Origin of the sequence: Solwaraspora sp. WMMB762, assembly GCF_049179115.1 — a bacterium.
Classification (GTDB): Bacteria; Actinomycetota; Actinomycetes; order Mycobacteriales; family Micromonosporaceae; genus Micromonospora_E.
This window is the reverse complement of the sequence record NZ_JBMHMD010000001.1, coordinates 4,371,196-4,485,006: the sequence shown is the minus strand read 5'-3', so window position 1 is coordinate 4,485,006 and position 113,811 is coordinate 4,371,196. Positions and strand designations below refer to the sequence as shown.

At 70.8% G+C, this 113,811-nt stretch carries 100 protein-coding genes, 1 tRNA gene and 4 pseudogenes (2 of these 105 cut by a window edge); 56 read left to right on the top strand and 49 right to left on the bottom strand.

Annotated features, from left to right (window positions below; genetic code table 11):
- The 4 genes in view from ACN27J_RS19955 to ACN27J_RS19940 are tightly spaced (at most 53 nt apart) and all read right to left on the bottom strand, a layout consistent with a single transcriptional unit that may run on beyond the window.
- A protein-coding gene (locus tag ACN27J_RS19955) for an iron-containing alcohol dehydrogenase family protein (protein ID WP_421368425.1) crosses the window boundary here: on the bottom strand, nt 1-626 show its 5' portion. 442 nt of this gene lie to the left of the window's left edge; only the first 626 of its 1,068 coding nucleotides appear in the window; it begins with the start codon at nt 624-626; the stop codon falls past the left edge of the window.
- Nucleotides 614-1,345: a sugar phosphate nucleotidyltransferase gene (locus ACN27J_RS19950; protein WP_123606432.1), complete on the bottom strand. Its 732-nt coding sequence runs from the start codon at nt 1,343-1,345 to the stop codon at nt 614-616. Before ACN27J_RS19950 ends, ACN27J_RS19955 begins: the two co-directional genes overlap by 13 nt.
- Before the next feature lie 53 nt (nt 1,346-1,398).
- The gene (locus ACN27J_RS19945) at nt 1,399-2,181 is read right to left on the bottom strand and encodes a hypothetical protein (RefSeq protein WP_421368422.1); all 783 of its coding nucleotides are present in this window, start codon (nt 2,179-2,181) and stop codon (nt 1,399-1,401) included.
- Nucleotides 2,178-2,654 carry an NUDIX domain-containing protein gene (locus ACN27J_RS19940; protein WP_421368420.1) on the bottom strand — a complete coding sequence of 159 codons (477 nt, stop codon included), beginning with the start codon at nt 2,652-2,654 and terminating at the stop codon, nt 2,178-2,180. Before ACN27J_RS19940 ends, ACN27J_RS19945 begins: the two co-directional genes overlap by 4 nt.
- A 103-nt stretch (nt 2,655-2,757) precedes the next feature.
- On the opposite strand from ACN27J_RS19940, the gene ACN27J_RS19935 reads away from it, so the two are divergent.
- Together ACN27J_RS19935 and corA are read left to right on the top strand one after the other, a co-directional pair.
- Nucleotides 2,758-3,855, top strand: a complete 1,098-nt coding sequence (locus ACN27J_RS19935) for a PLP-dependent aminotransferase family protein (protein ID WP_421368417.1) — start codon at nt 2,758-2,760, stop codon at nt 3,853-3,855.
- A gap of 72 nt (nt 3,856-3,927) precedes the next feature.
- Nucleotides 3,928-5,079, top strand: coding sequence for a magnesium/cobalt transporter CorA (gene corA, locus ACN27J_RS19930; protein ID WP_421368415.1), 1,152 nt, complete (start codon nt 3,928-3,930; stop codon nt 5,077-5,079).
- A 35-nt stretch (nt 5,080-5,114) separates the two neighbouring features.
- Here corA and ACN27J_RS19925 read toward each other — a convergent pair whose 3' ends face one another.
- Complete coding sequence (locus tag ACN27J_RS19925; protein WP_421368413.1) at nt 5,115-5,681, bottom strand: hypothetical protein; 567 nt, start codon at nt 5,679-5,681, stop codon at nt 5,115-5,117.
- 195 nt (nt 5,682-5,876) lie between these two features.
- On the opposite strand from ACN27J_RS19925, the gene ACN27J_RS19920 reads away from it, so the two are divergent.
- On the top strand, nt 5,877-6,404 hold the full coding sequence (locus ACN27J_RS19920) for a peptidylprolyl isomerase (protein WP_281552572.1): 528 nt from the start codon (nt 5,877-5,879) through the stop codon (nt 6,402-6,404).
- A gap of 121 nt (nt 6,405-6,525) precedes the next feature.
- Nucleotides 6,526-7,464 carry a rhomboid family intramembrane serine protease gene (locus ACN27J_RS19915; RefSeq protein ID WP_421368411.1) on the top strand — a complete coding sequence of 313 codons (939 nt, stop codon included), beginning with the start codon at nt 6,526-6,528 and terminating at the stop codon, nt 7,462-7,464.
- A gap of 126 nt (nt 7,465-7,590) precedes the next feature.
- Here the strand turns inward: ACN27J_RS19915 and ACN27J_RS19910 are convergent.
- Nucleotides 7,591-7,764: pseudogene (locus tag ACN27J_RS19910) on the bottom strand (PH domain-containing protein); the annotation flags it as partial.
- A gap of 299 nt (nt 7,765-8,063) precedes the next feature.
- Here ACN27J_RS19910 and ACN27J_RS19905 point away from each other — a divergent pair.
- From ACN27J_RS19905 to ACN27J_RS19895, 3 genes are all read left to right on the top strand, one after another.
- Nucleotides 8,064-9,311 carry a thiolase family protein gene (locus ACN27J_RS19905; RefSeq protein WP_421368409.1) on the top strand — a complete coding sequence of 416 codons (1,248 nt, stop codon included), beginning with the start codon at nt 8,064-8,066 and terminating at the stop codon, nt 9,309-9,311.
- 55 nt (nt 9,312-9,366) lie between these two features.
- Nucleotides 9,367-9,819: a hypothetical protein gene (locus ACN27J_RS19900; RefSeq protein ID WP_278172483.1), complete on the top strand. Its 453-nt coding sequence runs from the start codon at nt 9,367-9,369 to the stop codon at nt 9,817-9,819.
- Between the two features lie 400 nt (nt 9,820-10,219).
- The gene (locus ACN27J_RS19895) at nt 10,220-10,927 is read left to right on the top strand and encodes a glycosyltransferase family 2 protein (protein ID WP_123606422.1); all 708 of its coding nucleotides are present in this window, start codon (nt 10,220-10,222) and stop codon (nt 10,925-10,927) included.
- A 58-nt stretch (nt 10,928-10,985) separates the two neighbouring features.
- Here the strand turns inward: ACN27J_RS19895 and ACN27J_RS19890 are convergent, their stop codons facing one another.
- Both ACN27J_RS19890 and ACN27J_RS19885 read right to left on the bottom strand, forming a co-directional pair.
- Nucleotides 10,986-11,882: a transketolase family protein gene (locus tag ACN27J_RS19890; RefSeq protein WP_421368406.1), complete on the bottom strand. Its 897-nt coding sequence runs from the start codon at nt 11,880-11,882 to the stop codon at nt 10,986-10,988.
- A 94-nt stretch (nt 11,883-11,976) separates the two neighbouring features.
- A pseudogene (locus ACN27J_RS19885) lies at nt 11,977-12,795 on the bottom strand (hypothetical protein); the annotation flags it as partial.
- 47 nt (nt 12,796-12,842) lie between these two features.
- Here ACN27J_RS19885 and soxR point away from each other — a divergent pair.
- Nucleotides 12,843-13,283: a redox-sensitive transcriptional activator SoxR gene (gene soxR, locus ACN27J_RS19880; RefSeq protein ID WP_421368404.1), complete on the top strand. Its 441-nt coding sequence runs from the start codon at nt 12,843-12,845 to the stop codon at nt 13,281-13,283.
- A 31-nt stretch (nt 13,284-13,314) separates the two neighbouring features.
- Here the strand turns inward: soxR and ACN27J_RS19875 are convergent, their stop codons facing one another.
- Nucleotides 13,315-14,304: an NAD(P)H-quinone oxidoreductase gene (locus ACN27J_RS19875; protein WP_421368402.1), complete on the bottom strand. Its 990-nt coding sequence runs from the start codon at nt 14,302-14,304 to the stop codon at nt 13,315-13,317.
- A 172-nt stretch (nt 14,305-14,476) separates the two neighbouring features.
- Here ACN27J_RS19875 and ACN27J_RS19870 point away from each other — a divergent pair.
- Nucleotides 14,477-14,565 (top strand) — tRNA-Ser (locus tag ACN27J_RS19870).
- Nucleotides 14,566-14,600: 35 nt separating this feature from the next.
- On the opposite strand, the gene ACN27J_RS19865 is transcribed toward ACN27J_RS19870, so the two are convergent.
- The gene (locus ACN27J_RS19865) at nt 14,601-15,089 is read right to left on the bottom strand and encodes a MarR family winged helix-turn-helix transcriptional regulator (protein WP_421368399.1); all 489 of its coding nucleotides are present in this window, start codon (nt 15,087-15,089) and stop codon (nt 14,601-14,603) included.
- 119 nt (nt 15,090-15,208) lie between these two features.
- On the opposite strand from ACN27J_RS19865, the gene ACN27J_RS19860 reads away from it, so the two are divergent.
- From ACN27J_RS19860 to ACN27J_RS19845, 4 genes are all read left to right on the top strand, one after another.
- On the top strand, nt 15,209-15,856 hold the full coding sequence (locus ACN27J_RS19860) for an FMN-dependent NADH-azoreductase (RefSeq protein ID WP_421368397.1): 648 nt from the start codon (nt 15,209-15,211) through the stop codon (nt 15,854-15,856).
- Between the two features lie 15 nt (nt 15,857-15,871).
- The gene (locus tag ACN27J_RS19855) at nt 15,872-16,411 is read left to right on the top strand and encodes a cupin domain-containing protein (protein WP_421368395.1); all 540 of its coding nucleotides are present in this window, start codon (nt 15,872-15,874) and stop codon (nt 16,409-16,411) included.
- 390 nt (nt 16,412-16,801) lie between these two features.
- Complete coding sequence (locus ACN27J_RS19850; protein ID WP_421368393.1) at nt 16,802-18,175, top strand: RCC1 domain-containing protein; 1,374 nt, start codon at nt 16,802-16,804, stop codon at nt 18,173-18,175.
- 176 nt (nt 18,176-18,351) lie between these two features.
- Nucleotides 18,352-19,095: a G5 domain-containing protein gene (locus ACN27J_RS19845; RefSeq protein ID WP_421368391.1), complete on the top strand. Its 744-nt coding sequence runs from the start codon at nt 18,352-18,354 to the stop codon at nt 19,093-19,095.
- 15 nt (nt 19,096-19,110) lie between these two features.
- On the opposite strand, the gene ACN27J_RS19840 is transcribed toward ACN27J_RS19845, so the two are convergent.
- Entirely contained in the window at nt 19,111-19,452 is a 342-nt protein-coding gene (locus ACN27J_RS19840; protein WP_421368389.1) for a hypothetical protein, read from the bottom strand.
- 401 nt (nt 19,453-19,853) lie between these two features.
- On the opposite strand from ACN27J_RS19840, the gene ACN27J_RS19835 reads away from it, so the two are divergent.
- Complete coding sequence (locus ACN27J_RS19835; RefSeq protein ID WP_421368386.1) at nt 19,854-21,248, top strand: RCC1 domain-containing protein; 1,395 nt, start codon at nt 19,854-19,856, stop codon at nt 21,246-21,248.
- A gap of 77 nt (nt 21,249-21,325) precedes the next feature.
- Here ACN27J_RS19835 and ACN27J_RS19830 read toward each other — a convergent pair whose 3' ends face one another.
- Nucleotides 21,326-22,072: a VOC family protein gene (locus ACN27J_RS19830; RefSeq protein WP_421368383.1), complete on the bottom strand. Its 747-nt coding sequence runs from the start codon at nt 22,070-22,072 to the stop codon at nt 21,326-21,328.
- A 404-nt stretch (nt 22,073-22,476) separates the two neighbouring features.
- Between ACN27J_RS19830 and ACN27J_RS19825 the strand changes: the two genes are divergently transcribed.
- On the top strand, nt 22,477-22,830 hold the full coding sequence (locus tag ACN27J_RS19825) for a hypothetical protein (protein ID WP_421368381.1): 354 nt from the start codon (nt 22,477-22,479) through the stop codon (nt 22,828-22,830).
- Nucleotides 22,831-22,847: 17 nt separating this feature from the next.
- Here ACN27J_RS19825 and ACN27J_RS19820 read toward each other — a convergent pair whose 3' ends face one another.
- Genes ACN27J_RS19820 through ACN27J_RS19800 form a run of 5 tightly spaced genes read right to left on the bottom strand, consistent with a single transcriptional unit; the run spans nt 22,848 to nt 28,537 of the window.
- On the bottom strand, nt 22,848-24,137 hold the full coding sequence (locus ACN27J_RS19820) for a protein kinase domain-containing protein (RefSeq protein ID WP_421368379.1): 1,290 nt from the start codon (nt 24,135-24,137) through the stop codon (nt 22,848-22,850).
- Nucleotides 24,131-25,249 (bottom strand): protein phosphatase 2C domain-containing protein, encoded by a 1,119-nt coding sequence (locus ACN27J_RS19815; RefSeq protein WP_421368377.1) that lies wholly within the window; start codon nt 25,247-25,249, stop codon nt 24,131-24,133. The genes ACN27J_RS19820 and ACN27J_RS19815 overlap by 7 nt, the downstream gene beginning before the upstream one ends.
- 24 nt (nt 25,250-25,273) lie before the next feature.
- Nucleotides 25,274-25,975: a vWA domain-containing protein gene (locus tag ACN27J_RS19810; RefSeq protein ID WP_421368374.1), complete on the bottom strand. Its 702-nt coding sequence runs from the start codon at nt 25,973-25,975 to the stop codon at nt 25,274-25,276.
- A gap of 48 nt (nt 25,976-26,023) precedes the next feature.
- Nucleotides 26,024-26,656 (bottom strand): hypothetical protein, encoded by a 633-nt coding sequence (locus ACN27J_RS19805; protein WP_421368372.1) that lies wholly within the window; start codon nt 26,654-26,656, stop codon nt 26,024-26,026.
- Nucleotides 26,657-26,665: 9 nt separating this feature from the next.
- A complete protein-coding gene (locus ACN27J_RS19800) occupies nt 26,666-28,537 on the bottom strand; it encodes a hypothetical protein (protein WP_421368371.1) in 1,872 nt (623 codons plus the stop codon).
- 541 nt (nt 28,538-29,078) lie between these two features.
- On the opposite strand from ACN27J_RS19800, the gene ACN27J_RS19795 reads away from it, so the two are divergent.
- Nucleotides 29,079-29,426, top strand: a complete 348-nt coding sequence (locus tag ACN27J_RS19795) for a hypothetical protein (RefSeq protein WP_421368369.1) — start codon at nt 29,079-29,081, stop codon at nt 29,424-29,426.
- A 171-nt stretch (nt 29,427-29,597) separates the two neighbouring features.
- Entirely contained in the window at nt 29,598-30,848 is a 1,251-nt protein-coding gene (locus ACN27J_RS19790; RefSeq protein WP_421368367.1) for a helix-turn-helix domain-containing protein, read from the top strand.
- 207 nt (nt 30,849-31,055) lie between these two features.
- Here ACN27J_RS19790 and ACN27J_RS19785 read toward each other — a convergent pair whose 3' ends face one another.
- A complete protein-coding gene (locus ACN27J_RS19785; RefSeq protein WP_282232800.1) occupies nt 31,056-31,250 on the bottom strand; it encodes a helix-turn-helix transcriptional regulator in 195 nt (64 codons plus the stop codon).
- A gap of 185 nt (nt 31,251-31,435) precedes the next feature.
- On the opposite strand from ACN27J_RS19785, the gene ACN27J_RS19780 reads away from it, so the two are divergent.
- From ACN27J_RS19780 to ACN27J_RS19770, 3 genes are read left to right on the top strand one after another with little or no spacing between them, the layout of a single operon-like run.
- The gene (locus tag ACN27J_RS19780; protein WP_421368365.1) at nt 31,436-31,675 is read left to right on the top strand and encodes a hypothetical protein; all 240 of its coding nucleotides are present in this window, start codon (nt 31,436-31,438) and stop codon (nt 31,673-31,675) included.
- A gap of 5 nt (nt 31,676-31,680) precedes the next feature.
- The gene (locus ACN27J_RS19775) at nt 31,681-31,905 is read left to right on the top strand and encodes a hypothetical protein (RefSeq protein WP_421368362.1); all 225 of its coding nucleotides are present in this window, start codon (nt 31,681-31,683) and stop codon (nt 31,903-31,905) included.
- Nucleotides 31,906-31,948: 43 nt separating this feature from the next.
- A complete protein-coding gene (locus ACN27J_RS19770; protein ID WP_282232797.1) occupies nt 31,949-32,086 on the top strand; it encodes a hypothetical protein in 138 nt (45 codons plus the stop codon).
- Nucleotides 32,087-32,368: 282 nt separating this feature from the next.
- Here ACN27J_RS19770 and ACN27J_RS19765 read toward each other — a convergent pair whose 3' ends face one another.
- The 3 genes from ACN27J_RS19765 to ACN27J_RS19755 are packed head-to-tail and all read right to left on the bottom strand — an operon-like array spanning nt 32,369 to nt 35,716.
- A complete protein-coding gene (locus ACN27J_RS19765; RefSeq protein WP_421368359.1) occupies nt 32,369-33,184 on the bottom strand; it encodes a hypothetical protein in 816 nt (271 codons plus the stop codon).
- Between the two features lie 12 nt (nt 33,185-33,196).
- Entirely contained in the window at nt 33,197-34,624 is a 1,428-nt protein-coding gene (locus ACN27J_RS19760; protein ID WP_421368358.1) for a hypothetical protein, read from the bottom strand.
- Between the two features lie 48 nt (nt 34,625-34,672).
- A complete protein-coding gene (locus ACN27J_RS19755) occupies nt 34,673-35,716 on the bottom strand; it encodes a DUF3558 family protein (RefSeq protein WP_421368356.1) in 1,044 nt (347 codons plus the stop codon).
- 148 nt (nt 35,717-35,864) lie between these two features.
- Between ACN27J_RS19755 and ACN27J_RS19750 the strand changes: the two genes are divergently transcribed.
- From ACN27J_RS19750 to ACN27J_RS19735, 4 genes are all read left to right on the top strand, one after another.
- Complete coding sequence (locus ACN27J_RS19750; RefSeq protein ID WP_278172447.1) at nt 35,865-36,524, top strand: TetR/AcrR family transcriptional regulator; 660 nt, start codon at nt 35,865-35,867, stop codon at nt 36,522-36,524.
- Between the two features lie 210 nt (nt 36,525-36,734).
- A complete protein-coding gene (locus tag ACN27J_RS19745; RefSeq protein WP_421368354.1) occupies nt 36,735-37,361 on the top strand; it encodes a TetR/AcrR family transcriptional regulator in 627 nt (208 codons plus the stop codon).
- Nucleotides 37,362-37,403: 42 nt separating this feature from the next.
- Nucleotides 37,404-39,626: an MMPL family transporter gene (locus ACN27J_RS19740; RefSeq protein WP_421368352.1), complete on the top strand. Its 2,223-nt coding sequence runs from the start codon at nt 37,404-37,406 to the stop codon at nt 39,624-39,626.
- A gap of 66 nt (nt 39,627-39,692) precedes the next feature.
- Nucleotides 39,693-40,235: a YbhB/YbcL family Raf kinase inhibitor-like protein gene (locus ACN27J_RS19735; protein ID WP_421368349.1), complete on the top strand. Its 543-nt coding sequence runs from the start codon at nt 39,693-39,695 to the stop codon at nt 40,233-40,235.
- 47 nt (nt 40,236-40,282) lie between these two features.
- Here the strand turns inward: ACN27J_RS19735 and ACN27J_RS19730 are convergent, their stop codons facing one another.
- Nucleotides 40,283-41,074: a hypothetical protein gene (locus ACN27J_RS19730; protein WP_421368347.1), complete on the bottom strand. Its 792-nt coding sequence runs from the start codon at nt 41,072-41,074 to the stop codon at nt 40,283-40,285.
- Between the two features lie 333 nt (nt 41,075-41,407).
- Between ACN27J_RS19730 and ACN27J_RS19725 the strand changes: the two genes are divergently transcribed.
- Complete coding sequence (locus ACN27J_RS19725) at nt 41,408-42,955, top strand: peptide deformylase (protein ID WP_421368344.1); 1,548 nt, start codon at nt 41,408-41,410, stop codon at nt 42,953-42,955.
- 13 nt (nt 42,956-42,968) lie between these two features.
- On the opposite strand, the gene ACN27J_RS19720 is transcribed toward ACN27J_RS19725, so the two are convergent.
- Nucleotides 42,969-44,084 (bottom strand): FAD-binding oxidoreductase, encoded by a 1,116-nt coding sequence (locus tag ACN27J_RS19720; protein WP_421368341.1) that lies wholly within the window; start codon nt 44,082-44,084, stop codon nt 42,969-42,971.
- A gap of 52 nt (nt 44,085-44,136) precedes the next feature.
- Between ACN27J_RS19720 and ACN27J_RS19715 the strand changes: the two genes are divergently transcribed.
- Complete coding sequence (locus tag ACN27J_RS19715; RefSeq protein ID WP_421368338.1) at nt 44,137-45,030, top strand: CPBP family intramembrane glutamic endopeptidase; 894 nt, start codon at nt 44,137-44,139, stop codon at nt 45,028-45,030.
- On the opposite strand, the gene ACN27J_RS19710 is transcribed toward ACN27J_RS19715, so the two are convergent.
- Complete coding sequence (locus tag ACN27J_RS19710) at nt 45,017-46,042, bottom strand: hypothetical protein (RefSeq protein ID WP_421368335.1); 1,026 nt, start codon at nt 46,040-46,042, stop codon at nt 45,017-45,019. The two genes, ACN27J_RS19715 and ACN27J_RS19710, sit on opposite strands and share 14 nt — an antisense overlap.
- A 104-nt stretch (nt 46,043-46,146) precedes the next feature.
- On the opposite strand from ACN27J_RS19710, the gene ACN27J_RS19705 reads away from it, so the two are divergent.
- Nucleotides 46,147-47,433, top strand: coding sequence for an erythromycin esterase family protein (locus ACN27J_RS19705; protein ID WP_421368332.1), 1,287 nt, complete (start codon nt 46,147-46,149; stop codon nt 47,431-47,433).
- A 36-nt stretch (nt 47,434-47,469) separates the two neighbouring features.
- On the opposite strand, the gene ACN27J_RS19700 is transcribed toward ACN27J_RS19705, so the two are convergent.
- From ACN27J_RS19700 to ACN27J_RS19690, 3 genes are read right to left on the bottom strand one after another with little or no spacing between them, the layout of a single operon-like run.
- Nucleotides 47,470-49,938, bottom strand: coding sequence for an FtsX-like permease family protein (locus ACN27J_RS19700; protein WP_421368329.1), 2,469 nt, complete (start codon nt 49,936-49,938; stop codon nt 47,470-47,472).
- Nucleotides 49,935-50,612 carry an ABC transporter ATP-binding protein gene (locus ACN27J_RS19695; RefSeq protein WP_421368327.1) on the bottom strand — a complete coding sequence of 226 codons (678 nt, stop codon included), beginning with the start codon at nt 50,610-50,612 and terminating at the stop codon, nt 49,935-49,937. The genes ACN27J_RS19700 and ACN27J_RS19695 overlap by 4 nt, the downstream gene beginning before the upstream one ends.
- Nucleotides 50,609-51,130, bottom strand: coding sequence for a PadR family transcriptional regulator (locus ACN27J_RS19690; protein ID WP_421368325.1), 522 nt, complete (start codon nt 51,128-51,130; stop codon nt 50,609-50,611). Before ACN27J_RS19690 ends, ACN27J_RS19695 begins: the two co-directional genes overlap by 4 nt.
- A 107-nt stretch (nt 51,131-51,237) precedes the next feature.
- Here ACN27J_RS19690 and ACN27J_RS19685 point away from each other — a divergent pair, with 107 nt between their 5' ends.
- From ACN27J_RS19685 to ACN27J_RS19675, 3 genes are read left to right on the top strand one after another with little or no spacing between them, the layout of a single operon-like run.
- Entirely contained in the window at nt 51,238-51,774 is a 537-nt protein-coding gene (locus tag ACN27J_RS19685) for a PadR family transcriptional regulator (protein WP_421368322.1), read from the top strand.
- A complete protein-coding gene (locus ACN27J_RS19680) occupies nt 51,771-52,475 on the top strand; it encodes an ABC transporter ATP-binding protein (RefSeq protein ID WP_421368321.1) in 705 nt (234 codons plus the stop codon). Before ACN27J_RS19685 ends, ACN27J_RS19680 begins: the two co-directional genes overlap by 4 nt.
- Nucleotides 52,472-54,007: an FtsX-like permease family protein gene (locus tag ACN27J_RS19675; RefSeq protein ID WP_421368319.1), complete on the top strand. Its 1,536-nt coding sequence runs from the start codon at nt 52,472-52,474 to the stop codon at nt 54,005-54,007. Before ACN27J_RS19680 ends, ACN27J_RS19675 begins: the two co-directional genes overlap by 4 nt.
- A gap of 33 nt (nt 54,008-54,040) precedes the next feature.
- On the opposite strand, the gene ACN27J_RS19670 is transcribed toward ACN27J_RS19675, so the two are convergent.
- Genes ACN27J_RS19670 through ACN27J_RS19660 form a run of 3 tightly spaced genes read right to left on the bottom strand, consistent with a single transcriptional unit; the run spans nt 54,041 to nt 57,990 of the window.
- On the bottom strand, nt 54,041-54,730 hold the full coding sequence (locus ACN27J_RS19670; protein ID WP_421368317.1) for a hypothetical protein: 690 nt from the start codon (nt 54,728-54,730) through the stop codon (nt 54,041-54,043).
- Complete coding sequence (gene eccE / locus ACN27J_RS19665; protein WP_421368314.1) at nt 54,727-56,307, bottom strand: type VII secretion protein EccE; 1,581 nt, start codon at nt 56,305-56,307, stop codon at nt 54,727-54,729. Before eccE ends, ACN27J_RS19670 begins: the two co-directional genes overlap by 4 nt.
- 3 nt (nt 56,308-56,310) lie before the next feature.
- Nucleotides 56,311-57,990 carry a right-handed parallel beta-helix repeat-containing protein gene (locus tag ACN27J_RS19660; protein ID WP_421368311.1) on the bottom strand — a complete coding sequence of 560 codons (1,680 nt, stop codon included), beginning with the start codon at nt 57,988-57,990 and terminating at the stop codon, nt 56,311-56,313.
- A gap of 194 nt (nt 57,991-58,184) precedes the next feature.
- On the opposite strand from ACN27J_RS19660, the gene ACN27J_RS19655 reads away from it, so the two are divergent.
- Genes ACN27J_RS19655 through ACN27J_RS19645 form a run of 3 tightly spaced genes read left to right on the top strand, consistent with a single transcriptional unit; the run spans nt 58,185 to nt 60,345 of the window.
- On the top strand, nt 58,185-58,568 hold the full coding sequence (locus tag ACN27J_RS19655; protein ID WP_421368309.1) for a YwqJ-related putative deaminase: 384 nt from the start codon (nt 58,185-58,187) through the stop codon (nt 58,566-58,568).
- Complete coding sequence (locus ACN27J_RS19650) at nt 58,568-59,059, top strand: SUKH-3 domain-containing protein (RefSeq protein WP_421368307.1); 492 nt, start codon at nt 58,568-58,570, stop codon at nt 59,057-59,059. Before ACN27J_RS19655 ends, ACN27J_RS19650 begins: the two co-directional genes overlap by 1 nt.
- Nucleotides 59,056-60,345: an SseB family protein gene (locus tag ACN27J_RS19645; RefSeq protein WP_421368304.1), complete on the top strand. Its 1,290-nt coding sequence runs from the start codon at nt 59,056-59,058 to the stop codon at nt 60,343-60,345. The genes ACN27J_RS19650 and ACN27J_RS19645 overlap by 4 nt, the downstream gene beginning before the upstream one ends.
- Nucleotides 60,346-60,352: 7 nt before the next feature.
- On the opposite strand, the gene ACN27J_RS19640 is transcribed toward ACN27J_RS19645, so the two are convergent.
- From ACN27J_RS19640 to eccCa, 5 genes are all read right to left on the bottom strand, one after another.
- Nucleotides 60,353-60,820: a hypothetical protein gene (locus tag ACN27J_RS19640; RefSeq protein WP_421368302.1), complete on the bottom strand. Its 468-nt coding sequence runs from the start codon at nt 60,818-60,820 to the stop codon at nt 60,353-60,355.
- Nucleotides 60,799-62,079: a S8 family serine peptidase gene (locus ACN27J_RS19635; protein ID WP_421368300.1), complete on the bottom strand. Its 1,281-nt coding sequence runs from the start codon at nt 62,077-62,079 to the stop codon at nt 60,799-60,801. Before ACN27J_RS19635 ends, ACN27J_RS19640 begins: the two co-directional genes overlap by 22 nt.
- Nucleotides 62,080-62,185: 106 nt before the next feature.
- Complete coding sequence (locus ACN27J_RS19630; protein ID WP_421368298.1) at nt 62,186-63,850, bottom strand: hypothetical protein; 1,665 nt, start codon at nt 63,848-63,850, stop codon at nt 62,186-62,188.
- A 31-nt stretch (nt 63,851-63,881) separates the two neighbouring features.
- On the bottom strand, nt 63,882-64,478 hold the full coding sequence (locus ACN27J_RS19625) for a hypothetical protein (RefSeq protein WP_421368297.1): 597 nt from the start codon (nt 64,476-64,478) through the stop codon (nt 63,882-63,884).
- Between the two features lie 78 nt (nt 64,479-64,556).
- Complete coding sequence (eccCa, locus tag ACN27J_RS19620) at nt 64,557-68,516, bottom strand: type VII secretion protein EccCa (protein WP_421368295.1); 3,960 nt, start codon at nt 68,514-68,516, stop codon at nt 64,557-64,559.
- Between the two features lie 125 nt (nt 68,517-68,641).
- On the opposite strand from eccCa, the gene eccD reads away from it, so the two are divergent.
- Nucleotides 68,642-70,027, top strand: coding sequence for a type VII secretion integral membrane protein EccD (eccD, locus tag ACN27J_RS19615; RefSeq protein ID WP_421368292.1), 1,386 nt, complete (start codon nt 68,642-68,644; stop codon nt 70,025-70,027).
- Between the two features lie 24 nt (nt 70,028-70,051).
- On the opposite strand, the gene ACN27J_RS19610 is transcribed toward eccD, so the two are convergent.
- Nucleotides 70,052-70,816, bottom strand: coding sequence for an SUKH-3 domain-containing protein (locus ACN27J_RS19610; RefSeq protein WP_421368289.1), 765 nt, complete (start codon nt 70,814-70,816; stop codon nt 70,052-70,054).
- Nucleotides 70,817-71,074: 258 nt separating this feature from the next.
- Here ACN27J_RS19610 and ACN27J_RS19605 point away from each other — a divergent pair, with 258 nt between their 5' ends.
- The 4 genes from ACN27J_RS19605 to ACN27J_RS19590 all read left to right on the top strand — a co-directional run bounded on the left by ACN27J_RS19605 (nt 71,075) and on the right by ACN27J_RS19590 (nt 74,688).
- Nucleotides 71,075-72,304, top strand: a complete 1,230-nt coding sequence (locus ACN27J_RS19605) for an IS110 family transposase (RefSeq protein WP_421364504.1) — start codon at nt 71,075-71,077, stop codon at nt 72,302-72,304.
- Between the two features lie 160 nt (nt 72,305-72,464).
- A complete protein-coding gene (gene eccB, locus ACN27J_RS19600) occupies nt 72,465-73,880 on the top strand; it encodes a type VII secretion protein EccB (protein ID WP_421368287.1) in 1,416 nt (471 codons plus the stop codon).
- A gap of 185 nt (nt 73,881-74,065) precedes the next feature.
- A complete protein-coding gene (locus ACN27J_RS19595; RefSeq protein ID WP_416597939.1) occupies nt 74,066-74,389 on the top strand; it encodes a WXG100 family type VII secretion target in 324 nt (107 codons plus the stop codon).
- A gap of 14 nt (nt 74,390-74,403) precedes the next feature.
- Nucleotides 74,404-74,688 carry a WXG100 family type VII secretion target gene (locus tag ACN27J_RS19590; protein ID WP_282232770.1) on the top strand — a complete coding sequence of 95 codons (285 nt, stop codon included), beginning with the start codon at nt 74,404-74,406 and terminating at the stop codon, nt 74,686-74,688.
- A 9-nt stretch (nt 74,689-74,697) separates the two neighbouring features.
- On the opposite strand, the gene mycP is transcribed toward ACN27J_RS19590, so the two are convergent.
- Nucleotides 74,698-76,002: a type VII secretion-associated serine protease mycosin gene (gene mycP, locus ACN27J_RS19585; protein ID WP_421368284.1), complete on the bottom strand. Its 1,305-nt coding sequence runs from the start codon at nt 76,000-76,002 to the stop codon at nt 74,698-74,700.
- 157 nt (nt 76,003-76,159) lie between these two features.
- On the opposite strand from mycP, the gene ACN27J_RS19580 reads away from it, so the two are divergent.
- The 3 genes and pseudogenes from ACN27J_RS19580 to ACN27J_RS19570 form a co-directional block, all read left to right on the top strand.
- On the top strand, nt 76,160-76,552 hold the full coding sequence (locus tag ACN27J_RS19580; protein ID WP_421368281.1) for a YbaB/EbfC family nucleoid-associated protein: 393 nt from the start codon (nt 76,160-76,162) through the stop codon (nt 76,550-76,552).
- A complete protein-coding gene (locus tag ACN27J_RS19575; protein WP_421368279.1) occupies nt 76,549-76,890 on the top strand; it encodes a hypothetical protein in 342 nt (113 codons plus the stop codon). Before ACN27J_RS19580 ends, ACN27J_RS19575 begins: the two co-directional genes overlap by 4 nt.
- A gap of 135 nt (nt 76,891-77,025) precedes the next feature.
- Nucleotides 77,026-85,317, top strand: a pseudogene (locus ACN27J_RS19570) (toxin glutamine deamidase domain-containing protein); the annotation flags it as partial.
- Nucleotides 85,318-88,257: 2,940 nt separating this feature from the next.
- On the opposite strand, the gene ACN27J_RS19565 reads toward ACN27J_RS19570, so the two are convergent.
- The gene (locus ACN27J_RS19565; protein WP_421372345.1) at nt 88,258-88,992 is read right to left on the bottom strand and encodes a hypothetical protein; all 735 of its coding nucleotides are present in this window, start codon (nt 88,990-88,992) and stop codon (nt 88,258-88,260) included.
- A 2,616-nt stretch (nt 88,993-91,608) separates the two neighbouring features.
- On the opposite strand from ACN27J_RS19565, the gene ACN27J_RS19560 reads away from it, so the two are divergent.
- The 5 genes from ACN27J_RS19560 (at nt 91,609) to ACN27J_RS19540 (ending at nt 96,586) form a co-directional block, all read left to right on the top strand.
- Nucleotides 91,609-92,421, top strand: a complete 813-nt coding sequence (locus ACN27J_RS19560) for a DUF6406 domain-containing protein (protein ID WP_421368277.1) — start codon at nt 91,609-91,611, stop codon at nt 92,419-92,421.
- A 255-nt stretch (nt 92,422-92,676) separates the two neighbouring features.
- Nucleotides 92,677-92,826: a hypothetical protein gene (locus tag ACN27J_RS19555; protein WP_278172398.1), complete on the top strand. Its 150-nt coding sequence runs from the start codon at nt 92,677-92,679 to the stop codon at nt 92,824-92,826.
- A gap of 77 nt (nt 92,827-92,903) precedes the next feature.
- Nucleotides 92,904-94,088 (top strand): hypothetical protein, encoded by a 1,185-nt coding sequence (locus ACN27J_RS19550; protein ID WP_421368274.1) that lies wholly within the window; start codon nt 92,904-92,906, stop codon nt 94,086-94,088.
- The gene (locus ACN27J_RS19545) at nt 94,085-95,359 is read left to right on the top strand and encodes a M16 family metallopeptidase (protein WP_421368272.1); all 1,275 of its coding nucleotides are present in this window, start codon (nt 94,085-94,087) and stop codon (nt 95,357-95,359) included. Before ACN27J_RS19550 ends, ACN27J_RS19545 begins: the two co-directional genes overlap by 4 nt.
- Before the next feature lie 336 nt (nt 95,360-95,695).
- Complete coding sequence (locus ACN27J_RS19540; protein ID WP_421368270.1) at nt 95,696-96,586, top strand: nucleoside-diphosphate kinase; 891 nt, start codon at nt 95,696-95,698, stop codon at nt 96,584-96,586.
- Here ACN27J_RS19540 and ACN27J_RS19535 read toward each other — a convergent pair.
- Nucleotides 96,560-97,759 carry a hypothetical protein gene (locus ACN27J_RS19535; protein ID WP_421368268.1) on the bottom strand — a complete coding sequence of 400 codons (1,200 nt, stop codon included), beginning with the start codon at nt 97,757-97,759 and terminating at the stop codon, nt 96,560-96,562. The two genes, ACN27J_RS19540 and ACN27J_RS19535, sit on opposite strands and share 27 nt — an antisense overlap.
- Nucleotides 97,756-98,775 carry a GNAT family N-acetyltransferase gene (locus ACN27J_RS19530; RefSeq protein WP_421368265.1) on the bottom strand — a complete coding sequence of 340 codons (1,020 nt, stop codon included), beginning with the start codon at nt 98,773-98,775 and terminating at the stop codon, nt 97,756-97,758. The genes ACN27J_RS19535 and ACN27J_RS19530 overlap by 4 nt, the downstream gene beginning before the upstream one ends.
- 43 nt (nt 98,776-98,818) lie before the next feature.
- Between ACN27J_RS19530 and ACN27J_RS19525 the strand changes: the two genes are divergently transcribed.
- Genes ACN27J_RS19525 through ACN27J_RS19510 form a run of 4 tightly spaced genes read left to right on the top strand, consistent with a single transcriptional unit; the run spans nt 98,819 to nt 105,171 of the window.
- Nucleotides 98,819-100,033: a hypothetical protein gene (locus ACN27J_RS19525; protein ID WP_421368263.1), complete on the top strand. Its 1,215-nt coding sequence runs from the start codon at nt 98,819-98,821 to the stop codon at nt 100,031-100,033.
- 5 nt (nt 100,034-100,038) lie between these two features.
- Nucleotides 100,039-101,994, top strand: coding sequence for an aminotransferase class I/II-fold pyridoxal phosphate-dependent enzyme (locus tag ACN27J_RS19520; RefSeq protein WP_421368261.1), 1,956 nt, complete (start codon nt 100,039-100,041; stop codon nt 101,992-101,994).
- On the top strand, nt 101,991-103,958 hold the full coding sequence (locus ACN27J_RS19515; RefSeq protein ID WP_421368260.1) for a DUF4910 domain-containing protein: 1,968 nt from the start codon (nt 101,991-101,993) through the stop codon (nt 103,956-103,958). Before ACN27J_RS19520 ends, ACN27J_RS19515 begins: the two co-directional genes overlap by 4 nt.
- The gene (locus ACN27J_RS19510) at nt 103,936-105,171 is read left to right on the top strand and encodes an MFS transporter (protein WP_421368258.1); all 1,236 of its coding nucleotides are present in this window, start codon (nt 103,936-103,938) and stop codon (nt 105,169-105,171) included. Before ACN27J_RS19515 ends, ACN27J_RS19510 begins: the two co-directional genes overlap by 23 nt.
- 140 nt (nt 105,172-105,311) lie before the next feature.
- Here the strand turns inward: ACN27J_RS19510 and ACN27J_RS19505 are convergent, their stop codons facing one another.
- From ACN27J_RS19505 to ACN27J_RS19490, 4 genes are all read right to left on the bottom strand, one after another.
- Nucleotides 105,312-106,397: an alkaline phosphatase family protein gene (locus tag ACN27J_RS19505; RefSeq protein ID WP_421368255.1), complete on the bottom strand. Its 1,086-nt coding sequence runs from the start codon at nt 106,395-106,397 to the stop codon at nt 105,312-105,314.
- A 176-nt stretch (nt 106,398-106,573) separates the two neighbouring features.
- Nucleotides 106,574-106,837, bottom strand: coding sequence for a hypothetical protein (locus ACN27J_RS19500; RefSeq protein ID WP_421368253.1), 264 nt, complete (start codon nt 106,835-106,837; stop codon nt 106,574-106,576).
- A 28-nt stretch (nt 106,838-106,865) separates the two neighbouring features.
- The gene (locus ACN27J_RS19495; protein WP_278172379.1) at nt 106,866-107,123 is read right to left on the bottom strand and encodes a hypothetical protein; all 258 of its coding nucleotides are present in this window, start codon (nt 107,121-107,123) and stop codon (nt 106,866-106,868) included.
- Complete coding sequence (locus ACN27J_RS19490) at nt 107,116-107,295, bottom strand: hypothetical protein (protein ID WP_278172378.1); 180 nt, start codon at nt 107,293-107,295, stop codon at nt 107,116-107,118. The genes ACN27J_RS19495 and ACN27J_RS19490 overlap by 8 nt, the downstream gene beginning before the upstream one ends.
- A 144-nt stretch (nt 107,296-107,439) precedes the next feature.
- Between ACN27J_RS19490 and ACN27J_RS19485 the strand changes: the two genes are divergently transcribed.
- The 4 genes from ACN27J_RS19485 (at nt 107,440) to ACN27J_RS19470 (ending at nt 109,227) form a co-directional block, all read left to right on the top strand.
- Nucleotides 107,440-108,222: a helix-turn-helix domain-containing protein gene (locus ACN27J_RS19485; RefSeq protein WP_421368250.1), complete on the top strand. Its 783-nt coding sequence runs from the start codon at nt 107,440-107,442 to the stop codon at nt 108,220-108,222.
- Nucleotides 108,213-108,401: a DUF397 domain-containing protein gene (locus tag ACN27J_RS19480; RefSeq protein WP_278172376.1), complete on the top strand. Its 189-nt coding sequence runs from the start codon at nt 108,213-108,215 to the stop codon at nt 108,399-108,401. The genes ACN27J_RS19485 and ACN27J_RS19480 overlap by 10 nt, the downstream gene beginning before the upstream one ends.
- A 221-nt stretch (nt 108,402-108,622) precedes the next feature.
- Nucleotides 108,623-108,853, top strand: a complete 231-nt coding sequence (locus ACN27J_RS19475; RefSeq protein WP_278172375.1) for a DUF433 domain-containing protein — start codon at nt 108,623-108,625, stop codon at nt 108,851-108,853.
- Nucleotides 108,850-109,227 (top strand): DUF5615 family PIN-like protein, encoded by a 378-nt coding sequence (locus tag ACN27J_RS19470; protein ID WP_278172374.1) that lies wholly within the window; start codon nt 108,850-108,852, stop codon nt 109,225-109,227. The genes ACN27J_RS19475 and ACN27J_RS19470 overlap by 4 nt, the downstream gene beginning before the upstream one ends.
- Before the next feature lie 47 nt (nt 109,228-109,274).
- Here ACN27J_RS19470 and ACN27J_RS19465 read toward each other — a convergent pair.
- Nucleotides 109,275-109,472: pseudogene (locus ACN27J_RS19465) on the bottom strand (type I restriction enzyme endonuclease domain-containing protein); the annotation flags it as partial.
- A gap of 239 nt (nt 109,473-109,711) precedes the next feature.
- Here ACN27J_RS19465 and ACN27J_RS19460 point away from each other — a divergent pair.
- Nucleotides 109,712-110,062, top strand: a complete 351-nt coding sequence (locus ACN27J_RS19460; RefSeq protein WP_421368246.1) for a hypothetical protein — start codon at nt 109,712-109,714, stop codon at nt 110,060-110,062.
- A gap of 21 nt (nt 110,063-110,083) precedes the next feature.
- On the opposite strand, the gene ACN27J_RS19455 is transcribed toward ACN27J_RS19460, so the two are convergent.
- The 4 genes from ACN27J_RS19455 to ACN27J_RS19440 all read right to left on the bottom strand — a co-directional run bounded on the left by ACN27J_RS19455 (nt 110,084) and on the right by ACN27J_RS19440 (nt 113,062).
- A complete protein-coding gene (locus tag ACN27J_RS19455; RefSeq protein ID WP_421368244.1) occupies nt 110,084-110,656 on the bottom strand; it encodes a hypothetical protein in 573 nt (190 codons plus the stop codon).
- A gap of 37 nt (nt 110,657-110,693) precedes the next feature.
- Nucleotides 110,694-110,984, bottom strand: a complete 291-nt coding sequence (locus ACN27J_RS19450; protein ID WP_421368241.1) for a hypothetical protein — start codon at nt 110,982-110,984, stop codon at nt 110,694-110,696.
- A gap of 534 nt (nt 110,985-111,518) precedes the next feature.
- Nucleotides 111,519-112,106 (bottom strand): hypothetical protein, encoded by a 588-nt coding sequence (locus ACN27J_RS19445; protein ID WP_421368239.1) that lies wholly within the window; start codon nt 112,104-112,106, stop codon nt 111,519-111,521.
- Nucleotides 112,103-113,062 (bottom strand): type 1 glutamine amidotransferase, encoded by a 960-nt coding sequence (locus ACN27J_RS19440; protein ID WP_421368238.1) that lies wholly within the window; start codon nt 113,060-113,062, stop codon nt 112,103-112,105. The genes ACN27J_RS19445 and ACN27J_RS19440 overlap by 4 nt, the downstream gene beginning before the upstream one ends.
- 104 nt (nt 113,063-113,166) lie before the next feature.
- On the opposite strand from ACN27J_RS19440, the gene ACN27J_RS19435 reads away from it, so the two are divergent.
- Nucleotides 113,167-113,811: the beginning of a condensation domain-containing protein gene (locus ACN27J_RS19435; RefSeq protein WP_421368235.1), read on the top strand. It continues 762 nt past the right edge of the window; 645 of the gene's 1,407 nt are visible here — the first part of the coding sequence; it begins with the start codon at nt 113,167-113,169; the stop codon falls past the right edge of the window.

The following is a 113,811-nucleotide window of genomic DNA, read 5'->3' as shown; positions in this document are numbered from 1 at the left end:
CTGATCAGCGCCTCCGCCCCGGTGCGGGCCAGCGTCACGGCGAGACCGTCGATCGGCTCGTCGCGGACCGCGTGCGCCAACTCCCAGTCGGCGACCGCGCTGAGGTTGCTCAACGCGTCGCCGATGCCGGCCAGGGTCTGCCGGTCCGGACCGTCCTCGACGAAGTCCAGATCGACCACGATCGCCAACGGGATGTGCACGCCGTACGACCCGCGCCCGCCGTCGTGGTCCAGCGACGCCACCGGGGAGGCGATCCCGTCGTTGGCCAGGCTGGTCGCCACGCTCACCATCGGTACGGCGTACCGGGAGGCGGCGTACTTGGCGGTGTCGATGGTCTTGCCGCCGCCGATGCCGACGACCGCGTCGTAGGAGCGTTGCCGCAGCTTCTCGCCCAGCTCGTGGGCGGCGTCCAGGGTGCCGCCGGCGACGGTGAAGACGTCGGCCCGGCCGAGCCCGGGAGCGATCAGCTCGGCGATTCGCTCGCCCTGGCCGGGGCCGACCACCACGGCGACCTCGCCGCCGGCGGAGATCCGGCGGTCGGCGAGCAGCGCGCCCAGGCCGGCGACGGCACCCCGGCGCACGTCGATGGCGAGCGGGGTGTGCACGGTACGGGCTAGTAGCGGCATGCGATGTCCCGAGCCTTGATCAGGTCGTCGTGGTTGTCCACCTCGACCCAGTCGACGTCGCCGATCGGCGCTGCCCGTACCTCACCGCCACGGTCGGCGTACTCCTGGTAGCCGTCCTCGTAGTAGAGGTTGGGGTCGCGACGCCAGGTCGCCTCCAGCGCCTCGGCGAGCCCGGCGGCGGCCGACGCCTCGATCAGCGTCGCGCCGATGTACTCGCCGTGCGCCTGCGCCGGATCCATCAGCTTGGTGATCCGGGTCAGCTGCCCGGCGTCGTCGAAGACGACCTTCATCTCCTCGTCGGCGAGCTTCTTGACCGTGTCGACCGCGAGCAGGATGCCCGGCCCGCGCCCGGCCAGCAGCGTCTGCTCGACGCTGGCCGGGTGCACGGTGTCGCCGTTGACCAGCAGCGCACCGGCGGCGAAGTGGTCCCGCGCCAGCCACAGCGAGTACGCGTTGTTCCATTCCTCGGCGCGGTCGTTGTCGACCAGGGTCAGTTTCACGCCGTGCCGGTCCTGCAGGTCGGCCTGCCGGGTCCGGACCGCGTCCGCGGCGTAGCCGACGACGACGACCACGTCGGTGAGCCCGGCGGCGGCGAGGTTGCGCAGCCCGATGTCCAGGATCGTGGTCTCCCCGTCGACCGGTACCAGCGCTTTCGGCAGTGTGTCGGTGTACGGCCGCAGCCGCCGTCCCGCTCCGGCAGCGAGCACGAGACCGATCATCAGACGGTCCTCCTGGTGAGGGGTGGGTGGGATACCGGTGGAGGATAGCGGCATCAGCCGGGAAGCGCGGCGAGGTCGGCGAGCAGCGTCAACCGCTGCTCCGGCTCCAGCGCCTGGTACGGGCCGGCGGCCCGGCGGTCGGTCTCCTGCTCGATGGCCAGCCGGGCCGGTCCGGGTGGCAGGTCGACGATGCTGCGGGCGGTGTGCCCGGCGGCGGTCCAGGCGGCGGCGTGCGCGTCGGCCCGGTGGTAGCGCAGCACGGTGAGCCGGTTGAGCAGCAGCACCCCGGCCGGGGTGCCCTCCGGTTCGTACGGCGGGGCGACCGCGCGGAACGCGTCCTGCCCGCCGGTGCCGGGGTCGGCCGTGCCGGGGTCGGCCAGCGCGGCGGCCAGCAGCCGGCCGGTCAGTTCGACCAGCCGGACCAGCCGGGCCGCGTGTTCGGCACCCCAGATCTGCCCGGTGACCGCGGCGTGCAGTGCGTACAGGTCGGTGAGGAAAGCGCCGCCGCGTTCGGTGGCCCGCAGCGCCCCGTCCGGATGGCGTACCAGCATCCCGTACGCGACCTGCTTGTCCAGCACCCGCTGACAGCTCGCCGGGTCCTGGTAGCGGGTGACGGCGGCGAACCCGGCGGCGTCGACCAGGCCGGCCGGCGCGGCCAGCCGGGTCCGCAGGTCGACCAGGTAGCCGACGGCGGCCGGACCGCCGTACCGCTGACGCAGCTCGGCCCCGGCGGTGTCGGCGGCGGCCATCGCGGCCCGGTGCACCCGGTCGATGACGGGGGCGATGAGCGCCGCGCACCGGTGACCGGGCAGCCACAGCTGGTCGCCGGCGCTCACAGGCCCAGGGAGCGCAGTACGGCGAAGCCGTTCTCGGCGATCCGCCGGATCAGCCCGTCGTTGACGTGGGCCGACTCGTCGAGCACGTCGAGCGCGTCGGCGGCGAGCCAGCGGAACTCGGTGTGCTTGCCGGCTTCGAGCTGCGGATTGGCCAGGTCACCGTCGACCCGTACCAGATAGTCGAGCTCGACCCGGGCGATGCCGTCGTTGCCGACGTAGGTGTACTCGCCGACCTCGGCGAGAATGTGGGAGACGGTCCACCCGGTCTCCTCGCGTACCTCCCGGTGCAGGGCCTCGATCGGCGTCTCGCCGGCTTCGAGGTGGCCGCCGGCGATGTCCCAGGTGTCGGGGAACAGTCGACGCTGCGGCGACCGGCGCTGGAAGAAGATCCGGCCGTCGTCGTCGACGATCAGCGCCGCGACGCAGCGCAGCGGTTCGCTGGCTGCCGCACGGTCGGGGGGTGGGGCGGACACGCCTGTGACCCTAGCGAGCACCCCGGGGGAAGAACCAGGACCAGCATGTGTGCTGGCGCACCAGCCGGCGGTGATCGGCCGGGCAGGTCGTACGCTGGCACCCATGAGCGCCGAGCAGCTGATCTCGTTCGCCCGTGGGGCGCCCTCGCTGGACATCGTCGACATCGACGGGCTGAAGGCCGCCGCCGGCCGAGCCTTCGACGCCGACCCGGCCGGGGTGACCGCCTACGGCACCTCCGTCGGCTACGTTCCGTTGCGCCGCTGGATCGCCGACAAGCACCGGGTCGCGCCGGAGCAGGTGCTGGTGACCAACGGGTCGCTGCAGGCCGACGCGTTTCTCTTCGACCACCTGGTGAAGCCGGGCGACGCGGTGGTGGTGGAGCGGCCGACGTACGACCGGACGCTGCTCAACCTGCGCCAGCTCGGTGCCGAGGTGCACCCGGTGACGCTGCAGCCGGACGGGCTGGACACCGACGAGCTGCGCAAGCTGCTGGAGTCCGGGGTCCGGCCACGGCTGGCGCACGTCATCCCGAACTATCAGAACCCGGCCGGGGTGACGCTGTCGCTGCCGAAGCGGCGGGCGTTGCTGGAGCTCGCGGCCGAGTTCGGGTTCACCATCTTCGAGGACGACCCGTACGCCGACATCCGGTTCCGGGGCGAGGCGCTGCCGTCGATGCTCTCGCTGGACACCGCCGGCGTGGTGGTGCACGCCTCCAGCTTCACCAAGACCGTCTGCCCGGGGGTCCGGGTCGGCTACCTGGTCGGCGAGGCCACCCTGATCAAGGAGATCGCGGCGCGCGCCACCAACCTGTACATCTCGCCGGGCATGGTGGCCCAGGCGATCGTGCACCAGTTCTGCGTCTCCGGTGACCTGGACCGGTCGATCACCACGGTGCGCACCGCGCTGGCCGAGCGCGCCCGGGTGCTGGCCGAGTCGTTGCGCAAGCACATCCCGGGGGTACGGTTCACCGAGCCGGACGGCGGGTACTTCCTCTGGGTCGACCTGCCGGACGACGTGGCGGTGGACGCGCTGGTGCCGGCGGCCGCGCGGCGCGGTGTCGCGGTGGTCAAGGGCAGTGACTTCCTGCTCGACGGCGGCGAACACGCGCTGCGGTTGGCGTACTCGGCGGTCACCGTCGATCAGATCGACGAAGGCGTACGCCGGTTGGCGGCCGCGATCGACGAGGTACGCGCGGGGTAGCCGGCCGGCGTCTCTGCCGGCTTCGGTCGGCCGGGTGCCGGGGTTCCGGAGTGCCGGGAAGGAGACGGGCGGATGGCGGACCAGGACCGTGGGCAGCAGCGGTGGCCGGACGGCGGGAGCAGCCGGGCGTTGTCGCGGGCCTGGACGGCCCCGGTCCGGGCGGTCAGCCGGATGCTCAACTCGACCGAGACGCCGCTCGCGCCGGACCCGGCGCCGGTCGAGGAACGCAGCGGGGTCGTCGACTGCGCGCTCTACATCGACGGCATCCGCCAGCCGGGCTCGTGGCAGCATCCCGAGGCGTTGGCCACCGCCCGTCGGGAGCGCAACGCGTTCGTCTGGCTGGGGCTGCACGAGCCGAGCCTGGCCGAGATGGCCGGCATCGCCGACACGTACGGGCTGCACGAGCTGGCCGTGGAGGACGCGGTCAAGGCCGAGCAGCGGCCCAAGCTGGAGCAGTTCGGCGAGGTCAACTTCCTGGTGCTGCGGACCGCCCGGTACGTCGACCACGAGAAGCTGACCGGCGACTCGGAGGTGGTGGAGACCGGCCAGGTGATGCTGTTCATCGGGCAGGGTTTCGTGATCAGCGTGCGGCACGGTGACGCCTGCCGGCTGGCACCGGTGCGGGCCGACCTGGAACGCAACCGGGACCTGATGGTGCAGGGGCCGTGGGCGGTGGCGTACGCGATCACCGACCGGGTGGTGGACCTCTACCTGGAGGTGGTGGACCGGATCGAGACCGATCTGGACACCGTCGAGGCGGACGTCTTCTCGCCCGAGGCCAGCGACAAGGTGCAGGAGATCTACCAGCTGAAGCGGGAGCTGGTGGAGTTCAAGCGCACCGTCGCGCCGCTGCAGCGGCCGATGATGACCCTCACCGCCGAGATCAACGAGGACGTGCCGGCTGAGATCCGCCGCTACTTCCGGGACGTGCAGGACCACCTCAGCCGGGTGGTGGAGCAGGTCAACGCGTACGACGATCTGCTGAACTCGATCCTGCAGGCCCGGCTGGCACAGGTGACCGTGGCGCAGAACAACGACATGCGCAAGATCGCCGCCTGGGCCGGTATCGCCGCGGTGTGGACCGCGTTGGCCGGCATCTACGGGATGAACTTCGAGTTCATGCCGGAGACCGGTTGGGAGTTCGGCTACCCGGTCGTGCTCGCCCTGATGCTGAGCATCTCACTGGTGCTGTACCGGTCGTTCCGGCGCAACGGCTGGCTCTGAACCCGCCAACCGTGCGCCGGTCCGACCGCCGGTGCTCAGGCCTGCCCGTTGCGGGCGGTCGTCGTCGGGTCGCTGTCCATCGCGGAGATCGGGTCGCCGTGCGGCTTGCCGCCGTCGGCCGGCTTCGGCGTGACCGACTCGTGGGTGGCACTGCCGGCCGCCCGCATCGTGTCCAGCGCCTGACCCGGGTCGTACTCCTCCCACTGGGCGGCCTGGCGACGCCGTACCGCGATGGTGCCGATCGCGGCTCCCGCCGCGAGCACGCCGACGATCATCGGCCAGCGGCGGCGGCTGTGCTTGGCACGCTTCGACGGGGTGAGCTTCGCCTTCATCGCCGGCATCGCGGTCCGTTTCGCTACCTTCAGGTTCTTCATGTTTTTCATGTTCTTCGTCTTCGCCTTCCTGGTTGCCCGGCGGGCCTGGCGGGCCCCGTCGGCGGCGGCCACCGCCAGTGGTGCCAGCGTGGCCATGGTCGCGGTCACGCCCTGGGATGCGGAGCCGCGTACCCGGTCAGCGGTGGGTGCCACCGCGTCCCGGGCGGCGTGGATCCGGGGTCCGACGGTGGCCCCCACGCCCCCGGCCGCGTGCGTCGCTGCCTGCATGAAATGATCTAGGCTCTCGCCGAGCTCCGCTCGGACGAGATCCCGCCGCCTGGCGCGCCTGGAGATCCTCAACACCGCTGCCTACCTCCTGTGCCGTCGTTACGCCGTCATCCTCCACCTTCGGGTGCCTCCGTGTGACCGGATCGGGCACATGGGAGGATCCGCATGGAACTGACCAACAACTGAGGAGTACCCGTGGCTGAGGCTGTCTACGCCACCTTGCACACCAATCACGGACCGATCCGGTTGGAGCTGTTCGCCAACCACGCACCGAAGACGGTCCGCAACTTCGTCGAGCTCGCCGAGGGCACCCGCGAGTACACCGACCCGCGTACCGGTCAGCCGGGCAGCGGTCCGTACTTCGACGGCACCATCTCGCACCGCGTGATCAGCGGGTTCATGGTTCAGATGGGCGACCCGACCGGCACCGGTCGGGGCGGTCCGGGCTACACGTTCGCCGACGAGTTCCACCCGGAGCTGCGCTTCGACCGTCCGTACCTGCTGGCGATGGCGAACGCCGGACCGGGCACCAACGGTTCGCAGTTCTTCATCACGGTCAGCGCGACCACCCACCTGAACAACCGGCACACGATCTTCGGTCAGGTGGCGGACCAGGACTCGGCGAAGGTCGTCGACTCGATCGCGAACACGCCGACCAACCCGGCGGACCGTCCGCTCAGCGACGTGGTGATCAACCGCGTGGAGATCGAGCGGGTCGGCTAAAACCGACCGGTCGCGAGGCGGCCGCCGCGAAACTCGCCGGGTAACCTTGGCGCTCATGAACGAGCACCGGGTTGCCGGCTATCGGCACGGGTCGTCGGCACCGGCGCAGTGAGGTGGCGTGATGAGTGATCCGGCCCCGACGGTGCCGGTCTGCTACCGGCACACGTCCCGGGAGACCTGGGTCCGGTGCGCCCGGTGCGAGCGGCCGATCTGCCCCGACTGCATGCGGGACGCCGCGGTCGGGCACCAGTGCCCGGAGTGCGTCGCCGAAGGGCGACGGACCCAACGGTCGGCGCGCACTGCCTTCGGCGGCAGTGCCGCCGGCCAACAGGGCACCGTCACCAAGGTCCTGATCGGCATCAACGCGGTCGTCGCCCTGATCGGGGTGGCGATCTCCGGCGGCGGCTCGCTGCTCGGCGCCGGGCTCTTCTCGGCCGCTGGGCGGCTGCACGCGTTCGGCGGGGTGATCGGCCCGGACGTCACCGTCCGGGCCAACGGCACCGTCCTTTCCGGGGCGCTGCCCGGGTACGGCGACGTCTTCGTCGGCATCGACGGCGGCGGCGTCTACCGGCTGATCACCGCGATGTTCATCCACTACGGGCTGTTGCACCTGCTGTTCAACATGTGGGCGCTGTGGGTGCTCGGCCGCAACCTGGAGGCGGTGCTCGGGCCGGCCCGGTTCCTGGCGCTGTATCTGATCGCCGGGCTCGGCGGCAACGTCGCGGCCTACCTGGTCGACCCGGGTGCGCTGTCCGCCGGCGCGTCCACCGCGGTCTTCGGCCTGTTCGCCGCGTTCTTCATCGTGCTGCGCCGGCTGAAGCGGGACACCTCAGCGGTGGTCGGCATCCTGGTGATCAACCTGATCCTGACCTTCACCGTGTCCAGTCTGTCGATCGCCGGGCACCTCGGCGGTCTGATCACCGGCGGGTTGATCGGGGCGATCCTGGCCTACGCTCCGCGTACGAACCGAACCGTCGTGCAGGCGGTCGGTGCCGGTGCCGTGCTGCTCTTCCTGATCCTGGTCACGGTTGCCCGGATAGCCCTGGTGCACGCCGGTTGACCTTCCGGGCGCGGCCGGGCGCACGCTCTGCAGCGCTGCCCTCTGCAGTGCCGCCCTCTGCAGCGCTGCCCGCTGCAGCGCCGCCGCGACCTCGTCCGGCGAGGCACCACCCAACTCGTTGCCGCCGATCAGGTGCAGCGAGTCGCCCGCGTCGATCTCCAACAACTCGCTGCGGATGCCCCGGTGGCCCCGGCGGTCCACGCTGACCGACTCGATCCGGTCCCAGGCGATGGTGTGCCGGCGGGCGAAACCGGTGACGACGCCGACCCCGTCCGGCCCGGCGGTCAGCCGTACCGGCACCACCAGGTCGCGTACCGCCCAGCCGACCAGGCCGGTGGCGGCCAGCAGCGCGAGGACCAGCCGGACCGGATCGCCGTCGCCGAGGAGCAGGCCGGCGGCGCCGATCAGTACGGCGACCGCGATCTTGCCGGCCGGGACCTTGCCGGCGACCCGCCAGGTCAGCTCCGTGGGTTCGCTGTGCACCGGTCAAGGATGGCTGTGCACCGGCAGAGGATGCCAGTCGCGCTGGTCGAGGGTGCCAGCCGTGCGGGTCGCGGCGTACGATTCGGGAAACGAGAGTTACCCGGGAGTAGGTAGGCATGAGGGACGCGGTCATCGTCGGAGCGGTCCGGACCCCGATCGGGCGACGCAAGGGCGCCCTGGCATCGGTGCACCCGGTTGAACTGTCCAGCCACGTGCTGCGGGCGCTCGCCCAGCGGACCGGTCTCGATCCGGCCGACGTCGACGACGTCGTCTGGGGCTGTGTGTTCCAGTCGGGCGACCAGAGCTGGAACATCGGGCGCAACGCCGTACTCGCGGCCGGCTGGCCGGAGTCGGTGCCCGGCACCACCGTCGACCGGCAGTGCGGGTCCAGCCAGCAGGCGCTGCACTTCGCGGCCGCCACGGTGATCGCCGGCCAGGCCGACCTGGTGGTGGCCGGCGGCGTCGAGTCGATGACCCGGGTGCCGATGGGGGCCAGCACTGGTGCCGGACGGCCGTTCGGCGACCAGGTGCGGGACCGGTACCGGGGGGTCGACGGCGTCGTCGCGGATGACCCCGTCCCGTTCAACCAGGGGGTCGGCGCCGAGCTGATCGCGCGGCGCTGGGGGTTGTCGCGCACCGCGTTGGACGAGTTCGCGCTGACCAGCCACCAGCGGGCGGCGGCCGCCCAGGACGCCGGCGAGTTCGACGCCGAGATCGCGCCGGTGCCGGTCACCGACGCCGCCGGGCCCGACGCCGACAAGTTCGGTGCCGACAAGTTCGGTGCCGACAAGTTCGGTGCCGACAAGTCCGGTGCCGACAAGTTCGGTGCCGACGAGGGCATCCGCCGGGACACCTCACTGGCGAAGCTCGGTGAGTTGGCCACCCCGTTCCGGACCGACGGGGTGGTGACCGCAGGCTCCGCGTCACAGATCTCCGACGGCGCGGCGGCGCTCGCGGTCACCACGTCGGAGTGGGCCCGGGCGCACGGCGTACGGCCGTTGGCCCGGGTGCACACCGCCGTGGTGGCCGGTGATGATCCGGTGATGATGCTGACCGCCCCGATCCCGGCGACGGCGAAGGCGTTGCGCCGGTCCGGGCTCGACCTGACCGACATCGGGGTGTACGAGGTCAACGAGGCGTTCGCGCCGGTTCCGCTCGCCTGGCTGGCCGAGACCGGTGCGGACCCGGCCCGGCTGAACCCGCGTGGCGGCGCGATCGCGCTGGGCCATCCACTGGGAGCCAGCGGCGCCCGGATCATGACCACGATGCTGCACCACATGCGCTCCAACGGCATCCGGTACGGGCTGCAGACGATGTGCGAGGGCGGCGGGATGGCCAACGCGACCATCGTGGAAATTCTGTAGCTGAAATTTCGCCGTCACCCCGAGTCATTGCGCGTTGACGTGTCGTTAACACGACATGGACGTCTTCTCCCGCACGTTCCTGCCGGCGGCGGCAGAGACCGCCGTCCCGATCTCGACCACCAGCCGGCACATGCCGGTGTTCCGCCGCTGTGTCTCGCCCAACGAACGCACCGTGCTCGTCACCCGGTGCCAACGCCCCGACCAGCCGATGCAGGGTGACTACCTGCTCCTGTTGACCCGGCGGCGACTGGTGGTGACCCAGGAGACACTGCTGTGGCGCCGGCTGCGGCTGCACCTCAACAGCGAACTGCGTCACCTCGACCACGTCACCTGGACCACCGATCCGCGGGCCGGCATCGTCGAACTCGCGGTCACCGCCGTCGACGGCATCCGGGAACGGTTCCTCATCAAGGCCGGCGATCCGGCTCGGGCCAGCCACATCGAAGCCCTGTTCGGCTACGCGTTCCTGGCCCGCCCGTTGGACGCCCGCAGCGGTGCCGCCGCCTGACTGGCGGTAACCGGCCGCCGGCATGCGGCGTAGTCGTAGCGGCCGGCGGTCAGCCGGTCACGGACCGGCGATCGGCGATTGGATCGACCCGGAACAAGCCGAGCACTTCAACCACACCTCGCGGGTGCGGCCACTGATCAGGGCGAAGGTGAAGGCCTTACCGGCGCCGAGGCATTTCGGGCAGATCGGCGGCCGCCGTCTCCTCGGTCCCGGCAGATCATCTTTCTCGCCCATGGGGGCGAGATTACCGCCCACCATTACTGCGAGTGGAAGTCGACCACCGCCGAAAATCTTTCGGGCGACCTGGGGGTGCACCTGCGGCTCGCCGGGCCGGTACGCCCCTACGGGTTGGGCTAGTCTAGGTCCACTGCCACCGCACCGTACGCATTCGGAGACCACCGTGAAGCTCTCGATCCTCATGCCGGTCTACAACGAGGAGGCGCGGGTCGGCGATGCCCTCAAACAGGCGCTCGCCGTCGACTATCCGTGCGAGATCGAGTTCCTGGTCGTCGACGACGGCAGCCGGGACGGCACCGGTGCGATCCTGGAGAGCGTCGACGACGCACGGCTGCGGGTGATCACCCATCCGCGCAACGCCGGCAAGGGCGCGGCGATCAAGACCGCGGTGGACTCCGCCGAGGGTGACTACATGGTGATCCTCGACGCAGACCTTGAGTACGACCCGCAGGACATCCCGAAGCTGCTCGAGCCGGTGCTGGACGGTCGGGCCACGGTGGTCTACGGCAACCGGACCTTCGGCAGCCACAGCGCCTACAGCTTCTGGTACGTGATGGGCAACAAGGCCGTGACGACGGCGGCGAACGTGATGTTCAACTCCTACATCGGCGACCTGGAGACCTGCTTCAAGCTGCTGCCGCTGTCGTTGTACCGCTCACTCGACGTGCGCTCGCGCGGGTTCGGCATGGAGGCGGAGGTCACCGGCAAGCTGCTGCGCCGCCGGATCCGCCCGTACGAGGTGCCGATCTCCTACCGGGCCCGGGGCCGCGAGGAAGGCAAGAAGATCACCTGGAAGGACGGGGTCGAGGCACTGTGGATCCTGGGTCGGGAGCGGACCCGGCGCCAGGGGCGTGCCGTCCCCGGCGCATGAGCCCCGCCGTCTCCCGCCCAGCTGCTAACGAATCCGGTCAGCCGCTGACGAGCCCCGTTCAGCCGGTGACGAACCGGGTGACCGAGCGCCGCAGGCCGGCTGGGTCCAGCCCGTGCCAGCGGTCATGGTCCGCCGCGCTGCCGTACCGATGCAGGTCCTCCCGGCCGACCCCCAACGACAGCAGCCGGTACGGCCGGTCCGCCAGCGCCGCGCCGACCAGGTGACTGGATGTACCGGCCAGGTACGGCTCGACCAGCACCACCACCGGATCGACATAGTCGACGAGCATCCGTAGGCCGGTGACGTCGAACGGGCGCGGCGTGTTCGTGTACGCCACCGTTACGTCCAGCCCGGTGACCGCGTCCAGCGTCGCATCGAGCATCGGGCCGACCGCGACGACCACCGGGGCTCCCCCGCTGCCCCGACGCACCGTCACCAGCCGGCCCGACACCCCGTCACCGTGCGAGCTGCGGTTGCCACGCGCGGCCAGCCGCAGGTAGACGGCCTCGTCGTTACCGGCCGCGGCCCGCAGCAACGGCCCGACCTCGTCCGGACGGCCCGGTACGTGGACCGTCCACTGCCCGGCGGTGTCGAGCAGCGCAACGTCGCCGGGGGACATGTGGGTGCGGCCCTCCGCCGCCGCGTCGTACGACCCGCCGATGCTGACCAGCACCGCGCCGACGCCCTGGTGGTCGAGGTCGAGCTTGATCTGCTCGTACGCCCGGTCGACCAGGAACGGCGCGTAGGAGTGGGCGATGGCCCGCAGCCCGGTCAACGCCAGCCCGCCGGCCACGCCGATCATCAGCTGTTCGCGGATGCCGACGTTGAGCACCCGGTCGGGGTGCCGGCGGGCGGCCGGGGCGAACGCGTCGGCCGAGATGTCGGCCAGCACCAGCGCGGTACGCGGGTCGTCGTCCAGCAGGCCGGTGGCGGCGCGGGTGAAGGCGTCACGCATGGCCGTCCTCCTTGCCGCCCGACGTGGCGTGTCCGGTCGGTCCCGGCAGGGCGTGTCCGGTCGGTCCCGACGTGGCGTTCTTGGCCGGGGTCCGGGCGACCACCAGGTGCGGGCGTACCCCGTCGTGTCCGGTCAGCGCGTCGGTCAGTGCCTCGTGGTCGCGGCCGTCGACGATGGTCGTGGTCCAGCCGTTCACGCTGAACCGGCTGGCCAGCCCACCGGGCCAGCCGTGGGTGGCCGAGTCGTTGTCGACGACGATCGCGGTCAGCTCGGCGAGCTGCCGGCTGCCGGCGTACGCGATCGCCTCGTGGTTCGACCCTTCGTCGAGCTCGGCGTCGCCGACCAGGACGTAGACGCGCGCTCCGCCGACCCGACCGGCTTCGCTGGCCCCGCCTACGCGACCGGTCGCGTAGGTCAGGCCCTGGGCGCGCAGGCCGAGCAGCATGCCGACGCCGAGGCCGAGCCCGTGCCCGAGCGAGCCGGAGCCGATCTCCACCCCGGGCACCAACAGCCGGTCCGGGTGGTGCCCGAGTGGGCTGTCCGGCCCGGCCAGGTCGTCGAGCCAGGCGTCGGGGATGAACCCCTTCGCGGCGAGTACGGCGTAGTAGGCGGCCGGCCCGTGCCCCTTGGACAGCAGGAACCGGTCCCGGTCGACGGCGTCGACGGTCTGCGGGCTGATCCGCAGGATCCGGTCGTAGAGGACCCACAGCACGTCCAACGTCGAGTTGGCGCTGGGCTCGTGTTTCTCGTCGCCGGTGATCCGGCGCAGCAGCGGCGGGAGGGCCGCGTACCCGGTGTCGGTCGGCGGGTGGGTCGCGGACCCTGCGGTGCTTGTCGGCGGGTGGGCAGTGGACCCGGTAGTCGTCGGCGGCGGGTGCGGCGGCGCGACCGGGCTGGCTACGAAGGCTGACATGCCCCTACCCTGCAAATTGAAGTTGACTTCAACTCAAGGGTGGTGTGATGCAGCGGACACTGGCCATCGGCGATCTGGCCGCCCGGTCCGGGGTGGCACCGTCGGCGCTGCGGTACTACGAGCGGATCGGGCTGATCCGAGCCGGGCGCACCGGCGGTAACCAGCGCCGGTACGAACGCTCCGAGCTGCGCCGGGTGGCGTTCATCCGGATCGCCCAGCAGATCGGGGTGCCGCTGGACGAGATCCGCCAGGCGCTGGACGAGCTGCCCGAGTCGCGTACCCCGACGAAGGCCGACTGGGCGCGGCTGTCCCAGCGCTGGCAGGCCCGGCTCGATGAGCGGATCGCGCTGCTCACCCGGCTGCGCGACGACCTGACCGGGTGCATCGGCTGCGGCTGCCTGTCGCTGCGGTCGTGCTCGCTGTACAACCCGGCCGACCGGCTGGCCGCCACCGGCCCCGGCCCGCGCATCCTGCTCGATGGCGGCTAGCACTTCCCGGTCGACGCCGGCTGGCTCGCGGCTAGCTTTCCCCGGTCACCAGCAGCACCTTGCCCAGGTGGTCGCTGCTTTCGACGATCCGGTGCGCCTGCGCCGCCTGCGCCATCGGCATCCGGCGGTCGATGACCGGCCGGATCGCACCCGAGGCGACCAGCGGCCAGACCTGGTCGTGCACCCGGCGGACGATCTCCGCCTTCTCGGCGAGCGGCCGGGACCGCAACGTGGTCGCGAAGATCGTGGCCCGCTTGGCCAGCAGCGCACCCAGGTTCAGCTCGGCGGTGCGTCCGCCCTGCAACCCGATGATCGTCAACCGGCCGCCGGTGGCCAGCGTCCGCACGTTGCGCTCCAGGTAGGCACCGCCGATGATGTCGAGGATCACGTCCACCCCGCCGTCACCGTCGCCGGTCAGTTCGCGGGCGCGGGCGACGAAATCCTCCGTGGTGTAGTCGATCGTGTGGTGGGCGCCGAGCGCCCGCAGCTGTTCGTGCTTGGCCGGGCGGGCGGTGGTCAGCACGGTCGCGCCGAGCGCCGCACCGAGCTGGATGGCGAAGGTGCCGATCCCGCTGCCGCCGCCGTGCACCAGCAGCGACTCGCCGGCCCGCAGCCCGGCCAACTTGACCACGTTCGACCAGACGGTGCAGGCCACCTCGGGCAGCGCGGCGGCGTCGACCAGGCTCAACCCGGCCGGCACCGGCAGCAGCTGCCCGGCGGGCACGGCGACCCGCTCGGCGTACCCGCCGCCGGCCAGCAGCGCGCAGACCTGGTCGCCGACCTTGTGGTGGGAGACGTCCGCGCCGACCGCGCTGATCACCCCGGAGCATTCCAACCCGAGGTACGGCGACGCGCCCGGCGGCGGCGGGTAGTGTCCCTGCCGTTGCAGCAGGTCGGCCCGGTTGACGGCGGTCGCGGCGACGTCGACGATCACCTCGTCCGGGCAGGGGGTGGGGTCGGGAACCTCGGCCCAGACCAGGGCGTCGGGTCCGCCGGGCTGCGGCACGGTGATCGCGTACATGGGATAAGTCTTACCGGGTCGACCCGCGTGCCGCCCGCCGAACCGCCTGGTGAACCTGGTGGCCCGGGCGGCTACCGCCGCGTTAACCTGCGGCGCGGGGCGCGGTTGGACGTCCGTGGCACACTAGGGCTCAGCGACGCGGCGGCCGACCGTCTCCGGCCCGGCCGCACCGGGAGGGCTCGCCTAGTGGCCGATGGCGCTGGTCTTGAAAACCGGTAAGGGGAGAGATCCTCTTCGTGGGTTCGAATCCCACGCCCTCCGCTCCGACAAGCAGTGGCCCGGCCGACGGGCGACGACTACGCATCGCACGTGGTAGCCGGTGGATATCCCTGCGTGAGGTTGCTGGCCACTTGACAGGCGACCTCGCGCAGCACGTCGATCTGGTGCTCGGTGAGGCCGTCGATGACGTAGCGGCGGACGGCGGTCACATGTCCGGGAGCCGCGGCGACCACCAGGTCCCAGCCGGTGTCGGTGAGCACGGCGTTGGTGTACCGGGGATTGTCGGGGTCCGGTTCGCGGCGCAGCAGACCTCGCCGCTCAAGGCGCTTGACGACGTTCGACAGGCGAGACAGCGAGCTGCTGACCTGACCGGCGAGATCACTCAGCCGCAGGGTGTGGCCGGGTGTCATGGACAGGGCGCTGAGCACGAAGTAGTCGAACAGCGTGAGGTCGTTGTCCCGCAGGAGTTGGGCGTCCAGGGCGCTCGGCAGGTTGAACATGAGTTTGGCCAGGGCAAGCCACGCGTCGCGTTCCCGGTCGGTCAGCCATGGCGGTTCGTTCGGCATGCTTCCAGCCTACTTCCGCTTCACCGTTGAAGTGATCGATCTCTCACAGTGGTTCAAGCTTGAACCAGATCCGGCTACTCTCAGCTTCAAGCTTGAACCTACCGCCCTGAGGAGTAGCTGTGACCCTGTTCCGGCTGGACGCCAGCATCCGTACCCATGGCTCCGCGAGTCGCGAGATCGCGGACATCGTCGAGGCGGAGTGGCTCGCCGCCCACCCCGGCGACACGGTCCACACTCGTCACATCGGTGTGGACCCGGTGCCGGCGACCGCCTGGGCCGCCGCGCTGTCCGCCGGCACGACACCGGCGGCGGAGCACACCGCCGAGCAGCGCGACGCCGTCGCTCTCGCCGCGACCCTGGTGGACGAACTGATCGCCGCCGACGCGGTCCTGTTCGCCGTGCCGCTGTACAACTATGGCGTATCCCAACACTTCAAGACCTACGTCGACCTGGTCTGCGTCGACCCACGAGCGACCCAGAAGGCATTCCTCGACGGCAAGCCCGTCGTGCTGGCCACCGTGCGGGGCGGCGCGTACGGCACCGGCACGCCACGGGAAGGCTGGGACCACTCCACGCCGTACCTGCGGCGGGTCATCGCCGACTGCTGGGGCGCCGACCTCACCGTGGTCGAACGCGAGTTCACCCTGGTCGGAGTCAACCCCGCGCTCGATCCGTTCACCGACGAAGCCGGACAGATGCACGCCGGAGCCCTGCAGTCGGCCAGAGAAGCCGGTCGCGCCCTCGGCGCGCTGCCCGTCCCGGCCTGAGCAAGGAGGATGGAAATGGACCTGCAACTTCCGACGCCGGACAAGAGCGACCCGATCTGGACCGCCGCGAGAGGATTCGTGGTACGTGAACCCGAAGGAACCCACAAGCTGCTCAACGGTGGGCAGGAGTCGGCTCGGGTCAAGGTCACCGGCGAACAGACCGGCGGCCGGCTCAGCCTCCTGGAGCTTGCGGTCGCACCCGGCTTCGGCAACCTGCCGCACGCCCACGGGGCCGAGGACGAGGCGTTCTACGTGGTGTCCGGCGAGTTCCGATTCCTCAACGGCGACCGTACCTTCGACGCCGGGCCGGGTGACTTCGTCTACATCCCGCGGGACACCCGGCACGGCTTCAGGAACCTGGGCACCGAGCAGGCCAAGCTGATGGTCTTCTACACGCCGGCCGGGGCCGAGCAGTTCTTCCTCAAGTACGGCGACGATCCGGACCCGTCCGGAGCGCCGCCGCCGACGTGGACGGCGGAGAAGTTCACCGCACTGGCTGGCGCGCTCGACGCCCACCACATGGTCCTGTTGCCGGGGGAGGACTGGACCGGCTGACGACCCTCCGGACCAGGTCGGCGTCCTCAGGCCGGTGGATGGTCGTCCACAGCGACTCTTCCGGCGTCAGGTCCTCCGGCCGGCCACCCGGGCGAAAAAGGTCATTCCTTTGATCAGGTGAGCGGGTATACAGTTGTTTCAGAACCCTTCAGAAGTGGGAAAAAGTGAGATTGAGTCATGATCGGCAGACTCTCGTCATGACTTTTCCTGAATTTCTTACGGATTCCAGGGTATCGAAGGAACCTTCGTATCGTGCAGGCCCTTGACCGGGCCGGCTCGGATTCATACTCGCCGTAGGGAGGGACAATGAGCAACTGCTCGCTCGGGAATCTGTCAACTCTCACATTCATCGTGACGATGGCCCGCCGCCGACCGTCGACTGCCGGATTCGTGGCGGCGGTGCTGGCCATCGTTCTGGTGATCGGTCATGCCTCCGCTGGGTACGCCGCCGGCGTACCCAGCGAGCGCTCGGGCGCGGCGGCGGTTCCGCAGAGCGCCGGAGCGGAGCAGGTTCCGGCCGGGCTCGGTGCGGTGACCGCTGTCGCCGCCGGCGCCGGACACAGCCTTGCCCTGCGGTCCGACGGCACCGTCGTCGCCTGGGGCAGGAACGTCTACGGTCGGCTTGGTATTGGTCACGGAGAAAGTTATCTGACGCCGGTGCAGGTTTGCGCCGTCGGCGAGACCGCGCCCTGCCGCCGGTTCCTGACCGGCGTGATCGCGATCGCGGTGGGCACCTATCACAGTGTGGCTCTGCTACGGGACCGTACAGTCGTCGCCTGGGGCTGGAACATTCACGGGCAGGTCGGCGACGGCACCTCCGCCTACCGCCTCACCCCGGTGCAGGTCTGCGCGGTCGGACAGGTCGCACCGTGCGGCGAGTTCCTGAGGGGGGTCCGGGCTCTGTCGGCAAACGGCAATACCACCCTTGCCCAACTGACCACCGGTGCTGCGGTCGCCTGGGGAAGTAACCTGTACGGTCAGCTTGGCGACGGCACCACCCTCGATCGGCATACCCCTGTGCAGGTGTGCGCGGTGGGGCAGGTAGCCCCCTGCGAGCGGTTCCTGACCGGAGTCAGATCCCTCGCGGTTGGCGGGCAGCACAGTATGGCGGTGGTGGACAACGCGCTGGCCGTCGCGTGGGGCTTCAACCAGAACGGGCAACTGGGCGATGGCACCACCCTCGATCGGCGTACCCCCGTGCGGGTGTGCGCGGTGGGGCAGGTCGCGCCTTGCGACCGGTTCCTGAACGCGGTGCGGGCTGTGGCAGGTCACCTCATGCAGAGTATGGCGCTGCTGGGCGACGGCAGCGTTGTCACGTGGGGATACAACGGACTCGGGCAGCTCGGCGACGGCACCACGGTCAATCGCCTCACCCCGGTGCGGGTGTGTGCGGTCGGGCAGGCCGCACCGTGCGAACGGTTCCTGTACGGGGTCCGGCAAATCAGTGCCGGCGGGAACCACAGCGCGGCGCAGCTCAGCAGCGGTGGGGTCGTTACCTGGGGCTTCAACGACAATGGCGAGCTCGGTGACGGCACCGACCAGAGTCGTTCCACCCCGGTGCGGGTGTGTGCGGTAGGACAGGCCGATCCCTGTACCCGATACCTGGTCCTGATCAGAGCCATATCCGTTGGCGGATCTCACAATCTGGCGCTACAGCCCGACTACTCCGTTGTCGCCTGGGGCTTGAACAACCTGGGCCAACTCGGTGACGGGACCACCGAAGCCCGTCGGATCCCGGTGCAGGTCCGTGCGTCCTGGCCGTAGTTGAGCGGATGTCAGCTCACCGCTTCGGGCATCCACCGGCACCGCTGAGTCCGAGCTGGACCGAGCGGGATGGTCGCCGACAGAGGATGATCGGACATGCCCGATGGTCCTGGTCGTGGGAAACTGTCCCTCTTCGACCGCTGTGAGTCATCGATGCCGCCCGGCACACTTCGCCGGTGACCTATCCAGCGCGTGACATCAACCAGCGTCCGTTGCCCACCGCCGGTGCCGGTCGGCTCGGCCCCGGCCAGAAGGCAGCCGCCTACCTCGGCGTCGGTCTGGCGGTCTTCGTCCTGCTCTGCGGCGGCAGCTCGTTCCTGGCCAGCCTGGTCTCCTCGGAGCCGCAGGCCACCGGGGACGGCCTCACCACGCTCAGCGGAAGCGGCGCCGACGGCGACCGGTCGGCACCGGCCACCTCCTCCGTGCCAGCTACTTCAGCCTCGGCCAGCCCGACCGCCTCCCCGACCGCCTCCCCGTCCCCGACGGCCGCCGCCCCGAGCGTTGCGCAGCCGAAGGTGGAGACGAAGACGGTGACCGAGACGCGCGAGATTCCCTTCAAGGAGAAGCGGGTCGACGACCCGAACCTCGCCAAGGGCAAGACGAAGGTGAAGACCGCCGGTGTCACCGGCGTGAAGACGCTGACCTACCAGGTGACCTACACCGACGGGGTGCAGACCGCCAAGGAGCTGGTCAGTGAGACGGTGACGAAGCAGCCGGTCAGCAAGGTGGTGCGGGTCGGCACCAAGGTCGCCCAGCAGTGCCACCCCAGCTACACCGGTGCCTGCGTGCCGTTCGCCAGCGATGTCGACTGTGCCGGCGGCAGCGGCAACGGTCCGGCGTACGTCAGCGGGCCGGTGCGGGTCGTCGGACAGGACGTCTACGGCCTGGACCGCGACGGCGACGGCGTCGCCTGCGAGTAGGGCCGGCCGGTCGGGCTACGGGACCACCCAGATCCGTGCCCACAGCCAGTAGACCAGCGACAGCAGCGCCATGATCGCGACGAAGGCCAGCGGCACCGCGATCAACGCTGTCAGGATCGGAAACCGGCGGTGCAGCCGTTGCCGCCGCTGCCAGTGCCACCAGGCCCGGCGGACCCCAGGTCCGCCGGGCAGGCGCAGCGCGGCGAGTGCCGCCCGCCGCCGCCAGGTGACCCGGGCCGGCTCCGGGTCGCGGATCCAGTCGGGCAGGGTGACCGGCTGCCGGCCACGCCGGGGCTGACCTACCTCGTCGGTACGCGGACCGGCAGCATCGCGGTGATCGCCGTACATGTCGGCCATGACTTCCTCGCTGATCGAAGGATGTTGGCGTCGGCGATGCCGGGCCATGGCCTGATGGTGACAGCGGTACGCCAGTTTGTCGTGATCATTTTTCCTGGTCCGACCACCCCGACGCCGCTCGAACGAGCCCGGCGGGCTGGGGGCGACGTGAAAACAGTTCTCGCCTACTTGTGAGTAAAGTACTCGTTCGGGAAATCTATTTCTTGACCATGGTGTTTCGGCTTATGGTCTTATCTAAATCCCTGACGCCTTATCTGTGGGGCGGGGAGGTGAAATTGGCGACCAGGTGTTGATCACGATCACAGGCTAGGAGAATGATGAGTTGCCACTCCCCTCAAGAACTGCCAGTCGTTTCATCTGCCGTGACGGCTGGTCGTCGTCGGTGGTCGGTGGTCGGCTCCGTGGCGGCGGTGCTGGCTACGGCCATGGTCTTGGTGATCGGTGACGCCTCTGCCGGTTATGCGAACAGTGGACAGGTCGAGAGTGCGATCGCCGCCGTGTCTGCCGGCGACGCGGGTAGTCGACAGGTTCCGGCCGAGCTGGGTTCCGTGACCGCTGTCGCTGCCGGCACCATGCACAGTATCGCCCTGCGTTCGGACGGCACCGTAGTCGCTTGGGGTGCCCGGAACGATTGGGGCCAGCTCGGTATCGGCACAACAAGAGGGAGCCTGACCCCGACACCGGTGTGCGCCGTCGGCCAGCGGGCGCCCTGCACCCAGTTCCTCACCGGCGTGATCGCCATCGCCGCGGGCGCGTTTCACAGCCTCGCTCTGCTGAGGGATCGTACGGTCGTCGGCTGGGGCTACAACAGGTACGGCCAGGTCGGTAACCGCTCCAATGTCGACGAATATAGTCCGCGGCGGGTGTGCGCGGTGGAGAGCATCAACTTTCCCTGTTTCGAGTTGCTGCGCGGGGTCCGGACCCTGTCCGCAGGTGGTCTGCACAGCATTGCCCAGCTGACCGACGGCACTGCCGTTTCCTGGGGTAGCAACTCCTACGGTCAGCTTGGTGATGGCACGACCGTCTCCCGCGTCACTCCGGTGCGGGTGTGTGCGGTGGGGGAAGTTGCGCCCTGCGCCCGGTTCTTGACCGGAGTCAGAACTCTCGAGGCCGGCGATTACCACACCTTGGCGGCGGTGGACAGCGCACGGGCCATCGCCTGGGGTAACAACTCCTACGGTCGGCTTGGTGATGGCACGACCGTCTCCCGCGTCACTCCGGTGCGGGTGTGTGCGATTGGGGAGGTCGCGCCCTGCTCTCGGTTCCTGAACGCGGTGAAGGCCTTGGCGGCCGCAGGGTCCAACAGCATGGCCCTGCTGGGCGACGGCAATGCCGTGGCCTGGGGCGCCAACTGGTCCGGTCAGCTGGGTGACGGCACCAGGGAGCAACGGCTCACTCCCGTACGGGTTTGTGCCCTGGGTGAGGTCGCGCCCTGCACCCGGTTTCTGTACGGGATCCGGCACATCGCGGGCGGCGACAGCCACGGCATCGCGCAGCTCAGTAGCGGTGGTGTCCTGGCCTGGGGCTACAACGGGACCGGCCAACTCGGTGATGGCACCACTGCCAGGCGCCTGACACCGGTGCGGGTGTGTGCGGTGGGGCAGGTCGCGCCCTGCACGAAGTACTTGTCCTTGATCAGAGCTGTCTCCACCAGCTACCAACATAACCTGGCGCTACAGCCGGACTACACCGTGGCGGCTTGGGGCTGGAACGAGTTCGGCCACATCGGCAACGGCACTTTCGGTATAGAACTGATCCCGGTGCAGGTTCTCGCGCCCAGGCCAGCGCTCCGCTGACCGCCTGGCCAGGCTGGACGGAGGAGCCTCCCCTCACACGGTTACCGGCGCTGTGCCCACCGTCGGATCACGCCTGGTCAGGCCGCCCAGACGAGACAGAACGGGTGGCCGGCGGGGTCGGCGTAGACGCGCCAGTCGGGGCCGGCGCCGTCGAGTCGGGTGGCACCGATGGCGAGGGCGGCCCGTTCGGCCGTGTCGACGTCCTGGACCTGCACGTCGAGGTGGATCTGCTGCGGGTACGCCGGGTCCGGCCAGCGGGGTGCGGCGTACTGCTCGACCTGCTGAAACAGGACTGGCTGCGCGCCCTGTTCGCCGATCATGGCGATGCCGTCCCCCTCGTAGGTCACCGGTTTGCCGAGCAGTCCCGCGTAGAAGTGGCTCAGCTCCTTGGCGTCGGGGCAGTCGAGCATGACGCCCGCCAAGGTGGTGCGCGGCTCGTCGGCTTTTAGACACAGGCAGAACGGGTGGCCGGCCGGGTCGGCGAGGGTGTGCCACCGTTCGTTTCGTTGCAACAAGCTGGCACCGAGCTGCTGGGCGTGGTCGGCCGCCGCGTCGATGTCCGACACCTGGAAGTCGAGGTGGGCCTGCTGCGGCCGGTCCTGGCCGGGCCAGTTCGGCGGTACGTGGTCGACCGCCTGTTGCAGCCCGATCTGCCAGCTGTCTTCGGTGACGAGGGTGATCCAGTCGTCGTCATCGTCGCCGGTGGGGCGGCGTTGCCAGCCGGCGAGCTGTTCGTAGAAGGTGGCCAGGCGGTCGATGTCCGGCGCGTCGATCGCCACGGCCCGCAGTGAGCCGACCGCCTGCCGGTCTGGTCCGGTGGTCATGGCCTGATCCTGCCGACCCCGGCGCCGGCCCGCCACCGGAATTCGGCGTCGACGGTCGTCCTGACCGCAAACATAGGTAGCAAATCCGAGAGATCTTCATGAAGACGACAGCGGACAGTGACGCCTGCGTATCAGGCGCTCCGTACGCTGGGTGGCGAGACTTCCCTGACAATGTCGTAACGCTGCATTGTCGCGTCGATGGCATACCACCAGCGGCAGTGCCGATTCCGTACGGCCAGGGCGCTGACAGGCGCGTCCGTGCGAGCGCTGCCGAAGCTTCACACGGTGACGACATCGGTTCTCGGCTCGTCGATCCAGAGGGACCACCGTCCGGCTGAGACCAACAAACCGTCCACAGACGATACGAGCAACGTTATCCTATGTTTCCGAGTATGCTAACTCCTATGAACGCCGATGTGTTGCTCGCCCGATGCGAACGCAGCGCGAATCTGTATGGCCTCCGGATTGAAGAACGGTCCGACGCCTGGTATGCGACATGGGCCTTCGCGCTCGACCAGCATCGCGCCGGTCGGGAGAAGTATGGCAACGCGGTGATCTACGCGCTTCTGCGTCTCGATGAAGGCTTCCCGGGTTGCCCACACTGCGAAGCGGGATCCTTCGTCAAGTGTGGGCAATGCGCTCGTCTGACCTGTTGGGACGGCGACGCGCGTGTGTGGCGCTGCCGGTGGTCGCCGTGCCGGTCCAGCGGAGTGCCTTCCGGCCAGATCGAGAGCTTCCACCAGCACGGCGACGTCTAACCCTTCGGTGAGGTGGGCTACGCCTCGATTGTGCCTTCTACCTCCCCGAAGTCGATCTTCGTTCCAGGGATGAGGCTGACCGACTGCCCGGTCGCGACCGCCTGGTGAGCCTTACCGGGCACCTGTGCGAGCCACTGGGTGTGGCTGGTGTTCCTCAGGCCGAGAATGCTCTTGGTCGGGTGTTGCGCGACCTCGGCGCAGGCCGGGCCGCCGGCCGCAGGGTCACCGATCTTCGTCAGGTGATGGGCGTACAGCTTCGTGGTCCGGTTCAGAACGATCAGGCGGCTTCGCCCGATGACCAGTCGAACTGGGGGCCGAAACCGTTGTCGGCAGCGCCAGCAGGCGATCTCATGGGGACGCGTCACACAGACAAAGTTCTGGCCCTTGCAGGAGGCACACTCGACCATCGCATCCGCAACCGCCGTCAGAGCCGACTGCCATTCACCGAATGACGGCCGACGGCCGGGGTCGTTGATTCCTTCGGTGAAGACCCGAACGAACACCGTGCGGAGGACTTCGGGGTACAACTTCCAGAACACGGGTGCGTTGAGGTGCACGCCCGGCACCGGACGGTTTGACGAGTCGGACGGGTCGAAGATGAACACCGGGTGTGTGCCGTAGATCCGTCGCATCGCGGCCTCGTCAAACACGTGGATGCGCGCCTCGGCCTTACCCTGCAGCGGGTGGTCGTTCATGAGCAACAGGAACAACAGGACCGCCATCGAGAAGCTGTCGGTCAGGGGAGACGGCTTCCTCTCCTGACGAACGATCTCGGGCGCCATGAACCGCGCGGTGCCGAGCACATGTGGTTTGGCCCGGGAGGATGCGACATTGTCGTTGTCGCAGATGAGGACCTCTCCGGTCTTCGGGTCGATGAAGAGGTTCCCGTCCGAGATGTCGCAGTAAAACAGACCCTTGGCCTGGAGCGCCTTGAACGCCGATACCGTGTGGCTGGCAGCCTGGACCAGCTCGCTGAACCGGATGCCCACCTTGCGGCCCAGCACCATCGGGAGGCCGACGAAGCTCGGTGGCCGCAGCCGCATCACGTAGCCGAACTCGTGACCCTTCGTGACGATGTCATCGGGCCACAGGAAGTGCGCGGACGGGGCTTTCTCCTCGACCAGAGCCGTGATGCTCTCCCGCAGCTCCCGTCGTTGACTCGCCGGGTGGAACCACTTCACCGCGACCTTGCCGCCGTCGGCCAGTCGTGCCTCGTGGACCGTACCCTGTCCGCCGGTCCCCAGCAGCTTGCTGATGGTGACCGGATTTCCCATTGAGCTGTCGAGTTTGTCGCCTGGCTTCAGCATGTTGTCTCGGTCCCGTCTCGCCTGTCACTTTCGAACCAGCTGAACTTTGTCACCTGCGGCCGTCCATGGCGCTCGATCGGACCATCGGTCGCCCACGCCATGGCCACCGACATGTCATCGCCGCTTCCTTGCCTCGACATCTCTGGCAGCCAGCGCTCCAGGTCCGCCGACAGGTCTGCGGTCCCCAGCGCTCGCTTGGCGATGTCGGCGCAGAACTGGAAAAATCCCGCTTGGTTCTCGAACGAATTCGGCACACCGTCGGTAACCAAGATGACCGCGGACGGAACGTTTCCTGGTACCACCGGTACCGTACCCGCGCTGATCCGGTACCTCGCATTGTCGTCGCAGAGCGACGGCGTCGCGTTCGCGATCGCCTCCGCCTGCGGTGGACACAGGTAGCTCGGCTCACCGCCGGTGATCGTCACCATGGCCCCGTCACCAATTTGTAGCCAGTGGATTGCGTCTGGTCCGATCAGGACCCCCAAAGCCGTCGATCCATACGCTCGGAGGTGCCAGTCGCCGAGCCTCTCGGCGTCCCACTCCTGCGGGCTCAGCCCGTACGCGTCCGGATCTGCGGGCTCCGTCTCGCTGGAGTGAACCGACTCGGCATAGGACTCGAACGCGGCGAACTGATCGTGCAATCTTTGCGCTGCGGCAGGGCCCCGCGTCGCGATTACGTGGTCGATGTAGCGACCGAGCCGAACATCTACCGGGTCCAACTCGAATATCCGGGGCGGATCGGCGATCAGATCGTCGCGTACCCGCGCGTACCAGTTCGCGACGAGAAGGTTCGGAGCCTCGCACCAATCGACTTTCGTACTGGCCATCGTCCTCAGGACAGAGGGTTTCTCTTCGAGGTCCCGATAGGAGGAGAACACCTCTTCCATGGCCGCCACCGCGAACTCAGCACCACGTCGGCTCCGGAAGTGCGCCTCGGAACCGTGACCGTCAGCAACCGCCACCAACGCCCACAACCCGGAGTCCCAGCTCCTGCTGATGCTGTCGTCCTGGCACTCGACGTCGCCTCGGTGATGCGCCGCTCCGGTCACCGACACATTTGTTGCCTGCCAGATCCGCGAGACTCCGTGTGTGCCCAACGCGTCGTCCTCCACTAGACACTTCTTTCGGCTCTCCGCTCACCAGACGGCGTCGGCGTCAGGATCGGCAGGGGGTGGCGGAGGCGGCGGAGTGGGAGTTCCGTCGGACGGAACGCTTACAGTCCGGCTCGCTGGTGCCGACGCCGATTTCAGCACGGTCGTCGAGACATACCTGATGTATTTCACCAGGTCGGGGGAGTTACGTGCCGCCAGCGGTTCGATCTCTTGGTGCCCGATGAATTTACGGAGCGGGTCAAGGTCTGCGTCGCCGCCGATCGCGATGGCTATCCGAAGGGCGCGCTTGCCCCACGGCTCCGCCATCAACGCGTCGCACCCGCTGTCGAAATCGTCGGTCGGCTGCCCGTCCGACACCAGCACCACCACCGGGCGGAGCCCTCGCTCGGGCATGTTGCTGACGGACAGCTCCTTCGCCATCGCCTTCATCGCCGCGCCCATGTCGGTGATGCCGTTGACCGGGACGCCCGTCCAATTGAAGTCTTCGACCGGGACCGGCTTCGGCGTCACCCATTGGTATCCCGTGCTGAAGGTCAGCACGCGAACCTCGACTGCGGCGTACGGATTCTCGGCGGCCGACTCCCGCATCGCGGGCAGGGCCTCACGAATAGCGAAGTTGAGCTGGTCGATCTTGTCCCCGGCCATCGATCCAGACACGTCGAGCACCCAGTAGAAGCGCAGCGGCCGCCTGGATATCGCCCCACCGGGCAGGTCCATCATGGTCAATTTGATCCCTCCCCACTCCCGCGACGATCGCGAAGTGGTGCTTCGTTGTCAACAGCGTTCCGCGCCGAGACGGCCCAGGGGACCGTGCGTCGCGTCGATCATCGGATAAATGTTCACCTCGATAGAGCCGGATTTCCTGCCTTCGCGCGGTCGACCACCCCAGAAGGCGCGGCTCCCCACGACTGCTCCGTCGGCCCGGCTGAAAACGGCCGGCACCTGGGGCAAAATCTCCGTGTTGAACGCGTCCGCGTACCTGGTTCCCTCGTCCGGGGAATCGGCCACGCCGAACGACAGAACAATTCCCGCCCTCCGACCGGCCAGATCAGGCTGCGACGTCCGTTTCTTCACCTGCCGCTCGATGGCGGCCAGGTGGGCATCACGAGCAGCGGACGGCGCCCCAGTCAGCAGAGCGGGATCGGTGTCGATCCGTATGCACACAAAGTCGCTGTCGACACCGGGGGGCGGTTCGGGCAACAGGTTCGTAACCTGCGGCGTCGGTGACGCGCTCGGGGTTGCCGCAGGGGTGGGGGTCGCGACAGCGTTCGGCGTTACGGCGCCGCCGGTCTGGGTCGCGAGGAAAACTACGACGAGGACCAACAGCATGTCGGCGAAGACCCAGCCGACGATGCCGAGAAGTCGCGCCGCATTCGGCGCGGTCGGTGAGGTGCGTGGCTGATGCACAGCGGCCCGCTATCCGATCGGCCGGCGTCGGCGCAGCAGCGACGAGATCCGACCACGACGTGGCGCCCCCCCGCGTCCCGGGTTCGACAGGGCCTCGAGCAGACGCCGGCTGGCGTCGAGGTTCTCCGCCAGCTGACGGTGCACCTGATGCAGGTCCGGCAGGACGTGCGGCGGTGTTTCACGGAGCCGGTCGATTGCCTGCGTCAAGGTCGCCGCAGCGTCTCGTGACGACTGTGCCAGGGTGGCCGCAGTGGCTTCGAGTTCCTGCTCGAACCGGCGGACGGTTTGGCTCGTCAGCTCAAGTTGTGCGCGCATCACCTGTTCGGCCGACGACACCATTTGTTCGGCCGCAGCGGACGTACCACTCATGGCATCCGCCGCCGCTCGGCGTTCGGCGAGTTCCCGATCCAACGTGGCAATCATGGCGCCGCCCAGCTTCTCCATCTCACCCGGCAGCTTGGTGAGGGTCTTGAGTAACGCGGCTTCGGTGGCGTCGGCAAGCTTGGCGGTCCTCTTGGCCGCCGCTGCCGCCGCCAGTGGAACGTCGATGACGTGGCCCAGATCCCGTACGAGCACTTCTTGGCGTTCGTACAGGCTGTCGAGCTTTGCGCCCACGCTCTTGACGGCCCCCAGTACGTCGACGACGTCCTTCTGCAGCGCCGGCAACCGGCTATTCATGGTGGTGGCGCCGGAGAGGAGCGACTGCACGGTGGTTTCGAACGTGCCGGTCGCGGCGGCGATCGAGGTGATGTGGGCTTGGAGGCCGTCGGCGCTTCCGGCGACCACGCTCCCCGCGTTCGCCATGGCTCCGGACGCGCGGACGAGATCTTCCACGTTCTGCTTTCCGTGCGCGACAGTGGCCACGATCTCCGACTGCGCTTCCCGGAGATGCTGCAACGTCTGCTCGTAGAGCGGAACGATGCCGGACAGACTCTCCAGGTGCTGCTTGTGCAGGACGTCCACCCGGTCGCTGAACTGCGCGGCGGTCTGGAGATGGTCGTGCAGTTGATTGCGGATCAAAGGCAGCTGCTCGGTGACATCGCTCATCGAATCGACCAGAGACCGTGCCGTGTCGTCGAATCTCCCTGCGGTCGCGCCGATGGACGCCATGTTCGTTGTCAGCTCGCCGACACCGTCGGCGACCCCCTTCGCCGCGTTGGCGAGACCGCCGGTGGCTGCCGTCAGGGCGGTGGAGCTCGCCCTCCCGGCTTCCGCCGAGGCGACGAGTTCCTTCTGTGCGGCGACCAGACTTCGCAGGGTCTCCTGCAACGCAGGCGCCAGCTGGTTGAGCTCCACCAACAGGCGGTCCGGCCGGCTGTCCGCCTGTTCACTCACGGCCAACGCCGCCTCGGTGGCGACTGAGCGTAGCTGCCTGACGATGTCTCGGCGAACCGTGTCGTTCTCGTGGTCCGCGCGTCGCTGCAGCCATCCGCCGGATCCGAAGAGGACCACGACCACGGCGATCGCGATGAGATCGAAGAGCGCAACGACGTCAAGAGTGACCCAGGTCCGATGGCCGAATCCCTGGGTCCACATCTGGAGAAACGACGCGTCCTGAAACCTCGCTTGCTCCTCCTGCGGGGCATTCAACAGGCCTCGGTACGCGTGTACGGCAAAGAATATGCCGCCCCACGTGAACAGAAGCGGAAGGAACAGGGCCAGGGTCCGAAAGAGGTCAAGCACCTCTAGCCGCCGGGTGGCCGTGGCGGACCTGGCGACGACGACCTCGTCCGGATCGAGCTGCCGCAGGATGTCCACGTTGGCCCAGCGTTGGATCTCACCGGCCCGGAAATCCGTCGCCAGGCGATCGAGGATAGTGGCGAGATTGCTACAGGCCGGCTCTTTCGCGAGCTTGTCCAGCTCGCTGGCGATGTCAGCCAAAGATTTCATGGTATGCCGATCGAATCCGAATTTCTGGAGTCACGCGTGGAGCTTTCTTGGTCGCTCGTGGCCCGAAGGTACGCGAGCTCCACGATTTGATAAACAAACGGCTCGGTTCGGGCCGTCCAGTGCCCGCCGGTCCGTCCAACGTATGATGACCGGACTGTGGCGGCCGGCCTCAGGAACAGCGCCACAGGCCAGCCCTAGCGAGCTGGCCAGCCGGCCCTAAAGCTCGCGTACGGCCGGTCGGGCACTCAAGCGAGTGAGGACAGTGTTGATCATGCGCAGCGTCAGCCTTCCTTTCCACCGCAGCAGGACGGTGCGCCGATACGGCGCTCATCCGACGTCACACAGTAACGGCAAGGGTGGCATGCCGGATGCCTACAGACAGGCGACGATGACTGGCTGAACGGACATGCCGCCGACGCTCGATCGGTTGTACGCGCAGGATGACGTACATCGCCGCTGCGTCGACCAGTGAGCTGGTCTCAGCGACGCGAATGTGTTGATTAGTGCGACACGGATGAAGCCGTGAAGCCGGATGCGAGGAACCCGAACCGGCACCGCGCCTGACCTGCTTTCGCACGCGCTGATGGTGCTCGTCTGGTTTCGCAAGGGCGAGGACACCGCGCTGCTCGCCACCGGCTTCGGCGTCTCTTGGGCGACCGCCTACCAGTACCTGACCGAGGGCCTCACGGTCCTCACTGCACAGACCACTGACCTGCACATCGTCCTGAACCGGGCCGCCACCGAGCTGAACCTGCCCACCCTGGCCGACTCCGGCTACGAGAACGCAGGCCAGGGCGTCAAGACCCCGATCAAGCAACTCTCCGATGGCAGCCGGCTTGCCCGCGACAACCGCTGCTACAACCAACTGCTACGCGGTTAGCGGTGGTAGGGCGAACGCGGCTTCGTCATCCTGATTGGACGCTGGAGGACGCTACGTCAGATCACCGGCCCACGCAAGTCGGCGACGTCGTCACGGTACGGTTGTTGACGGCGGTCGCTATGGCAGGGCCGAGTTCCGTACGGCGGGCACGCGGGTTCGGGAGGCGGCGCGATGAGTCCGACGGTGGGCGACAACGTAGGGCGGCTACGTCGACTCAGGGGACTCACTCAGGAGCAGTTGGCTGAGGCCGCCGGGCTCGCGATCGAGACGATCCAGAAGCTGGAGCAGAACAAGCCGGGATCACCACGGATGTCGACCTTGCGAGCGATCGCCGCTGCGCTTGCCGTGCCGACCTCCGTACTGGTCGGGCCTCGTGTCGCCAGCTCGGCGGCCGGTGCCGGGACCGATGACGACGAGATCGCGGTTGGCCTGCTACGGCGGGCGCTGACTCCGGCCCGTGGCTTGAGCGGGATGACCGTCGGTGGTGTCTCGACAGATCCGCCAACAGTGCGAGAACTGCAGATGTCGATTGCCGGGATTGACCGGATCTACCATGGTGACGACTACGCCAGCGCGCTGGCCCGGCTGCCGGTGCTGATCGGTGAGGCGCGCAGCCTTGTCGATGCGAACTCCGGCGACCAGCGGGCTGCTGGCGCGGGGCAGCTCGCTCAGGCGTACCAGATCGCCGGGACGGCGTTGATCCAGCTCCGGCGTTTCGATCTTGCCTATCATGCGCTGAGTCTCGCGCTCGATGTCGCGGACGAGTCCGGAGACGAACTGATCGCCGCGTCAGTCGTCACCACGATGTGTTGGCTGTTCCTTCGGCAGGGCCGGTTCGACGAGGCAGAGCGGTTGGCCCTCGCCACGGCGGACGCGATCGAGCCACGTTTTTCCCGTACGGACCCGACCCGGTTGGCGGTCTGGGGCTGGCTCATGCTGCGTGGGTCGGCTGCCGCGATCCGTGATGGTCGCGCCAACGACGCCGGAGAAATGCTCGACGCCGCCGGTGCGGCGGCGGTCCGGATCGGCGAGCAGCTACCGGCAGACGTGGCTCTCCGCATGCCGGTGACCATGGGTGCCTTCTGTCCGGTGACCGTGGAGATGAAGCGGGTGGAGATGTCGGTCGTAGCGGGCGACCCCGTCACGGCGCTCGCGCTGGCGGGGCGCGTACCTCCGGGGAGCGGCCGGGCCACGTCGGACAACCGGAATCGCCACCAACTCGACCGTGCCTGGGCCAACGCCGAGCGCGGCGACTTGGTCGAAGCGACACGCATCCTGTCCGGGCTCCGAGCGGTATCGCCCACCTGGTTGCGACATCAGCGGTACGCCCGGGACATCGTCACCACGATCCTTACCCGCCGCCGTCGGCCGGTAAGTCAGGAACTGGCCGCGCTGGCTGACCTGCTGGGCTCGGGTTCCTGAGCGTCTTGCACAAATTGTGCCTGCGCCGCTGTGGGCGGCGAGCGAAGTCGTACGCCGCGTACCAGTTGCCGTCCGACCCATCAGAAAAGACGTACGCCCGATGCGTTCACTGCGTGTAGTCGGTGGATGAGTATCTAGTCAGGACAGCGCGAGAGCTGATCGGGTGGGCGGTGATTGTCGAGATGGTTGATGACCTGGTGATGCCGGTCAGTCTTCCTGCTGGGTCGGGCGGTGGGTGCGGATCCACTCGGCGACCTCGTCGCGGTCCCAGATCCGCATCCGGCCGGAGGCGACGAGTGCGACTGGTGCCGGGAAGCTCGCCCGGTTGGTGATCTCGGTGGCGCGGGTGCGCGATACGCCGCCGAGCATCTCGGCGACGTCGGACAGCGCGACCAGCTTCACAAGGTCAAGCTATGCACCTTGCCTCCGTGAAGATTGCCAGTTGCAAGGTTGACGGTGCGCACGTTGCAGGGGATGCTGATGAGGCGAAACCGCCGGTGCCCTTCGTGGGTGTGCCGGCAGGGCGACGCCGTGGGCTTGATCGATTGCGTGGCGAGGAAAACGATCTTGAGAAGGAGGGAAAAGCAGTGATCGTCGAGATGATTCGTGAGCTGGCGGTGCGGTGGCGGGAGTGGCGGGACGGGCGGTCGGCGGCGTCGAAGCGCCTGGCCCGGCTCGACCAGGAGCGGGCGGCGGCCAGGCAGCGGCGGTTGGCAGGCAACCGTGGGCACCGCTGGTCGTCCGAGCCGACGATGCTCACTCCGACGCTGCGTCCGCTGATGACCTACGGCCAGATGGTCGGCTACCGCGTACCGGCAGGGTTGTGATCCTGGTGGACGACGGTGCTGGCGAGTCGGGTCCGAACGCCGACGCCGACGACGCCTACTCCACCCGCGAGTGCGAAACCGACGAAGCGGCCGAGGTGGCTCTCACGCTGCGGTGGAGTTTCGAGGATCTGAAGGCCGAGCACGGTGAGGCCGGTGCCCGCCGGATCCTCGCCGAGGTCCTTGCCCGGTGGCAGGCCAACGGCGGCGAGCCCGTGGCGTTCGACGACTGACGACGGGTGACCGCGTCGGGATTCTTGGGAGAGGGACGGATCGATGTGGGACATCGGGGCGCTGTTCAGCGCGGCGCTGCTGGGCTTCTGCGCCGGGCTGTGGTCGTTCAAGGTGAAGTCGCGGTGGTGTCCGGACTGTGGGCGTACGACGTATCCATTGGCGGATCGGCGTGGCGGGTAGTAGTCGGCTGCTCCGTGCGCCCGAGCCGAGGCCGGGTGACGTCCTGGTCGTCGGTGGTGAGGCCAGTGTGCAGTTCGCTGGTGAGCGCAGGCTGCGGTTTCGGGTCATCTCGGTCGACCCCAAGCCGACGTACGAGGGCTGGCTCTGGGTCACGGGTTATGTGATCGACAAATCCGGTGATGCCGCCGAGCGGCGGGAGATATTCGTGCAACGTGATGGCCTTTATCGTCTGCCCCGGCACGACGGGTCGTAACCCTGCCCGGCGGCCGGGTCGGGCGATGGTCAGGCGGCACGGTTGTAGACCGTGATCGTCAGGTTGATCGAGCTGAATACGGTGTATCCCATCCGGACGTCTTCGCGGTTGAACCGCACTGAGGCGAAGCGGTCTTCGTTGGTGATCGCGCAGGTGTACCTGGTCTCGGGCAGGTCCTCGTCGAGCGTCAGTTCGTACTGCGCCGTCGCCTGCTGGCAGAGATCAGGGCCGTCACCGGTGGCTTCCCGTAGCTCGGCGTTGTTGATCGCTTCGAGGCCGATGGTGCTGAACCGAAGATCGGCCCGGCCCGTCTCGTCGTAGCCCGCGACGTCCCAGTCCGGCGCGAGTGAGTCGAGGTCGATCTCCGTTCTCGCGGAGAGGGGGACGACGGTTTCTGCCCGGTGCACCGTCACCGATGTGCCGCCGGGCGCGGGATCCGGTCCGCCGGCGGTGGGCGACGAACCCGACGAACCCGACGCAGTGGTCCTGGTCGGGCCCAGTGCCGGCGCGGCGACGTCCGGTGCCGCGACGTCCGGTGTGGCGCCCGGACGCACCGACCAGCCGAAGACGCCGGCCCCGATCAGCGCCAGCGCCAGTGCACCGGTGAAACCAAAGCGAGGGCCGCCGGCCGTACGCCATCTGAAAGCGAGCGCGACCCCGCCGACGAGCAGGCTGCCCGCGATGAGCCGCAGCCCAGCGGTGGGATGCTCGGTGAAGAAGGACGCGACACCGGCGATCGACCCGGCCAAAGCCGCTGCCTGAATGAGGCGGTCGACCCAGTTGATCTTTTGCCGAGGTGTGGTCGGATCGGTACGCGGCGACGGTGGATCCACGGTGGCCGACACAGCCCCAGGGTATCAATTTCGGCAGATCGGTACGTCCGGATAGACGACTGGTTTGTCGTAGAGGAGCTTGCTGTCGCCGACGCCACCCTCCTTGGGGATGGGCTTGGCGTTGAACAATTGCAGGAATGTGTTGATCACCGCGGCCAGTCCCGCCGGGATGGTGTAGCCAACGCCGTACGACGCCCAGAGGCCGAGCTGGGCGCTGCGGCACAGTGCGATTGGCGCGCCGAGTGCGGAGCCGATGGTCATCCCGAGGGTGAGGGTCAACTCGAAGTACAGCCCGGCGATGAAGCCGAGCGCGCCGAGCCCGACGTGGAACTTGGCGTGGTAGTCGAGCCATACGCCGTTCACGCCGACCGAGATGCCGGAGATCGAGTCGATCAGGCTCTGGTCGACGCTGATCGAGTTCGGTGCCCGTACGCCGAACGAGCCGTTGGCGTAGCCGAAGCCGATCGACTGGCTCAGCGCCCACTCGCCGGTGGCACTGATGTTGCCGTCCTTGGCACCGAACGCCGTGTTCACCCCGATGACCTGGGTCACCGTCGCGGAGAACGGCACGCCCAGCACTTCGCCGATCGGGACGCTGAAGTCGACCGGGATCGGGATGCGGGGGTCGATGTTGCGGCCGGTCGACGTCGTCGCTTCGATCTCCACCCGCAACGCGGCGGCCCCGTTCACCATGAATTCGGCCCGGGTCACCGTCGCTCCCCGGATCTCCAGATGGAAGCCGGCGGTCGGTGCGGTCATCTTGAGGATGACCTTGCCGAGCAGGCGCACTCCGTTGCTGTCGTAGGTGAAGCTGGCGCCGACCCCGTCGGAGCAGCAGATCGGCGTGGCGGCCAGCCGGCCGACCCTGGCGGCCGCCGGCACCGTGAGACCGCCACCGCCACCGCCACCGCCACCGACCGCACCGCCACCTCCGACGCCGCCGCTGTCGTCGCCGGACTCCGCCCAGTTGGCCGCCGCGTCCGGCATCGGGACCGCAGCCGTCAACGGGACCGGTTCGGCACTGGTGAAGGTGCCGTCCCGGATCACCTCGGTGATGTCCACCGGGCCGAGGGCCACGGCCAAATCGTCGCCGTCGCGCCGGACGTCGACCACCCGGCCCACCGCCCGTCCGGTGAGGAACATGACCTTGCCCGGGGCGAGCCGGTCGGCGTTCTTCGCCGCCGGGTCGATGCGCCAGGTGAAGATGTCCGCGGCGACCGAGCGGACCGCGTCCGCGCCGCCGCCGACGAACACCACGTCCGGTTGGTAGGTGACGTCCGGGTGCGGCGTCGGTGCGGCACCGTACCGCTGCACGGCCTCGGCATTCACCGGCGATGCCGCGTCCGGCTGCGGACCGTCCGCCGGGCCCGCGCCGCCGCAGGCCGACACCGCCAGGAGTACGGCGACGGCCGACCCGATCAGCCGCCGGGAGTTGGTGAAGCGTGATCCCATGACCGACACCCTTCGGGTGAGCCGATGACGGTGGAAGATGGACGGTGGTCAGAGCCGGCCGGCGACGACGCGGGCGAGGTCTTCGAGCGCCTGCCGGTTCTCGGCGGGATCGTTGAGCCGCACCAACCGGATCGAGACCCACTGGCCGGAGATGTGGACGTACACGCTGTCGTCTTCGGCGTATGCCTCGTCGCCGACGCCGGGCAGCTCACGGAATTCGTGCCCGAGCTCCCGGTTGATGTCGAGCATCTTCTTGGCGCCGGGTCCGACGAAGACCTCCACCTGAGCCGTCGGCCCCGTCGGTGGCGAGGTGAACGTGCAGGTCGCTTCGACCTGTCGGGGCGCGTCGAGTGGCGTGCCGGCCAACTGCTCCGCTTCCTGCTGGGTCACCAGGTCACAGGGGTTGATCACGGCCGGCGCGGCCGGCGGGTCGGTCTCCGTACTCGCTGGTGGAGCCTGGCCGGTCGCGGCGCTGTCGTCCGGAAAACCGGTCGGCAGTCCGGTCGAGGTCCCCGCGGTCGACATCCGGCTCCTGATCAGCCCGATCAGCTCGACGGCGACGTCCCGGTCGTCGTCGGGGGCGACGACCTGGACCTCACAGGCCCGGTCGTCGACGATGAACTCGGCGAAGCCGCCGGGAGCGAACCGGATCCCGTCCGGGCCGGGTTCGGTCTCGCCGTACGCCGATTCGGCGGGCAGCTCACCGGAGGCGGCCGTCCCTGGGCTGCCGATGCTGACCGTCACGGAGTGGTAGGTGTCGGGGTTCTCCCACACGCAGACGCTTTCGCCGAGGCCGTCGCCGGGCCCGCCGCCGTCGTGTGCGCCGATGATCGGGGTGACCTCGTCGGCGGTGAGCAGCGTGCAGGCGTCGACCGGCGGTGGCGACTCGTCGCCGGGCTGCCCGCCCGCCGGCTGGCTGGCCGACCCGGCCGGCTGACCGCCGGGGTCGGCCGGTTGTGTGGTGCCGCCCGGCGAGCAGGCGGCGGCCGTCACGACCAGCAGCGCCGTCGTGAGGCCGAAGAGGCCGGACAGAAGCTGGCGAGGCGGCCCGGGGTGCGTACGGCGCGCGGCGCCGACGCGTGGTCCTGGCATGGCTGACCCTTTCGTCGCAGCGGGAAGCCGCCCCGGTCGGGACCGTGCTGGCGGTCCGACGCCGGTCAGGCTGCTCTGAGCATATTCAATAGACACCAGCTAGTCCAGAGACGCTGTCTAGTTAATAACTTGGTAGGGTGACGGAGCTATGGCAGCCGACAACGAGACCAGGCCGACCCGGAAATACCGATCAGCGGTACGCGAGGAGAACGCCCGCCGGACCCGACGGGCGATCGTCGACGCAGCCCGGGACCTCTTCGTCGAACGCGGCTACGCCGGTGCCTCGCTCGCCGACGTCGCCGTCGTGGCCGGTGTCGCCCGCCCCACCGTCTTCGCCGCCTTCGGCTCCAAACCGGCCCTGCTGCGACAGGTCCTCGACGAGGCCCTCGCTGGCGATGACGAACCGGTGCCGGTCGTCGAGCGGCCCTGGTTCCAGCCGGTGCGGCTCGCCGACACCGCCGAAGGTGTCCTCGACGCGTACGCGGAGGTGTGCCGGCTGATCGGCGGCCGGACGGCACGAATCTTCGAGACCGTACGGCAGGCGGCCGACGACGCCGAAGAGGTCGCCCAGGTCTGGGAGACGCTGCTGCGTAACCGCCGGATCGGCGCCACCGGCGTGGTCGCGCGACTGCGCGACCTGGGACCGCTGCGGTACGGATCCGACCTCGACCGGTCGGTGGATCTCGTCTGGTTCTACAACGACCCGGCGCACTACGCCAGCCTGGTGCTGCGCTGCGGCTGGAACGAGACCGACTTCCGGGACTGGCTGGCCAGCCAGCTGAAACACGCGGTCCTGCCGGCCCGGTGACCCTCTTCCGTCGCCCCTGCTCCGGGTGACTCTTAACGAACTCTCATCAGGCTCTCGTCAGGCTTCCACCCGCTTCGGGTGGAATTTGTCGGTCGAGATCGAGGTTGAGCGGGCCGTCTCTGTGAGCTGCTTCACCTTCTGACCGATCGGTCAGGGTTTCTGGGTTCGCTCCGGCATCCTTGGTCGCGGCAGGTGACCTGAGGAGAGGAGGTGGGCAAGGTGACGCAGACCGGCCGGGGCGGCGCAGCGCGGCCCGAGCTACGCGAACAGATCCTCGACGTGGCCGCCCAGCGCTTCGCGGTGGTCGGCTTCCGGGGCGCCTCCCTTCAGGACATCGCCGCCGAGGTGGGCTGCGCCAAGGCGTCCCTGCTCTACCACTTCGACAGCAAGGACGCGATCCTCGCCGCCCTGATGAACCCGGCGGTCGCCAGCCTGGCCCAACTCGACCGGCAACTGGCCGGACTCGACGACGAGACCGCCCGCCGTACCGCGATCGACGGCTTCATCGAACTCTGCCTTCGCTACCAGCGGCAGATCGCGGTGCTCTACGCCGAGATCCCGCAGATGCTGCACCAACCCGCCTTCTGCGACCTGGAACAGATGATCGACCGGCTGCTCGACGCCCTCACCGGCCGGTCCGGGCGCATGGAGGACCGGTTCGCCGCCCTGGTGGTGCTGGCCGGGGTCGCCGCCGCCAGCTCCAAACACCTCGACCTCGACGCCGACCGGCTCCGCCCGCTGCTGGGCCAGGTGATCGACCGGACCCTCGGCGAACCGGGCTCGACGCGCAACCGAGACCTGACGCCAGCTGAGGGCCCGAAGCCCGGCGCCAGCTGAAACCCGAAGTTCCGTAACGACCGACACGACAGAGGATGCCGCATGGCCACCCTGCTATACCGGCTCGGCCGGACCGCCTTTCGCAAGCGACACCTGGTCGTTTCGATCTGGTTGATCGCCCTGGTGGGTCTCGGTGCCGCCGCGCTCGCCTTCCGTGGGCCGACCGCCAGCGACTTCAACATCCCCGGCACCGAATCCCAGGAGGCGTTGGAGCTGCTCCAGGAGCAGTTCCCGGAGGCCAGCGGGGCCGGCGGCACGATCGTGATCGCCGCGCCGGAGGGCGAGCAGCTCACCACCCCCGAAGGCCAGGCCGCCGTCCTGCAGGTGGTCGGCGAAGCCAACCAGATCCCCGGCGTGATCGCCGCGCTCGACCCGTTCCAGACCGGAAGCGTGTCACCCGACGGCCGGTTCGCCCTGGTCAACGTCCAGTTCGCCGAGCCGAACGACGAGGTCAGTGACGAATCGCGGGAAGCGTACGAAGCGGTCGGCGGCCCGGCCCGCGACGCCGGCTTCCAGGTGGCACACGGCGGCGAGGTGATGACCACCGAGCCGCACGTCGGTTCCCAGGAGGGCATCGGCGTGGCGATCGCACTGGTCGTCCTGATCATCACCTTCGGCTCGTTGGTCGCCGCCGGCATGACGATGCTGAACGCGCTGATCGGCGTCGGCGCCGGAATGGCCGGCCTGTTCGCGCTGAGCAGCGTCATCGACCTCACCTCCACCGCTCCGGTGCTGGCGCTGATGCTCGGCCTGGCCGTCGGCATCGACTACTCACTGTTCATCACCTCCCGGCACCGGCAGCACATGCTCGAAGGCCTGGAGCCGGAGGAGGCGGCCGCCCGCGCCGTAGCAACCGCAGGCTCCGCGGTGGTGTTCGCCGGCGCCACCGTGGTCATCGCCCTCGCCGGCCTCTCCGTCGTCGGCATCCCCTTCCTGACCGTCATGGGTCTGGCCGCCGCCGGCACGGTCAGCGTCGCCGTCCTGGTCGCGATCACCCTGCAGCCGGCGCTGCTCGGCTACGCCGGCCGCCGGGTGCTGCCGCGCGGCAAGCGGGCCGTCGACCCGGCCGAGGCACCGGCCAGCCACGAGAACCAGGAGTCCTTCGGGTTCCGCTGGGCCCGACTGATGGTGAAGCTGCGGATCCCGGTGATCGTGCTCGGCGTCGCCGGCCTCGGTGCCCTGGCGATCCCCGCCGCCGACATGCGGATCTCCCTGCCCGACGCCAGCACCGCCCCGCTGGGCAGCAGTGCACGGACCGCGTCCGACCTGACCACCGAAGGATTCGGGCCCGGCTTCAACGGTCGGCTGATCATGGTCGTCTCCGGTGACTCGGCGGAGGCCACCACCACCGCCGCCGGTCAGGTCACCGGTACGGTGCAGAGCCTCGACGGCGTACTGATGGTCGCGCCGCCGCAGCCCAGCGGGGACGGGCAGACCGCGATCCTGGCGGTCATCCCGGCGACCGGCCCCACCGAGGCCGAGACCGAGGAACTCGTCGAGCGGATCCGTGAGGAGATCGCCGTACTCGGGCTGGCTCCGGACGACGACGGTCCTGCGGCCGTGGCGTTGACCGGTGTCACCGCCGTCGGCATCGACGTCTCCGACAAGCTCGCCGACGCGATGCCGGTCTACCTGCTGCTGGTCGTCGGGCTGTCGATCCTGCTGCTGATGCTGGTGTTCCGGTCGATCCTGGTGCCGGTGAAGGCCGCCGCCGGGTTCCTGCTGACCGTCGGCGCGGCGTTCGGCATCACCGTCGCGGTCTTCCAGTGGGGGTGGCTCGCCGACCTGGTCGGCCTGGACACCCCCGGCCCGCTGGTCAGCTTCCTACCGATCCTGCTGATCGGCATCCTTTTCGGCCTGGCCATGGACTACGAGGTCTTCCTGGTCTCCCGGATGCGGGAGGACTTCGTCCACGGCGACACCGCGGTGCAGGCGACCATCAACGGGATGGGGCACGGTGCCCGGGTGGTCACCGCCGCCGCGCTGATCATGATCTCGGTCTTCGGCGGCTTCATCCTGGTCGACGACCCGGTGATCAAGTCGATGGGCTTCGCGCTGGCGATCGGTGTCCTGATCGACGCGTTCGTGGTACGGATGACCATCGTCCCGGCGGTGATGTCGCTGCTCGGCCGGGCGGCGTGGTGGCTGCCGGGCTTCCTGAGCCGGATCATGCCCAACGTGGACATCGAAGGCGAGCAGCTGCGGGTCCGGCTGGCCGCGCGGCGCGACGCCGAGCTGGTCGGCAGCGGAGCCGACCGGTCCTGACCCGATTCCACCCGGCATCGGTGCGCTGTGCTGCGTACCGGTGCCGGGTGCGGCAGGATGCCAGTCATGAACCTGGACCGACCGATCGCACCTGATCCGTACGACCTGCTTCCGCCGGTCGACTCGTTCACGTTGACCAGCACCGACCTCTCCGACGGCGGGACGCTGCCGACGGCCCACGTCTTCACCGGGGCCGGCGGGGCGAACCTCTCCCCGCAACTGGCCTGGTCGGGCTTTCCCGCGTCGACCAAGGGGTTCGTGGTGACCTGCTTCGACCCGGACGCGCCGACCGGTAGCGGGTTCTGGCACTGGCTGCTGGTGAACCTGCCGGCGTCGGTGACCGAGCTGGCGCAGGGTGCCGGCGGTGACCCGGAGAAGGCGGCGCCGGGCGCGTTCGGCGTACGCAACGACTTCGGTAACGCCCGGTACGACGGTGCCGCGCCGCCGGCCGGTGACCGGCCGCACCGGTACATCTTCGCGGTGCACGCGCTCGACGTCGAAGGGCTCGATCTCGGCCCGACGGCGACCCCGGCGTACGTCGGCTTCAACCTGGCCTTCCACACCCTCGCCCGGGCGAGGCTGACGGCCACCTACCAGCAGCCGGGCTGACCGTTACCCCCCGCGCGGCCGGTGCCGACCGGCCGCGCGGCGCGCGGTCACGGGCGGATGCAGCAGCCGGGGCAGATCTTCGGGTCGGGCAGGGTGAACGCCAGACAGCAGGTCCGTCGCTGCACGGTGAGTGCTCCGTCCTCGCCGGGCACCAGCTCGATCAGATCGCCGATGTCGAGCGCGTCGAGCAGCGTGCCGATCGTCTCGGCGGACGAGCCGGGCAGCGCGTCGGCCGCCTGCAGCACCGCGTAGGCGATGCCGGAGGAGAGCGAGCCGAGCAGCGTACGCGGGCCGAGCTTCACCCGGCTGTGGATCGCGTCCAGCAGCGGGCTCATGTGCTGGTCGAGCAGGGAGATCCGCAGTACGCGGAGCAGCTCGGCCTCGTCGGCCACGACCAGCACCTCGGGCAGCCCGGCCGCCGCGATCGGGTCGTGCGGCAGCACCGCCACCGGGATCCCGGTGCGCAGGCCGACGTCGACCAGCGGACCGTCGTCGGTCATCCGCAGCAGTACGTCGTCGGCGCGCATCAGCGGCACCCGACGGGCCGACGCCCAGCCGAGTGCGACCGGCAGCGCCACCCAGTAGCTGTACGCCTTCCAGGCGAGGGCCGCGGCGGCGTGCCGCTTCGCCTGCCAGCGCTGGGCGGCCGAGCCGAGCAGCCGGGGCAGTTGGTCGCCGTGGATCAGCTCGGTGGCGGGCAGCCAGCCGGTCTGGTCGTCGACGAGCAGACCGGCGTGCAGTCCGGGCAGGTCGTCGGTGCCGAACGCGGTGCGCAGCGTGGCGGTGATCGGGGCCAGCGGAGCGGCGGCGCGGGCCCGGGGATCGATGACGGCGGTCACGATGAGCAACCGTCGATCGACGCGGTGGCAACCGAGAAGGAGGTGGCGCTCCCGTGGCCAACGGGGTCGCTCGTACCTCGCCTCAACGTTCTCACCTTTCGATCCCTCCGACAGCCGCCGATGGTTCACCCTAGCTTGCTAAGGCTAGGCTAACCAGAGTATCGGCGAAACTTCCAGCCGGGGTGGTGACACTCCGTGGCGGTGGGTGATGGGCAAATTTCACAGAGTGGGCCGATCTGGGCTGTCAAGTGCTCTGTCGGCAACGCGCCAAATCCGACCGGGCGTACGAGTCGGAAAGCAGACTGTGGATCCGGCCTGAGGGGACGCCATGCGATGACCAGCTCGCCCATCGACCGCGCCGCGGACACCTTCGCGGCCGAGCTCGCCCAGTGGCGTCTGGACCGGGCGATGACCAAGAAGCAGCTGGCCGCCCGGATGGGCTTCGATCCGTCGTACATCAGCCACGTCGAAGGCCGCCGGCACCGCCCCACCGAGGACTTCGCCCGCCGGGCCGAAGCGGTGCTCGGCGCCGGCGGCGCGATCTGGCAGCGCTACCAGGAGTACGACGAACTGCGGCACAGCCGCACCAGCACCCCGCCGCGCGACCCGCCGGTACCCGAACAGTGGATGCCACCCGGCACCGGCCTCATCGTGGAGCAGGAGGTGGCCACCCTCGCCTACCGGGACGGCTACTACCACTGCACGATCCGGCGGGCCCTCTACAACGCCGGCACCGACCCGGTCACCCGCTACCTGGTCCGAATTGCCGTCGACCGGTACCCCGACGACCCGGACCGGTCCAACCGGCACCACCGGGAACACCCGCTCACCTTCGTCGAGCTGGACCTGCACGCCTTCTGCGGCACCCCCGGGCACCAGGAGCCGATGCAGTGGCGCAAGAAGCACGACCGGGACGCGTTCAAAGAGGTCTGGCTGCTCTTCGAGAACGCCGACGGCCGGTTCCCGTTGTACCCGGGGCAGCGCACCGGCATCGAGTACACCTACCGGGTCGGCCAGGAGAAGTGGGGGCAGTGGTTCCAACGCGCCGTCCGGCTGCCCACCCGGCAGCTCACCGTACGGCTGGATTTCCCGGAAGCGTTCGACCCCCAGGTGTGGGGGGTCGAGACGTCCCTGTCGGCGGAGGACGCCCCGCTGCGTACGCCGGTGCGCCGGCAGCGGGTGAACGGCCGGTCGGTGCTGGAGTGGTCGACCGACGCCCCGCTGCTCAACGCCCGGTACCGGCTGGAGTGGCGGTTCCGGTCCGGGCCGCCGACCCACACGGGCGGTCAGGCCGGGTCACCGGCCGGGACCGAGCCGCGGCCGGAGCAGCGGGCCAGCGAACGGATGCGGGCCATCGGGATCGTGCAGCGCGGTGCCGAGATGCTCCGGCAGCAGGTGCAGCCGTTCGAACTGCCGGCCGACGAGGCGGTGGCGTTGGACACCGTCGCCCGGCTGCGGGCCATGCTGGCCCGGCTCGACGAACTGCACCCGTTCGGCAAGGGGGTGGGCCTGGCCGCACCGCAGATCGGGCTGCCCTGGGCCGCCGCCCTGGTCCGGCCACCGGAGCCGGGAGCCGAGCCGCTGGTGCTGCTCAACCCGCGGGTCGTCGACGTCGCGGTGGAGACCGACGACCAGTACGAGGGCTGCCTGTCCTACTTCGACGTGCGTGGGCTGGTGCCGCGTCCGCTGCGGATCGACGTCGAACACTCTCGGTTCGACGGCGGCCGGGTGATCACGTCCTTCGACCGGGCGATGGCCCGGCTGGTCGCGCACGAGATCGACCACCTGGAGGGCCGGCTGTACGTCGACCGGATGGCACCGGGGACCAGCCTGGTGCCGGTCGAGGAGTACCGGGACAGCGGCCGGCCCTGGGTGTACTGACCGGGCAAAGCGGTCACACCTCGCCGAAGCTGTCGTAGCGGATGTGCTCGGCCGGGACGTCGAGCTCGGCCAGCCGACGCAGACTGGACCGGACCATGCCGGCCGACCCGGCGACGAAGAAGTCGTGCTCGTACCACGGGCCGTAGCGGGCCAGCACGTCGGCGACCTCGCCGTGCTCCCCGGTCCAGCCCGGGTCGTCCGAGCAGCACGGCACCACGTTCAGCCAGGGGTAGGCGGCGCAGAGCTGGCTCAGCTCGGCCAGGTCGTACAGGTCGTCGCGGGTCCGTCCGCCCAGGTAGACGTGCACCCAGCGGCTGCGGTTGTACCGGGTCAGCTCGTCGATCAGGGCCTTGACCGGGGCGAAACCGACCCCGCCGGCCAGGCAGACGATGTCCCGTGGCGAGTCCCGGTCCAGCACCATGGAGCCCATCGGGGCGGCCACCCGCAGCAGATCGCCGGGGCGGACCCGGCGGACCAGCGCGCTGGACACCCAGCCAGCAGCGGCCGCCCGGACGTGGAACTCCAGTGTGTTGTCCGCCCGGGGCGCGTTCGCGATCGAGTAGCTGCGCCACAGCCTCGGCAGGTAGCGCGGCACCTCGACACTCACGTACTGCCCTGCCTGGTACTCCAGTCGGTACTGCAGCGGCCGGCAGGTCAGCACGGCGACGTCGGTGCCCCGGCGTTCGTGGTCGAGCACCTCAGCGTGCCAGAACGCCGGGTTCGGGTCGCTCTCGGCGCCGATGACCAGGTTGGTGGTGAGCATCTCCAGCGCGGTGCCCCAGGCCTCGTCGTACTCGAAGCTCCACCGGTCACCGGCGACGGTACGCAGCGCCTCCAGCAGCATGCTGCCGAACGCGGCATAGTCCGCAGCTTGCACATGGAACTTGCGGTGGGCCCGGCCGAGTGACTGCAGGTAGTCGGCGAACTGCTCCGGGTCGTCGATCGAGCCGACGGCAGAGACGATAGCTTCGATCAGACAGCGCCGCTGGGTGTCCATCTGCACCGGGAAGAGCTGGCGAAGATCCGGCCGGTCCAGGAACAGTCGGGCGTAGAAGTAGCCCGCCACCTGGTCGTGCTCCTCCTCGACGAGCACCCAGCTCTCCTTCAACAGTTGCGCGAGATTGCTCATCGAGGCCTTCCGTCACCGTGCCGCCACTGACGCCGTATCACTGAGTTCCAGGGTGAGCACTCTTCGTAGCGGGTCGACGTACACGATGTGCGACATTGCCGTGCCGTACCCGCTCGGGCACAGTGGTCCGGTGACGGTCGACCTCGCCGGTACGCCACCACCGGCCAGCAGCAACCCGGACGCCCACCCGGCGGCCCCGCTGCCACCGCGCCTGCTGCGCGCCGAGGTGCTCCTGGTCCTGGGCGTGTCGCTCGGCCAGTCCGCCATCTACGCCCTGGTCACCATCACCGCGCGGCTGACCGCCGACCGGCCGCTCGGCCAGCAGACCGCCACCATGAACGCCTCCCAGTCGGCCCGACCCTGGCTGGACCTGACGTACCAGTTGCTCGGGATCTTCTTCGCCCTCGTGCCGGTCCTGCTGGCGGTCCACCTGCTCAGCCGGGACCGGGCCGACGCCCGGGCCCGGCTCGGACTCGACGCCCGGTCACCACTGCGCGACCTGGCCTGGGGCGCTGCCCTGGCCGCCGCGATCGGGCTGCCCGGACTCGGACTGTTCTGGGCCGCCGCGCTGCTCGGGCTGAACGCCAGCCTGGTCCCGGCCGCGCTGCCACAGCTGTGGTGGACGGTTCCGGTGCTGATCCTGGCCGCCGCGCAGAACGCCATCCTGGAGGAGGTGATCGTGGTCGGCTACCTGATGACCCGGCTGCGGCAGCTCGGCTGGCGGATCGGCGCGGTCATCGCCACCAGCTGCCTGCTGCGCGGCACCTACCACCTCTACCAGGGCTTCGGGGCGTTCGTCGGCAACGTGATCATGGGTGTGGTGCTGTCGCTGTTCTTCCTGCGTACCCGCCGGGTGATGCCGTTGATCATCGCGCACACCCTGCTGGACGTCTTCGCGTTCGTCGGCTACGCGCTGCTGCCCCGCGACTGGTTCAGCTGGCTGTGACCGGTGCGGCCGGCGTGACCGGCCGGTAGTGGGCACTCGCCCGCGCGGCCAGCCGCTCCAGCAGCAGCGTGTCGCCCGACCAGGCGACCAACGCCCGCCCACCGGGCAGGAACCGGGCCGGCAACCGCAGCAGCGCCCACCCGCCGTCGGTCACCCGGCTCACCGCCTCGGTGAACCGCTGCGCGCCGCCGAGCAGCCGCAACGCCGGATCCTCGTCGTCGGCCGCCGGCCGGCCCGCCGCGTCCAACGCGGCGCGGGCCGCCGCGACGTCCGGCTGCATACCGGTCAGAGCCAGCAGCTCCGCCGCCCGGTCCCGGTCGGTCGGATCATGCCGGTACGCGGCCGCCACGTGCAGCGTGACAGCGGCCTGCGTCCAGCCGAGCGTCACCAGCTCCAAGGCCGGGCCGAGCAGCCCACCGGCGGTGGCGACCGCCGCGCCGGCCCCGGCGAGCCGGGTGAACCGGCGAGCCGCCAGCCGGGCCAGGGCGTCGTCGCTGGCCGCCGGGTAGTCGTCGCGCAGCCGGGCCGCCCAGTCCCGCGCCGCCGGCCCGATCCGCTCCACCGCAGCCAGGGCGAGCAGTTCCGGCGCGTACGCCGGACGCGCCAACAGCTGTCGCAGCGTACCGCCCGGGACCGGACCTGGACCTGGCGGCGGAGCGTCGGCCGGATCCGGCGCCGGCGCTGCCTTCTTCGCGGTGGTCTTCTTCGTCGGCGCGGCCTTCTTGGCGGCGGTCTTCTTCGCTGGCGCGGCGGTCTTCGTCGGTGTGGTCTTCTCCGCTGCCGGAGTCGCCTTCTTCGCGGCGGCTTTCTTCGCTGGCGCGGCCTTCTTGGCGGTGGTCTTCTTCGTCGGCGCGGCCTTCTTGGCGGGGCCCTCGGCGCTGCCGGCTGCGCTCGACGGTGGCTGGAACAACACGGGAGCGATGGCGGCGGGCGGCGTGAAGCCGGCCTTCGGTGTCCTGGCCCGTGGGGCGCGGGACCGCCTCGGCTCAGCGTCAGGCGATTGCTCCTCCATGCTCAGGCAGCCTAGCCCGAACCCGCCCGCAACACCCGCCTCGCGGGTTCCAGCGGCCCCGGCTGACGGGGTTTGTGCCGGTAACGCCCGGGTACCCGGGCCCGGTGGCCAGATATGCCGCGGACATCACCGCGCTGGCGCGACCGTTGGTCGACGCCGACGACCTCGACCCGCTGATCGACCGGGCCGCCGACGCGCGGGTCGTGATGCTCGGCGAGGCGAGCCACGGTACGCACGAGTTCTACGGCTGGCGGGCGGCGGTCACCCGCCGTCTGATCACCGAACTCGGCTTCTCCTTCCTCGCCGTCGAAGGGGACTGGCCGGACTGCGACCGGGTCGACCACAGCGTCCGGGGCCGGCTCGACGCCCCGCGCGACCCGCGAGACGCGTTGACCACCTTCGACCGCTGGCCGACCTGGATGTGGGCCAACGACGAAGTGGTCGACTTCTGCCGCTGGCTGCGCCGGCACAACGACTCGGTCAGCGAATCCGCCCGGGTCGGCTTTCACGGGCTGGACGTCTACTCGCTGTGGGAGTCGCTCCGGGAGATCCTTGTCTACCTGCGGGAACATCGACCGGACCAGGTGCCGGCTGCGCTCGACGCGTACCACTGCTTCGAACCGTACGGCGAGGACCCGCAGGACTACGCGTCCGCCCTGCGGCTGGTGCCCGCCGGCTGCGAGGCGGAGGTGATCGACCTGCTGGTCCGGCTGCGGCGCGACGCCGCCGCCGACGGGGCCGGCAGCTTCGGCGCCTGGCAGAACGCCGAGGTGGTGGCCGGTGCCGAACGCTACTACCGGGCGCTGGTCTCCGGTGGCCGGCTGTCCTGGAACGTCCGGGACCGGCACATGGACGACACCCTCGCCCGGCTGCTCGACCGGTACGGACCGGACGCCCGAGCGGTCGTATGGGCGCACAACACGCACGTAGGCGACGCCCGGGCCACCGACATGGCCGAACTCGGCGAAGTCAACATCGGACAGTTGGCCCGCGAGCGGTACGGCCGGGACCGGGTGGTCCTGGTCGGCTTCGGCACCTACCGGGGCACGGTGGTGGCCGGTGACACCTGGGGCGCACCGATGCGGCTGATGCCCGTACCGCCGGCCCGGCCGGGGTCGCTGGAAGCGATCCTGTCCGTCGCGGCCCCGGCCGAGTCGTTGTTCGTCTTCCCCACCGACGGCAGACCGGATCTGCTCACCGACGAGCTGGACCACCGGGCGATCGGAGTCGTCTACCAGCCGAACATGGAACGGCGCGGCAACTACGTGCCGACCGTGCTCGGCGACCGCTACGACGCGTTCCTCTGGTTCGACCGCAGCCGCGGGGTACGCCCGTTGCGGACTCCGCACGTCGAGCTGCGCGAACCGGAGACCTTCCCGTCCGGCGTCTGAGCGTCACCCGGCCGCCGCGTTGCCGGCAGCCGAGCATCACTCGGTACGCAGCCCGTCGGCGCGCATCAGCCGCCACAGCGCCGGCAGACCGGCGGCGGCGACCAGCAGCACGACACCGGCACCCGCCGCGCTGGCCCCGGCCACCGTCCACCAACTGACCACGAGGTCGCGGCCGACCATGCCCAGCAGCACCGCGCCGAGCCCGACTCCGGCGGCCACTGCCAGGACCAGCCCGAGCAGTACGGGCACCAGATGCTGCCAGACGACCGCCCAGCCGAGCGCCCGCCGAGGGGTGCCGAACGCGTCCAGCATGGCCAGCAGCCGGCGCCGCTCCCGCAACTGCTCCAGCATGGTGACCAGCATGCTGGCGGCGATCAGCAGCAGGGTGACGATGATGCCGACGGCGAGTCCACGGCGGACGTTGGCGAACTGCCGGGTCTCCGTCGTCGCCGACAGGGTGGAGAGCAGGTCCATCGGACCGGCGGTGGCGAGCAGGTTGCGGACGTGCTCGACCGCGTCCGGCTGGCCGGGGTCGATCCGCAGGTACGCCATGGTCGGCAGCCGGCCGACCGCGTCGACGTCGATCGCGCCCGGCGTGGCGAAGATCCCGAACCGACCGATCCCGTACGGATCGACGCGCGACTCCGCCGGTCGGGCGTCGACGGGGACCATCCACTCGTACCCGCCGGGCGCGACCTGCACCCGCTCGCCGGCCCGGATCGGCTCGACCGGTGTCTCGACCAGCCGACCCTGCTCGTCGACGGTCGCGGACTGCTGGTAGTCGGGGGGCGGTGCGACCATGAATACGGCACCGTCGGCACAGTCGGTCGCGACGATCAACTCGGCGAGCCCTCGGCAGTCGGCGATGACCAGATCGTCGGTGCGCCGCACGGCACCGTCGGCATTCTCGTCGTCGGCGACGGCGAACACCGCAGTGGACCGGTATCCGGCGACCGTGTCGACCCCCGGCACCGCGCCCAGCCGGGTCAGCAGCGCGTCCCCGGTCGACTGGTCCGATACGCCGAGATGGGCGAGGTGGCTGGCCCGGTCCGGGTCGGCACCGGTCTGCCGGACGAAGTCGTCGTCGACGCCGGTGAACAGCGCCTGCAACGCGATGGCACCGGCCACCGCGACCGCGACACCGCAGACCTGCCGGGCATTGCCACCGCCGTCGACCTGCAGCCGGCGGATCGCCAACTGCCAGGCGACCGGCCCGCCGCGCAGTCGCCGTACGGTGGCCTCGATCAGCCACGGCAGCAGCGTCACCACGCCGACCAGCAGCAGCACCGCGCCGACGGCCACCTGGTAGCGGGCCGCCGTCTCGAAGGTGGAGATCCCGCCGCGCAGCAGCGGGTACAGCAGGGCCAGCCCGGCCAGCGGCACGGCCAGCCGCCACCACGGCCGACGGCGGCGCGGCGCGCCCCGGCGGACCACGCCGAGCGGTTCGACGACGACGCCGCGCAGCGCGGCCAGGCCGACCACGACGGCGGCCAGCGGCGCGGCGACGGCGACCAGCACCACCAGTACGGCCGGCGGCCGGATGTCCGACGCGAAGACACTGAGGTCCCACACCTGTACCAGCGGCGCGACCTGCCGGCCGATCGCGAACAGCAGCGCGCCGACCGCCAGCCCGAGCAGCGCGCCGGCCAACGCCTCCCCGGCGGCGATCCGGGCGATCATCCGCCGGTCGGCGCCGACCAGCCGCAGCGCGGCGAGCCGCCGGTCCCGGCTGGCCCCGCCGAACCGGACCGCCGCGCCGAGGAAGACCACGATCGGCAGCAGCAGCACCACGAAGATGACCACCAGCAGCAGAGTGAGGACGGGGCCGAACGGTTCGCCGGGCAGGCCGCCGCCGAACGCCGCGACCCGCTCATGCGACTCGGTGTCCAACGTGTCGACGCCCCGGTAGAAGGCCAGCTCGGCGGGGCCGGTCAGGCCGGCCGGGCCGATCTCGCCGATAATCCGTTCGCCGACGCGGGGAGCCAGCAGCGCCCCGTCCGGGCCGGCCAGCAGCTCGGCCAGCGCCGGTGAGACGACCGCCTCGCCGGGCCCGGGCAGCCGGGTCACCCCCGGCGGCAGCGGGGCCTGCGGGCCACCGGCCTGCACCGCCCGCCCCCACACCGGCCGGCCCCGGAAGGTCGTGTAGGCCTGCGCGATCAGCAGCGTGTCGTCGGCCATCGCGGTCGGCGCGGTCGGTGCGTCCGCGTCGTCGGCCGGTGATGCCGGTCCGGCGTCGTCGGTGCTCAGCACCTGCTGCCAGTCGCGGTCGGCGCCGCGCTGTTCGCGGGCGTCGATGGCGGCCGGCACCGAGGCGGCGAGCAGCAGCATCGCCACGCCGATGCCGACGCCGACGGCGGTGAAAATCGTCCGGGTCCAGCCGTCCCGGCCGCCGGCGAAGGCCAGCCGCGCGCCGAAGGCGACGTCGTGACCGACCTGGCCGAGCCAGCCGCCCCGGCTGGCCCCGCCGACACGCCCGCCGGGCCCGGTGTTCCGCTGCCCGGTCACTGGGCGAGCGCCAGGTCGCGGGTCCGGCCGTCGCGGACCACGACCTCCCGGTCGGCGTACGCGGCGACCCGTGGCTCGTGGGTGACCAGCACGACGGCCGCCCCGGTGTCCCGGGCGGCGGCGGTCAGCAGCTGCATCACCCGTTCGCCGTTGAGTGAGTCGAGCGCGCCGGTCGGCTCGTCGGCGAAGATCACCGAGGCGTCGCCGGCCAGCGCGCGGGCGATCGCCACCCGCTGGCCCTGCCCGCCGGACACCTCACCGGGACGCTTGTCGGCCACGTCGGCGACCTCCAACCGGTCGAGCCACTCGGCGGCCCGTCGCTCGGCGTCGCGGCGGCCCATCCGGCGCAGCCGCAGCGGCAACGCGACGTTCTCCACGGCGGTCAGCTCCGGCACCAGTTGCCCGAACTGGAAGACGAACCCGAAGTCGGTACGGCGCAGCGCGCTGCGCCGGACATCCGACATGGCGGTCACGTCTTGGTCGCGATAGCCGACCCGCCCCGAGTCGGGTCGGATGATCCCGGCCAGGCAGTGCAGCAGAGTGGACTTTCCGGACCCGGACGGACCCATGATCGCGACCACCTCACCGGCCGCGATCCGGATCGACGCGCCGGCCAGCGCCGGGGTCGGTCCGAACGACTTGTGCAGCTCCTCGGCGTACAGCAGGGAGGTCATCCGCGCAGCTCCTTGGCGAGTTGGTCGAGCCGGGCCGCGGTCAGCTCCAGCCAGCGCAGGTCGGCCTCCAGGTGGAACAGGGCGTGGTCGCAGATCAGCTGGTCGGCCAGGTCGCCGCCGGTCTTGCGGCGGGTCAGCTCGCGCATCAGCCGCAGATGCTCGGCACGCTGTACGTCGAGCAGGTCGGCTGCCGGGCGACCGGTGAGCAGTGCCAGCACCACCTTGGTGTAGAGGGTGTTCTGCAGGTAGACGTCGGGTTTCTCCGGCTGGCGCAGCCAGCAGGCGACGTCGGTGACGCCGGCTTCGGTGATCGCGTACCGCTTGCGCTCCGGGCCGTCGCCGGGCACCGCGTCGACTTCGACGAGGCCGTCGCGCAGCAGCCGGGACAGGGTCGAGTAGACCTGCCCGAAGTGCAGCGGCTTGCCGCGACCGAACCGCTCGTCGTAGGTGCGTTTGAGGTCGTAGCCGTGCCGGGGGGCGGACTCCAGCAGGCCGAGGAACGTCTGACCGAGGGACATGCCGGTCACCATACACCCCGTGTATACACCGGGTGTATAACCCCCGGAACGGCATGTCCCGGTGGCTCGCTTGACGACAGCTATTCGCCCAGTGAATAGTTGGCCGGGTGTCCACCGTCCACGTTCTCCTCGGGCTGCTCTCCCGTGGTCCCCGGCACGGCTACGAGCTGAAGCGGGACCACGACCAGCGGCTGCCGCGCGCCAAACCGATCGCGTTCGGCCAGGTCTACGCCACCCTCGGCCGGATGCAACGCGATGGCCTCGTCGAGCAGGCGCAGCGCGACCGCGCCGCCGGCCCCGACCGCACCTCGTACGCGCTCACCGCCGCCGGCCGCACCGCCCTCGACGGCTGGCTCGACGCGGTCGAACCGCCCGCCCCGTACGTCAGCAGCACGCTGCTCGCCAAGGTCGTCGTCGCGCTGCTGATCGACGACCCGCAGCGGGCCCGGCGCTACCTGGCCGCCCAACGCGCGGCACACGCCGCACGGATCCGGGAACTCACCCGGGCCAAGACCGCCCCGGAGGCCACCCTCGGCGAGATCGTCGCCGCCGACTACGCGATCAACCACCTCGACGCCGACCTGCGCTGGCTGGACACCACCGTGGGCCGCGTCGCCGACCTGCACCGGGAGGTACGTCAGTGAACAGTCCGCTGCTCGCCGGCCGAGGAGTCGTCCGCTCGTACGGCGCCACCCCGGCGCTGCGCGGCGTCAGCCTCGACGTCGCAGAAGGCGAGATCGTCGCCGTCACCGGGCCCAGCGGGTGCGGCAAGTCCACCCTGCTGCACTGCCTCGCCGGCATCCTGCGCCCGGACGCCGGTGAGATCCACTACCGCGACCAGCGCATCGACCTGCTCTCCGAGTCGGCCCGTGCCGTGCTGCGGCGTACCGAACTCGGGGTGCTGTTCCAGTTCGGTCAGCTCGTCCCCGAGCTGACCGCAGCGGAGAACGCCGCGCTTCCGCTGCTGCTCGCCGGCACGGGGCGGCGAGCAGCACGGACCGCGGCGCTCACCTGGCTGGACCGGCTCGGCGTCGCCGACCAGGCCGACACCGTGCCCGGCGAGATGTCCGGCGGCCAGCAGCAGCGGTGCGCGCTGGCCCGCGCGATGATCACCGAACCTCGGGTGCTGTTCGCCGACGAACCCACCGGCGCGTTGGACAGCCTCACCGGCGAGCAGGTTCTCGGCCAACTCGTCCGGGTCGCCCGCGAGCAGCGGACCTCCGTCGTGCTCGTCACCCACGACCCCCGGGTCGCCGGGTACGCCGACCGGGAGATCATGCTGCGCGACGGCGAGATCGATCCGGCCGGGCTCGGCCCGGTCGTCGCCCGGACGGCCCGGTCGTGATCCGTCCGGCCACCCTGCTGCGGCTCGGCCTCGTCGGCACCCGCACCGACACGGTACGGATCGTCCTCACCGCCGCCGCCGCGCTGCTCGCCACCGTCACCTTCCTGGCCGCCGCCACGGTCATCGCCGTGCCGACCGTCCCGGACGGAAGATCCAACCGGTCCCCGCAGTACGGCCCGGCGCTGATCGCCGAGGCGGAGCTGCGGACCGGCGTCACCATCGCCCTGTTCCTCCTGGCGATCCCGGTCCTGGCCCTCGCCGGGCAGTGCGCCCGACTCGGTGCGCCCGCCCGTGACCAGCGACTCGCCACCATCCGGCTGGCCGGCGGCACCCCCGGTCAGGTCCGAGCGCTGGCCGCCACCGAAACCGGGCTGGCCGGTGTGCTCGGCTCCCTCGCCGGGCTGGCGGTGTACCTGGCCGGACGGCGGCTGCTGCACCGCCCGGACGAGCACGGCCTGCTGCCGCTACCCACCGACGTGCTGCCGCCGGTCTGGTCGCTGATCCTGATCGTGGCCGGCATCCCGCTGCTCGCGACCGCAGTCGCCGCCGCCCTGCTGCGTACGGTCGTCGTGTCGCCGCTCGGCGTACAGCGACGGCGCCGGGCAGGGCGGCCCGGGTGGTGGCCCGGCCTGCTCATCCTCGGCGGCCTGGTGGTGACCTTCCTGTTCCGGCCGCTCGTCGACTGGGCCGACGGCCGGGAGGCTCCACTGTGGGGCGTCGCGGTCGTCGCGTTCACCGGGGCGCTGGCCATCGCCGTCGGCGTCGCCACCGGCACCGGCTGGATCTCGTACGTCAGTGGACGGATCCTGCGGCGAGTGGCCCGCCGCCCCGCCACCCTGCTCGCCGCCCGACGACTGAGCGCCGACCCGTGGCACGGCGCACGGACCTTCGCCGGGCTGCTGGTCTGCGTCCTGTTCGGCGCCGGCACCGCCGGGTTCAGCGCCTACATGGCGGCCGAGTTCGGCAGCTGGGACCGGGTCCGCCGGATCCTCGCCGAACAGAGCGGCCAGCCGTACAGCCCGAGTGACAACAGCTTCTACTTCAACGCGGTCACCCTGGTGAACATCGCGGTCCTCGTGGGCCTGGCGATCGCCGCCGCCGGTCTGGCCGTCGCGGTCGTCGAAGGCATCGTGGAGCGCCGCCGCGCCAACGCGGCACTCGTCGCCACCGGCGTACCACGCGGGGTGCTGGCCCGCTCGGTCCTGGTGCAGACCCTCACCCCGCTGCTACCGGCGACCCTGGTGGCGCTGACCGCCGGCACGATGATGGCCCGGGCGCTCGGTACGGAGGTCTCCTCCGGCTCGCGCACTGCCACGTTCTGCGATCCGGTGGGTGCCTGCCGCACCCCCGAGGACTGGACGGAGTACGGCCGGACGATCGAACACCCGGGCATCACCGTGCCGGTGCCGGTACCGCTGGACGATTTGGCGCTGCTCGGCGCCGGCGCGGTGCTGGCCGCCCTGGCCACGGTCGGCGTCGGCCTGCTGTTCTTGCGCGGCGCCACCGACCTGACGGAGCTCCGGCAGACCTGACCGGCTCCGGGCGGATGGCTTCGCCTGGCCCGGTCAGGGCCGGCCGACCGGGCCGAGCAGCGCCGACTCCATCGACGTCGGATGCAGCATCACCCACTGCAGCCGGCCCTGGCTGACCAGGCCGACCATCTCCGGATGGATCCGGGTCAACCAGCTCTGCGCCTCGGTGAACCCCAACGCAGACGCCACCAGCGCCGCCTCGGTGGCGGTCAACCGCTGCAGCACCACCAGGTCACTGCGGACCAGCGGATCGAGATCCCAACTGCCCACGTCGTTGCGGACCACCATCGTCGTCCGCCACGGCACCCCCACCTCCGACGTACCGCCCATCGCCGGGCCGACGTCCACCGCCAGCAGCTGGGGATGCGCCGGTGACGGCGGCGGTGGCGGCTGGGCGCCGGGCGGCAGGAACGACGCCGACTCCCGACCCAGGCCGCACTGGTGCAGGAACCCGTGCCAGTCCGGCTCGCGGGCGGACTGGATGAACAGGTGCGCGCCGAGCGCCATCGCCCGCAGCGCCAACAGCTGCGCGCAGCGCAGCCCGCCGACCAGCAGCAGCCGGGTCGGTTCCGGGCGGAACAGCCGCACCGCAACCGGCCCGCCCTGCCGGTTGCGCCCGACGACCATGCCGTCGCCGCCGGCCCGCAACCGTACGTCGCCGAGTGCTTCGAGACCGGCGGTGTGCAGGCCGGTCGGCGGGATGATCGACAACGGACCTGTCACGGCAGGAACCCCCCGAGCGGCAGGGTGGCGGCCAGCCCACGGACATGCTCACCGTCGATCCGCTCGGTGAGCCCGCCGCGTTCGCGTACCGCCTCGGTCAGGGCCTGGTCGCCGACGGCCAGCGTCGTCACCTCGGCGGCGGTGAGCCGGACCGCGGCCGACACCGTCACGTCCCCGGCGGCGGTCTCGGTCGGATGCCCCGGCTCCCGGGCGACGGCGACCGACACCACCGTGTCGACCATCGGCAGCTGCCGCAACACGTCGTCCAGCTGCCACGGCAGCTCCGGCCAGCGCAGCAACCGGCGGCAGACCTGCGGGACCTCACCGCTCCACCACGCCTGCCAGGTCTCCTCGCCAGCGACCCGGTTGCTGGCAGTGCCGTAGACGTTGCCGCTGTCCAGCCGGCTGGGCAGCTGCGCCAGGTAGCCGACGGCGGTCAGCAGATCGTCGCCGCCCAGCAGCCGGGCCGGCACCCGGTCCTGTTTCAGCTGGCGCTGGACCCGCCGGACCGACGACATCAGCGCCGGTGCCAGCGCCCGATCGGTGTAACCGTCCGGTGTACGCATCACCTGGAGCACCAACCAGGCCCGCCGGCGGGCCGGCACGTCACCGCCGGTCAGTTCGCGGTAGGAGCGCTCCACCAGCCCTCGTCCGGTGTGCGCGCGGGGGGCCGCCGCGACCTGGACGAGCAGCTGCACCGAGGTCGGCGGGGCGGCCGGATCCGCCGCCGGCAGCAGCGCCGCCGGGGACGGCAGACTCAGCGCGGAACCGACGAACAGCGAACCGTCGGCGGGGTCGAGCTCCAGGACGGCGCAGACGCCTCCCCGGTGACTGATCGTCGCCATCGTCCGGCCACTGACCGTGACATCGTCCACTATGGCGGTCGGCTCCACGAACCGCAGCAGGCCTGTCGCCCGGTTGCCGCCACCGGCCGGCAACCGCCGGGACCGCAGCCGGTACCGCAACCACACCGCCATCCACTGGTAGAGCCACCGCCCGCGCAGCCGAACCACCGTCGGTGCCAGCAGCAGCGCCAGCGCCGCAGCCGTCACCAGCGTCACGACCGGCCCTCGCTGGTACGCGACGAGCAGCACGGTCGCCGCCAGCTGCCAGTAGACCAGCTGCCCGATGGCGAACGGGCCGGTGCCGGGGCGGACCCGCCGGGGCCGGATCCGGCTGCCCGACGCCGCTACGGGAGCCGAGGCGGCCAGTGCGGCAGCCGCCGAGCCGACGACGCCGGCCGTCGCGGCGGCCGGCGACCGGCTCGTACCCGACGCGGTCGGCGGCACCGGCACGGCGGCCCGCGCCGCCAGCGCAGGAGCCGCCGCCGACCGGGCCGCGACCTGCCCGGCGGACCTGCCCGCGACCTGCCCGGTCGACAGTCCGGCAGCGCGGACCGTCGGCAGCTCCGAGGTGGGGGCCGAACCGGCCACGCCCACCGTCGGCGGTGCGGCTGCGGCTGGCGGTGCGGCTGCCGGCAGCTGGTCAGCGTCGCGTTGCCGCGGCGGTGCCCACTGCTGCCAACCCGCCGGTGCGCCCGGAGACTGGTCGGCGGACGGGCCGGGGTCGGTCGTCATCGCTCAGCGTCCGGTCGCCGTACGGACGTCGGCCTCGGTCACCGTACGCAGCTCGTCCAGGCTGGGCCGCTGGCCGGACTGGCGCAGCCGCTGCGCCTGCGCCTTGCGTACCCCCTCGAAGAGCTTGCGCGCCTCGCGGGCGTTGCCGAAGCTCTCGTCCCGTGGCACCGTCGAAAAGTGTCCGAGCAGGACCTCCGGCACGGCGGCGGCGAGCAGATACTCGTCGTTCGCCGCCATTCGCTCGACGATCACCACCAACTGCTCCGGGGTGTAGTTGCCGAACTCGATCGTCCTGGCGAACCGGGACGCCAGGCCCGGGTTGGCGTCGAGGAACTGCCGCATCTCCCCGGTGTAGCCGGCGGCGATCACCGCGATCTCGTCCCGGTGATCCTCCATCAGCTTGACCAGGGTGTCGATTGCCTCCTGACCGAAGTCCCCGCCACTGCCGAACGACCGGGACAGGGTGTACGCCTCGTCGACGAAGAGCACACCGCCTCTGGCCTGCTCGAACACGGCGGCCGTCTTCTCCGCCGTGTGGCCCAGGTACTGCCCGACCAGGTCGCGCCGGGACACCTCACGGAACGGCCCGCCGGACAGCACCCCCAGCGCGGCCAGCAGCTCACCGTAGATCCGGGCCACCGTCGTCTTACCGGTGCCCGGCGCACCCGCGAAGATCAGGTGGTGGCTGACCGCGCTGACCGGCAGGCCCGCGCCGCGCCGCCACTCGTTCACCTGGATCTCGTCGATCAGCCCGCGTACCTCGTCCTTGACCGACTCCAGGCCGACCATCGCGTCGAGCTCGGCCAGCAACTCCTCGGTACGGGCGGTGTCCTGCCCGCCGGCCGACGCGGCGGCGGCCGCGCCGAACACCGCGCGTCGGCTCGCCGTACCGGTGACGATGGTCGGCTCGGCGCCCTCGGCGATGTCGAACGCCGGCGTCGCCGTGTTCTCGGTGCTGCACTCCTCGACACTGCCCGCACAGCCGCGACCGAAGGAGACCGCCGGCCCACGGGTGTCGCGAATCCGGCAGCGCCGCAGCGTCGGCGCGCTCTGGTGGGCGACCGCGACCCCGGCCCCGCCGGTCCGGGAGATCTCACACGTCTCCAACACCGGGCGGCCGTGCTGGTAGATGTAGACGCCCCGGTTGCCGCAGCCGGTGATCGTCGACGCCCGGATGGTCGGCGCGGCCCCGATCCGCACGATCACGCCGTCCTCGGCAAGGTCGGTGAACTCGCAACCGTCGACGTCGCCGTCCGAATCCTCGACCACCAGGCCGTGCCGCGCCCCGGTGACCGTGCACCGGGTCAGCGTGAAACTCGACCGGTTGCCGACCATGACGCCGGCCCCGAACCCGGCCCGCAGCTGGCAGCCGGTCATGGTCAGCCGGGCCCGGTCGACCGCCACCGCCGGCGCGTCGCCGGCCAGCAGCACCAGGTCACGCAGTTCGAGAGTGCCGCCGTTGACAGACACGGTCGGGTAATGGCCGGCCGAGGCGTCGACGGTCACCGACCCGGCGCCCTGCGCGGCGACCACAGTGATCTGTCGCTCATTGACGAACAATGCCTCGTAGTAGGTGCCGGGGGCGACGGCCACCACCGACCCGTCGGACGCTGCCGCGAGCGCGTCACCGATCGACGGATAGGCGCCTGGCTGGTCCGGACTGACCGAGAGGGTGCGCGTCATGGCTCCGGGCTTCGTACGCGGCGGGACAGGGGGATCCCGACGATATCGCAGCGCCACCAGACCCGGTGTCCGGTGAACGACCGCGTCGTCGCCGGCCTGCCGTTGGCAGCAGCGACCGGCACCGGTTGTCTACGCTCTACGGCGGAATCCCGGGCCTCCGCCCGGACCCGGCAGGCCGGCGAAAGGAGAGCGTGATGGCGGTACGCATGCTGCCGATGACGGCAGCCGCTCTGCTGGTCGACGGCGAGGTCCACACCCACACCTCGGTCCGTGGCGACCTTTTCCCGCAGCTGCACCCGCTGGTTCGGCGGATCCTGGACGAACTTCCGGCCGGCCAGCGGGAACGCTTCGTCGGCTGGTGCGCCGAGCCGGTGCTGATCTCCGACCGGCTGTACGCCGTACAGCAGGGTCAGCCCGGCCCCGAACTGTCGCCGGCAGCGGCCCGCGCGGCGCTGTGGGGGGCCCGGATCCGGGTCTCCCTGATCCGCGAACCGGACGATCCGGCGCACGGCACGGCGGTAGCCCCGTGCCGGTCCTGCCACCACCTACTCGACTGGTTCGGGATGGAGACGCTCTGATGCCCGGCGACGACCGGTTCCCGCCGGAGGTGCTGGCCGCCCTGACCCGGGCCGGCTGGCAGCCCGGCCGACGCGACGAGCAGCGGGGCCGCGACTGGGCGCTGCGGGTCGCCGGGCACGTCGGCCCCGACGGGCGGCAGCACACCGTGGTCGGTCCCGCGATCGAGGCGTACGCCGAGTACGGCGGCCTGTACGTCGAACCGGACGGTCCCGGCGAGGCGGTCGCACCGAGCACGGTCCACCTTGATCCAATGCGCGTCGTGCACACCGTCGCCACCCTCGCCGTACTCGCCGACACGCTGGGCGTACCGGTCAGCCCGCTCGGCGTCGAAGCGGACGGCACCGGCATCCTGGCCATCGACGCCCGACAGCGGGTGTTCGTGCTGGACCACGGCGGCGACTGGTTCATCGGCCGGTCGGTCGAGCAGGCCGTCACCGTGCTGATACTCGGTCAGCGGCCGCACCGGCTCGCCGAGGACGGCAGCTGGTGACCGTCGCCGACCCGGTGGGGTGGCGACCGGCCACCGCAGCCGAGGCGGGCATGGCCGCCGCCAGCGACCTGGCGGGCTACCTGGCGGCGCTCGGCACCGGGCCGCTGCTGCTGCCGGTGTCCGCCGAGACCGCCGCCGGGCAGGCACCGTTCGCCTGGCCCACCGTCGAACACGACGGCGCACCACACGTGCTGGCCTTCACCTCGCCGCAGGCCATCGCCGCCGGACTACCGGGCGAGTCGGTACGGTACGTGACGGTCACCCTGGCCGAGGTGACCGCTGCGATCCCCGACGACAGCTGGTGGTTGGCGGTCGATCCGGGACTGCCGATCGCCGAGCGGATCACCGCCGGGCAGCTGCGGGAGCTGACACCGTCACCCGATGCCGGCGACATCGCGCAGGCGCTGCGCGCCGCCGTCGCGGCCGAGGACCCGGACGCGGTGATGGCCGCCCTGCTGCGGGCCGAGTTCACCGTACCGCTGCCGCCGGACGCCGACTCCGATGCCGCCGCACGAGACCTGGCCGACCCCCGGTTCCCCTGGTGGTGTCTGCCCGACGAGGCGGGACAACCGTCGGTGCCGGTCTTCACCTCCCCGGCGATGCTGGCTGAGGTGTTCGACGTGCCGCCGCCATCGGTCGTCGCCTCCAGCGTGCGACTCTTCGCGAACTGGCCGGACCCGCGCTGGCAGCTCGCCGTCGACCCGGGCACCGCCTCGGCAGTGAGCATCCCCGGGGAGGCGGTCCGGCAGGTCAGCCGGTGGCTCGACGAGCTGCGCCGAACCATAACCGACACGGACCAAGCGGACGTGGCCCAGACCGTCACCGAGACGGACCGGGCCGAAGCGGACCAGGCCGAGGAGGTCGAGGTGGACCCGGACGTTCCGGTCCGGATGCAGCTGGTCGTCCCGCACCGCCACCTGCACGCGTACGTGGCGGACGGCTACGACCGGATGGCCGGCCCGGTGCACCGCTGGCACGGCCCGGGCCGGGACACCCCCGAGCGGCTGTACGCCCGGTTGGGCCTGCTCGGGCCGGGGTCGCCGTTCACCGCCGGCGACGAATGGGTGCCGGTCGTACGGTGGAAACCCGGCCCGGACACCCCGGCGACCTGGCTCGACGAGCAGCCGCAGCAGCGGGCACTGGCCGTACCGGACGGAGCCGAACTGCACGTGCTGCATCAGGACGGCAGTGACGAGCTGCTGGCCCGCTTCGACCGGAGCGGTCGATGCTGGCTGCCGGTGGACCCGCCGCCGGCCGAGCCGCCGCCGGCCGCGAGCATCGGCTGAGCGGCGGCTACCGCTCGGCCAGCCAGTGCCGTGCGGGCGGAGTGGCGAGCAGGATCACCGCCAGTCCGGCCAGCGCACCGACGACCACCGGCAGCAGCATCGTCGGGTGGTATTCGACCTTACCGAACAGCAGCAGGCCGCCCAGCACGACGAGGAGCAGCCCTGCGGTGAACCCGGCCGGGGCCCGCAGCATGTTCGGCCCGCCGACCCAGACGATCCGCATGCCGGCCAGGGTCATGAAGACCAGCAGCAGGCAGAGCCCGAGAATCGCGAACGCGATGATCCACAGTAGGAACTTCGCGTCACCCTCGGCCCGGTAGGTGACGACCAGGAACGCGAGACCGGCGACCAGCCAGAGGGCAGCGGTGGGGATGGTCAGCAGTACGGCGGCGACGACGACAGGTGGCCGCCGTCGGCCGGCGGCGGGGGTGGCGGTAGCCGGACCGGGTACGTTCACCGGCTCGGTGGTCGCCATACCGAATCGTCCTCGGCGGTCGTCGGTTCGCCCCCGGTCGGCTGATCAGGCCCGGCCCGGGTGACCGGTGCGGGCATCGGCGCACCGACATCGGCCGGCGGCGATGGACCATCCCGGGCGGCCGCCGGACGTCTCGCCCGGCGCCGCAGCCACCGGATCAGCAGCACGACACCGGTGACAAGCGTGCCGAGGATGGTGAAGAAGATCAGCATGCCGATCAGCTCGTCGAGCCCGAACTCGTAGCCTGGCTCGGGTGGCAGGTAGGCGACCGGGTCGCTGGCGGTCGGCGACGGCCGTGGGCTGGCCCGGTCGTCCGGCTCGGTGGTGAGCGCGGCGTGAATGTCCAGAATGCCCCAGCCGAAGTCGAGATCCTTGCCGGGCGGCCCGGCGTCGTACGCCGTACCGACCAGGCGTTGGAACAGTCTGCCCTGGTCCTCGTCCGGATACCGTGCCTTGAGCAGCGCGAACGCCCCCGACACCAACGCGGTGGCTCCACTAGAGCCACTACCAACCGAATACTGCCCGTCTGGTCCAGCCTGCATCAGGTCGACACCCGGCGCAGCTAGATGTGTCTGCTCCGCTTGGATGGAAAAGTCGCTCGTCGAGTTGTTGGGCCCACTTCCGGTGACGGCGATGGTCCACTCACTGCGGGCCGGCTGGCCGATCAGCACGTCGAGGCGGTTGCCGATCCCGGCGACGACGATGACCCCGCGCCGGTACGCGTTCTCGACGGCCTGCTCCAGCGCCGGGTCGGAGGATCCGGCGAGCGACACGTTGATGATGTCGGCACCGCTGTTGACCGCCCAGTTGATTCCGGTCGCGAGGTTCCGGGGTGGGATGATGTCGGTGGTCGGGCTGCTGATTGCGACCGGCAGGATCTTGGCCTTCGGCGCCACCCCCAGCACCCCGTCACGGCCGTCGGGCCCGTGCCCGTGCCCGGCGATCAGCGACGCCACCCCGGTGCCGTGGTTGCGCCGGTCGACGTGGCCCTTGCTGTCGCGGTCGTACATGTCCGCGCCGGCGAGGACGTTGTCCCGCAGGTCGGGGTGGGAGGCGTCGACGCCAGTGTCGACGACCGCGACGGTCACCCCCTCGCCCTGGGTGATCTGGTGCACCTCGGCCAGCCGCATCGCCTCGACGTGCCAGGACTGGTCCCGGATCTCGTCGGCCTGCGCCGGCCCGGCGGGCAGCGGGACCGTGCCGAGCAGCCCGATCAGCCCGGCTGCCACCAGGCCGATCGACCGCCGGGAAGCACGCATGGGCGGAGCACACCTCTCCGTCGGGTAGTCGCCGGCGACCCGGCGCTGTGCCCGGATGATACCGCGTCGGGTGCTTCGTCCGGCTCAGCTCGGCCGTCTGCCGGCCTCATCGCTGGCCCAGGCTCCGGCCCTGCTGCTGTGGCGGCTTCTCGTCGGGGGTGTCGATGGTGCCGGGAGCCGCCGGGTCGGTCTGCCACAGCTCATCGTCACCGTTGCCGTACTCCCAGGTCTGCTGCCGGTCGTCGGTCTTGCGGCTGGTGCGACCGGTGCCACCGGCTGGGCCGGCACCCCGTTGCCCGCCCAGCACCGGACCCGGGCCCTTGGCAGCACCGCCGGGCTTCGTCGGCCCGGCCCGGCCGGACAGCCGTGGGGCAGCCGGGGCCGGCCGACCGGCGGAGCCGGGTGCGGCCGGCTGCGGTAGTCGGGGGCCGCCGGCAGTCGGGGCGGCGGGGCGGCTGCGTGGGCCGCCCAGGCTGGGCGGTGGGGCGGCCGGCCGGCCAGTGCCGCCGCCGGCCGGGCGGCCGCCAGTGCTGCCCGGCAACTGTGGCGCCGCCGGTGGGGTGGGTCGGACCGGGGGGCGGCCGGTCGGCCCCGGCGGCCGGGAGCCACCCGGCGTCGGTCCGGTGCTGCCGGGCAGCGACGGGCGCTGCGGTGGCGGACGTCGGCTGGCCGGGTTGTTCGGCGGCGGACCACCGGCCCCGGGCAGCGCCGGCCGGGGCGGACCGGGCGGCCGGAGCGGAGGATTCGGGCGGTTCGCACCCGGCGGCAGTGCTCCGGGTCGGCTGACCCCCGGTGCCCCCGGTCGTGGCCCGGGGGTGACGCCGGGTGGCACTACCGCCGGTGGCGGGCTCGGCGCCGGGTTGGCACCGGTCTGCGGGAGGTTGGGCACCGGGGGAGGCGCGGTCGGCGGGGCGACGGTGCCCCCGGCCAGGTGCAGCCCGTCCGGCACTGCTGGTGGTGGCGTGAGCGACGGCGTGCCCCGGCCCAGCCCGGGAGCGGTGGGCGGCTCGCCACGCCCCGCGAACTCCGGCCGGGGCGGTGCGCCCGGCGCACCACCCGGCGGGCCAGCAATAGGGCCAGAGGGTATACCCGTAGGCGTAACGGACTGGTAGACCACGGCTGCGTCGGTTGGGCCCCGGAAGGTGGTGCCCCGGGTGATGTGGCTCAGGTACACGTCGATGTACATGTCGGCCAACGGCTTGATGATGTCCCGGGCGCGCTCGAAGTAGTCGTCCATCACGTCTTTGCGGGTCCGGCCGGTGGTGCCCGGGATCCAGTCGTACGTGTCGGACCACTGCAGACCGTTGTCCGGGTCGGCGGCCTCGACGGTGTACTGCTCCCAGAGGGTGCGGAACTCCTGCTGGGTCGACTCGATCTTGCCGGCCAGCTGCTCCAGGCCACGGCGGTTGCTGTCGGCGGCCTCCTTCCACTCGTCGAGCGAGTAGAGGGTGGCGCCCACCCGTTGCATGAAGTACTCACCGGCCGGTGACTGCCACTTGGCAGCCAGCGCCGTCGCGTACCGCTGCAGGTTGGTGCGGGTGCTGTCGAGCAGCACGCCGATCCGGTGCCACATGTCGGCGACGGCGATCACCCGCTCGTCGCTCTCGTTCTGAATCCAACCCCACATCGTCTCGATGTTGGTTGTCTCCTTGTCCCAGACGGTGGGTTCGTAGCGCTGGTTCGGATCCGAGTAGTCGTGAACGACGTAGTCGTTCACGGCGTTCACGTACGGGATCGACACCGGCTGCCAGCCGAAGTACTCGTCGGACATCCCCGCTCCTCGACGTCGCTATCCGCGCTGCTCAGTGCTCGGCCGACGGACTGTCGAGCTCATCGTCGTGCATGTCCTCGTCGTCGGCACGGATGTCGTAGGCGCCGTCGCCCTCACCGATCGTCTCGGCCTCGTACAGCGACAGGTCCCGGTCGGCCGCCTCGGGGGCGTAGGAGGAGGTCTCCTCGTCCGGATCGACCACCAGACTCGGATCCTCGACGCCGCTCTCCGGATCCTGCCAGTGGCCTTCCAGGGTCTCCTGCCCGTCGAGCGCTGCGAAGGCGTTGAAGATGGTCATCTGGTCGGCCTCGACCAGGGCGTCGCCGTCGAGGTATTCGGCGGAGATCGACTTGGCGGCGGTCGCCAGCGAGGCGAGACCCTTGGCCACCTCGCCGAGCAGCAGGGTGGCCGCCTCGCGGTTCTCGTCGTGCCGGCCCTGGAAGAACCGGCCCTCGGACATCCCCGACCCGCCGAACGGCACCGGGATGGTGAGCATGTGGTTGATGCCGCTCGCCAGGCTCGGCTGGAAGTTGAGCCGCAGCTCGTCCATCACGCACTGGGCGAAGTCGTCGAGCTGCTCGATGTCGACGTCGATCGTCTCGTTGACCAGCCAGCTGTCGTCCGCCAAGATCCCTCCCCCGGGCCCTCACGCGTGTATCGGCATCCACAAAACTATCGCGCCACCGCAATTGTCGTGGACCGAGAGTCACGATGTGGACGGTAAATGGAGCAACTGGACGAGCCGGGTGCCTTCCCGCCTGGTGACCAGCCAACCCCGCCCCGGCGGCAGCGGGCCGGGCCGGACGTTGCCGAGCAGCACCCCCTCGTCGCGGCTGCCGGACATCACCAGGCCCGGCGAGCTGAGCTCGCGCAGTCGCATCAGGATCGGTTCGTACAGGGCCCGGCTGGCGCCGCCGCTGCGCCGGGCGATCACCAGGTGCAGCCCGATGTCACGGGCCTGCGGCAGGAACTCCAGCAGCGGCAGCAGCGGGTTGCCGCCGCCACCGGCGACGAGGTCGTAGTCGTCGACCAGGATGTACAGGTCAGGGCCGCGCCACCAGCTGCGGGTACGCAGCTGCTCCGGGGTCACGTCCGCTGGGGGCAGCCGGTCACGCATCACGTTGACCACCTCGGTCAGCATGCCGGCGGTCACGTCAGCCGAGGTGCCATACCCGATCTGGTGTTTTTCGCTGACGTCGCCGAGCAGGCTGCGCCGGTAGTCGACGACGATGAGCCGGGCCTGGGTCAGATCGTTGCGGTCGGTGATGCCCCGGGCCAGCGCCCGCAGGAAGGTGCTCTTGCCGGACTCGCCGTCACCGAAGACGATGAAGTGCGGATCGGTGCCCAGGTCCAGGTGCACCGGTTGCAGGTCGACCTCGGCGATGCCGATCGGCACGCCGGGGCGTCCGGTGTCCGGCACCGAGTCGTACGGCACCACGGCCGGCAGCAGCCGCACCGGTGGCGCACCCGGGCCCTGCCAGGCGGCGGCGACGTCGGCGACGAACCGCCGGGCCCCGTCGGCGAGGGTCCCGGCGTCGGCGTCGCCGTCGGTGCGTGGCAGCGCGGCGAGGAACTGCATGCCGTCCGGGGTGATGCCTCGACCGGGTGACTTGTCCGGCACGTTCATCGCCGCCCGCCGGTCCAGGTTGGAGTCGCTGGCGTCGGCGAGGCGCAGCTCCAGCCGGGTGCCGAAGACGTCGCGTACCGCCGGTCGCAGGTCCATCCACCGGCCGGCGCTGATCACCAGGTGTACGCCGAACGACAACCCCCGGTTGGCGATGTCGTTGATCGCCGGCTCCAGGTCCTCGAACTCGGCGCGTACCGCCGCCCAGCCGTCGATCACCAGGAACACGTCGCCGAACGGGTCGTCGGTGTGCCCGCCGTGCCGGCGTTCCCGCCGGTAGGTGGCCATCGAGTCGATCCGGTTCTCGGCGAACCGGCGTTCCCGCTGGGCCATCAGCAGCCGCAGCTCGGCGATGGTCCGGCGGACCTGCCCGGCGTCCAGCCGGGTGGCGACCCCGCCGACCTGCGGCAGGTCACGCAGCGCGGTGAGCGCCCCGCTGCCCAGGTCGAGGCAGTAGATCTGCACCTCGCGCGGGGTGTGGGTGAGGGCGAGCGACGACACGACCGTACGCAGCAGGGTGCTCTTGCCGCTCTGCGGGCCGCCGACGATGACGGTGTGCCCGGCGGAGCCGCCGAGTTCCAGCCAGAGCACGTCGCGGCGCTGCTCGAACGGCTTGTCGATCAGGCCGACGGCGGCCCGCAGCTCGCCCTGCAGCGTCGGGCTGGCCGCGGTGATGCCGCGTTCGGGGTCGGCGACCAGCGGCGAGAGCAGCTGGTCGAGGGTCATCGGGTCGCCGAGCGGCGGCAGCCACACCTGGTGGGCCGGTTTGCCGCGGCCGGTGAGCCGGCTGACCAGGATGTCGAGCAGGCTCTCGCCGGTAGTGGTGTCGGCCGGTTCGGGCTCGGGCTGGCGGGCGTCGGCCGGCAGCCGGGGTGCGACGTACTGGGTGGTGTATTCCTGGACCCGGTCGTCGCCGTCGCCGGCGGCGACCGCCTCGGCGGTCTTGCTGCGGTACGTGCCGGAGACGTACGCGGCCCGGAACCGTACCAGCGGTTCGGTGCCGAACCGCAGGTAGCCGTGGCCGGGGGAGCGGGGCAGTTCGTAGGCGTCGGTGGCGCCGAGCACCACCCGGCTCTCCATCGCGGAGAAGGTCCGCAGGCCGATCCGGTACGACAGGTGGGTGTCCAGCCCACGGAGCCGGCCCTCCTCCAGCCGCTGCGAGGCGAGCAGCAGGTGCACGCTCAACGACCGGCCGACCCGACCGATCTGGACGAACATGTCGATGAAGTCCGGTTTGGCGGTCAGCAGTTCGGAGAACTCGTCACAGATGATCAGCAGCGCCGGCATCGGCTCCAGCGGCGCCCCGGCCGCCCGGGCCTTCTCGTAGTCACGCTGCGAGGCGTAGTTGCCGGCCGAGCGGAGCAGCTCCTGCCGGCGGACCAGCTCGCCGTTGATCGCGTCGGTCATCCGGTCGACCAGCGGCAACTCGTCGGAGAGGTTGGTGATCACCGCGCTGGTGTGCGGCAGCTTGTCCAGCCGGGTGAACGTCGCCCCGCCCTTGAAGTCGATCAGCACGAAGTTGAGCGTCTCCGACGAGTGGGTGGCGGCCAGGGCCAGCACCAGGGTGCGCAGCAGCTCCGACTTGCCGGAGCCGGTGGCGCCGATCAGCAGGCCGTGCGGGCCCATGCCGTCCTGCGCGGACTCCTTGAGGTCCAGCTCGACCGGGGTGCCGTCCGGGGTCAGCCCGAGCGGCACCCGCAGCCGGTCCCGGTTCGGCCGGGGCGTCCACGCCCGGTCCACGTCGAACTCGTACGGGTCGCCCAGGTCGAGCAGGTCGGCCAGGTCCTGCTCCAGGTGCAGCGGCTGCTCGCCACGGGACGCGGCGGACAACCGCAGCGGCGCCAGCTCCATCGCCAGCGTCTCCGCCTCGGCGATCGTGCAGGTGTCGGCGGTACCGATCTGCGCCCGGCCGTCCAGGGTGACGCTGGCCATCGACCCGTCGGCGGCGACATCGAGCACCAGCCGGGCCCGGTCGAGCACCCGGGGCGGTGGCTCGGACAGGTCGACGATGGTCACCCCTTCCACACCGCCGTCGGTCATCAGATGATCCGAGCCGGCCGGGTCACCGCCGTCGAGCACCACCAGCAGGTGCGGGCCGGAGGTGGCGGCGGAGCCGCCGCCGGACAGGTTGAACCGGGGGCGGTTGGCGAGCACGTCGTCGAGCATCGCCTCCAGGCCGGTCACCGTCGGCGACACCAGCCGCAGCGCGCCGGTCGCATCGGTGCGGGTCGGATGCAGCGCGTGCGGCAGCCACTTGACCCACTCCCAGTGCTCCCGCCGGGTCGGGGCCGGGCAGATCGCCACCAGCATGTCGTCCGGCGCGTGGAACGCGGTGGCCTGGGCGATCACCGCCCTGACCAGGGCGCGGGCGGCGTCCGGGTCGCCGCGCAGATGCACCCGGGCGAAGCCGCGCAGCGCCATGTCCACCGGCAGTTGCGGCACCGTGGCGTAGCTGGTCAGGAACCGGCGCAGCGCCAATGCGCACATCGGCTCCAGCTTCTCCAGCGCGGTCGGCGGCGGTGGGACCAGCGGCGTCGCCAGCTCCTGCGGCCCGAGACCGACCCGTACGGTGGCGAAGTCGGGGTCGCCACGGCGGCGTTCCCACAGCCGGGGACCGACCGGCACCGACCACAGCGTCTGCGGGTCCGGGTGCCGGTAGAACGCGGCTTCCCGCTGCTGGCGTACGGTCCGCAGGACCCGGCGACGCTGCCGCGACAGATGCGCCAGGTACTCGCGCCGCCGCTGCGCCATCTCCTGCCGGCTCGGCCCACCGGCCTGGTTGGACAGCTGGGTGGCGAGCATGCCGAGCGCGGAGAGGCCGAACAGGCCACCGGCGACGTAGCTGAGCGTCGAACCGCCCCGGCCGGCGTACATCAACGCCATCGCGACCGAGCCGGCCAGCATCGGCAGCAGCATCATCAGCTGCCCCCAGGACCGGCCGGTCGGCGCCGGCAGCTCGGGTGGCGCGTCGAGCAGAACCTCACCGGACGGGTACTCCGGCTCGGGTCGGCGCGCCGGGCGCCGTATCACCACCGTACCCACGGATCGATCCTCCCCGTCGTCGTCACACCCGGACGCCGGGTCGCTACCGGCACCGATGGCACCGGCACATGGTAGGTAGCCTTCTCGCGTCAGGACAGCCCGCGCGGCTTGATGAGGAGTCAGCAGTGGTCACCCAGGCCGGAACCGGACTCGCCCGGATCGCCGTCGTGGCACCGACCCGACGCATCGACCTCGCCCTGCCGGAACATCTGCCGCTGGTCGGGCTGCTCCCGGCGGTGCTGCGGCAGGCCGACGAGAACCCATCCGACGGTACGGCCGACGGCGGCTGGGCGCTGCGGCGTACCAACGGATCCACCCTGGACCTCAACCGTACGCTCGCCGCCCAGCAGGTCCGCGACGGTGAGACGCTGCATCTGCTGCCCCGCCGCACCGAATGGCCGGAGCTGGCCTACGACGATCTGATGGAGGCGATCGCCGCGGGTGCCCGCCGCCGCGGGCTGCCCTGGACGCCGGCCGCCACCCGGCTGACCGGGCTGCTGACCGGGGCCGTTCTGCTGCTGCTCGCCCTGGTCGCGGTGGTGACCGCCGGCGGCACCGGGGTGGCCGCCGGGGCGGCCCTGCTCGGCACCGCAGCCGTCCTCGTCGCGGTCGGCGTGCTGCTGTCCCGGGCGATGGCCGACTCGCTGGCCGGCGCGGTGCTCGCCGCCCTGGCCCTGCCGTACGCGTTCGTCGGCGGCGCGGTGGCGCTGGCCGGCGGCGAACCGGTCACCGAACTGGGGGCACCGCACCTGCTGGTCGGCTCGGCGGTGCTGACCCTGACCGGGGTGCTCGGCATGCTGGGTGTCGGGGACGCCGGCCGGGTCTTCGTGGCGGCGATCGTCACCGGGGTCAGCGGGACGACCGGGGCGGTGCTGGCCGTCGGGCCACTGGACGGGCCGCGCGCCGCGGCGGTGCTGGTGGCCGCGGTGACCCTGCTGCTGCCGGCGTTGCCGCTGATCTCGGTCCGGGCCGGCAAACTGCCGATGCCGGCGCTGCCGCGTACCGCCGAGGACCTGGTCCGCGACGACCCGCAGCCGGACCGGGCGGAGATCTACCGGGCGACGGCCCGCGCCGACGAGGTGCTGACCGGCCTGATGTTCGGTACGGCCGTGGTCGCTGCCGCCGGGTCGGCGGTGCTGACCTTCTCGGCGACGGTCGGCGCGGTGCTGCTGGTCGCGGTGGTGACGGCCGGTCAGCTGCTGCGGGCCCGGCTGGTCTCGACCATCCGGCACCGGGTGCCGCTGCTGGCCAGCGGCCTGGTCGGCGTCGGTCTGCTGACCCTGATCGGTACGGGTGGGATGGCGGCCGGTACCCGGCTGGCCCTGCTGCCCGTGGTGCTGCTGGTGGTGGCGCTGGTGCTGGCGGCCGGGATGGTCTACAGTCGACGGCCGCCGGCGCCCCGGTTGGCTCGGCTCGGCGACGGGCTGGACGTGGTGCTGCAGTTGGCGGTGGTGCCGGTGGCCTGCGCCGTGCTCGGCCTGTACGGCTTCATGCGGGCGATCAACGGCTGACGGTTCCGGCTGGTCAGCCGGCCGTCAGTCGGCCGGCCCGGCGAGGTGCTCCGGCCGCAGTGGCGGGAACGGGCCGCCACGGACCAGCCGGATCAGCGCCGTGTCGACGTCGTCGGCGACGTACTGGTAGCCGGCCCAGTGCAGCAGCAGGACCCGGCCGGCGGCGTCGACGACCAGCTCGGCAGGGCCGTCCGAGTTGCCGCCGAGCGGGAACACCGGATGCTCGTACTCGTCGACGAAGACCCGGGCCTCCTCGGTGACCAGGCCGCTGCGTACCGGGTGGACGAAGGTCAGGAAGCCGGCGTCGGCGGTGCCGTCCGAGCCGAACTGGGCGATGGTCAGCCCGCCGAACTCGGTCAGCGCCGCGCGGGCGACCGGCGTCATGACCAGCCCGTCGAGTTCACCCGCCCACCGGTCGGCCCACTGGTCGACCATCGCGGAGACGTCCCGGCCGGGGAACCAGCCGGCGGCCTCCAGCACCGGCCGTACGTCCGGCGGGAACCGGCGGCCGGCGGCCCGGGCGGCGGCGTACCGCTGGGCGACGACCGTCACCGGGACCGGCGGCCACTGGCTGACCTCGCCGGACTCCCCGTCGATCACGATCCGCGGCGACCCGGAGCCGGTCGGCGGCCCGGCCGTCCGACTTCCCGCGTCGTCGGTGGGGATCAGCCAGGCGACGTATCCGTGCTCGAACTCGTGCAGGCCGATCCGCTCGTCGGTGCCGGCATCAGCACCGTGCTCGGTCGCCCATTGGCGGGCCAGGTCCAGCGCCTCGTCGCGACCGAGCATCGATGTTCCCTAATGAGTTCTGGGAGTGAGCCATCCGGCAGACTCCTGATGGATAGGTAGCCGCCGGCGGGTGAGCACTCGTTGTTCCCGGACGTCGAGTCCTGACGGAAGATCGTGCCCCTGCCGGTCGGTGTGGAGAGTTGATCGCTGATGGGATGTCGTGCCCGCCCGGTCGCGGCGTGAGCACTGCTTCATTAGGTCGCTGATGGTTCTCCTCCCGGCTACCGAAGGTGATCGACTCGATAGACGGGAGACGTGTTGCTGTTCGTAGGAGATGACTGGGCGGAGGACCACCACGACGTCGAGGTGATGGACGCCTCCGGCCGCCGGCTGGCCAGGGCCCGGCTGCCCGAGGGCGTCGCGGGGATGACCAGGCTGCACGCGATGATCGGCCAGGCCCTCGGTGACGACATCGACACCGACGACGACGCCCGGGTGAGGATCGGCATCGAGACCGATCGGGGCCCGTGGGTGCAGGCCCTCGTCGCCGCCGGCTACACGGTGTACGCGGTCAATCCGTTGCAGGCGTCCCGCTACCGGGAACGCCTGGCGTTGTCGGGGGCCAAGAGCGACGCCGCCGACGCGCACATGCTGGCCGACATGGTGCGCACCGACTCGCACCAACTGCGCCCGATCGCCGGAGACACCGCCGACGCGCAGGCGGTCAAGGTCGTCACCCGAACACACAAAACCCTGGTCTGGGAACGCACCCGCGCCGGTCAGCGGCTGCGACACGCGCTGCGCGACTACTTCCCCGCCGCCCTCACGGCGTTCGCCGACCTCGACGCCCCGGACGCCCTGGAACTCCTCGCGAAGGCCCCCGACCCGGCGGCCGCCGCCCGGTTGAGCCTGACGCAGATCAGCGCGGCCCTCAAACGGGCCCGCCGCCGCGACATCCCGGCCAAGGCGGCCACGATCCAAGCCGCGCTGCGCGCCGAGCACCTCGGCCAGCCCGCCGTGGTCACCGCCGCGTACGCCGCGTCGGTACGTGCCCTGGTCGCGTTGCTGGTCACCCTCAACGAACAGGTCAAGGCCCTGCAAGGGCAGGTGGAGGACCATTTTGGCCGGCACCCGGACGCTGAGATCATCCTGTCCCAGCCCGGACTGGGTGCCGTCCTCGGCGCCCGGGTGCTCGCCGAGTTCGGTGACGACCACGACCGCTACGCCACCGCGAAGGCCCGGAAGAACTACGCCGCGACCAGCCCGATCACCCGCGCGTCCGGGAAGAAGAGGACCGTCGCGGCCCGGTTCGTGCACAACGACCGACTCATCGACGCCCTGATGACGCAGGCGTTCTCCGCCCTGCACACATCCCCGGGTGCCCGCGCCTACTACGACCGGCAACGAGCCCGTGGCGCCGGCTACAACGCCGCGCTGCGTCAGCTCGCCAACCGGCTCGTCGGCATCCTCCACGGATGCCTGAAGACCGGCACCGTCTACGACGAGGCGACCGCGTGGTCGCATCACCTCAACGAAGCTGCTGCTTGACATTCAAGCTCCTGGGATGTCTTCCGAGCTGCGGGGCGAGACCCCACGGTACGCCGTCGTCACCGGAGCCTGTGGGAGGCGGCACGCCGCGTGAGCCTATGGTAGGCGGCACGCCGCGTGGTGCAGCCGCGCGGCGCTGACGGGTGGAAGGAAGCCAGGCATGCCGTCGCGGCGCGACCAGGTCCAGTCGTACCAGTTCTTCGTCCAGCGGATGACGTCCGCGCTGGTGGCCAGGGACCCGGATCCGGCGGTCGCCCCGTTCCAGCGGCTCGGCGGCGCGGGCCTCGGTGGGATCATGGTGGCGGTGCTGTGCCTCGGTGCGGTCGGGGTGTTCGGCTTCATCGTCCCCGGTGGAGCGACCAGCTGGCAGGACGGCGCCTCGGTGATCCTGGAGAAGGAGACCGGCACCCGGTACCTCTACCGCGAGGGTCACCTGCACCCGGTGGTCAACTACGCCTCGGCGCTGCTGGCGCTGGAGTCCTTCGCCCCAGTGACCGACGTGTCACGCAACTCCCTGGCCGGTACGCCCCGTGGCGCTCGGATCGGCATCCCGGACGCACCGGACGCGCTGCCCGACGCGAAGCGGATCCTGACCGGCGGGTGGACACTGTGCTCCCAGGCCGTCCGGGACGAGTCCGGTGAGCTGGTGGCCACCACGGTGCTGACCGTCGGCCGGCCGCCGGTCGGTGGCCGGCCCACCGGCGACGGCGCGCTGCTGGTCCGCGACGCAGACACCGGGCACCTGCAGCTGATCTGGCGGGACCAGCGACACGAACTGGTCGACGAGGACATCGTCCTGGAAGGTCTGGCGCTGCGGTCCGAGCCGGTTGTGCTGGTCGGCGGGGCCTGGCTGAACGCGTTGCCGGCCGGGGAGCCGATCGGCAGCCGGCCGGTGCCCGGCCGGGGCGAGCCGTCGACCGCGCTGCCGGACGCGGTCACCGGCTCGATCTACGTGGTCGAGAACCAGACCGGCGACCGGCAGTACTACCTTGCCGAACGGGACCGGCTGGCGCCGCTGACCGAGTTGCAGGCCGAGGTGCTGCTGGCCGATCCGGGCACCCGGGACGCGTACGGCGGCGAACCGCCGACCGCGCGGCCGGTCGCCGCCGCCACCGTGGTCGGCGCGCCCCGGGCGGCCGAGTCCGGGGAGACCGGCGCCCGGGCGCCGCAGCGCCGACCGGACATCCTGCGGCTGACCGATGGCCGGCAGAGCGTCTGCGCCGGCTATCCGCCCGGCAGCCACCAGCCGCAGGTGCTGGTCGACGCGCAGGTCGAGCCGCCGACGCAGGCGATCGTGACCCCGGCACGCACCGCCGACGGCGTACCGCTGGCGGACCGGGTGGTGATCGAGCCCGGCCACGGCGCGTTGGTCGAGTCGATGCCTGCGCCGGACGCCCCGGCCGGCACCCTGACCCTGGTGACCGACCTTGGCATCCGCTATCCGCTGGCGGACCGGGCGGTCGCCGCGATGCTCGGCTACCCCGAGGTGGAGCCGGTGCGGCTACCCGCCAGCCTGGTGGTACGGCTGCCGGGCGGGCCGGCGCTGGACCCGGCGGCAGCCCGACGACCAGCTTGAACGACTATTGTGGATCAGCGAACGTCGGCCAGGTGGCGTCGGTCGATCGGTATCGGTCTGGCGCCACTGGACACAAGGAACTACCGTTTCCGATGACAGATGGTGCGTCGGCGCACCATGCGGCACCGCCCCTCGGATTGCGGGGCATCCCACCAGAGGACGGGGTGAAGACCACCATGACCGGGATGAACACCAATACCGGGCTGATGGTTCAGACCGAGAAGGACGTCGATGACGTCGCGAACCGGCTGACCGGCAACCTGAACCAGTTGATGGACCAGCTCATGCCGCTCTACGACCAGTGGAAGGGTATCGGTGCCGGCTCGTTCCAGCAGGTGCGTCAGGCGTTCGACGAGGACATGGCGCGGCTGAACCTGGCGTTGCGGTCGATCGCCGAGGCGGTCGGTTCGGCCGGTAAGGACTACGAAGTCAGCGACGAAGAGATCAAATCCGAGATGGATTCGGCGGGGGCGACCGCCGGCCAGATCACTGCGGCGCTGAAGCTCTGACCGGAGGGATCGAGATGGACATCCGCTACGATTTCGCCGCGCTGAACAACGCCGCCGACAATTGCGGCACCGCGGCCAAGAACATGATTCAAGAGCTCGACGGCCTCAAGACCGGCATCCAGCCGCTGGTGGCAACCTGGGAGGGTGACGCGCAGACCGCGTACCTGACCCGGCAGGCGGAGTGGGAGTCTGCCGCCAACGACCTCAAGGACCTGCTCAACCGGATCGAGAAGGCGCTGCGTGAAGCAGCCGTACGGATGCAGGCACGCGAGGCGGCCAACCGGGCCAAGTTCGAGTGACCGACGCCGTCACCGCACAGCCGGTCCAGGCACCACGAAGTACGCCTCCTGCGGATCGGTGCGCGTACCGCCTTGTGACGCCGCGCCGCTGCGGTCGACCATCCGCCGGGTCGGCTGCCAGCGGCGGCGTCGGCCACCCGGCAGTGCCGCCACGGTCACCGCGACCAGCAGGATCAGCAACGCCGTACCGGCGGCCACCGTCACGGCGGTCCGGGTCAGCCGCTGCCAGCGGGCCGCCCGCTGCGCCGCGGCGGCATCCGGCACGACCGTCGGCAGCGCCGGCGCGGCGACCGGCTCGCCCGCCGCCAACCGCTCGGTCACCGCCCGGTACGGGTTCACCACCCCGTGGCCGTAGCCCGCCGACCGGCCGCCGGGGGCCGGATCCGCGGTCGCGGTCAGCCGCCGGGCCACGTCGGCCGCCGACAGGTCCGGCTCGGCGGCCCGCAGCAGCGCCGCCGTCGCGCTCACCACCGGGGTGGCGTAGCTGGTGCCGCCGACCACCTGGTGCCCGGACACCCGGCTCGCCGCCACCACCGCCCCACCCGGCGCCACCAGATCCACATAGTCACCGACCTGGGAGTCCGCCAGCCGTACGCCGTTCTCGTCGATCGCCCCGACGCCGATCACCCCGTCGAACGCCGCCGGGTACGGCGTCGGATCCGGCGACGCGCCCTGCTGGTGGCTGTTGCCGGCGGCGGCCACCAGCACCACGTCGGCCTTCACGGCGCGCTCGACCGCGGCCCGTACCGCCGGGTCCGCGCGGTACATGATCAGCGACATGTTGATCACCTTCGCGTCGCTGGCCACCGCGAGGTCGATCGCCTCGGCCAGCCGGTCCGCCGGTGAGGCGGAGCCGTCCTGCCGCGCCTGGATCCGCTCGGTGACCCGGATCGGAACGATCGTCACCCCTGGGGCGATGCCGTGGAAGCCGACGCCGTCCACCCTGGTGGCGGCGATCAGGCTGGCCACGGCGGTGCCGTGCGAGGCGCAGTCCACGGTGCCGCTGGCCTCGACGCCGGTCAGGTCGGCGCCGACGGCCACCCGACCGGACAGTTGCGGATGGTCGTCGTCGACACCGGAGTCGATCACCGCGACCCGTACCCCCGACCCGTCGGTGACCGGCCAGCTGCGCTCGGGCGCCAACCAGCGCTGATGCCAGGAGATCTGAGGGATCACCGGGCCGGGGTCGGCCGGGCTGCGGCAATTGCCCGGGGCGGCAGACGCCGGCGCCGCCGCGACGACCGGCAGCACGCTCGGCGCGACGGTCAGCAGTACGCCCAACGCGACGGCCAGCAGCAGGGTCGGTGACCGCATCAGCTGACCTCCAGACCTCCCGTACCGCCCGGCATCCTATCCAGCGGCGGCGACCAGCGGGCTCGTGCGGCTGGCACACATTCAGTATCGTCGTCATGACGCCTCACCGTCGGTGCCCGGCAGCGCCCGGTGTGACGCGGCGACGGGGAGGGACACGATGGACGTGCACGGCCTGCGTGCCCGTGCCGACGAGTTGATGGCACAGTTCGACCGGATGCGGTCCGGCGTCGGTGACCTGCAACAGCAACTGCGGGCGGTGTCGGCCACCGTCACCTCCGACGACGGGCTCGTCACCGTGACGGTCGGGCCGAGAGGACAGGTCACCAAGGTGGAGCTCGACCCGCGGATCTACCGCCGGCCGAACGCCGCGCAGCTGTCCACCACGGTCACCGAGACCATCCGGGCCGCCACTGCCCAGGCGATGGCCGAAGTGGAGCAGATCTGCCGGCCGATGGTGCCCGACGCACAGTTCCAGGCACACATCGACTTTGATCTCGAAGGCATCTTCCGCCAACTCGACACCGACCTGCCCGGGGGCGACCGGAAATGACCGAGCCGCAGCAGACCTTCCTCAACCCGGATCTGGCCCGCCCGGCCGGCAACGCGCTCGGCGCGGCGGCCGAGACACTGGCCGCCGAGTGGTCCCGCGTCACCGGCACCATCCGGGCGCTCAACGAGGCCCGACCGTGGGGCGACGACGAGGCCGGCCGGACGTTCAACGAGCACTACCTGGACGGCGGTGACGAGGCCCCGGCAAAGGTGACCCTGGACGCCGGTGACGATCTCATCGCCGCTTTCGAGGACACCGGGCTCCGGATCGTCTCCTCGGTCGACGGCACAGTCGACGACGACGGCGCGGTCGGCGACAGCTTCGGCGGCGGCAGGTAGCCCGGTCGCTGTCGGAGGGCCAACGACGTGGCGATCATCAATCCCCGGGAGTGGTTCGGCGAGTACGGGTGGGTCTGGGACGCCATCACCTGGGTGAGCGCCGGCGAGGCGTGGCCGACCGGTGACGAGGACCAGATGCGCGAGCTCGCCGCCGCCTGGCGTGAGCTCGCTGAGGTGGTACGGGTCGCGCTGGCCGACGCCGATCCGGCCGCGCTGCGGGTCATCGAAAGCTGGGGCGGCGACGCGGGCGCCGAGTTCGCCAACTTCTGGCAGCAGGTCGGGGTCGGCCCCAACACCGGGCTGCCGGTCCTGCAGAAGGCCGCCGCCGCCTTCGCGAACGGCTGTGACACCGCCGCCACCGAGATCGAGTACGCGAAGCTGACCATCCTCATCGCGGTGGCGATCACCGTGATCGCGGTGTTCGTGGCGTTGCTGATGGCCTGGCTGGGCGGGGTCTCCGCCGGTGCCATCCCCGGTATCCTCGCCGCCGGCCGGCAGGCGGTCACCGTCGCGTTCCGCCGGTTGCTGGCCCAGCTCGGCCGGCAGATGCTCACCCAGGCCGGGATGCGGGCCGCGCTGCAGGGTTCGGCCAGGCTCGCCACCACCCACGTCACCCGCGCCGGCGCCCAGCGGCTCGGCACCCAGCTGGGCATCGAGCTGGCTCAGGAGATCGGCGAAGAGCTGATCATCGACATCGGTGCCCAGGCGTTCCAGGTCGCCCAGGGCAACCGCGACAACTGGGACGGCCGGCGGACCCTCACCGCCGGGGTCGGCGGCGCGTTCGGCGGCATGCTCGGTTTCGGCGGCAACCGGCTGCTGCGTAACACGGTCGCACCCCGGGTGCCGGTGTCGTTCCGGCCGCCGGCAATGAACTTCCGGGGCGCTGGCGTCGTCCGCTGGGGCGGCCGGTCGGTCACCGCCGGCATGCAGAATGCGGTGATCTCCCCGGCGGCCAGCGTCGCCGCGAACCTCGCCGTCAACCAGCAGTGGACCAACCCCGGCTGGCAGGGGGCGCTCGGTGGATTCACCAGCGGTGCCGGTCGGGGCGGTGCCACCATGGCGGCGTCGTCCGCCGGCAGCGCGGCCGCCGGCTGGGCCAACCGGCTGGGTGGTGTCGCGCCGCCGACCGGCGTGCCCGGCACCGTCGACCTGGCCGGCATTGCTTCATTGACGAGCGTGGACGCCGCAGGGATAGACCTGGGCGGGCTCGGCGGCAGCCCGGCCGCCGACGGCGGGTCCGCTGTCGCGAGCGGATCGGGCCCAGCCGCTGGATCGGGCACCGTCACCGCGGCTCCGGTCACCGCTGACCCGGCGCCGGCGACCGTGCCGGATACCGGGGCCGGCTCCATCTCGCTGGCTCCGACAACCCAGGATGCTCCGACAACCCAGGATGCTCCGACGGTCGTCGACCAACCCGCCAACCAGCCGGCACCCGCCAACCAGCCGGCACCCGCCAACCAGCCGGCACCCGGCGTCGAGGTGCCGGTGGTCACCTCGGGGCAGGCGTCGGCGGTTGACGCCGGCGATGCCGCCGGCCCGGTGGCTGCACCCTCGACCGACTCAGCGCCGACTGACCCAGCCTCGACCAGCACCGCCTCGACCAGCACCGCCTCGCCGAGCGTCACGCCGGACGTCACATCGGACGTCACATCGGACGGCGTATCGACGGCGCAGGTGGACGTCGGGCCACCGGCGCAGGTCGCAGCTGGCCCTCCGGCCGGGCCGGCGGCCTCGACTCCCACAGCCGGGCCGCCTGCCGGTCCGACAGCCGCGACGAGCGCCACCCCGGCCGGTCCGACAGCGGGGACGAGCGCCACCCCGGCCGGTACGGCGGCTGCGACGACGACAACTGCGACGACGACAACTGCGACGACGACAGTTCAGGCCGGAGCCCAAACGCCGGCTCAGGCCACGGCGGCATCGTCGACGGCCGGTGGCAGCACCACGGCTGCCGCCCAGAGCTCGTCGACCGGTAGCACGTCGGCACCGCCCCGGCCGCCGGCACCGGCTACCGGACCGGCTGCCGGCTCGGTCAGCTTCGGACCGGCTGTCGCCGCACCTGCCGTACCTGCCGCACCGGCTCAGCCGGGCCAGCCGGTCGGTACCCCGACCGGGACCACCACGACGGGGCCGGCGTCGGCTGTGACCAGTCCGAGTGTGACGGCCAGTCCGAGTGCGACGGCCGGCCCGACGCCGCCGGTACTGCCACCGATCGGCCCGCCGGTGTCCGCGTCGCCGCCGACCGCGACCACCGGCGGACCGGACCGACCGGCCGACCCGGCCCCTCGGCAACCATCCTCCGGCACCACCGTCGACCCGCAGACCCTGCAGCGGTCGGCCGGCCCTACCGGCACCGGTACGCACAGTTGGCAGCTGGACCCGGTCCAGTTCGACGGCGATCCGAACAGCACGGACGCCGACCAGGCGCTCATCGACGCGTCCCGGGCCCTGGTCGACGCCGTTACGGGTGCGGTGACCCGGCACCAGCAGCAGGCCACCCCGGGCGAACAGATCTCGATGGGTAAACGGCCGGGCGTGGTCGGCGCGTTGATGACCCGCAGCGGGCAGCTCACCACACACAGCAGCATGACCGCCGACCAGAGCACCGACCCGGCCACCCAGCCGACGCCGCACCCGCTGGTCGAGACAGTGCTCGCCGAGGTCGCTCAGCAGGTCAGCCGGGTCGGCAGCGGGCACGGGCGGTGCGCCGAGGTCGCCCTGGTGTCCGATGTGGTCTACCAGCTGGAACGGCAGTGGCAGGATGCCGGCCGGATCGGCGACTTCGCCGCGTACGCCCGATCGGAGCTGGCCGGGGCGCGGATCGTCACCCACCAGTTCCGCCGTGCCCAGGACGTCGACGTGGTGTACGAACGCGGCGACTACCGACCACCCTGCCGGTCGTGCGGGCCGATGTTGGAAATACTCGGCGTCACCCCGGTGGTGGACACCGAACGGCTGCCCGGCCCGGCCGTACCGCCGGACTCCGGCGCGTTGGGTGACGGCCGGGCGCTGCCGGAGACCAGACCGACCGGCGACGCGCAGGGTCTGGTGCCGCCGGACCCCGCCGACCAGCAGGCGTTGACCGACGAGGTGCCGGTCGGGCCGGACGGCCGCCCGGCCCGGCACCCCGACCCGCGCGGCGGCCGCTGGCCGGAGCTGGTCAACGACGGCGGCCCGGCCAACCCCGGCCGCAGCACCAACTGCGCCGACGTCGGCCTGTCCGTCCTCGCCACCTGGTACGGCGACCCACAGGTCGCGGCGGCGACCGGTGCGTCGGTGACCGCCGAGCCGGACAGCACCCGACGTCAGGAACAGTGGCTGGGTGCGTCCTTCGCGCCTGCCGGCCGTGGGCCGGCCGGCTTGGACGCGGTCGCCGACCAGCTGCGGCGTGCCGGCCCCGGATCCGCCGCGCTGATCATCACCAGCTGGACCGCTGCGGCCGGCGGCGGTGCACACACCTGGAACGCCGTCAACCACGACGGGCAGATCATCTGGATCGACGCGCAGAGCCGGCAGGTCTCCGACACCGCGCCGATCTACGGCAGCGAGGTCGACGGGGTCTGGTCGATCGTCCTCGACGCCGACGGCAATCCGATGTCGGCCGACGGCCCGCAGACGACTGCGGTGTCGACGACCGGGGCGACCAGTGAATCGGCGTACCTGGACGCGCTGACCGAACCCGACCGGGCGACGCTGCTCGCCGAGCTGGCCGCCGCCCAGGTCGACGCCGATGCGATCCTCGCCGAGCTGGGGACCATCGGCGACCGGCTCAACACCGACCTTGGCCTGGCCGGCACCGCCGCGCTCACCCCGCTGGGCAGCGAGTACCGGGTCAAAGGTGCCGAGTCGCTGGCCCGCAAGTTCAGCACCGACTTCGAGCCGAAGGGCTACACCCTCCCGGAGGCGCTCGCCGAGATCAACGACGTGGTGCGGTTCTCCGTACGGGCACCGGAGACCGACGCGTACGGGCCGGCGGTAGCGGGGGTGCTCGACGCGCTGACCGCCGCCGGCCACCAGGTGACCGACGTGAAGAGCTTCTGGCACCCGGGCAACCGGTTCTTCGGGCTGAACTGCACCCTCGTCTCGCCCACCGGCCGGACGTACGAGGTGCAGTTCCCGACCGCCACCAGCTGGGCGATCGGTAAGGAGACACACGGCCCGTACGAGGTGATGCGCGACCCGGCGCGGACCCCGGCCGACCGGATGCACGCCTTCCTCGACATCCTCGCCGTCAACAAGGCGCACGACATCGCCGGCCGGATGCCCGGCGGCATGCCGGTGCTGACCGAGCGGTACGGGCCACCAAAGGACACCAGCTTCGCCAAGTGGATCGCCAAGCAGGAACAGGCCGGCCTGCGGCAGGACTACGCCGACTGGCTGTCCGCCAACCCGAGCCGCAGCTTCCAACAGGAGTTGGCTGCGCGAGGATTGGACCCGTCCGACCTGCCCGGTTTCGATCCTGACGCGATAGGAAGCACAGATGCCGACCCTGACCTTTCGCTACCACCTGCTGTATCGGACGGACGACCAGACCCAGCCGCCGGTCAACGTGATAGCGGTGGCGGCCGGCACCGGGCCGACCCAGGCGGTGATCTGGGACCGTCCGACGTCGAGGTGGGGCTTCCGACCGGACATGGCGGCGTCGATCCTGTACGCCAACCCGGAGCGCCACAGCGTACGGGCAGTGGACCGGGCGACGGCGGAGTCGGTGACCCATCACTTCACGACGGTCCCGTTGCCGAGCGAGCCGGAGCTGACCCGGATCTGCCAGGAAGCCAGCCGGACCTGACCTCGGGTCGGGGCGACGGCGGGAAGGCTGCCACTGATGGAGTTCCAGTACTACCTGCTGTACCACCCGACGCGGCCGTCGGACCATCCGGCGAACGTGATCGCTCTGGCCAACGATCAAGGTCCCACCAGAGCGGTGATCTGGGACCGGCCGACGGCCAGGTGGAGCTGTCAGCCGGACGTCGGGACAGCAGTGCTGTTCGTGAACCAGGAACGCAACAACTTCCGAGGGGTGGACCGGGAGACGGCGGAGTCGGTGACGCATCACTTCACGGCGGTGCCGTTGCCGAGCGAGGCGGAGTTGACCCGGATCTGCTACCCGACGAGTACCGAGGCATCCCGGCGCGTGACGCCTCCGACCTGACGCAGCCACCAGCGGCAGCGGTCGGACAGCTGGCTGACCCTGATTCCGCCTACTTGGACAGCCTCTCGGCGGCAGAGCAGCGGATGGTTGCCGATGCGGTCTCGGGGGCACGGTCAGACGCGGCGATGATCGCTGGCGAAATTGACTCCCTCCTGTACGGGATAAATGCCGAGTCGAATCTTCCCGGAGCTGATTCGCTTGCCTTGCTTGGTCTCAAGGACAGCGTCAAGACGGCGGGTTCGCTGGCGCGCAAGTACCTCACCGAACTCGAGCCAGAAGGTTACGAACTGCCGGAAGCCCTGGCTAAAGTAAACGACGTCGTGAGGTTCTCGGTGAGGAGCCCTGAGGGTGATCTGTATGCCCCTGTGGTGGAGAGGGTGTTGAGTGGCCTGGAAAATTCGGGACATGAAGTCTCTTCCGGCAAGATCTTTTGGCATCCAGGGAATCGCTTCTACGGACTGAATGTCACGCTATTGTCGCCGTCTGGTCGAGTCTACGAGCTTCAGTTTCCCACCGATAGGAGCTGGTCAGTCGGAAAGCAGACTCGTAGTGAGTACGGAATAGTGCGTAATCCTGTGGTGCCAATCGAGCGCAGGATGGAAGCGTTCCTCGACATCCTGTCGAAGAACAAGATCAGCCGCCTTTCTGGCTCGATTTCAGGCGGGCTGGAGCCGTTGACCAGACGGTTTGGTCAACCGGTCTTCAACGGGATTTCAAAATGGATTGCAAAGTTGGATGACAGAGGTCTCGGGGCCAGTTCTGCACGGGATCGATACGTTGACTGGCTCGCCGACAGTGGGCAGTCGTTTGACGATATCCTAGCGAGGCGTGGTCTTGATCCAGCGGACCTACCGGGGTTCGCGCTCCACGTGACGGCGGTGACTGATGAGCGACCAAGTGTTTCACTACTACCTACTCTACCGCCTGATCGACTCGGCGGAGGTGCCGGTGAACGTCATAGCACTGGCGGATTGTCCTGGTCCGACTCAGGCGGTGATCTGGGACCGTCGGGCGGACCGATGGAACTTCCGCCCAGACGTCGCAGTGGCGATTCTGTACGCGAATCAGGAGCGTCATACATTCCATCGGACCGATCGGGTGATGGCGGAGTCGGTGACGCATCACTTCACGGCGGTGCCGTTGCCGAGCGAGGCGGAGTTGACCCGGATCTGCCGGGAGGCCAGCCCGACCTGACCGGCACCCGGCCGGTGTCCGGTGAGGGCCGCGATACCGGGTCAACGAGCCTGGCGTCGGCGAATGCCGCGGGCGAGTCGTCGACGTTGCCGGAGCAGGGAGGGGTAGTCGATGACCGAGGACGAGGCCAGAGCACTGATCAGCAGACTGCTGGGCAGCAGGAACCCGATCGAGATGTATCCGTTCGAGTTCGGCTGGCTGGTCCGGGAGGAGTTGTCGACCCAGGAACGGCAATCCGGGATGCACATCGGTCAGGGGAGCTTCATCGTGGACCTGACGGGCGTGGTGACCGCCCAGCCGAGCCTGCCGGCGACGGTGGTGGTCGAGGAGTACGCGGCGGAGCGTCGGCAGGGCCGGATCTCGGGTCGGCAGGTGTGGCCGGAGTCGGGCCCGCCACCGGAGTAGCCGACCGGGCCGTACCGGCGGAGGACGGCGATGCGCCGTTGGCCGGCTCGCGTCCGGTTGGTCCGTTGAATTTGGCGCCGTTGGAGGATGCGGGTTTTCAGGCTGATCTTGAGGCGGTGTTGTGGTCGGGTGGTGGGTTTGTGGTGGGTGCGGATCCGTCGTCGCATCCGTTTGGTGGGTTGGTGAATGATGGTGGTCCGGGGCGGTCGGGTCGGGGCAACAATTGTATGGATTGTTCGTTGGCGGGGTTGTCGACGTTTCTTGGTCGGCCGATGGTGTCGCTACCGCGCTGGCCGGACATCCTGCCGGACGGCGCCGTCGACCGGCAGACCGGCGAGGCGGCCGGTGTCGACCGCGCCGAGGAGTGGTTGGGCGGGGAGTGGATCGGTCCGCCGGCGGACCTGCCGGGTGGGCCGCAGAAGCGGGCGGTGGCGGTCGCCCGGCAGTACGCGCAGTTGCAGGAGCGGGTGGCGGCGGCCGGGCCGGGTAGTGCCGCCCTGGTTGTCGCCGACTGGCTCAGTGTGGACGAGCGTACCGGTCAGGTGCAGGTCGACGCCGACGGCAACGCCCTGGCCGACGGCTCGCACGCGTTCCTGATCGTCTACCCGTACGGGGCCGACAGGCCGGTGTGGTGGGATCCGCAGGACGGCCGGACGTGGCCGGTGCCGCCGACACACATCGTCGCCGTCACCCACGCGTTGTGGTCGATGGACGCGCCGGCAGCAGGTGGAGGGACCAACAGTGACTCGGGACGAAGCGCAGGAGCTGATCCAGCGGCTGGTCGGGACGCCGAACCGGATGGCTCTGCACGAGTTCGAGTTCGGGTGGCTGGCGCAGGAGATCCTGAGTCCGCAGGAACGCGGCACGGGGATGCGGGTCGGCCTGGGGAGCTACATCATCGACCGGGACGGGACGGTGACGGTGCACGGCAGTCTGCCGGTACCGGTGACGATCGGCCGGTACGCGGCGGAGCGTCGGCAGGGGCGGATCTCGGGTCGGCAGGTGTGGCCGGAGACGGACTCGCCGGAAGCGGAGTAACTGACGGAACCTCCGGTGTAGTCGCCGGCGCCGATGAATTGTCGGGTCCGCGGCCGGTTGGTCCGTTGAATTTGGCGCCGTTGGAGGATGTGGGTTTTCAGGCTGATCTTGAGGCGGTGTTGTGGTCGGGTGGTGGGTTTGTGGTGGGTGCGGATCCGTCGTCGCATCCGTTTGGTGGGTTGGTGAATGATGGTGGTCCGGGGCGGTCGGGTCGGGGCAACAATTGTATGGATTGTTCGTTGGCGGGGTTGTCGACGTTTCTGGGTCGGCCGATGGTGTCGCTACCACGCTGGCCGGACCGGGCGGGCGACGGGACGATCGACCGGGTCACGGGTGAGGCCGACGGGATCAGCCGGGCCGAGGAGTGGTTGGGCGGGGAGTGGGCCGGCCCACCGGCGGACATGCCGGGGACACCGGCGGACCGGGTGGCGGCGGTCGCCGAGCAGTACGCGCAGTTGCAGCAGCGGGTGGCGGCGGCCGGCCCAGGTAGTGCCGCCCTGGTCGTCGCCGACTGGCTCAGCTTCGACCAGGACACCGGACGGCTGCACCTGGACGCCGACGGAAACGCGCAGGCAGCCGGCTCGCACGCGTTCCTGATCGTCTACCCGTACGGTGCCGACGGGCCGGTGTGGTGGGATCCGCAGTACGGCGGAACCGCGACGCAGCCGCCCGCCGAGTACCTGGCGGCGACGCACACGTTGTGGTCGATGGACGCGCCGACGGCACGGGGAGGGATCGGAAGTGACTCGGGACGACGCGCAGGAGCTGATCCAGCGGCTGGTCGGGACGCCGAACCGGATGGCGCTGCACGAGTTCGAGTTCGGCTGGGTGGCGAGGGAGATCCTCTCGGAGACGGAACGCACCCAGGGGCTGGGTCTGGGCCAGGGGAACTGGGTGATAGACCACGACGGGACGGTGACGGCCCACCGGAGCATGCCGCCGTCGATCATCATGCAGGAGTACGTGGCGGCCCGCCGGGCGGGCCGGACGACCGGCCGCCAGGTGTGGCCGCTGACGGACGAGCCAGGGCCGAACCACTAGCCACCGGAGAAGCCGGAGCCGAACCACTAGCCACCGACGCGCCGGACGGGTCGCTCAGCGCCGCGCCGGACGGCCTGGTCAGCGCCGCCGCCGGGACGACCTTCGGCGGTGCGCTGCACGACGCCGACCCGGTCGCGGTCGCTGCGGCAGTACGCGACGCACTCGACACTGGACTGCTGCCGGCCGGTGCGGTCGCCGACCCGGACGCCGGCACGGTCACCCTCGACACCTCGGCCGGGCCGGTGACCGTCACCCTCGCCGTGACCTCGCTGCCGCCCGGGACGACGGTGGCACCCGTCGCCACCATCGCGACGCACGCCGACGGGGCGACCGTACGGGTGTCCGACCGGGCCTCCGCCGACCATGTTCGACGGGCAGTCGCCGCCGCACTGGCCGAAGTGGATGCCATCGCCCAGGAACGGGCCGACGGGCTGCGTACCGACGCGACGACCGCGCTCGCCGAAGGGTCCCGGCCCGAAGGTGACGGGCAGCGTCACCTGACCGCGCGGGACATCGGCCGGCTGGCCGAGCTGCGTACCGTCGCCGACCAGTTGGCGCAGGCGGGCACCGGCCGGCACGCCGACCCTGCCCAGGTGGCCCAGTTGCACGCCGAAGCGGTCGGCCTGCTGATCAGCAGTGGGCTGTTGGAGCCGTACCCGGGTCACCGGGTGCACAGCCTGGTGCCGAACGTGCCGGTCGTCGGGTCGGCTGCCACCGACGCCCGGTTCGCTGCCGTCCGTACCCAGTTGGGGCCGGCCTTCGCGGACCTCGCCGGGCTGCTCGCGGCCGCCCGCGACCGGCCCGGCCTGGCCGACGAGATCCGGGTCGTGCAGGCCGACGTACGGGCGGCGGCCCGCCGGTGGGCCGCGCAGGCGACCGACGCCCGCGACCAGGCTGACCTGGCGTTGACCGACCGGGTCGACGCCGCACTCGACGCCGACCCGCAGCACGTCTTCGACCGGCTGGTCATCGGCGGCGGCTGGGCGGCCACGGCCGACTTCGGCACCCTCGACGCGCCGCCGGACACCGGCGACGGCCTGCCGCCGGTGCTGGCCGTGTCGCAGGGCCACGACCCGTGGGCCGACCGGCAGCAGCTGCTGATGGGGCAGGTCCCCACCGAGTTGGAGATCCCCGGTCTGCCGTTCCAGCCGGTGGACTTCGCCGACGAAGGCACCCAGTTCGCCCTCGCCAGCGACTTCGCGGCAGCGGTCGGCGCGGCCCGCGCGTACACCGGGATGCCGAGCTATCAGGGCACCGCGACCGCGATCCTGCCCCGCCCCACCAGCGCCGCCGACGCCACCGGCTGGCCGGCCGACGCCAACTACCGGGTGACGATCGGCGAGCGCAGTTTCTACGCGGCCAGCGTGGACATCGCCGCCGGTCCGGGCCCGGCGCGGGTGCCGGCCGCGCCGGCGTCGACAACCGGCCGGTACGTCGACCCGGCGACCGGCTACCAGGTCGACCGGTCCGGCCCAATACCGGTGTTTCGGGACCCGACCGGGGCGGCCGTCGACCCGGCGACGCTGCCCACCCCGGTCCGTACGGTGCTCGGCGGCACCGACATCGACACCCCGACCGGTAGGGGTACCGGCCAGGATGATCCGCCGCTGCTGGCGGACACCGCCGGCCGGCTCACCGATCCGCTGGTGGTCGATCCGGCCAGCGGCTACGCCGTCGACGCCGGGACCGGCCAGGTGTACGCGCCGGACGGCTCCCCGGTCGATCCGGCGGCGCTACCTGTCGGCGTCGCGCGGCGGCTCGGCTTCGACGCCGCCGGCCGGTTCACCGCTTCCCGGTCGGCACGTCCCCGGGTCGACTTCGGTGGGCAGAACCTCGCCGACGCGTACCAGCCGGGGGACCGGGTGCTGGTGTTCGGTGCGGGTGCCTCCGGCGCCTGGGACATCGAGCAGGCCGCCGCGTCACCGGCGGCCACCATCGACTGGTCGGCCCGCGCGGTCGGACTGCCGCCGGCGGACCGCACCGGTGACCCGGCCCGGGACGCCGAGCTGCAATTTCAGCGCAGCTTCTCCGGCGGCTACAACCGCCGCAACACGTTGCCCGACGTCGGCGCGTACGACGTGGCCGCCACCGACAGCCGGATCAGCCAGTCGCTGCGCGAGATCGTCTCCACCCGGCACACAGTGGACGGCACGTTCCTGGTCGAGTTCAGCGACGGCACCCGGCAGGAGTACGACCGGGTCGTCTTCTCCATCGGCCAGGCCCCCGAATACCCGGGCGGGGTCGCCGCCCTCGCCGGCGCGCTGCGACTGCGCCCACTGCACGGGCCACCGGCCCTCGACCGGTCGACACCGGACGTCATCGGGCTGACCGATCGGTCCGGGCAGTTGCGGATCCTCGGGGCGGCGGCGGTGGCGCGGCAACTTGGGCCCTCGCTCGGCCGGTTCAGCGACTACCTGCAGGACCGGTTGTCGGATCAGGCGGCGGCGCTGCCCGACGACTCACGCAACATTCCGCCAAGTATCCGGTTCCATGCCCAGCGGATCGCCGAGGCCAACCGGAGCTCGGTACCGCCCCCGTCACACCTCCCCGAAGTCGACGAATCCCCCCCGCCAGGCGATGGCGGGGTCGAGCCAGGGCAGCGGCCCGTGCGTGGTGGTGATCCGCTCGGCGATCTCCGGGACGTAGACGTCGATCGGATCCTGCCCGCCGACGGCGTCGAAGCCGGCACCGTAGGGAACGAGTTTGGCGCGGTTGCGCGCGAAGTAGACAAATCGCAGGTCGGGCAGGACTCGGGGGGCGAGTTCGGCGAACAGTTCGGCACCGACCGGGGTAATACCGCAGTTGACCAGCCCCAGCCAGCGGAGCCGCCGCAGGTGCGGCGAGGCCAGCAGGGCGCGCAGCCCGTCGTCGCCGATCGGGTTGTTGTCCAGTCCGAGGCTGGTGAGCCGGGCCAGCATGGGGTTCGCGGCGATCTCACCGACCAGGTCCGGGCTGACGTCGGTGAGCAGGACGTGGCGGACCGGAATCCGGCGGTAGATGCCCGAGCCCCGGTCGAGGAAGTCGGCACCGGGCAGCTCGATCAGCTCGGCGAAGCCACGACGTACCCCGCAGTCGTCGACGAGCCCGGCGACCCCCGCACAGAGCCGCGGCTCGAGCGTGACGGCGAGTCCATGCATTCGCCGGGACAGCTCGGGCGCGATCGGGGTACCGGCGATCTTGGCCCGGTCGTACTCAATCTGCAGTCGGATGAGCTCGGCATGGTCGGGGTCGGTGGGTTCGATGGCGTCGGCGTAGCGCAGCCGCAGGCCCATGTCGTCGGGGTCGGCGAGGATGGCGGCGTACAAAGCGTCGCTGACGGCTCGCCGGCCGTCGCTGGCGTCGGACATGACCGCAGCGTAGCGACGCCACCCACGATGACCAGTGAGGTGCCGCGCGATGACGGAGGACGAAGCCCAGCGACTGATCGAACGGCTGGTCGGGACGGCAAATCCGATCGAACTGCATCCGTTCGAGTTCGGCTGGCTGGCGAAGGAGACACCGTCGACCGAGCAGCGGGCGACGGGGGCGCACGTCGGGATGGGCTGCTACATCATCGACCAGTCGGGGACGGTGACGGTGCACAGCAGCCTGCCGATACCGGTGGTCATGAAGCAGTACGCGGCGGCGAGGCGGCAGGGCCGGATCAGCGGTCACCAGATCTGGCCGCGAGTCGCGACAGTGGACCAGCCGATCCCCGGCTGACCCGGATCCGCCAGCTGGCGGCCCACTACACCGCCGCCGACCCGGGGACCCGGCTGGCCCTGCGCGCCGAGATCGGCGTACTCGTCGACCAGCTCGGCCTGACCGGCGGCACCCCGCAGGCGTACGCGCGGTGGGCGCAGCTGCCGCCCGACCTGGCGAACCTGCTGCTGCGGCTCACCTCACCGGCGCTCGCCCCGGAGACCGTACTGGCGGTGCTCGGCGCGGACCCGGCCACGCTGACCGAGCCGCAACGCGCTCAGCAGCGCGACTACCGGGCCCGGCTGGTCCACAACGGGTACGTCCCGTACGCGCCGCAGCTCACCGAGCAGTTGCACCGGCTCGCCGTCGACGCCGAGCAGGGCCAACGGAGCCTGCCGACGTTGCCGGCCTCCGCCGGCCAGGTGATCGGGCTGCGCCCGGATCAGCTCGCCCAACTGCAGGCCGTCGATCCGGCGCTGGCCGCGCGGATCGGCCGCGAGGGGGTGTACGTCGACCTGACCGGCCAGGTCGACATCGGCCCGTACGTGTTGGCGAACGCGCCGCATGTCGACGTTGGCGGCGTACACCCGGGTTTCGACCTGGCGACCGACGCCGGCCGGCGGGCGCTGCTGGCCGAGGACGTCCGCCGGGCGTACGCGACGATCACCGCGACGTACGGGTCGAGCCCGGCTATCACCCAGCTGCTCGGCAGCCACAGCTTCCACTACCTGGCGCAGACCCGCACCATGGTGCTGGTCTCGGACGCCCTGACCCGGGCGATCCTCAACCTGGCGCCGAGCGCGCCGGTCGAGCCAGCGCCGGAAGTGGCACCGCTCGCCGTCGGTCGGACCGAGATCCACGTGTACGCCGACCACCCCACCCTGCCGTCCGAGTCGACGCGCAGGTATTCGGTCGGGTACGGGCGACCAGTCGACCCCTACTCGGGTGCTTCAGTGCCACTCTGGCGTGGGATGCCCCGGCGGGAGCAGGCGCAGCAGGGCATTCTCGGTGACTGCGGCATGCTCGCCTCGATCGGCGCGGTCGCCGGGCACAGCCCGCAGACGATCGGTGGGTTGTTCCGCCCCAACCCGGACGGCACCGTCGACGTCCTGCTGCACGAAAGCAGTCTCCCCGGTGACCAGACCACCCCGACCGGCCGACGGCTGCGGATCACCGTCACCCCGGATGTGCCGGTCCTCGCCGATCCGCCGCCGAGGGCCGCATACGCCTCGCAACCAGAGGTCGGGGCGGCGTGGGCGAGCATCCTGGAGAAGGCGCTGGCGGCGGTCGACCGGACCTGGACCGAGTCCCGGCAGGTCGCCTGGCAGCAGCAGTGGCAGGGCTGGCAGGGCTGGTCAGACCCGAACCAGGCCGCGCCGCGCGGCTACGCCCGGATGGATCCCGGCAGCACTCCCGATCTGTGGGCGGAGGCGCTGACCCAACTGACCGGCCTGCCGGCCCGGATGGGACGGTTCGACGTATCGCCGGGCAACGAACCCACAGTCGAGGCGATGCTCAGCCGGCTGCTGTCCGACGGCAATCCGATCATCGTCAGCACCAAGGGGATCGACGAGTACGGGCTGGGTCCGGACGATGAACTTCCGTTCGACTTGCGAGACGGGCATGCGTACGAGTTGGTGGGTGTGAGCAACGGGCATGTCCAGCTCCGTAATCCGTGGAACAAGTGGCATCCCCAGCCCATGCCGACTCGGGCCTTCTTGGACTGGATGAGTCGGGACTTCGCGCATCTCGACCGGGTCGCACCGACTCAGCCCGGACCGCCGTCTCTCGGGCCACCGAGCAGCATCGAGCACAAGCCGGCCGTCGGGTTGACCGAACCCGTGCCTGTGGCAGCGTCAGCTGGCGGGGTAGCTGCCTCGGTGACGTCAGGGTTCGGCCGGACCGCTGTCGACCGAGGCGAGCCGATGATCGTCTACTACGCGATCCGAACGTCGAGCGGGCAATCCAGGGGGATCGTCGTGGTCGTGACCGAAGCAGCCGACCAGCGGATCCTTGTCTACGGTCCGGGTGGTGACGTCTCCGCAGCGTCAGATCTCGGCGTAGTCGCCGGGACAGGCGGCCAGTTGTGGCCCGTGGCCCGGACCGAAGCAGAGCGGATCGCTTCCGCCGAGCTGGGCTTCGTTCTGCCGGACGAAGCATCGCTGAGTGATTCAATAGTCGGCTGACGGACCCGGACAGGAGGAAGCATGGCTGCTTACCGGTCGTCGCTCGATTCGGTGGCCATCCCGAACAATGCTGTCGCACCGGTAGGACCGGCAGACGTCGGGGTCCGTCGGCTGGAGCGGCGCGGAACGGTCTGGGTGAGGCTGGACGTGATGGAGCGCGGCCCCGACGGCGCAGCGCATAGCCACCGGTGCGAGTTGGGTGACACCTTCCCCGTCGGCGATGAGACCTGGTACTTCGCTGGGGCGCATTTCGAGAACGCTGGTCGGTGGCGGGTCACGGTGCGGCGGCTGGCGCCGGGCGCGGCACCGCCGGTGGTGGACGAGTCGACGGCGGTGACGGGGTGGCGGCCGGCGCAGCGGCAGCCGTTCGGCCCGCTCGATGAGAGTCAGTTGCAGGCACTGGAGCAGGCGTTGGGGCGCCCGCTGCCCTGGGCCTACCGGGACTGGCTGTCTCAGACGAACGGTATGCAGCCGGTGGAGCCGCAGTGGGTGCCGGGTGCGCCGTTCACGCTGTTCCCGGGGCGTCCGCTGCTGGGTGTGCACCCGGAGTATCCGGCGTTCGACCTGCTGACCGCCGAGCGGGAGTGGCGGGTCGGGAAGTTGTCGACGGACTTCGTTGTCATCGCGGTCCCGATGGAGGGTCTGCTGCTGCTTCGGCTGACGGAACCCCGCCCGGGCAGCGTCGGCTTCCTGCCGAAGGACCTGCTGGCCGGCCCGGGGACGCCGGATGCGATCGCCTGGCGGGAGCGGCAGGTGATCACTACCAGCATGGGCTGGTCGTTCGGCGACTTCCTTGGCCGGCTCACCCCGCTCGACGCACCAGGCGTAGCGTGAAGATCACTTGACGAAAATTCGGGCTGGCGTCGGCGTGTCGCCCGAATTCTCATCAACTGATCTTGAGGACTCCGTCCTAGGTGGCGGTGATTGGTCGGTTTTGGGTGACTCCCAGCTTTTATCCGGCATTCACTAGTTTGGTGCTGATCGATTCCCTATCCCCGGCCGGTGATTGAGATCTATGCATTGACTGCGTGTGGCGAGATCCGTACGATCAGCTGAATACGCCACCACTTTTCCTAGCAAGGGGATGAAGTGAAGAATTCCACTAGCGTCAGGAAAGACACGGTTGTCGCGCCCACCCTGCTCACTCCGAGCCGGGTCGAGAAGATGCTCGCGCGTCGCCAGGCGGTCCAGGTGGTCAAGTTCCGCACGACCTGCACGGACTGCCTGCCCAACTACTAGCGCACCGCTGTCGGGCGCTCGGCGTCGCCGCGCGGTGCGAACGCCGGCGTCGCCGAGCCCGCGAGGAGCACCGTGCCGTGACCTTCCAATTGTCGGCGGACGATGTCCTTAATGCGTTGAGCGTCTGTTGCGGTGAGCCGCTCGAGGATCCGGCCGAGGCGGTCGCGGCACTGCGCCAAGGACAGCCGTCCCTGACCGCCACCCTGTACTCCGCGTGGGCTGCGGACGGCGTCACCCTCGACCCGGGGATCGCCTACGATCTCGAGTTGGCCACCTCGCGGGTCACGTTCTACCGCACCGTGGCGGCCGAGCTCGCCGCACGCGTCAGCGACCTGACCCCGATCAAAGGGCTGGAGGTAGCCGACCGCTACCCCGCTGGTCTCGGTCGCACCATGAACGATCTCGACTACGTCGCCGGCACCGAGGCCGCTCTGTGGCGAGCGGCAGGCCTGCTCATCGACGATGGCTGGGACCTGCACACCGGCACGTTCGCGTGTTTCGGCGATCGTCTCCACATGATGGTGAGTCTGCGACGCCCGCACGAATCCCGCTTCGTCCTGCCGTACGGGGTGGAGATCGCCACCTGGTGGTCGCTGGGTGACCTGGCCGGTGTGCCACCGCTGACCGCCATGCCGCAACCGTGGCGGGCACCGGCGGTGAAGAACACCCTGATGCTCCTGTTCGAGCGCTTCGAGCAACGCTTCCGGGCCCGGGATCTGATCGACGCCAGCCTCCTGGTGGCCTCGGCCTCCGAGGACGAGCTGATCACACTCACCCGGGCACTGACCGCACTCGGGTTGTGGCCGGAGTACGCCGAACTCGCCGCGCTCGTCGCGCGGACGAGCCTGCCACCACTGCCACCGCCACCCCGGCGCAACCAACTGGACACCCGCGCCCGCCGGGCGATCCGCAGTGCTGCCGTGCTGCGCCGTCCCCTCACCGGCATGGCTCGCCACCTGCAGCGTCGCAACATCAAAGGTGCCTCCGCCCGGATCGAACAGCGGTCCTGGGCGGCGGCCGCCGAGCGGCTCTCCGCCGGTGCGTCCGTCCGGGCCGGGGTGCTGGCCTTCGGCCTGCCACTGGACGGTGCCCCGCGAGGTGACGCCCCCACCGCCACACTGCACGAGCGCGATCGGCTGGCCTGGGTGGACACTCCGGTCGGCAGGTTCCTGTTGACGATCGGCGACGAGGTCGACGAAGACACCGTGGCGGAACTGTCCGGCCCGGTGCCCAGACCGGCGACCACCGGAGCGAACCCGTGACCGCCGCCGCCGAGATCGTCGGGCGGGCGTTGGACAACGACATCCGGGTGCTGACCCGCCACCGGCCGGGTGCCGAGATCACCACCGTGTCGGTGTGGATCCTCGCCGGATCCCGCGACGAAACCTCACCTGGCACCGCCCACCTGTTCGAACACCTGGTCATGCAGGCGGTGCCCCCCGGCCGGAAGATGCGGGTCATCGACGAGATCGAGTCGTACGGTGGCGAGGGCAACGCGACCACCGCCCGCGACTACGTCGTCCTGTACGCGCGGGTACCGACAGTGGACGCGCTGACCGTACTGGACCTGCTCGCTGAGGCCGCGACGGCCACCGAGTTCGCCCCGGTCCTCGTCGAGGCCGAACGTCGGGTGGTCGTCGAGGAGCTGCGGCTGGCTGAAGCCGACCCCACCGACATCGTCCACGACGTGTTCTTCACCGCCGTGTACGGCGACCACCCGATGGGCCGGCCGGTCGGCGGCAGCCCCGCCGACGCGCTCCGGCTCACCGCCGCCGAGGTCACCGCCTGGTCCCGCCGCCACGTCCGGGCCGGACGAATCGCCGTCGTGGTCACCGGCGGTGTCACCCCCGCCGCCGTGACCGCCGCGACGGCGCGAAGCGCCCTCGCCGGCCTGTCCGCAACGCACCAGAGCGCCCGCGCCGACCGGCCAGCGGCCGAGCCGTCCCCGCTCCCCATCCCGTTGCCGGCCATGGCTCCCGGCGTACGGTCCCGGCGGCGGGATCATCCGCTGCCCGGCGACACCGCGGCCGTGGTGCTCGGCGGACCCGCGTTTTCCCTGGCCGACCCGCGGCTCGCCGCCGCCGAGGTGGTGATGGAACTGTTCGCCGGGGGCAACACGTCCGTCCTCGTCGAGCAGCTGCGTACCAATCTGGGGCTGTCCTACGACATCTGGGGCGACCTCAGCGGTTACCACGACACCGGCGTCTGGCGGATCGCGATCACCACCGCCGTCGAGCACCGCGACGAGGTGGCCGGGCTCGCCGCCGACCTCGTACGGTCAGCGGTGGCGGACGGCTGGAGCGACGCCCGCGTGGCTGTGGCCCGACGACGCGCTGCCGGGCTGGTCCGGCTCGATGCCGAGACTTCCCTCGACGAGACTCTCCTGCTGGGCCGGCACGCTCTGCTGGGCGGCAGCGTCGACTGGTCGGTGGCCGAATACGCCGACCGGATCGCGGCTGCCACCCCACAGCAGGTCCACGACGCCGCCGTGTCCATGGCGGACCAGCTGGTGGTGGCGACCGCTGGCGGGTGAAAGCCCGCAGCGGCCCACCCGGCAGACCACCTACCGATTGAAGGGAGGGAAAGGGTGAACCGGAACATGAAGTTCGGCCGCAGGCCGCGGGTGAAGAAGAAGACGACCACCCGCAAGTGACCATCCCTTGCCGGCCGCACCCCGCTCGCTGATCCGCCAACCGACGGATCACCCGGCGCTCACCCGGGAAGGAGGCCAGGATGAACCGCCAAGCTGTCCACACACGGCGCCCGGTCGTGAAAAAGAAGAAGCGGTGACCTGAAACAGACGACGGGTGCGGCAACCGGCAGGTCCGGGGCCGCACCCGGCACCACACCGCCGCGAAGGAGCCTCCACGTGAGTGAAGCAGTCGACTGGGAGCGTACGGTCTTCATGCTGCTCGCCCCCGATGCCCTCGCCCGCCACCTCGGCGGGCAGATCGTGGACCGGGTGGTCGCCCAGGGGTTCCAACCGGTGGCGTGGCGGGTGCTGTGGCACCGGCCGGCCAACCTGGACGCGTTCCACGAACGCAACATCACCCAGGTGTGGAAGGCGTACCTCTACCGTCTCGTCGACCAGCTCTTCGATTTCGGCCCGACGGTGGCGCTCCTGGTCCGCGACGTCCGGCCCGATCCGCGACACCCCAGCCACGCACGGCTGCGCCTGGCCAAAGGGGCGAGCGATCCCGCTGACGCGAGCCCGGGCACGATCCGTGCCGACCTCGGCTCCATCAACGTCATGCTGGCCCTGATGCACAGCTCCGACACCCCTGCCGACTCCCAGCGGGAGAGCGCGGTCTTCACCGACGGCGGGTTCGACAGCGGAGCCGGCGACGGGCCCGGGGGGTACGACGGCGGCGACCCGGCCGACCTGCGTACCCTGCTCGATCTGCTCAGCCGGAGCGCTCCCGCCGAGCGCCGGGGATATCCGCAGGTCCTGGCCGGTCTGCGCGCCCGGGTCCTCGCCCTGGCCTGGCCGGAGCTGTCCGATTCCGCCCGCCGCAGCGCGGCCGACCTGCTGGCTGGTGACCTCAGCGGTCTCGCCGCCGCCGGGGCCGGCGAAAAGGCCGCCGGGCTGCTGGCCGGCGGGCATCCACTCGCGCCGATCCTGGCCGCCGAGTTCACCCCCGACCGGCCAGGGCCCGACCCGGCCCGGGTGCAGGACCTTCTCGCGGTTCACGGCACCCGGCTCGACCCGTGGGAACGCCTGGTGCTCGCCACCTCACGCCGGTTTGCGCCGCGCCGGTGACGCCGACGCCGGGATCAGTACGTTTCGCTGTCCAGGGATGAGGGCGGTCGCCGATGCGGCGGCCCGCGCCGTGGCCATCAGCTCAGGATCGGTCGAGTGCAGCCAGGCCGTCAGCGGCGTACCGACACATCCCCGGTCCTGTTTGGCCCGCGCCGCGCCTTGTCCGTAGCCGATCCGGCGGACGCCCTGCGCCGAGGCCAGCGGGACCGCCCCGTAGAACGCCGTGCCGAAGTACGCGAACCGCGACCGGCGGTCGGTGTAGTCGTAGCCGAGGGCCAGACACTGCCACCCGTCACCGAACGGCGCGAACAGCGCGAACCCGACGACGGCGTCCCCGGCGTCGGCGAGGATCACCTGGGCGCGGCCGTCGGCGACGTCGTGCAGCAGCGACTCCAGCCGGCCGCGCTCGGCCACCTCGTCGCAGCCGCCCCGGTACTTGCTGACCAACTGGCCGCGTAGTCGGGCCAGCACCGGTACGACCGGGGGGATCGCATCGGCGGGCAGATGACGCAGCCGTACGCCGTTTGCGGTGAGCCGGGCCAGTTCCCGCCCTGCTTCCGCTGCCCGTTTGCGGGGCAGCGACGCCAGATAGGCGTCGAACCCGCCGCTGGGTACCGGAAGCTCCCAGGTCAGTGACAGTGGCATCGCCACGAACCCGGCTGCGGACAGGGCACCGGTCAGTGCCGTCGCCTCCGGCCTGGTGTAGAGAAACGCCACCGTCGCGATGCCGGCGTCCGCAGCCCAGTCCAGGATGCCGTCGACGGCGACAGCGAGCGCGGCCGGGCTGGTCGCCGCCGGTCCGACGGGGAGGCATTCGTAGCCGGGCAGCATCACCAGCAGGTTCGGTGTCCAGCGGGACGGCTCGGGCGCGGCCCGCCTCGACAACTCGGCTCGCGCGGCCCGTGACGCGTCGGTCAGCGGCAGCGCGGGAGCCTCACTGACCAGTACGTGGTGCAGGTCGAACACTTCACCGGGCCGGGGGACGGGCTGCACGGTCGCGTGCAGGGCCAGGCACGCCGCGTCGCCTTGTTCGACGACGAAGGTGAGCGTACGCCCGCCGAGCCGGCCCGCCATCGCGCGCAGCCAGCCCGGTGTGGTCAGCATCGGCCCGTCGGCGGCCAACCGCTCCCACTGCGGGGCGATGCCCGGATGGACGCGTAGCCGGTAGCTCACAGCCGCATCACGTAGGCGTCGAGCCGGCGGGCGGTCAGCCCGTGCCGACGTTTGAAGACGTCGTTGCTGCGCCCGCCCTCCAGGATCGGGCGGCCCAGCCGCAGCGCCAGCCGGACCGACTCGGTGAACAGCGCCGCGTACGGGCTGGCGTTGCCGTCGACACGGTACTCGACACCGCAGGTCCAGGTGTGGAAGCGGCGCTGGTCGGTCAGGCACACCCCGGCCGCGACCAGCGTGCCCCGTTGACGGATGCGGAGCACGTGCGCGGACGGGCCGAGGGCGGTGACGAACCGGGTGAACGTCTCGGTGGGGTAGAAACCGGCGTTGCCGAAGCGGGCGGCGGTCCGGTCGCACAACTCGGCGATCTCGACCAGGTCCGCGCCGTCCGGTGTGGTCACATCGCAGACGAAACCGGCGTCGGCCGCCCGGCGCTCGTTGCGGCGCAGGTTGGCCCGGGGCCGGGGAGCCAGTCGGGCAAGGTAGTCCTCGTACGAGGTGAGGCCGGTCAGGTCGGTGGAGTAGCGGTCCACCAGATGCCGCCCGGTCAGCCCGACGGCGGTGAGCGCGGCCGCTGTCGAGCCTGACGAGTCCACATTGACCAAACCGTACCAGCGGGCCCTCCAGTCGTCGGCGAGCCGGCGCAGGGTGTCCAGCAGTTCGGTGACCACGTCGGTGCGGGTGACCGCGCCGAGCAGTCGGGTGTCGTAGCAGTGCCAGACGTGGCTGAGCAACGCGCTGTCCCGTTCAATGCCGGGATGTAGACGCCGGAGCCCGCCGATCGGGTCGGCGAACCGGTGCAGCGCGACCGGTAGGACGGCGACGGGCCGCCCGGCTGGCTCCCGGGCCACCAGGTAGCCGAGCCGTTCCAGCGGCGCGAGCGGCGCGTCGTGGTACGCCGACAGGTAGCCGTCCTGATAGAAGATCGGTGTGTCATCGCTGCCGGCGACCGCTTCCCACCCGGCCCGCGCCGCCGCCCGTGGGTCGTCGTAGTGGTCGACGACGATGGTACGGCCCATGATCGCACTGTACCGGACACCGGCGGGCATCTATGGTTGCACAATGGCGTCAGTCTATTACCACACGAAGGTCGGCACGACCGAGGAATTGGCTGCGACGGCGGGGCAGCCTCTGGTCGACGTGTTACGCCGCAACGGCATCCCGGTCAACTCCGTGTTGAGCTGGCGCGATGGGCAGGTGGTGTCGGAGGACACCACGGTTGTCGGCGCCGACGACATCATCGAAGTCCGGCAGGTCCGGCATTACGATCTGAATGTGATGCGCCGCCCGAAACGGCAGGTCTACGGTGTACCCAACCCGGTTTACACCAAGAGCATCGTTTTCGACGACAAGGGCGCCATCGAGGTCCGGGGCGAGCAGTTCGATGCTGCCGCCTTCATCCAGTACGTAGAGGAAGCCTTCGTCGACAGTGTCCTGTCCCGCGAGGTGATGCGCGACGGCGACCACGTGATCGTCGGGCTGTCCGGCGGGCGGGACAGCGTCGCCTACCTGACCCTGCTGGAGCGGACCAGAGACCGGCTGCCGCCACTGAACATGACGGCCGTGACCATCACCGGCCTGCCCGACTGGGAGGAACCGGCGACGTTCGCCGCCGCCCGTGCCTCCGGCGAACGGCTCGGAATCGAGCAGGTCATCGTGACCGCGGCGGACGTGGAGCGGGTGTTCCGGCTACGCGGCACGTTCGTCGACTCGATGAACGAGATCGTCGGCGACGAGGGCAGCCACCTGACAATGGTCATCGGCCACCAGGTGCTGCGGCGGATGCTGGAGGAGGAGGCGCACGCGCGCGGCGCCGGGGTGGTGGCGTTCGGCTTCAACGCCGACGACCTGCTGGCCAGCATGGTCACCTGGATGACCAGCGGATTCCGGATGGGTGGCATCCCGACCCGGCAGATCGGCGGCCTGCGGTACATCTTCCCGCTGTACCGGATCACCAAGAAGGAACTGACGCTGTACCTGGAGCTGGTCGCGCCGGAACTGAACCGACAGGGCACCCCGGGGCGGTTCACCACCGGGCCCGACGAGCGGTCCCTGGCGTACGGAATGACCGACCATCTGCTCGACCTGTGGCCGGGCATCGACTACTACATGTTCTCCGCGTTCGAGAACATGCAGCGCTACATGTTCCCCTTCATGGAGGCGACCTGCCGCGTCTGCGGCGGGGTTTACCTGCAGCAGGAAGGTGTCGCCAACGCACCGGACCTCTGCGACGTCTGCGACTTCTTCGCCCGTCGCGAACTCACCACCGTGTCCTGACCGGCATGCCGCCGACCCCGTGGTACGAGCGCTACTTCACGGCTGACTACTGGACGTTCGCCGACGACGAGTACACGGCCGAACGCACCGCCGCCGAGGTCGCCTACCTGGCGGACGTTCTGGCCACCCACGCTCCCGGCCGGCGGGTGGTCGACCTGGGCTGCGGGGTCGGCCGGCACGCCGTCGGTCTGGCGCGTGAGGGCTTCGACGTGATCGGGGTGGACGTGTCCGGGTACGCGCTGCGGCGGGCCGCGAGCGCCGCCGACGCCGCCGGTGTCACCCTCGACCTGCGCCGGGTGGACCTGCTCGGCGCGCAGCCACCCGGGTGGGGGCTGCCCGACGTCGACGCGGCCATCTGCGTACAGGCGTTCGGCTGGGGAACCGACGCCGATCAGCTCCGGCTGCTGCGCGCGGTGCGCCGCCTGCTGCCCGCCGACGGTCTGCTCGTCCTCGACCATTCCAATGTGCTCGCCATCGCCCGGCACTACCGGGACGAGGCCCACGCGGACATCGGCGGCACCAGGTTCCACTTTCAGCGCCGCTACGACCCGGCCACCGGACGCAGCAGCGGCCGGGTCGACATCCGCCGGCCCGACGGCACCACCGCCGTCCTGCCCGACGACGTCCGCCTCTACCACCCGACCGAGGTGGCCACCTTGCTGACCCGCGCCGGGTTCGCCGTGGCCCGGACCGACGCGGACTTCACCGCAGGTGCCACGATGACCATGGACACCCGCTACGTCCAGTTCGTCGCCAGTCCGGCACCGGTGGTGGCATCGGCGCTGGACGGCCACCGCGCGCCAGTGCCACCAGGCCCGTCACCGGACCCGCCGCCGACCCCGTCACCTGCCGACGGCCACACCCGATCTGCCGCCGGCCCCGCCCCGGGGCCGCTCGACCTGCGCGCCGCCCCCGACGAGGCCGGACCGGTCGAACCCGCGCTGGCCGCGGCGTGGGCGTCGCTGGCCGCCGGGCCGGCCGCGATCCAGCGGGCACGCCGCTACGACCTGGCCGACCCGTACGCGGCGCAGCGGCTCGCGCCCCTCGTCGCCGGGTATCTGCGCTGGCCGCAGGGCCGGCAGCTGCCGCCCGAACGGGTCACCGCCGGCGCCGGTGCCACCGGCCTGCTGCACGCGCTGGCCCGGCTCGGCGACGGCGGCACCGTCCTGGTCGACGTGGCCGGCCATCCGGAACTGCCCGGCGCCACCGGCAGCCAGGTCCGGGCCACGTCGCTGCGCGACCCGTCGGACGCGGTGGCCGCCGTGACCCAGCACCGACCGGTGCTGACCGTCGTCGACCGGCCCGGCCTGCTCGGCCCGATCTGGACCGGGGACCAACTGCGCCGGGTCGCGCAGGCCTGCGCCACGGTCGGCAGCGTGCTGGTCGTCGACGAGACGCTCGGTGCCTACCTGCCGCCCGACCAGAGCGCCGCCCCACTCACCGACGAACTGCCCGGCACCGTCGTCATCCGCAGCATGTCCAAAGGGTTCTGCGCCGGCGGGCTGCGGGTCGGCTACGCCGTCGCCGCCCCGGACCTGGCCGACGTCGTCCGGCAGGTGGCGCCACCGCTGGCGGTCAGCGCACTCGCCCTGGACCTGGCCGCCGCGCTGCTCACCCAGCAAGATCCGCTGGCACCACTGCGGGACCGGATCGCCCAGGTGAAGCCGTACGTCGAGGAGCAGCTGGTCGCCGCCGGGCTCACTCCACTGCCGACCGATCCCCGGCTGCCGTGGCTGGTCCTGCCCGGTGACGACGGCGTGCGACGGATCCTGGCCGCCCGAGGAGTGCTCGCCAAGCAGGTGCCGTCGCTGGAGCCGGGTGGCCCACCGGGAGCGCTGCTGCGGCTGTCGGTCCCGCTGTCCGAGGCCCGCCTGACCGCCTTCACCGCCGCCTTCACCGCCCCGACAGCCGCCGTTGCCGGCTCCGCCGCCGGCGGACCTGCCCCGACGGGCCTTCGATGAGACTGTCACAGCTGGTCGCGGCGGTGCACGAGGGCATCGACGTCGTCGCTGCCATGGTCGACGTCGCCGAGGTCGCCCGGCACGACCGCTACCAGGCCTCGGCCGGAATACACGCCGCGGCCGGGTACGTCGCACAGCGGGCGGCGGACGCCGGCCTGCGCGACGTCACCGTGCACACCTTCCCGGCAGACGGGGCCCGCCGGTGGTGGACCTACCAGGCCCCGATGTCGTGGACCCCGGTGCGGGCCAGCCTCCGGCACGGCGGCGAGACGCTGATCGACTACCCGGCACAGCCGTACACCCTCGCGGCGTACTCGGCACCGACCCGCGCCGGCGGTGTCGCCGTACCACTGCTGCGCTGGTCGGCGATGTGCGCCGGCGCTGATGCGACCGGCACACTCGTGCTGCTGGACGACGTCCGCGTACCGTTTCCGGAATGCGCCCGGCGGGCGGCGGCCGGCGGTGCCGTCGCGGTCGCCGCAGACCCGCTCGGCACCCGGACCGACCGGCTCGCCGACCAGGTCGGCCGGCTGGAACTGCTGCCCGGTACGGCGTTGGCCGGCTTCAGTCTCACCGCCGCGCAGCTCGCCAGGCTCAGCACCGCCGCCGACCGGGGCGAGGCGGTCACCGTCGAGGTGGCGGTGGCCGGGTCGACGGCCGACATGCCGGTGGTGACCGGGGTGCTACCGGGCGACGGCGGCGGCGACGAGTTCCTGCTCTCGGCGCACCTGTGCCATCCCCGGCCCAGCGCCAACGACAACGCGTCCGGCGTCGCCGCGCTGCTCGCGACCGCCCGGCTGCTCGGTGCCCGGCCCGCCGGCGGACCGGATCTGCGTTTCCTGTGGGCACCGGAGTTCGTCGGTGTCGCCGCGTACCTGCACGATCTCGTGGGCAGCGGTGCCGTGGCCCGGCCCAGTCTGGCGGTCAACGTGGACATGGCCGGGCAGGACCCGTACCGCTGCGGCAGCTCGCTGGTGATCGAGCGAGGGCCGGACGACGTACCGTCGTTCCTGCCCGCTCTTGCCGGACGCTGCGCAGGCCTGACGCCGGCCCGGGCCCGGTCCTACAGCGGCGCGGTGCCGTGCGATCCGGGGCAGGCGGTCACCGCGCCGTTCTCCGGGGGTTCCGACCACGCGCTCGTCTCGGACGCGCCGACCCGGTGCCCGACGGTGTCCTTCGGGCACTGGCCGGACCGGGCCAACCACACCTCGGCCGACACGCTCGACATGGTCGACCCGGCCGAGCTGCGTCGCACCGTCACGGTGGCGGCGTCGACCGTGGCGGCGGTACGCGGGCGCGCGGACCCGGCGCTGGCCGCCGACATCGCCGACGCGTGTGCCGGCTGGGCCGCCGGGCACATCCTGGCGGCGCTGCCCGGCCGGCAGCGTCCGCCAGCACCGTACCCGTACCGTGACGACGGCAGCCCGGTGCTGGACCCGGCCAGCGACGCCGCGTCGGTCCGGCGGGTGGCGCACCGCAGCGAGATCGTCGGCAGGTGCGTCAGCACGCTGACGTACGCCGGTGTGCCGGCCGGGGAGATCGTCCGTACGGCGCGCTGGCTGGCCGACGTGTCCGCCACCGCTGCCGACCGCGCGCTGTGCGCCGACCCGTCGACCGCCGACGAGGCGTCAGGTACGGTGCTGGCCCGCGCCGCGCTCGGCCCGGCCAATCCCCGGGCGCTCGCCGCCACCGCAGCTGACCGTGCCTGGCTCGCCGAACGCCTGGCTGAGGATCGGGGCGGCAGCCACGCCCGCGTACTCACGCTGTTGCGAGCCGTCGACGGTCGGCGTGGCCGCCGCAGCGCGGCCTGGTGGGCGGCGCTGGCCGGCGAACTCCCCATCTCGGTGGCGTTCGCCGACCGGGTCTTCGACATGCTGCACCGGGCCGGCTGGGTCGTCCCGGTGCCCGATCCTGAGGATCTCGACGCGGCTGAGGAGATCGATGCGACCCGTCATCCTGCGTGACCGCAACATGCGGCTGCTCCTTGCCGGTCAGGCGTTCAACATGTTCGGCAGCACGATGATGGTCATCGTGTTGGCGATCTGGATGAAGGACCTCACCGGATCCACCAGCGCCGCCGGCCTGGTATTCCTGCTCATGGCGATCGCCGTGCTGCTGTCGCCGTTGACCGGTCTGCTGGTGGACCGCCTGCCGCGCCGGTGGATGATGACGGTCAACGACGGGACGATGGCGGTCCTGATCCTGGCACTGCTGACAGTGGACGGAACGGCCGACCTGTGGCTGGTGTACGTCGTCACTTTCCTGTACGGCTGCTCCGGGCAGATCTACCGGGCCTCCCGTGGCGGACTGCTGCACTCGATGCTGCCCGACGACAGCCTCGGCAACGCCAACGGCGTACTCAGCAGCCTCAGTCAGGGGATGCGGGTGATCGGGCCGGTCGTCGGCGCCGCGCTCTACACCACCAGCGGCATCGAGGCGGTCATCCTGGTGGACGCCGCGACGTTCGCCCTGTCCGTCGCGTCGCTGGTGCTGCTGCGCCGGCCTCGGGATCTGGTCCGGTCGGCCGACGCCACCGAGCGCGGCTCGCTCGCGACCGAGGTCGCCGCCGGGGCCCGGCACGTGGCCCGCCACCCGATCATCCGGCGGATCGTCGTCGCCAGCGCGGTCGCGTTCGGCGGTGCCGGCATGATCAACGTGGCCCTGTTCTCCCTCGTCAGCGACGGGCTGCAGCGTCCGACCGCCATCATCGGGATCCTCGGTGGCATCCAGGGTGCCGGCAGCGTCGTCGCCGGTCTCCTGGTCGGGCCCGCGATGCGCCGCTACGGCGAGTACACCGTCGCCTGCGCCGGCTTCCTGCTCAACGGGGTCGGACTGGCCGCGGCCAGCACCGCCACCCTGACCGGGGTCGCCGCCGGGGCGGTCCTGGTCGGGTTGGGGTTGCCGCTGATCCTCGTCGCCGAGGTGACCCTGGTGCAGCGGCGCACCTCCGCCGAGCTGCAGGGCCGCGCGATCGTGGCGTCGGAGGCGATCATCAATACGCCGTACGCCGTATGCATCGGGGTCGGCACCCTCGTCGTCGGCACCGTCGGCTACCGGCCGATCTACTTCGCGGTCGCCGCAGTCTTCATCCTGGTAGGGGTTGCGCTGTTGCCGTTCCGGGCGCAGACGCACCCGCAGCGGCCGGCCGACGTCTCGCCCGTCGGCACCGCCTCATAGCAGCCTCGTGTCCGGGCGGCCCCGTGGTCCGGGTGGCTGCGTGTCCGGGTGGCTGCGTGTCCGGGTGGCTGCGTGTCCGGGTGGCTGCGTGTCCGGGTGGCTGCGTGTCCGGGTGGCTGCGTGTCCGGGTGGCCCGCGTCCTAGCGGCTCCGCCAGATTGCCAGCGGTACCACCGTCTCGTCGGCCGAGTCGGCGCCGTGCTCCCAGCTCAGGCTGGTGTCCGGCACGGGGAAGCGCTCGTCTGCGGCGATCGCGATCACCGGGCCTACCCGGTCCCGCCAGGCTTCGTCGGTGGCCACGATCCGGGCCGAGGAGCCGAGTGCCGCAGCGAGTCGGCCGCCGGCTTCGTCTTCGTCGCCGGGGGCCGGGTACAGCCACCGGACCCGGCCCGCCCCGCCGGCCGGGAGCAACCGCCGTGCCGGATCGTCCAGAGCAGACCATGCCCGCACCAGGTTTTCGTCCGGAGCGCACCGGACCTGGCCGTGGTCCGAGTGGCCGATGACCGTCCAGCCGGCCTGCGCCCACCGGGCTGCCCGGCTGCCCAGCTCGGCCATGGCCGCCACGGCTCGTTCGTCGTAGCCGTGGCGGTGCAGGTAGTCGTCGAGGTTGACGTAGGTCCACAGGAGCATCGGTTGCCGCCGCCGCACGTCGCCGGCCTGCCCGCCGATCTGCTCGTCGACTTCTTTCATCGCGGCGTCGACCAGCAACGCTGGGTCGCGGGCATGCCGGGCGAGCGTCTCCGACGGTGCAGCCGGGACGACGGTCGCGCCCCGGAGCAGCGCCTGCGCCCATGGGCCGGGTAGGTGGGCGATCTCCCGGGCCACCGCGCGGCACTGCACGCCGTCGCCTGCAGCCCGGTCGAAGATGGTCGGGTGCTCGATCACGAGTCTGGGGTCGCCGCCCGGGTCGGCCGGTCCCTGCGCCAACACCTGGCCGGTGACGGCGTACACCAGAGTGCCACGGCCGGGGACGCGGTAGACCATCCCGGGTACGCCGTGCTGAGCCGGCCCGACTCCGGTCATGGCGGTCAGCCAAGCGGTCGTCGACGTGCTCGGGAACGTGCTGGCCAGCTGGGTCAGCTCGGCGGTCCGCCAGCCTGCCGCCAGCGCCGCGTCGTATGACAACCCGTCAACGGCAAGCATGATCACCCCACGTCGTGCCCGCGACAGCTCGTCGCAGACGACATCGGGCATGTCCGCCAATGAGGCGTACGAAGCTGACGGCACAGAATTCTCTCCTCCTTCCCGGCATTGTGGATCACCGACGCCACCGCCGCCGCCAGGCTGGCCGGCACCGACGCCACCATGTGAGGCTGAGATACCTTATCCGCCGGTTGAAAGGTATCTCAGCCTCACATGATCTTGATGATCCCGGCTCGGCGGGTGTCGGGGGCGAGGGCCGGTCAGGGTGAGCCGTGCAGGGTGACCCGGTAGCCGAGTTGCTGGCCGTAGGTCATCAGTGGGCGCAGGGTAGGGACCAGTTCGGTCGCCTCGGTGGACCAGTGGTGTCCCCGGTTGCCGTCGAGTCGGCGGTGACGGGCAGATGTCGTGTGCCGTTGTTGGTGCAGCTCGCGTCGCAGGTGGTGCAGCCGCTTGGACGCCGTGGACCGGCCGGAGCGCCAGTCGAGCCAGCGTAGCCACCAGTCACGTAGCATCTCGGTGATCATTTCTCTCCCTTGATCAATTGGTCGATGGTCAGGTTTCCGTGCGCCGGGGTAGTCGGTAGAGTCCGTGGCGCTGGACGAATATCTCCCGCCGTTCGGCTGCGTTGCCGTGGCGGTCGATGACGTATCCGGTGAGCCAGATCCAGCCGTCGTAGGTCCATTTGCGGTCGACGGCGATGACTCGGAGTCGGATGGCGCGGTCGTCGGCGAACTGGACGCTGGCTTGCCGGCCGATGATCAGTACGTCGCCGGGTTTCGGCTCGGGTGTGGCGAGTAGTCGGCTATTCACCAGGCCGTTCCGCTATCGGGTAGGTCGTACGCCCGCAGTCCGGGCACCACCTGGACTTGACCTTGAACGACCACAACCCCGCGCAGAAGCCGAGCAGCGCCGCGCTGAACAACGCCCCGATTTCCACCATCGGCATCCCTTCCAACTGAACCGTCGCCGCAATTCTGATCATGAAAACTTCGTCATCCGGATTTGTTCTCCACCCTGGACTTCCGGGCGCTGTCGGAGCAAGATGCCGTGAGGGCCACGGAAAGCAGGCGGCAGCGGCCCGGTAGCCAGTGGACAAAGTCGAGCGAACTGGGGGATGTGAAGACCTATGTCTGCGAGCGAGTATCTGGTATTAGAGCTACGCCGGGTCCGAGAGTCGCTGGGGCTTACTCAGGAGTCCTGGGCGGACCGCGTCCACTTCTCGGCGAAGCACGTGGGCTCCATCGAGCGTGGTGAGCGGCCGGCGTTGCCGGACTATCTGACCTCGGTCGACAAGGCGTTCGGCACCGCGTTGATGAAGTTCTACCGGGAGTTCGTCGTCGGCGAGCACATGCCCGTCTGGTTCCGGCCGTTCAGCGACCACGAAGGCAACGCCACGCTGATCCGGGCGTTCCAGCCGCTGCTGATCCCCGGCCTGCTGCAGACCGAGGCGTACGCGGAGGCGGTGCTATCGGCGTACCGGGTGCCGGAGGACGCGGCGGCGATCGCGTTGACCACCCGGATGGGCCGGCAGGCCATCCTGCGGCGGGAGAAGCCCTGCCAGCTCGCCGCCGTCATCGACGAGAGCGTGCTGACCCGGCGGGCAGGCAGCGCGGAGATCATGCGGGAGCAGCTGACCGCACTGGTCGAAGCCTGCCAGCGGCCGAACATCCAGGTGCAGGTCGTGCCGTCGGAAGTTGGCGTCTACCCGGGGATGGACGGTCCGTTCGTGCTGGCGAACGTCGACGGCCGGACGGTTGGCTATCTGGATGGGCACCTGGACGGCCGGGTGGTGGAGGCCCCGGACCACACGGCGGACTTGGAGGGGACCTGGGAGACAATCCGGGGGTACGCTCTGCCGCACCACCAGAGCCTTGACCTGATCACGAGGACGGCTGAGAAATGGACCTGAGCCCCGCCCCTAGTTGGCGCACCAGCACCTACTCCGAAGCCGGCTCCTGCGTCGAGGTGGCCGACAACCTGCCCGGCCGGGTTCTGGTCCGGGACACCAAGGACCGCAGCGGCCCGATGCTGACCTTCGGCCCGGCCGCTTGGCGCTCCTTCGTCGAGCTCGCCAAGCAGCACCACTGAGCCGACAACCGGCAGCGGGCCGAGCTTCAGAGGCTCGGCTATTCCCGGACTGGGCAGGCTCGCCTGCTGCCCGGTCCGGGAATAGCCGCAGTGTGACAAGACAAAACCTCGGCGGCGTACCCACGAGGGGCAGGGGCGACCGGGGTCTACGCAGACCAGAGTACCGGGGCTGGCCCGGTCGGTTCAGGGCCGGTTGGGTCACCACGGGTTACGATGCCGTCATGAACTTCGAGCGGATCACCGTCAACCTGGCTCAGATGGGTGGGGCACCGTGCATCCGTGGGTTGCGCATCCCGGTCGCGACGGTGGTGGCGATGGTTGCGGACGGCATGAGCCCGGACGAGATCGTGTCGGAGCTACCGGACCTGACCGTTGATGACGTCTGGGAGGCGCTGCGCTTCGCGGCCGAGGCCGTCCGGGAACGGGAACTCCCGTTGCATCACGCGGCATGAGGTTCCTGGTCGACAACAACCTGTCGCCAGCGGTGGCGACGGGTTTGCACGCTCACGGGCACGATGCCGAGCACGTGAGAGACTACGGTTTGGCTGCGGCGCCGGACGAGGTCGTACTGGAGCGGGCACGCCAGGAACAGCGGGTCCTGATCTCTGCAGATACTGACTTCGGCACTCTGCTGGCATCCTCCGGGGCTGACGAACCGTCCGTGTTGTTGGTGCGCCGAATCAGCGGCCGTCGAGCTGCGCAGATCGTCGCGATCCTGGCTGCGAACCTCGACGCGATCGCTGACGACCTGGCCAGCGGAGCAGTCGTGGTGGTTGGTGAGAACTGGCTGCGAGTCCGGCCGTTGCCCATCCTGCCTGGCAAGTGACCTTTCGCCGCAACGTTGCGACCCCTAACCGCGGCGGACCTACTCGGTCAGCGGTTGGCGGATCGGCCGTTGGGAGCCCACTCGTCGGCGAAGGTCTCCATCTGGCGGATCACCAGGTCGACGGCGGCGCGCTCGTGGTCCGGCGGGTAGTCGTAGCGGGCCAGTAGGCGGCGGATGTGGGTGCGCAGCTTGGCACGCACGGGCTCACGGGAGAACCAGTCGATGGTGTTCGACGATTGGATCGACTGGCGGCTGGGTACTGCCGGTCAGCGATTGAGGCGGTCAGCATGGACCGCTACCGGCTCGCACAGCACCGGGCCGGTACGCCGTACCAGCAGATCCAGGAGCGGCTCGGCGACGCGGCACGGCGTCAAGGACGTGCTCAGCCTCGGGCTCTTCTGCCGTGTCGTGCCCCGGTAGGACCTGACCGCGCTGGTGAGGCAGTTGCGATGAACCAGTCCGTCTCCTCGCCACCGCCGACCGGATGCTCACCAGCGTGATCCGCGGCGCCCGAGGCGCCTGGCCCCGGGCATGTGCCGGGCTGCTACGGCACGAGCTTGAGGCGGCTATGGACCGTTACTGGGCCCGGGTCTGTCCGGCGATCGGGCGGATCCAGGTGCAGCGGCCGAAGCTGCCCCTACTCGCCCACTACGCTGGGCCACAGCTGGCGGGCGGGGCCAGCTACCTGTCGTGGGCACTGTCCCGAGCCGGTCACCACCACCACTACGAACTCGGCGTCACCGCCGCCGAGCTGAGGCGACACTGGGCCGAGCTGCTCGAAGTCGTCGCGCTTATGGACCGCTCGGAGCCATCGAAACACGGGAAGCGCAAGTAGGCCAGTGCTTCCGCGTCGGCATCAGTCCAACTGGGTCACGACGTTGCCGTCGACGTCGTGGCCGACGACGGCGGTGATGTCGGAGAGGTTCATCCCGTCGCGCTCACCCTTGTCGCGAGGAAGCCAGACCGCGTACGCGCCGATCTGGCGATTTCGGGTGGCGGGGAGCCGGTGTACTGCGGCCGTGGCAGTCTGGCCGAACATGGTCACGGATACGCTGGTCACGGCACCGCGTACGGGCCCGACCAGGATGATCTCCCGCAGCTGCGAATCAAGCGGGACGGCGTATGGCATCGGCTTGGTGGGCAGCAGCGGCGGACCGACGGTGTCCAGCGCCTCCGGCGCCGGATCGCAGAAGACGAACTCGTTCTCCTTGCCCTCCCTGCGCTTATCGCCGACGCGGGCAACGCGTACGCAGAACGAGTCTTCAGCGAGCCAGGCGGCGGTCTGCCAACCCGGTACGCGGGCATCCAACACCACGGGCTGTCCGACGGTCGGGGTCGGCGGAGGTGCCTCGGGGGCGGGAGCAGCGGCAGTGCAGCCTTGCACGGCGAGTAGCCCGCCTACGACGGTCAGGATGATGCGGGCGCGCATGCCGAAAGTATTGCGTATGCCTGATGTCGACTGTTGCTCAGATCTTGGCGGCTTCATCGACGGCCAACTCTACTATCCTCCGGTAGTCCTGTTCGGCCCAGCCTGAGTTATCGAATTCAAGCCAGATCAGCTTGTTGTCCGTAACTACGAGGAAGGCTGCCACCCATCCGTCGATCTCCTGACCGGGTGCCTTCGACTGGAATATCAAGTCTCCGTTGTCCTGGATGGGCGATGCGCATACCTGTGCGGCCTTTACGACCGTATTCGTGACGGGGTCAATGGCTCGTCCGGAGGCAATCATCTGGCGAAGCTCCTGGATTACCGCCACTTCTCCATCTGGCACCGGTTGATGCCCCCTGATAGTGCCGAAATGTAGAGTTTCGGCGCCTTCGCCAGCGAGAATTGCGCTCGCGTGTGTTGGGTTCCTCGCTATCCAGGGAAATGGGCGTTCGCATTGCGGCTCACCGGCTGCTGCCTGCTGGGAGCACGTATGCCGACTCAGCTGGGCCGAGCGGTACCCATGGCTCTTGCTGGTGGAGCTTGGCCATACTTGCTCGACTTTCAAGAGTCCTTCGCTGCTTTCTGGAAGCTCGGACTCGCATGTCTCTGGTCCGTCTGTCGGGGTCGATCCGGATAGTGTTGGCGACGTGCTTGACTCTGCTCCTGGTGGCCGTCTGACAGCGCCAATATCGCAAGCGGCAACGGAAAAAGTTGCGGTGAGGGTCATCAAAGTTGCTGCGATTGCGTTTCGGCGCACAGAACTCCTCATGGCAGGAAGCGTCGAATGGTGGTGCTGCGGCGTCGCGGTCAGTGCGGTGCACAGCGTCGGACAGTTCGCGCCAGCGTCCGCAACTGGTCATCGCTACCCCTGGTTGGCGTCGTCACCCGGCAGGAGGGCGGTGTAGGTGTCGCGGAGGGCGGTGAGGCGGTCGCGGCGGAACCGGCCCGGTTCGCGTCGTCGCATCCGTCGCCCGACCTCGCTGGTGATGGCGTCGGGCGGCACTTCGTCGGCGTCGGCCGGGATGAACTTCAGCGCCTCGTCGAGCGCGGCGATCGCCCGGGACAGGGCAGCCGTGGCACGCCGCCGCTGTGCCGGGTCGGCACCAGCAGGCCCGGCGGTGGCGAGGTCGGCGGGGACTAGGGCGGCGTACTGGTCGGCGACGGCGAGCCACTCGCCCGGGTCGATGAGCCGCGACGGCTCCGGGCCACCGTACGAGAAAGCAGCGCCGGCCGACGGGCGCACCGGCTCGGCGGGCAGTCGGAGCAGGAACTCGCGTGCGGTGCCGCAGCCGGCACAGCTGCCCTGGTAGCGGGTGACCAGGTCGCCATCGGCGAGCGCGACCACCTCGACCTGCGGCTCGAACTGCGTTTCACCGCAGCCGCACGGGTGCAGCTCGACGCAGAGGCGTGCTTCGGCGCTGCTGCGCGCCGCCGGCAGGACGACGCTCACAACACGCCGCCGACCGCCGCCGGCACCCCGCCATGAGCACCAGCACCAGCACCAGCACCAACACCAGCACCAGCGACGGCACCAGCACCGGCGGCGACACCGACACCAGCATCGGTGGACGGCGTACCGGTCGGAGCGGTGTCGGGCCGGACACCCAGGTGGACGTGGTACCGCAGCCAGTTGGCCATCAGCCGCCGCGAGGTCGCGACGATCTGCGCCTCACGGGCGTACAGGGTGGCGGTGAAGGCGTCGAGGTCGGCGTCGTCCGGGCCGATCCAGCCTTCGCGTACCAGCGCGCCGCGTCGACTGCGGGCCAGCGCCGAAATGATGCTCGCGGTGATCTCGGGGTGGGCCTGGATCGTCCGTACGGTCGGGCCGATGGCCAGCGCTTCGTTGCGGTAGACCTGGCTGTACGCCAGCTCGACGACCGCCCCTTCGGGGGCGCGCGCCGGCACCTGCTCGACCACGTCGACGTGCGAGGTGAACAGGTCGAACTCGTCGGGCAGCCCGGTGAACAGCGGGTCGCGCCGACCAGCCGGGGTCAGCCGTACCGTGTCGATGCCGAATCGGCGGCCGTGCCCGCCGATCGCCGCCCGCCCGCCGACCGACTCGGCGCGGGCCTGATGCGACCAGCAGATGTGCAGCTCGGGTACGCCGGCCCGAGCGGCGGCCCGGAAGAACTCCTTGGTCCGGGTGATCCACGGCAGCTTCTCGTACGCGGAGTGTCCGGATCCGCCGCCGATGACCGCGTCGGCCTCGATGGTGTCGGGCAGTGGCTGACCGTCGGCGACGTTGATGGTGACGATCTGCGCCGGATCCAGTCCGGTGGCGGCGGCGATCCACTGCGGATAGCTGGTGAGGCCGATCGCGGTCAGCAGAGCGCGTTCCTGGGTGTTGACGAAGAGCAGCCGGATCCGGTCCCGGACCCGGTGGGGCGCGCGCGTGTGGTGGGGCACCTGCCGGAGACTACCGCCCAGGCGGTGATCATCGGCCGATCGGTCATAGGAAAGCGCTTACTCGACCCTGTCGGGTAACGGCACACTCACTGATACTGGTCGACGTGGTGACCGAACTGTCGACCGTGGGCCGACGTACGGTGTCGTTCGTCGCGCCGGATCCGGCGCGCACCGCCCCGATCACCTGGGGTCAGCGGGCACTGTGGATGGCGCTCCGGCGGCACGGCGCCAGCCGGGCCATGTTCGCGTTGAAACGGCACGTCGCCGTGCCCCGCCGGGCACGCTCCGACCCGGAGCGGGTGTACGCGGCGATCGCCGCCCTGATGGTGCGGCACACCGCGCTGCGCACCCGGCTGGAGCTGGCCGGCGACGAGCCCCGTCAACTGGTCGCCGACCGGGGTGACCTGCCGGTGCTGGTGGTGCCGGCCGGATCGGCGGATCCGGTGGCGGTCGCCCAGCGGGTAGCCGACGAGTTGGCGGCGGAGCCGTTCGCGCACGCCGACGACTGGCCGCAGCGCATCGCCGTGGTGACCCGCGACGGCGTACCGCACCAGGTGGTGGTGGTGTTCAGCCACACCACGGTCGACTTCCGGGCGGCCGAGCTGGTGCTGCGCGACCTGCGGCTGCTGCTGGCCCGGGGCCGGATCGACGACGCACCCGGCCTGCAGTCGGCGGACGTCGCCGACCTGGAGCAGCGGGAGAGCCACCGGCGGCGGTCGGCGCGGGCGGCGGCGTACTGGGTGGAGGTG

Bases quoted from the DNA above. Each gene is read 5' to 3' on its own strand.
- ACN27J_RS19950 (WP_123606432.1), bottom strand. From the start codon at position 1,345: ATGATCGGTCTCGTGCTCGCTGCCGGAGCGGGACGGCGGCTGCGGCCG.
- ACN27J_RS19935 (WP_421368417.1), top strand. From the start codon at position 2,758: ATGAGCGCCGAGCAGCTGATCTCGTTCGCCCGTGGGGCGCCCTCGCTG.
- corA (WP_421368415.1), top strand. From the start codon at position 3,928: ATGGCGGACCAGGACCGTGGGCAGCAGCGGTGGCCGGACGGCGGGAGC.
- ACN27J_RS19925 (WP_421368413.1), bottom strand. From the start codon at position 5,681: ATGCAGGCAGCGACGCACGCGGCCGGGGGCGTGGGGGCCACCGTCGGA.
- ACN27J_RS19915 (WP_421368411.1), top strand. From the start codon at position 6,526: ATGAGTGATCCGGCCCCGACGGTGCCGGTCTGCTACCGGCACACGTCC.
- ACN27J_RS19905 (WP_421368409.1), top strand. From the start codon at position 8,064: ATGAGGGACGCGGTCATCGTCGGAGCGGTCCGGACCCCGATCGGGCGA.
- ACN27J_RS19900 (WP_278172483.1), top strand. From the start codon at position 9,367: ATGGACGTCTTCTCCCGCACGTTCCTGCCGGCGGCGGCAGAGACCGCC.
- ACN27J_RS19890 (WP_421368406.1), bottom strand. From the start codon at position 11,882: ATGCGTGACGCCTTCACCCGCGCCGCCACCGGCCTGCTGGACGACGAC.
- soxR (WP_421368404.1), top strand. From the start codon at position 12,843: ATGCAGCGGACACTGGCCATCGGCGATCTGGCCGCCCGGTCCGGGGTG.
- ACN27J_RS19875 (WP_421368402.1), bottom strand. From the start codon at position 14,304: ATGTACGCGATCACCGTGCCGCAGCCCGGCGGACCCGACGCCCTGGTC.
- ACN27J_RS19865 (WP_421368399.1), bottom strand. From the start codon at position 15,089: ATGCCGAACGAACCGCCATGGCTGACCGACCGGGAACGCGACGCGTGG.
- ACN27J_RS19855 (WP_421368395.1), top strand. From the start codon at position 15,872: ATGGACCTGCAACTTCCGACGCCGGACAAGAGCGACCCGATCTGGACC.
- ACN27J_RS19840 (WP_421368389.1), bottom strand. From the start codon at position 19,452: ATGGCCGACATGTACGGCGATCACCGCGATGCTGCCGGTCCGCGTACC.
- ACN27J_RS19830 (WP_421368383.1), bottom strand. From the start codon at position 22,072: ATGACCACCGGACCAGACCGGCAGGCGGTCGGCTCACTGCGGGCCGTG.
- ACN27J_RS19825 (WP_421368381.1), top strand. From the start codon at position 22,477: ATGAACGCCGATGTGTTGCTCGCCCGATGCGAACGCAGCGCGAATCTG.
- ACN27J_RS19820 (WP_421368379.1), bottom strand. From the start codon at position 24,137: ATGCTGAAGCCAGGCGACAAACTCGACAGCTCAATGGGAAATCCGGTC.
- ACN27J_RS19795 (WP_421368369.1), top strand. From the start codon at position 29,079: ATGCGAGGAACCCGAACCGGCACCGCGCCTGACCTGCTTTCGCACGCG.
- ACN27J_RS19790 (WP_421368367.1), top strand. From the start codon at position 29,598: ATGAGTCCGACGGTGGGCGACAACGTAGGGCGGCTACGTCGACTCAGG.
- ACN27J_RS19770 (WP_282232797.1), top strand. From the start codon at position 31,949: ATGTGGGACATCGGGGCGCTGTTCAGCGCGGCGCTGCTGGGCTTCTGC.
- ACN27J_RS19760 (WP_421368358.1), bottom strand. From the start codon at position 34,624: ATGGGATCACGCTTCACCAACTCCCGGCGGCTGATCGGGTCGGCCGTC.
- ACN27J_RS19755 (WP_421368356.1), bottom strand. From the start codon at position 35,716: ATGCCAGGACCACGCGTCGGCGCCGCGCGCCGTACGCACCCCGGGCCG.
- ACN27J_RS19750 (WP_278172447.1), top strand. From the start codon at position 35,865: ATGGCAGCCGACAACGAGACCAGGCCGACCCGGAAATACCGATCAGCG.
- ACN27J_RS19740 (WP_421368352.1), top strand. From the start codon at position 37,404: ATGGCCACCCTGCTATACCGGCTCGGCCGGACCGCCTTTCGCAAGCGA.
- ACN27J_RS19735 (WP_421368349.1), top strand. From the start codon at position 39,693: ATGAACCTGGACCGACCGATCGCACCTGATCCGTACGACCTGCTTCCG.
- ACN27J_RS19725 (WP_421368344.1), top strand. From the start codon at position 41,408: ATGACCAGCTCGCCCATCGACCGCGCCGCGGACACCTTCGCGGCCGAG.
- ACN27J_RS19720 (WP_421368341.1), bottom strand. From the start codon at position 44,084: ATGAGCAATCTCGCGCAACTGTTGAAGGAGAGCTGGGTGCTCGTCGAG.
- ACN27J_RS19710 (WP_421368335.1), bottom strand. From the start codon at position 46,042: ATGGAGGAGCAATCGCCTGACGCTGAGCCGAGGCGGTCCCGCGCCCCA.
- ACN27J_RS19695 (WP_421368327.1), bottom strand. From the start codon at position 50,612: ATGACCTCCCTGCTGTACGCCGAGGAGCTGCACAAGTCGTTCGGACCG.
- ACN27J_RS19690 (WP_421368325.1), bottom strand. From the start codon at position 51,130: ATGTCCCTCGGTCAGACGTTCCTCGGCCTGCTGGAGTCCGCCCCCCGG.
- eccE (WP_421368314.1), bottom strand. From the start codon at position 56,307: ATGACGACCGACCCCGGCCCGTCCGCCGACCAGTCTCCGGGCGCACCG.
- ACN27J_RS19660 (WP_421368311.1), bottom strand. From the start codon at position 57,990: ATGACGCGCACCCTCTCGGTCAGTCCGGACCAGCCAGGCGCCTATCCG.
- ACN27J_RS19655 (WP_421368309.1), top strand. From the start codon at position 58,185: ATGGCGGTACGCATGCTGCCGATGACGGCAGCCGCTCTGCTGGTCGAC.
- ACN27J_RS19650 (WP_421368307.1), top strand. From the start codon at position 58,568: ATGCCCGGCGACGACCGGTTCCCGCCGGAGGTGCTGGCCGCCCTGACC.
- ACN27J_RS19640 (WP_421368302.1), bottom strand. From the start codon at position 60,820: ATGGCGACCACCGAGCCGGTGAACGTACCCGGTCCGGCTACCGCCACC.
- ACN27J_RS19635 (WP_421368300.1), bottom strand. From the start codon at position 62,079: ATGCGTGCTTCCCGGCGGTCGATCGGCCTGGTGGCAGCCGGGCTGATC.
- ACN27J_RS19630 (WP_421368298.1), bottom strand. From the start codon at position 63,850: ATGTCCGACGAGTACTTCGGCTGGCAGCCGGTGTCGATCCCGTACGTG.
- ACN27J_RS19610 (WP_421368289.1), bottom strand. From the start codon at position 70,816: ATGCTCGGTCGCGACGAGGCGCTGGACCTGGCCCGCCAATGGGCGACC.
- eccB (WP_421368287.1), top strand. From the start codon at position 72,465: ATGCCGTCGCGGCGCGACCAGGTCCAGTCGTACCAGTTCTTCGTCCAG.
- ACN27J_RS19595 (WP_416597939.1), top strand. From the start codon at position 74,066: ATGAACACCAATACCGGGCTGATGGTTCAGACCGAGAAGGACGTCGAT.
- ACN27J_RS19590 (WP_282232770.1), top strand. From the start codon at position 74,404: ATGGACATCCGCTACGATTTCGCCGCGCTGAACAACGCCGCCGACAAT.
- mycP (WP_421368284.1), bottom strand. From the start codon at position 76,002: ATGCGGTCACCGACCCTGCTGCTGGCCGTCGCGTTGGGCGTACTGCTG.
- ACN27J_RS19580 (WP_421368281.1), top strand. From the start codon at position 76,160: ATGGACGTGCACGGCCTGCGTGCCCGTGCCGACGAGTTGATGGCACAG.
- ACN27J_RS19575 (WP_421368279.1), top strand. From the start codon at position 76,549: ATGACCGAGCCGCAGCAGACCTTCCTCAACCCGGATCTGGCCCGCCCG.
- ACN27J_RS19565 (WP_421372345.1), bottom strand. From the start codon at position 88,992: ATGGGCCTGCGGCTGCGCTACGCCGACGCCATCGAACCCACCGACCCC.
- ACN27J_RS19560 (WP_421368277.1), top strand. From the start codon at position 91,609: ATGGCTGCTTACCGGTCGTCGCTCGATTCGGTGGCCATCCCGAACAAT.
- ACN27J_RS19530 (WP_421368265.1), bottom strand. From the start codon at position 98,775: ATGGGCCGTACCATCGTCGTCGACCACTACGACGACCCACGGGCGGCG.
- ACN27J_RS19525 (WP_421368263.1), top strand. From the start codon at position 98,819: ATGGCGTCAGTCTATTACCACACGAAGGTCGGCACGACCGAGGAATTG.
- ACN27J_RS19520 (WP_421368261.1), top strand. From the start codon at position 100,039: ATGCCGCCGACCCCGTGGTACGAGCGCTACTTCACGGCTGACTACTGG.
- ACN27J_RS19515 (WP_421368260.1), top strand. From the start codon at position 101,991: ATGAGACTGTCACAGCTGGTCGCGGCGGTGCACGAGGGCATCGACGTC.
- ACN27J_RS19510 (WP_421368258.1), top strand. From the start codon at position 103,936: ATGCGACCCGTCATCCTGCGTGACCGCAACATGCGGCTGCTCCTTGCC.
- ACN27J_RS19500 (WP_421368253.1), bottom strand. From the start codon at position 106,837: ATGATCACCGAGATGCTACGTGACTGGTGGCTACGCTGGCTCGACTGG.
- ACN27J_RS19490 (WP_278172378.1), bottom strand. From the start codon at position 107,295: ATGATCAGAATTGCGGCGACGGTTCAGTTGGAAGGGATGCCGATGGTG.
- ACN27J_RS19485 (WP_421368250.1), top strand. From the start codon at position 107,440: ATGTCTGCGAGCGAGTATCTGGTATTAGAGCTACGCCGGGTCCGAGAG.
- ACN27J_RS19480 (WP_278172376.1), top strand. From the start codon at position 108,213: ATGGACCTGAGCCCCGCCCCTAGTTGGCGCACCAGCACCTACTCCGAA.
- ACN27J_RS19475 (WP_278172375.1), top strand. From the start codon at position 108,623: ATGAACTTCGAGCGGATCACCGTCAACCTGGCTCAGATGGGTGGGGCA.
- ACN27J_RS19470 (WP_278172374.1), top strand. From the start codon at position 108,850: ATGAGGTTCCTGGTCGACAACAACCTGTCGCCAGCGGTGGCGACGGGT.
- ACN27J_RS19460 (WP_421368246.1), top strand. From the start codon at position 109,712: ATGCTCACCAGCGTGATCCGCGGCGCCCGAGGCGCCTGGCCCCGGGCA.
- ACN27J_RS19455 (WP_421368244.1), bottom strand. From the start codon at position 110,656: ATGCGCGCCCGCATCATCCTGACCGTCGTAGGCGGGCTACTCGCCGTG.